Here is a 113,329-nt window from a genome sequence, read left to right as displayed (position 1 = left end):
GCCAAACAGAAAAAGCCGCCTTTTTGTGAAGCCGCGCACTCGGAAAAACGAATTTTCCACCCCTGATAATCGTTGCTTCCGCCTTGTTTTAGAGCGGATAAAAGCAAGGCTGTTTCAAGGGCTGCCGTTGCGCCAAGCGTGTGTCCGATTTGCGGTTTGAACGCCATCAAGGGCGGCAGTGTACCGAATATATTTTCCAGTGCGGCCAATTCGGCGGCATCGCTGTCAGCCGTGCCGATGCCGTGTGTTTTAACGGCCGCAATGCTTTCAGGAACGATGCCTGCAATATCTAACGCACGTCGCATCACTTGCTCTTGCGCTTGGCCATCGCTTTGAATCAGGTCATTGCCTGTATTGGCAGCGTGTCCTATAAGTTTCAGACGGCCTGAAGATTCAGGAGCAGCGGAAGATAAGGCAAGCGCGGCAACACCTTCGCCTAAAATCAAACCGTTTCCGCCAAAAGGCTGATACTGTTCGGTCAGCAAACCCAAGCTGTGAAAATGCAGCAAAGTCAGTCGGTTGAGGTTTTCAATCCCAAGCACAAAGGCACGCTCCGCCTCGCCGCGCAAGCAGTTATCCGCCTGAATGAGCGCATGGGCGGATGAAGTGCAGGCAGTAGCGAAACTGAAAATCTGCCGATTGCCGCTGCGCCGGCGCAAATCTTCGGCGAGATAAAGCAGATTGTGTTCTTCTTCCGCCCTATTGCCCACAAAATGGCGGTTTTCATATTCGGAGATGGAATAGGAACTAGACCCGATAAACACCGGCGCATCATGCCAACTTTCAGATGGCCAGCCTGCATTTTCGGCAGCTAGGCGCAAATGTTGTTCGGCGATATCCGCCAATTCCTTCCGCCCCAAACTGTCGCTAGCAAATGCACGAAAATAAGCAGCCTGCTGCGGTTGGTTTAAAAACGTATAAGACACCGCATCAGGCCGTCTGAAATCCGTTTGCGGATTCAAGGCAGAAGTGGCCGCCGTACCGCAAACCCAACTCACGCGCCATGCTCCGCACGGATAAACGCCGCCAAATCGCGTACGCACATCATATGTTTGCGCACCATCCGGTCGCCCTGCAGGCGCACTTGGAAATACTGTTGCAAAGCAACGCTGATTTGCAGCGCATCAAGCGAATCTAAACCGACCGGACTGTCATCGCCAAACAAAAGCGCATCGTCGGTGAAATCATCCATATCCACATCGTCGGCCTTATCGGCTTCTTGCACGATTAACTTTTTCAATTCCGTTTCCAGCTCGTGCTCGGCCAGTGTAAAGGTGTAAGACATTTTTAAACTCCCATTTTTATATCATGAAGCAACAGCTCGTTTTAGCGAAACTCGCTACGCTCGTTTTCAGACGGCCTGAACTTTATGCAAAATCGCCCCAAAGCGTCTGCATGGCGGCAATGGCCGCAAGTGAGGCGGTTTCGGTACGCAACACCCGTTTACCAAGCGTAACGGATTGAAAACCGGCATCAAATGCCTGTTGCTCTTCCTTCTCCGTCCATCCGCCTTCCGGGCCGACCATAAACACGACTTTGCCGGATTGCGGCTGAACATCGCTCAGTTTTTGTGCGCGGTTCAAGCTCATTAACAGTTTGGTCGTTTCCTGCGGCAACTGTTGCAGAGCCTGTGCATAAGTCGTCAGCGGCAAAACCTTCGGCACAATATTGCGGCCGCTTTGTTCACACGCTGAAACAACGATTTCCTGCCAACGCGCCACCCGCCTTTCAGCGCGTTCTCCGCTCAAGCGGACGACACAGCGTTCGCTGATAACTGGGCGAATTTCTGCCACGCCCAATTCCACGCTTTTCTGCAAAGTGAAATCCATGCGCTCGGCGGTGGATACCGCCTGTACCAATGTAATATTCAGCGGCGATTCGTTGTCCGTTGCCTCTTCACGCAAAATCCGCACGCTGGCTCGGCGTTTTTCCAAAACTTCTGGCAAAGCCGGATATGCCTTGCCATTGCCGTTGAACAACACGATTTCTTCCGTGTTTTTCACGCGCAATACATTCAGATGGCGCACCACATTATCGGGCAATTCGACCACGCTGTCGGGGCTTGAGGCAAAATCAACATAAAATCGGGGCATGGTTTCCTGCTTTATTCATGTATATAATTTAATGTATATAATTTAAATTTAAAATTTCGTGAATGAAGTTGAAACACGGCGACATACTCCTGCCTGCTTTCGATTTCATCCACTATAATTTGAAAACTTCCCGAATTTTAATCCACTGTCGCGCAAAACTGCAAAAAACAAGGATACGCCGTGCTATACCGTTTACAGAAAGTCGTCCGCCACATCTCCCAAACCGAAGTCATGCCGCGTTTTCTGAACACGCCGTCACGACGCAAGGAAGACGGATCGGTTTTGAGTGAAGCAGATTTGGCCGCACAAACCGCTTTTGCCGCCGCCCTTCCCTTATTGGAGGATTGTCCGATGTTGGGCGAGGAAATGAGCTTTCAGGAACAAACCCGTTTGTGGAACGAACATTCAGACGGCCTATGGATTGTCGACCCTATCGACGGCACAAACAACTTCGTCAACGGTTTGCCGCATTTTGCCGTATCCGTCGCGCTGGTTAAAAACGGCCATGCCGAATTGGGCGTGATTTACAATCCGGTCAGCGGCGAATGTTTCTATGCCGAACGCGGCAAAGGCGCATTTCTCAACGGCACGCCGCTGCCGCTGCGTTCGGAAAACAAAAAACTCAACGAATCCATTGCCGGCGTAGAAATCAAATACCTGCGTTCGGGCAAACTCGCCAGCCGCATGAATACCCTTGCCCCATTCGGCACAATCCGCAGTATGGGCAGCAGCACGCTCGATTGGTGCTACCTTGCCAGCGGCCGCTACGATATTTACATCCACGGCGGACAAAAGCTGTGGGACTACGCTGCCGGTGCATTAATTTTTGAAGAAGCCGGCGGCTGCCTGACCACTTTGGAAGGCGACGATTTTTGGAGCGGCGAACATGTATTTAAGCGTTCCGTCATCGCCGCATTGCAACCCGAGCTGTTTCAGCAATGGGTGAAATGGATTCGAGAAAATCAGTAAAAATACCGTTTATCTTCAAAATATCACGATTATCTTGCAACTTATTGAAATTATTTCACTTCTTAACAGCATTTAATACTAAAAACGGTAGAATATCAATCGCTGACACAACACCGCTCTTTCATCCCTTTTGGGCGGTGCAGCAAGTAAGACGTTTTCCCGCAATGTATTGGCCATTCATACTTCTCCCTTAGTATGAATGGTTTTTTTTATCTGCAAAAACAGCTTAGGCCGTCTGAACGTTCAGACGGCCTGTTTACACTACTATTTGAAAAACTGTCCGCAACACGCCTTAAACTTTTTGCCCGAACCGCACAAACAAGGCTGTTTCATCGTCGGTAACGCAACGGTCGGCTCAATAAAGTACCAACGCCCGTCTATTTTCACAAATGCCGACAATTCATGATGGCACTCAGTTTGCCCGTTCTCTTCAAAATACGCCTCAAACTCGACCAAAGCATGCAGCTTGCCAAACGGCACATGACGGATAACCTTCAATCCCGACCACTGCATCTGCCTACTCCATGCCGCCAAATCCTGCTTGTCCAACAAATTCTGCTGCGCAGGGACAGTCGTGTCCACGATATAGTCGATTTCCTGCAAAACATACGCGCTGTAACGCGAACGCATCAACTCTTCCGCCGTCGAGGCCGCCGCCTCACGCGCATGAAACGGTGCGCAACATTCCGTATAAACACGCCCCGACTGACAGGGGCAAAGTGTAGCCGTCATTCCTAATTACCCGAATAAATCCATTTCAAAATTATAACGCAAACCCGACTCAGGCCGTCTGAAAACGAGCGTAGCGCGTTTCGCTAAAACGAGTGTAGAGAGTTTCACTAAAATAAGCAAAGCGGGTTTCGCCAAAACAAACGCAACAATCTGATATAATGCGCCTTTTCGATTTTGACTATCCATGATGACCATTCCCATCCAAAGCATCAGCCGCCTGTTGCCGCAAACCCAATGCCGTGAGTGCGGCTATGAAGGCTGCCTACCCTATGCGCGCGCCCTGTCGGCAGGAGAAGCGCCGGTAAACCTGTGCGCGCCGGGTGGGGAAACCGTCATGAAAGACATTGCCGACCTATTGGGCAAGCCCTACCTCGCCCCGGCAAAAACACAAATCAAAGCCGTAGCCCTGATTGACGAGGCCGTCTGCATCGGCTGTACCGCCTGCATCCGCGCCTGTCCCGTCGATGCCATTATGGGCGCGTCCAAACTAATGCACACCGTCATCAGCGACGAATGCACCGGCTGCGGCTTGTGCGTTGCCCCCTGCCCCGTCGACTGCATCGACATGGTTCCCGTATCGCAGCCCTTCCTGCCGTCCGCACGCCGTTTCAGCACCTCTGCCGAACCGCGCTTCGCCGCCGCCGAACACGCGCAAAGCCGTTTTGAACGCCATACCGCGCGCAAACAGCGCGATGATGCCGAACGCAAAGCCCTACTGGCGCAACGTGAAGCCGCCGTCAAAGCCAAACAGGCCGCACAGGCACAAGCCCAAATAGCCGCAACAAGCGCCGCATTCAACCCCATGGATTTGATTGCCAAAGCCATGGCCAAAGCGCAATCACAACAGGACAAACTCGTCTCCTCCGACAACCGCGAAGACTTCAAAGCGCGCCAAATCGAAGAAGCCAAAGAACGCGCCGAACTGCGCCGCGCCCAACGTGATGCCAAATACGGCAACGAAGCCGAAAAAGCCGCCGCCATCGAATTTCTGCGCCGCTACAAAGCCGCGCAGGAAGCGGTCAAAGAAGCGCGCTGATTTCCAAAACAACAAACCCATTCCTATAAAACTTCAGTCCGTCTGAAAACATTGCACGAAAACCAATAACTTTATGACCATACAAGAATTTCCACACCAGCATACCGCCCATTGCGAAAGCGGTGTGATGTCCACCCTGCTCAAATACCATGGCCACAATTTAGACGAAGCCATGATTTTCGGCATTTCCCACGCGCTGACATTTGTCTGGATGCCGCTGATCAAATTAAACGGCATGCCGCTGGTTTCCTACCGTACCGCGCCGCGCAGCATTATCAAAAATACCTGCAAAGCATTGGGGCTGAAATTATCCGTGCGCAAATTTTCCGACGCACAAAGCGGACAAGCCGCGTTGGATGCCGCGCTATCCTCAGGCAAATTGGCCGGTTTGCAAACCTCCGTCTTTTGGCTGCCCTACTTCCCGCCACAAATGCGTTTCCATTTCAACGCACACAATCTCTTGGTGTACGGCAAAGACGGAAACGACTACCTGATCAGCGACCCCGTATTTGAAACCGTACAACGCTGCGCCGCCGAAGATTTGCAACGGGCGCGCTTTGCCAAAGGCGTATTGGCGGCAAAAGGCATGATGTACACCTTGGAAGACAACAGGCCGTCTGAGAAAATCATGGCAGACTTACCCGCCATTATCCGCAAGGCCATACGCAAAAACGCCAAACATATGCTCGCGCCAGTCTTTTTCATCGGCGTCAAAGGCATCCGCACGCTGGCCAAAAAAATCGAATCCCTGCCTGCCAAACAAAACGACAAATACCAAAAACTGTTTCTCGGCCATTTGGTGCGGATGCAGGAAGAAATCGGTACCGGCGGAGCAGGTTTCCGCTATATCTATGCCTACTTCCTCGAACAAGCCGCTCATATCTGCAACGAACCTGCGTTTCAGACGGCCTCAGAACAAATGACCGCCATCGGCGACCAATGGCGCCAATTCGCAGCAATGTGCGTGAAACAGTGCAAAAAACCGTCCGAAAACGGCTGCCGCAACATTGCCGAATTTCTGCGCAAAATTGCGGATGATGAAGAAGCGTTATGGCGGGGATTATTGAAATAATCAGGATTTATTCGATCCCGATTAATCTACCGTGAATTATTTTGACATTCAGGCCATCTGAAAACTAAAAGAAATTTAAAATGCGTTACCTAGCTACTGTCTTATTTTTGTGTTCCTCCTTAACCCATGCCGCGCCGCAGGACGGTTTTGCCTTGGTTCATGATGCCGACGGACACACCAACTTACGCGAACGCCCCGATTTGAAAGCCAAAGTTTTGGCAAAAATCCCCGACGGCACACCGTTGGAATGTATAGAAGAACTCAGTGAAAACAGGCCGGACTTCTGTTTTGTTCAGCTGCAACAGGCAAACGCCGACGATTCCGGCTTTATCCATTACAGCCGTTTAACATTTCCCGCCTCCGACAAAAACTTCGTCCGCCTGCGCGAACAATCCGGTCATGACGATACACTGACTTTGTCCGGCAACGGTCAAAAGGTACACATCGTAGCCCGCCGCATCCATCCAAAACTCAGCGACTTCTCGGGCATCAACAAAGACAAATACACCGCGCGGCTCTATCGAGGCAAACCTTTCTATGGTACAGACTACGACATTCCCAAAAGCGTGTTCGCGCTTGAACGCATCACGCTAAACGGTCAAGCAGTTCCCGCTGCCGAACTGCAAGGACTGTTCTCACCCGATTTTGCCGCCACCGCACGCGGCAGCAATGTATATCAAGGCTGGAAAGCCTATTACCGCCACAGCGATAAGACGCTTTACCTGTTCGGCAGACAAGGTTCGGACGGTGATCCTTTCGGCGTCTGCTTTATATTTAAGGACGGCAAATTCCAGCGCCGTTATTTATGGGGTGCTGCGATTTAAATATCGCTCGAAAGGCCGTCTGAAACCATGATTCAAATCCAATCCCTCTCCCACCATTATCCCAAAGCCGAAACTGCCGCGCTGGACAATGTGTCGTTCGATATTGCCGACGGCGAATGTTTGGGGCTGCTCGGTCACAACGGTGCGGGGAAAACGACGCTGATGTCACTTTTGGCCGGCTTGCAGGAAGTACGGCAGGGCGAAATTTTGTTTGACGGCAAGCCGTTGCGCCTGTTAAGCCGCAGCAAACGGCAGAAAATCGGTTTGGTGCCGCAGGATTTCGCGTTTTATCCGCAGCTTTCGGTGTGGGACAACCTGCTGTTTTTCGCTTCGCTTTACAAAGTGCGCGACAAAGGCCGTCTGAACGCGCTGTTGGAACAGACCGACCTGACTGCCCACAAAAACAAAGCAGCGAAGCATCTTTCGGGCGGGCTTAAACGTCGTCTGAATTTTGCTATCGGCCTGATTAACACGCCGCAACTAGTGTTCCTCGACGAAATCACGGTAGGCATCGACCCGCAGTCGCGTCGCTTTATCCTCGACAGCGTGGCAGATTTGACGCGGCAAGGGGTAACGGTGGTCTACACCTCGCACTATCTGTCGGAAATTGAGCAGCTTTGCGACAAAATCGCACTGCTGCAACACGGCAAGCTGGTGTACCACGGCGGTTTGGACGAGCTTTTAAGCACGCAAACAGCTGTCGTGCGCTTTACTGTCGAACCGCCGCTGCCGCCTCAAACGCTGGCCGCCTTAGGTGCCAAACAAGTGGACAGCCGCGGTATGATGGAAACCATACACGATGCCGCCGCCGTTTATGCCGCCCTGCAACAAAGCGGCGCACAAATCCGCTACTTCCAGCAGGGACACGGTTCGCTGGAAACGTTTTACCTTGATTTCCTGCGCAAAGACGAGCCAGCAACAGATAAGCAAAATCCACAATGACGATTTCCTCCCTCCTCAAAGAACTCAAACTGCTCTGCCGCGACCTGCACGGTTTGGCCGTGTTGTTTGTGATGCCCATCGCCTTCATGCTGATTATGTCGTTGGCGCTGAGCCGTGACCAAGACCCGCACACCGACAGCCGCATCGCACTGGTTGGCGTAGCAAACGACAGTATCAATACCGCGCTGGCCGCCGCGCTGGAGAAAGAACAAATCCATGTCACACTGATGCCGTCTGAAAAACTAACCGACGCGCAAAACGGCCTACACGACAAACGTTTCCAACTGGTGCTGCACAACCCGAACCACGCCTCCGGCAAAATTGCCGATGACAAAGCCCTGCAAATCTATGTACCGCCCGATACCGAGCCTTCATGGCTGGCGGCGGTCAAAGGCGTTTTGCAACAGCACTACACCGAAACGCGGCTGGACGCTTATTTCGACAACAACGACGGCATCAAAATCAATAATAAAAAACTGCCCCGCTCCATCCGCAAAGACATCCAGAAAAAAGTGGATGGAAAAAACGACGAACAATTCACCGCCGTGCGCAGCTTTTTAGATAAAAAAATGCTGGAAGAGCATTACCTGAGCGCAGGCAGCGGCACAGTGGAAAAACCCAACGCCGTACAGCACAGCGTACCCGCATGGCTGATTTTCGGTATGTTTTTCATCATGATACCGCTATCGAACGTCATGGCGCTGGAACGCCAGACCAACACCATTACCCGCCTGCGCCTCGCCCGCGCCTCCGCATCCGGCCTGATTGCAGCGAAACTCATCCCCTATTTCCTGATTAACCAGCTTCAGTTTGTCGGAATGTTGCTGCTCGGCCGCTACCTGCTGCCCGAAATCGGCGTACCCGCCCTCATACTCAACGGCAGCCTTGTTCCCTACGCGTTGCTGTCCGCTGCCGTCAGTGCCGCCGCACTCGGCTACGCGCTATTAATCAGCGTCTGCGCCAAATCCACCGAACACGCCGTCGTCCTCGGCGGCGGCGGCATCATCCTGATGGCGGCAATCGGCGGCATTATGGTGCCTGCACACGTCATGCCCGAAACCATGCAGCAACTCACTTGGATTTCCCCAATGGCATGGGGCTTGAAGGCTTTTCAGGAATTACTGCTCAACCGCAGCGGACTGGACGGAATCGGCCGTTATCTGCTTCTACTGTCAGCATTCTCTTTTGCCACACTGACTGCTGCCGTATTGGTTTATCGTAGGCAGTTGCAGACGCAGATTAGGTTTTAAACGTTTGTCTGCCCTAGGTAGAAAACTTATTTCTCAAAACCATTCCTATAAAACTTCAGGCCGTCTGAAAGATATTTTCAGACGGCCTGATGCTTGATGTGCTATGGATTGTTTCAATAACAAAATATGTTCAACAAAATCCTAAAATCCAAACGTAAAAAACCTGCTTTTGTCAAAGCAGGTTTTCATATTTGGTGGGTCGTGAGCGATTCGAACGCTCGACCAACGGATTAAAAGTCCGCTGCTCTACCGACTGAGCTAACGACCCGATAAGCTGTGCATTATAGAGACGGGACTCACAGCTGTCAACACTTTTTTTAAACTTTTTTATTCGACGACGATTTTCGGGAAGCGGCTGCTGAAGTCTTTGCCTTTATCGGCAATGGCCAGCGCGATTTGGAATGCAGCTTCGGTGTAGATGTCGGCGATGGTTTGGTTGTTTTCAAACAAGGCCGAAGATGTGCCGCTGTCCATGGCTTCGCGTACAGGCAGGCTCAACGGAAGCTGGCCGAGCAACGGTACGTTCAAACGCTCTGCCAAGTTTTTACCGCCTTCTGCGCCAAAGATTGCTTCGGCATGGCCGCAGTTGGAGCAAATATGGACAGACATGTTTTCCAAAACGCCCAAAATCGGGATATTGACTTTGTTGAACATATCCACGGCTTTGCGTGCATCAATCAGGGCGATGTCTTGCGGCGTGGTCACGACAACGGAGCCGGTTACGGGGATTTTTTGCGACAGGGTCAATTGGATATCGCCGGTACCGGGCGGCAGGTCGATGAAGAGATAATCGACATTGTCCCATTCGCTTTGGAACATAAGTTGTTGCAAGGCTTGGCTGACCATCGGGCCGCGCCAAACGACGGCTTGGTCGGTATCGACCAGAAAACCGATGGACATCACTTGAATGCCGCTTTCAGCTTCAACAGGAATGAGTTTTTTGTTTTGTTGATCGGGTTTGCGGTCTTGTACGCCGAGCATGGTGGGCTGGCTTGGGCCGTACAGGTCGGCATCGAGTACGCCGACGCGCGCGCCCATTCTGGCCATTGCGGTGGCAAGGTTGGCTGTGGTCGTTGATTTGCCGACGCCGCCTTTGCCCGATGCAACGGCGATGATGTTTTTCACGCCTTTGATGGTTGCTACGCCGGGTTGAACTTTATGCGTACCGATTTCGGTATCGATACTCAAGTGAATGTGGGTATCGCCGGTATGCGAAATGACGGCTTCTTGAACGACGTTGGCAATGTCTGCAGCAATATGGGCAACTGGGAACGCGAATTTCAGGCCGATATGCAGGCCGTCTGAATGCTCTTCCAGAAGCGAAACGGCTTTTTCGCTGCCCAAAGTGCGTATTGTGGTGGGAATCAACACGGCATCGAGTGCGGTTCGGATGGCTGGAATATTCATAATCTGCCTCTTGAATGTGGGAAATTGTTTGATGTGCGCGATTTGCCTGCCTGACAAATCTGCTGAATTATACCCTTGAACGCCATGCAAGGGATACGCCCGAAAAACTTCAGGCTGCCTGAATCATCGGGCAGCCTGAAAAAGGGTCAACTGAAACGCGGCCTTATTCGCTCAAGAGCGCAATGTCGGCAACTGCGTTCATTTGTTCTGCCAAGCGGTTCAGCAGGTTCAAACGGTTTTGTTTCACGGCGGCATCTTCGGCCATCACCATCACGCCGTCGAAGAAGGCATCGACTTGCGGTTTGACGGAAGCCAGTTCGGACAAGGCGGTTTGGAAATTGCCTTCGGCAACAGCAGCGGCGATTTTCGGCTGCAAGCCTTGTGCAGCGGCATACAGGGCTTTTTCTTCATCTTGTTGCAGCAGGCTTTCATTGACTTCGCCCAGCGCAGCATCGGCTTTTTTCAGCAGGTTTTGCACGCGTTTGTTGGCGGCAGCGAGCGCGGCGGCTTCGGGCAGTTGTTTAAACGCGGCAACGGCTTGCAGTTTGGCGGTCAAATCGTCCAAACGGCGCGGCTGTTTGGCGAGTACGGCGGCGACGATGTCTTGCGGATAGTCGTTTTGCAGCAACACGGCAAGGCGCGCCTGCATGAAGTCGACGGTTTCAGACGGCGTTTTTTCGTTGAGCAAACCTTTGGGGAAGCTGTCGAAGGTCGTCTGAATCAGCTCGTTCACGTCCAAGCCATACTGCATCAGCATCCGCAAAATACCCAAGGCAGCGCGGCGCAGGGCGTAGGGGTCTTTGTCGCCGGTCGGAATCAGACCGATGCCCCAAATGCCGACCAAGGTTTCCAGTTTGTCGGCCAGCGCAACGGCAGTAGCGACTTTGCCGTTCGGCAGGTTGTCGCCGGCAAAACGCGGTTGGTAGTGCTGCTCGATGGCTTCGGCGATTTCTTCGGTTTCGCCGTCCAAGCGGGCGTAGTATTTGCCCATCGTACCTTGCAGTTCGGGGAACTCGCCGACCATTTCGGTCACCAAGTCGGCTTTTGCCAGACGCGTGGCGCGTTCGGCTGCGGCGGCATCTGCGCCCAGTGCTTTGGCGATGTGGGCGGCAATGCTTTGCAGGCGTTCGATGCGTTCGGCCTGCGAACCGATTTTGTTGTGATAAACCACGTTTGCCAGCTTGGGCAGGCGGCTTTCCAAAGTCGCTTTCTGGTCTTGCTTGTAGAAGAACTCGGCATCAGACAGGCGCGCACGCAAAACGCGTTCGTTGCCTTGGATGATGTGCGACGGGTCTTCGGTTTGCAGGTTGGAGACCAGCAGGAAGCGGTTCATCAGCTTGCCGTTTTGGTCGAGCAGCGGGAAGTATTTTTGGTTTTGCTGCATGGTCAGAATCAGGCATTCCTGCGGCACGGCGAGGAAATGTTCTTCAAAACCGGCTTCCAATACCACAGGCCATTCGACCAATGCAGTCACTTCGTCCAACAAGGCTTCATCGGCGGCAACGGTCGCTTTCAGACGACCTGCCTGTTCGTTCAAGGCTGTCTGAATCGCAGCTTTGCGCTCGGCAAACGAAGCTACGACTTTGCCTTGCTCGCGCATTTGTGCGGCGTAGCTGTCGGCGTTTTCAATGGTGATTTCGCCGTTGGACAGGAAGCGGTGTCCCAAGGTTTGATTGCCGCTTTGCAGGCCCAAAACGCTGACGTTCACGATCTCGCCGCCGTGCAGCACAATCAGCCCGTGGACAGGGCGCACGAAGGTAAATGTGCTGCTGCCCCAACGCATGACTTTAGGAATCGGCAATTTTTTCACTGCGGCATTGATGATGTCTTCCAAAAGCTCGCCCAGCGGTTTGCCGGTTTGGACGTATTCGTAGGCGTACACATCCTGCTTGCCGTCGTTGATGATGGTCAGGTCTTCGATTTTCGCACCCGCACCGCGCGCAAAACCTTCCAAAGCCTTAGTCGGCGCACCGTCTTTCATGGCATTCGCCACTGCCGGGCCTTTTTTCACGATTTTTTGATCAGCTTGAACGGCCTTCACGTTTTTGACTTGAACGGCTAAACGGCGCGGAGAAGCGTAGGCAGTGTATTCGGCTGCGCCGTCAATCAGTTGCGCTTTTTCCAAGCCTTCGGCAACGGAAGCGGCAAAATGGTTGCCCAGATTATTGAGGGCTTTTGGCGGGAGTTCTTCAGTGAGAAGTTCAATTAAAAGGGTTTGGGTTGTCATGTGCTTATCGTTAAATAGGAAATTGGTTGGCGTCTGAATACGGCATCATGCGGTTTTCAGACGCAAGGTTAATTGAATTGACGGCGATTTTATCATTTTCAGACGGCCTGTGGCTGTCTTTCACAAATAATTTGCCCAATTTTCAAGCAACTTCGTCCGCAACGGCTTCAATTCGCAGCGCGGATATACGGCAAACCGCTGGTTTCGTCGTATTCGGGAATGTCGCTTCCGGCAAACAGCGCGCCGGCCAAACGCACAGCCGCACCGGTCACGGCCGGAGAAATCATAAAGCCGTGGCGGAACAGGCCGTTGACTTCAATCAGGCGGCGTTCGCGGTTGAAGCGGATTTCGGGATTGTGGTGGTTTAGCGTTGGGCGCAGGCCGGTGGCCAGCTCCAAGAGGTTTGCTTCGCCAAAGGCCGGATGCACGGCGTACAGCGCGGACAAAAGTTCCAAACCGGAACGCACGCTGGCCGGCGCTTGGCTTTCGCTTTCGATTTGGGTCGCACCAATCACAAAAATATGGTTTTCCTTCGGCGCGATATACAAAGGATAGCGCGGATGCAGCAGACGAACGGGGCGGGAAAGCTCGATTTCAGGGGCGTAAACGCGCGCCACTTCGCCACGAACGCCGCGCAAAACGCTTTCAGACGGCCTGTTCCACGCGCTCTTTGCACCATAACCGCGGCAGTCGATGACCCAATCGTATTGCGCCGCAAAATCTTCGACTTCGCGTTCGCACGACCAATGGCACGCTACATTCATTGACTCCAAAGCATCGGCCAGCGCATTCAATACCTGCCGTCCGTCCAACTGCCCTTCTGTCGGCAGATACAGGCCGTCTGAAAACCTCCCTGCCAGTTGCGGCTCGTTTGCCGCGATTTCATCCGCGTTCCAACGTATGGTTTCATGTTCTGCCACGCCGCCGCGCTTCAAATGACGGGCAAACTCGGCAGAAAGCGGCTTGTCCTGCATGTGCCAAACAATCAGGCTGCCGTTTTCCTGCATCATCACCGGCGTATTCAGACGGCCGACAATCGCGCGCCAAAGCGCAATACTTTGTTTGCCCAAACGAATGACTTCGGGCGTTGCCTCCACCGCTTCGGCAGACGGCGCTAACATGGCCGCGGCAACATAAGCGGCGGCTTGCGCGCCGTCGCGTTCGCCTTTCTCAAACAACTCGACCGAAATGCCCTGCTCTGCCAGTTGGAACGCCATCAGACGGCCCGACAGACCGCCACCGAGTACCGCAACCTTAGACATCAGTTTCTCCTTGTTTTTAATATATAAATAAGCGGCATATTTTAGAACTTGTTTTGCTGTATCACAATATCAACAGAAAATGAAAACAGTTTTTCAGATTATGCTCAAGCTAAATCAGTAATACGTAAACAAAAATCTTCCCTCTATACCCGGCAGTTAACCGCTTCAAGCTGCCAATCAGTTTTTATAAAAATATCTTCCTTACATAAAACCTACTATAATGCCATCTTTTGACATATTTACATTCACTCAGCATCATTGCACCTACTAATTGTCTTTGATGCACCCATTTGATTTTATAAGGAATAATGATGAAAAGCTTGGGCAGTACTTTATTTATCCTCGGCGTATTGGCATTCGGTTTGAATTATATGAACGCAGTACCCAAAGTTTTGGCTTGGATTTACGAATGGGGCGAAGATACCGCCCTATGGATTAAAGCAGGCATTACAGGTAGTGGCGCTTTACTGTGGTTGGCAGGCAACTTCCTTGAAAAACCTGCAGAGACAGAGGCAGAAGCAGAAGAGGAAGAAGAATAAATGCTATAAAAGGCCTTCTGAAAAGTTTCAGACGGCCTTTTTTATATCTTCGGCAAAACAGTACCTACTTTATGTCTGAAAGTATGCCTTAATAGAATAAATTGCTTGCTTTATTACTCCATGCGTCGAAGTTGACTTTTATGGATATAACCCTGAATCGAAATATGATGACCATACTCGTCTTTTTCTGTGTAAGCTCCCTGATTGCTGTACCACAACCAGTCGCCTTTTCTGAAGGCTGGGGCGATCTGTACACGTGTTCCGTTTGGGAGTGTTTTGATGATTTCGCCTTGCCTGATCGGTTCTTCGGGGTAGCTGTTGTTACGGACGTTTGCCGATCCGTCAGGGCTGGCGACAACATAATTGTGCACAATAAAGCCTTGGCTTTGATGGACGTAGCCTGTACGGATTCCGTCTAATTGAATATGAAACCATTTACCCTGTTTACTGAGTATTTTATGTTTTTTGCTTTCATAATCCAATACGGTCATGATTTTGCTGCGTGTATCAGGAGCAGCACGAACGTTTGCAGAGCCATCGCATTCGGCATAAGGCAAAAAGTAATCAGCGGCTTGGGCTGCTGCCGACGATAGTAAAACCGTTAAAAACAGTGCCATTTTCTTCATGGTTGGTTTTCCTTAGTATGTTTAGAGTGAGTTTGTTGTGGCGGTAAATTGTGTTGCCGTGCAGGCTTTGACGCTGAATACGCCCGCCTGCTTATCCGAATTTCACTTCTACCCCGAATACTTCCCGCCATAGTTTTCGCACGTTGCCGTAGTGGGTCAGCAATTCGTCCGTTACTTCGGTTTTTTTGGCATCTCGCAGTTTGGTGTTGTGTTGCTGCTGGCGGTAGAAGCGGTAGGCGGTGCGGCTTTGTTCGGCGAGAGTTTTGTCGATGAGGCCGCAGTCGGCAGCGATGTTCAATAGGGCGATGTTGCCGTAGTTGTCCAAGAGTTGCGGATACTGGCGGGCATGGGCAAGGATCAGATATTGGACGATAAATTCGACATCGACCACGCCGCCGCGCGCGTATTTGACGTTGCTGTCGGCAGGCGGATGAGTGGGGAACATTTTTTCGCGCATTTCGATGATTTCGCCTGCTAAAACGGTTTGGTCGCGTTCGGCAGTCAGTATTTCGGTGCGGATGCGGTCGAAGGCCGTCTGAACATCAGGCGTACCGCAGATAAAACGGGCGCGGGTAAGGGATTGGTGTTCCCACGTCCATGCGTTTTCGCGCTGGTATTTTTCAAAGGCGGCGATGCTGTGGGCGAGGAAACCTGCGTCGCCGTTGGGGCGCAGGCGCAGGTCGGTTTCGTAGAGGCTGCCTGCGCCGGTAGCAGCGGAAAGCCAGTTGGTCAGGCGGCGGGCAAGACGGCTGTACACGTCGCCTGCATCGGGATGCGGATCGTCGTAAAGATAAACCAAGTCAAGGTCGGAGGAATAGCTGAGTTCTTTACCCCCCAGTTTGCCGTAGCCGATGATGGCAAATTGCGGCGTGTCGCGGTGTTTTTTGGGCATGTCCGCCCACGCGCACGGCACGGCGGCGGCGAGGATGGTGTCGGCAAGTGCGGAGAGCTGGTCGGAAAGTGATTCTACCGTCCACAATCCGGCAAGGTCCTGAACGGCGAGGCGGAAGACTTGGGCGTGTTGGAAATGGCGCAGCGTGTCCATTTGCGCTTCGGTGTCGCCGCCGCAGGCTTTGAGGTCGTTTGAAAGGGCTGCGGCGAGGGCTTGCCAGTCGAACGCGGTATCCAAAAGCTGCGCGCTGATGAGTTCGTCCAGCAGAATCGGATATTTGCTCAGATACGCCGCCACCCATGAGCTTTGGCTCATAATCTGCGCCAGTTGTGCCAGGGTTTGCGGATGCTCGTTGAGAAAGGCGAGATAGGCGGAGCGGCGGCTGATGTTTTCGAGGAAGTCAAACAGCCGCATCAGCGTATTGGTCGGGTTGGTTTGCTCTGCCGCCGCCTGTACCAACAGCGGCACGATGGCGTCAAAACGCGGCTGGGCGTGTGCGGAAAGGTGGCGGTATTTATGGCCGTGCCGGATTTGGTCTAGCCTTGCGGCGATGGTTTCGGCATCGAACCCGTGTTTTTTCAGACGGCCTTGCCGCTCTTCTTCGTCGGGCTTGTCCTGCCATGCCCATTGCCATTCGCTGTTGTCTAGGGTTTGCTCTTCGGGTTCGCTCAAAATTTCGTTGAACAACTGATTGACCTTGTTCCGATGAACGTTGAGGTCGTCTGAAAAGGCGGCGTAGCTGTCGAAACCCATGCTTTCGGCAAGCAGTTGCTGCTGTTCGGGCGAGGAGGGCAGGGTTTGGGTTTGCTGGTTGTCCCAGTATTGCAGGCGGTGTTCGATGTCGCGCAGGAAGCGGTAGGCGGCGAGCAGGGTTTCGACGTTTTCAGACGGCATGATGCCCAGCTCGGCAAGTTTCTTCAGCGTTTCCTGCGTGCCTTTCAGTTGCAGCGCGCGCATTTGTCCGCCGCGTATCATCTGGAAAATTTGGGCGATAAATTCAACTTCGCGGATGCCGCCCGCGCCGAGTTTGATGTTGTCCGCCATGCCTTTTTTGCTGACTTCGCTGCGGATTTGGCGGTGCAGGTTGCGCATCGCTTCATACGCGCTGTAATCCAGATATTTGCGGAACACAAAAGGGCGCACCAGCGATTTGATGTCGTTCGGATGCGGCGTAACCACGCGGCCTTTGCACCACGCATAGCGCTCCCATTCGCGCCCCTGCGTGATCAGATATTGCTCCAGCGCGGTTTCGCTCAACACCAGCGCGCCCGAATCACCGTCCGGCCGCAGCCGCATATCGACGCGGAACACCTGCCCGTCGGCGGTAATGTCGTTCAACAATGCAATCAGTTTCTGCCCGACTTTGGTGAAAAACTCCTGATTCCCCCGTTCGCGCCTGCCGTCGGTGTCTCCCGATTCGGGATAGACGAAAATCAAATCGATGTCGGAAGACACGTTCAACTCATAGCCGCCCGCCTTGCCCATCGCCACCACGCTCAAATGCTGCGGCGATTTGGTATAACGCCCGATCGGCGTGCCGTACATATCCTGATAATAGGCGTAGGAAAAGTCCAACGCGGTATTGACGGCAAAATCGGCAAACAGCGTAATCGTACGGGTTACTTCATTCAAATCACTGATGCGGTTTATATCGCGCACGATAATCTGCGACACCACATAACGGCGCAACTCGCGCAACTGCCGCGCTAATTCTTCCTCATTTTCTTCCGCACGGATTTTGTCCCAGTCGGCAAAGGCTTGGAAATCAGCTTCGGTTAAAACTTTGTCCAACATAGGCAGGAAGATTTCGGGCTTGAGTTTGCCTGAATCAAGGTTGCGGGCGAGAAAAAGGGAATAACGGCGGGCAGTATCGAGGCGGTTCATAATCTTTGCCTGAATAAACAGAAAAGACCATCATAGCAAGGTTTCAGGCCGTCTGAAACCCACGCTTTCCCCTATCCGTGCAATCGGCTAAAATACCAACCTTTGCAACCCTACATAAGGAAACCGCCATGACCCGTATGGTTCACTGCGTCAAACTCGGCAAAGAAGCCGAAGGCATGAAATTTCCGCCGCTGCCCAACGAATTGGGCAAACGCATTTTTGAAAACGTTTCCCAAGAAGCATGGATGGCTTGGACCCGTCACCAAACCATGCTCATCAACGAAAACCGCCTAAGCCTTGCCGATCCGCGCGCACGCGAATACCTCGCCCAGCAGATGGAACAATACTTCTTCGGCGACGGCGCAGACGCCGTACAAGGCTATGTTCCGCAAGAGCCTAAATAAGCATTGAAAAAACCAAGGCCGTCTGAAACCCGATTTTCAGACGGCCTTTAAAATTCCCGATTGCCCCGCATATTAGGCAAATAGAACAGATAAATCATACAAACCCATGATTCTCTGTTAAAATCCAAATTTCATTCATTTCAATCCACACTGGAGCAAACGCCATGCAAAACGACGTTTACGACTATACCTCGCAAGGCTCGGTTGCCAAAAATACCGTCCTGCAAAAAACCTACCGCCTGCTCGGCCTGTCTTTCATTCCTGCCATTGCCGGCGCATTCTTTTCCGCCAAAACAGGCTTTAACATTTTCTCCATGTTCGGTTCATCTTGGATTGCCCTGGCTGCCTTCTTCGGCTTCTTCTACGGCATGACCTTCCTGATCGAGAAAAACCGTTACAGCAACGTCGGCGTAGCCCTGTTGATGATCTTCACTTTCGGCATGGGCCTTGCCATCAGCCCTATGTTGCAATACGCCCTGGCTATCAACAACGGCGCGCAAATCGTCGGTACGGCCGCCGCTATGACCGCCGGTGTATTCTTCACCATGTCCGCCATGGCACGCCGCACCACAATGAACATGAACAAACTCGGCAGCTTCCTCGGTGCCGGTGCGATAGTGCTCATGATTGCCGTTGTGGCCAACATCTTCCTCAACATCCCAGCCCTGAGCCTGACCATCGCGGCCGGCTTCGTTGTCTTCAGTTCCCTGATGATTATGTGGCAAGTTCGTGCCGTTATCGATGGCGGTGAAGACAGCCACATCAGCGCGGCGCTGACCATCTTCATCTCCATCTACAACATTTTCAGCAGCCTCCTGAGAATCCTCATCTCTATTAGTGGTGACGACTGATAAAGCCGCAAAGGCCGTCTGAAATTTCAGACGGCCTTTTTGATTTTTGACATCACCGGCAAACTCCCCTATCCTGAACGCCACACAAACCCCATTCCCAACCTAAAATGACCACGACCACTCCGCGCCGTGCCGTGTACGCAGGCAGCTTCGACCCTCCCACCCTCGGCCACCTGTGGATGATACAGGAAGCCCAATCCCTCTTTGACGAACTCATCGTCGCCATCGGTACCAATCCCGAAAAGCGCAACACCTACACCATAGAAGAACGCCGCGCCATGCTCGATGCCATTACCCACCCCTTCCCCAACGTCCGCATCAGCGTGTTTGAAAACCGCTTTTTGGTCGATTACGCCCGCGAAGCCAACGCCAATTTCATCGTCCGCGGCATCCGTTCCGCCGCCGACTACGAATACGAACGCTCGATGCGCTACATCAACAGCGACATCGCCCCCGAAATCTCCACCGTCTTCCTGATGCCACCGCGCGAAATAGCTGAAGTGTCCTCCACCATGGTCAAAGGCTTGGTCGGCCCACAAGGCTGGCGCGACATGATAGGCCGCTACCTCCCCGACCCCGTCTATAAAAAAATCCTGCAAGACCACGAAACAAACACATAAAACAAAGGCCGTCTGAACATTTCAGACGGCCTTCCAATTTCCATTGATTATTTACGGGCAGACGTCAACGCCTGCAGATTTTGATTCAACGTTTCCATGTCCAACCAACCGGCGGCAATAAACAGCATCAGAATCACCGTACCCACACACAGCACCCCGATACCATACAACAGATAGCCCACCAAAACACGGCCTAGCGTCGCATTTCCCATCCACATCAAACCGCGTACCTGCACCACAAACACCCAAGCCTGCCACAACAGCGCAAACGCAGCCAACGCCGGCACATACAACACCAGCAACAGCGGCAGCAGCAAAGCCTCAGACACCAAAATAAAGCCCCACAAAGGCAGCCGGGGCGCACCGTAATAATGCAGCACCTTGCGCATCGAGCGGCTCAACACCAACCATTTCACAATCACCAAAATCACCGACAGGCACACCGCCGCCGCGCCACTGCCAAACAAAGGCGACATGCTGGCCGCGTTCACCACACCCAACAGCAGCAGCACCGCTGCCATCACCAAAGGCGAATACAAATACGTCTCCGGCGAACGATAGCGCAAACGCAAAACATCCCACATATCACGAACAAACACATACAGCATGGCATAAATCCAAAGCAAAAAAGCCGATTGTATCTTAGGCCGTCTGAAAATCAAACCGGCAAACCTAAAAACCGCCAATTAAAACGAAAAATAATTCAATACAAAACAAAATCTTAATTTACCGCCTCAAAAATAAAGCCTACAACCGCTTGCACAAGGCAACGAAATTTGGTTTAATTCACATCTCGCAACGAAACACGCGAAGGCCAGATAGCTCAGTTGGTAGAGCAACGGATTGAAAATCCGTGTGTCGGCGGTTCGATTCCGCCTCTGGCCACCACCAACCGCCTTGAAGCGGTTATTTTTTTGTCTATACGATTTACACGCCATACTTAGCGCAAATCCTGCTCCAGACCATGCGTCCCGATTTCCACACAAGGCCGTCTGAAAATTTTCAGACGGCCGTTGTTCATGTTGGCATGGCATAAAAATCCGCTTTACCGCCCCATTCCGACAGAATACGGCGCTTCCATCCAAATCGGCTGAAACCTTCGCGAACATACTGAATATGAATAAAGTTCAAGGCCGGTCGGTTTACTATATAATACCGTCCAAACCAACCATAACTTACTCATTGCAGGGAAGATAATGAAAAAAGTGCTGATTGTGCATTACTCGCAAACGGGGCAGCTCTCCAGCCTGGCGCGAAATTTTGCCACGCCGTTGCAAACAGCCGGCATACAGGTCGATTGCGTCAATATCGTACCGGAGCAGGCGTTTCCGTTTCCGTGGCCGTTTTGGCGTTTTTTCGATACCTTTCCTGAAACCGTCCATTTAAAACCCGCCCCGATTCTGCCGCCGCACATTCCGTCCGAAAATTACGATGTGGTGGCCATTGCCTACACCGTTTGGTTCCTCTCCCCTTCGCAACCGATGACCGCCTTTTTGCAACGCGAAGAAACGCACCGCCTGCTGGACGGCAAACCGGTCATCACGCTTATCGGCTGCCGCAATATGTGGCTGGGCGCGCAAGAGAAAATGAAATCTTTGCTGAAACAAAACGGCGCCAAACTCATCGGCAACATCGTAAAAATCGATGCCTGCAACAGCGCGGCCAGTTTCATTACCACGCCCGCCTGGATGCTGACCGGCGACAAACGCTATTTCCGCTCCCTGCCCTCCGCCGGCATTGCTGAAGAAGAATTGGCGGATGCGGCGCGGTTTGGTGCGAAATTGCGCGATGCACTGTTAAACCAACAGCCTTTGGACGAAACCCTGTTTCAAAACATGGGTGCGGTAACAGTGAATGAAAAACTGATTTTCAGCGAACGTACCGCCGGCCGCAGCTTCTTCATCTGGGGCAAGCTTTTGATGGCGGCAGGCCGTATTTCTCCGCTCTTGCGCCGTGCCTTGTTGTGCTTCTACATCGTCTTTTTATTGGCGATGATTTTGGTGGTTTTACCCATCAGTGTAATTTTGAAAAAACTGCTGCATCCGCTGCTCAAAGGCCGTCTGAAAAAGCTGGCGGATTATTATGAACAACCGTCAGGCAGATAATCTGTTTCAGACGGCCTCAAACCAGGAATCCATCATGCCCGAAGTTATCCACTACCCCGAACGCCGTCGCTTTCAAATCGATATTGACGGTTTGGAAGCAGGCTATATCAGCTATACCGAACATAACGGCGGCTGGGACGTAAACCATACCGTGGTCTCGCCCAACTTCCGTCATCGCGGCATTGCCAAACTGCTGGTGAACGCGCTGATGGAATACGCCGAAACACACCACATCCCGTTGACTGCAAGCTGCGACTACGCGGCGCGGTTTATCGGTTGATTATTTTGACAAACACATCATGACATCGAATAACACTCTCAAAGACGTTTATCTCAACCGCGTTTCTGCCTTTTTGCCCAATGCCCCTGTCGGCAATGACGAAATGGAAGCCGTCCTCGGCATGGCAGGCGATGTACCGTCACGCGTGCGCCGTATGATTTTGCGTTCCAACGGCATTTTGTCGCGCCATTACGCCATCGACCCCGAAAGCCGCCGCACGACGCACACCAATGCCGAATTGGCTGCCGAAGCGGTCAACGGCCTGTTTGCCCAAGGCGTTCCTGCAGAAGCCATCGGCAGTCTGGCCTGCGCTACTTCCTACCCTGACCAAACCATGCCCGGACACGGTGTGATGGTGCATGGTTTGCTGGATATGCCGCCTTGCGAAGTGTTCAGCATGGCAGGCGTATGCGCGGCAGGTATGGCGGCGATGAAACACGCCTACAACGCCGTGCGTACCGGCGAACACGCACATGCAGTTTCCGTTGCTTCCGAAAACGCCTCGGCGGTCATGCGCGGCGAAGTGTTTCAAAGCGAAACCGACCATAAAAAACTGGAAAACGCGTCCCCCGAAATCGGGTTTGAAAAAGACTTTTTGCGCTGGATGCTGTCTGACGGCGCAGGCGCGGTGTATCTGTCCGACCGCCCCAATTCAGACGGCCTCAGCCTGAAAATCCATTGGATAGACCTGCTTTCCTACGCCAACGAAATGCCGCCCTGCATGTATGCCGGCGCAGAATTCCGCGACGGCGTATTTGAAGGTTGGAAACACGCCGATGCCGATTACGGCCGCCGCCACAGCCTGATGGCGGTCAAGCAGGACGTCAAACTGCTAAACGAAAACATCGTCCGCTATACAGTGGAAAAACCTCTCTCCCAAATCGCCGCCAAACACGGCATCCGCGCCGAAGAAATCGATTGGTTCCTGCCTCACTACTCTTCCGGCTTTTTCCGCGACCGCCTTTCAGACGGCCTGAAAAATATCGGCTTCGACATTCCGCAGGAAAAATGGTTTACCAATCTGCACAGCAAGGGCAACACGGGTTCGGCCTCGATTTACATCATCCTTGAAGAATTTATGCGCACTTTCCCCATCGAACACGGCCAAAAAATCCTGTGTTACGTTCCGGAAAGCGGACGCTTTTCAACATGTTTCATGCTTTTGGAAGTAGTAAAGGCCGTCTGAATGAAGATTGACGACATCCCTCAAGACAACAGCGCCAGCTACCACGGCCACCGCAAAGTCATTTACGGCACCCGCGACGGCCACTACGAAGCAGCTACCAGCAACGGTTGGCAGGACGAAGCCTACGCCACCGAAATGGTGGTGTGCGAACTCGATGCCCAAATGCAGGCCGCGCGCGAAGCCGTCGAAAAAGGCGAATATTCGCCGCTGTACTACCATATGTTCCGCTGTCGTTATGATGAAACCGGCTTGGCCATGGCGGCAGGTGTATGGAAATGGCAGCTTCGTCGGCATTTCCGCCCCGAAGTATTCGCCAAACTACCGGCCAAAACCCTGCAAAAATACGCCGATGCCTGCCAAATCAGCATAGACAACCTCAAACAAACCGATATTTAAAGTCCCTCATGATTACCCTACATTCTCTCGAGCAATCCCGCGCCCTGCGCATTGTTTGGCTGCTTGAAATCCTCGGTACGCCCTACCGCCTGCAAACCTACTGCCGTCATCCTGACACTTTGCTCGCCCCTGACGAACTCAAAGCCATCCATCCCTTGGGCAAATCGCCTTTATTGGATGATGACGGCTTTATCTTGGCGGAAAGCGGCGCGATTACTGACTACCTGATTCAAACCTACGGCAACGGTCGTCTGATGCCCGAACGCGGCAGCCGCGAATACTGGCAATATCAACGCTGGCTGCATTATGCCGAAGGTTCGCTGATGCCGTTATTGCTGCTCGGACTGGTGTTCCGCGGGATTGAAAGCGCGCCCATGCCGTTTTTCGTCAAACCGATTGCCCGCAAAATCAGCAGTAGCGTCAAAAGCAGCTTTATCCATCCGCAAGCCGCCCTGCATCTTGCCCACATCAACAGCGAGTTGGAAAACCGCGAATGGTTGGTCGGCAACAGCCTTAGCGGTGCCGACATCATGATGAGCTATCCGCTGCAAGCCGCGGCCGACCGCTTCGATTTTGCCGACTACCCCAATATCCGTGCCTATTTGCAGCGCATCGAAGCGCATGAAGCCTACCGCCGCGCCGTTGAAAAAGCAGGTTCGCCTTTATTGAAACTCGACAAATAAAACAAGGCCGTCTGAAACGTTTTCAAACGGCCTGAAACCTTGGTTCACTTATCGAATAGCTTTGCGGCAAACGGCGTTTTTACCCAAGCGCCGCCCGAATGCTTTGTTCCCCCTCGCCGTTCCACTATAATGGCAATCCATATCCTTCTAAAAAATAACATCATGCCAACCGACAACCGCCCGACTCTTGCTATCGACACCAGCACATCCTTTTTGTCCATCGCATTGGAACATCAAGGCGAAATCCGCCTGTTTCATGAAAACGTCGGCACCAAGCAATCCGAACAAATCCTGCCGCAAATCGAGCGCCTCTTTAAAGAAGCAGGCATCACGGCCGCCGATTTGGGCTGCATCGTTTATGCACAGGGCCCCGGCGCATTTACCGGCCTGCGTATCGGCGCGGCGGTTGCACAAGGTTTGGCCACGCCGTTTGACACGCCCATGATCGGCATTCCCTGCCTCGATGCCGCCGCTTCGCTGTTGCCACCATCAAGCTGTGTACTGGCAGCCACAGATGCGCGTATGGGCGAAGTGTTCTACGCATGGTTTGATACGCAAAACCACGTCCGCTTGAGCGATTACACGGTTGGCAAAGCCTCCGCCATTGCCGCGCCCGAAGGCCAAACGCCTAGCGGCGGCATCGGTAATGCCTTTGCCCTCGCCGACAAACCGCCTTTTGACGGTCAAGCCGATATGCCGACCGCCGCCGACTATCTTAAACTTGCCCGCAGCGGCCGCTATATTGCTACTGACGCGGCACACGCCGAGTTGCTCTACGTCCGCAACAAAATTGCCCTGACCGCGCAAGAGCAAGCCCAACAAAAGGCCAAACCGTGAACCTGCGCCCAGCCGTACTTGCCGACTGCCCCACCCTTGCCGCCATCGACGCACAAGGCAATCCCTCGTCGTGGACGGTGCAACAGTTTGAGTCGGCGGTTCAACACCATCCCGACAGCGTTTGGCTCAGCCAGACCAACCACCAAATTACCGGCTTTATCGTGTGGCAAACCGTGTTTGACGAATCCGAGCTGCACCTGATTGCCGTTGCGCCAGAATACCGCCGACAAGGCATTGCATCCGCCCTGCTACAACACTGGCAAAACGCAGTGCAACAGCAAGACGCAACCCGATTGCTGCTCGAAGTCCGCGCAAGCAATGAAACCGCGCAACAGCTCTACCGCAAACACGGCTTCCAAACCTGCGGTCGCCGCAAAAACTACTACGCCCTGCCCGACGGTGGCAGCGAAGATGCCGTATTGATGGAGAAATCATGTTAAGCAGCCGCTATCTGCACCTGCACGAAGCCTTGGGCTTGGGCCCGATGTGGCTGAACCGAAACGCCAAAATCATCCATGCCGCGCCTCAAACCGCAACATCAGCCGCACCCGTCCGCCCCAAAACCATTGCTGCCGATACCGCGCAAACCGTGCGCACTTTATCCGCAGGTGCCCATCAGGCACGCACTGCCGCCATCGCTACTGCGCAAGCGGCCAAACCGGCTGTCCGCGCTCCCGAAGCAGCACCCAAAGCCATTGCCGAAACACCGACAAAAACAGAAAAAGCCGCGCATTCAGACAATCTGCCCCGCCTTGACGTAACCATCAGGCCGTCTGAAATCATGGTGGTCAGCATTTGCCCGTCCACCGAAGACAGCCTGCACGGTACACTGTTTAGCGGCGATGTCGGCACGCTTCTCGACAACATCCTCGCCGCCATCGGCCTCAAGCCCGAGCAGGCGCACAAAACCGCATGGGTCAAAACCGCGCCCGTATTCACTGCCCTGCCCGATGCCGAACACATCCGCTCCGAGCTTGCCGAAATGCAAAACGAGCTGACCGCTTCGCAAGCGCGCGCAGTATTGTTCCTCGGCAAAATCTTCGACAGCCCCGACATGATCGGGCTGATGAACGAATTGTGCGCAGAGCGGCCGCATTTCGTCATTCCCCACCCCGCCCGCCTGCTGATGCAGCCGCAACTCAAAGCGCAGGCATGGCAAATCTTAAAGCCATTGAAACAGCTTTTGGCCAAGGCCGTCTGAACATTCTGTTCAACCTGAAATCAGGTTTTTCACCAACAAAAAAGGGCGTGTTCGACACGCCCTAATGTTTTTCAATATTCCGCCGAATGCCAGAAAGGCTGACCCACCGTCGGCGTACTGGCGCGCGCTTTCTCACGCGCCTCCACAGGTTCCGCCTCATAAGCCAGACGGCCCGACTCGACCGCAAGCGCAAAAGCGCGTGCCATATTGACCGGATCGCCACTTCGGGAAACGGCGGTATTCAATAACACGCCGTCAAAACCCCATTCCATCACTTGCGCCGCCTGCGAAGGCAAACCCAACCCCGCATCGATAATCAACGGCGTGTTGGGCAGACGTTCGCGCAGGACTTTCAGCGCATAAGCATGAACCGTGCCCAGTCCCGTGCCAATCGGCGCCGCCCACGGCATCAACGCCTGACAGCCTGCGTCGAGCAGTCGGCGGCAGGCAATCAGGTCTTCGGTGCAATAAGGCAGTACTTTGAAGCCGTCTTTAATCAGGATTTCAGCCGCCTCGACCAGTTGGAACACGTCGGGCTGCAACGTGTCATCATCGCCGATAAGTTCGAGCTTAATCCAATCGGTATCAAACACTTCGCGCGCCATTTGCGCAGTGGTCACAGCTTCCTGTACGCTTTGACAGCCTGCGGTATTGGGCAACACAGGCACACCCATTTCTTCCAACAACGACCAAAAACCCTGCCCGTGCGCTTCGCCGCCGCTGCCGGCGCGGCGCAATGAAACGGTAATCATCGCCGGTTGCGCGATTTGAACAGACTGCTTGAGGATTTCCGGCGTCGGATAAGCAGCCGTACCGAGTAGCAGCCGTGAAGGGAAAGTTTCTCCATATAGGGTAAACATGATGGATTCCTTTGTAATATTATTTTTGGGGCGATAGCCTTCTGAAAAATCGGTTCAGATAGTTTCCAAATAGTTTTCAAGTCCTTCCGCGACCTTAGTCGGAATAAACTCGGTAATTGTGTATTTCGCTACGCCTTCTCGGTGAAATGGGTCTTCTGCAATTAACTTTTCCACCTGTTCCCTGCCTGATGCTTTCATCAGGATAATGCCGCCTGTCCGCGGCTGTTTGCGTCCAGACATCACAAATACACCTGCTTGATAATACCGTTCAAGATACGCAATATGCTCGGACAGGTAGGTTTCAACCGCAGCCAAGTCTTTAATATATTCCAACGATACGATAAACATTTCTTTTCCTTTTCTCAGCATTAAACCAATAGCGCAGCTATACACGCAGTAAAACCGCTTATCCGCCGACTACGGGGCGCACAATGTCCACTTTGTCGTTTTCGTTTAAAACCGTTTCCGCATACGCGCCTTTGGCGACAAACTGGGTATTGACGGCAACGGCAAACGGTTTCTGCGGCGCGGTTTGGGCGATAAGGTCGGCAACGGTTGTGCCGTTTAATGTGATGGCTTCATTGTTTAATATAATCTTCATAATGCTGCTCCTCTTGTCAGACTTCTTATTTTCAGACGGCCTTATTCATCCCACAAAGCCTGAAACGCTTTAACCACGGCTTCGGGATTTTCCGCTTCGGTAACGGCGCGGACGACGGCGAGGGAGGAAACGCCGGTGGCAAGTACATCTTCAGCGTTGTTCAAATCGATGCCGCCGATGGCGACGACGGGTATGCCGCGAGCCTGTTTCACATATTCGCGCAGTTTCTCCAAGCCTTGCGGGGCGGTGGGCATTTGTTTGGTCGTGGTCGGAAAAATCGCGCCGCTGGCGACGTAGCTAGGTTGTACGGACAAGGCGCGATCGAGTTCGGCAACAGAGTGCGTACTCAAGCCCAAGCGCAAACCGGCAGCTTCAATCGCGGCTAGGTCGGCAGTGTCCATGTCTTCCTGCCCGAGATGCACGCCGTATGCACCTGCGGCAATCGCTTCGCGCCAGTGGTCGTTGATGAAAAGCTGGGTTGCACTGTTTTGACAGGCTACGACGCAACGTTCGATTTCGCGTTTCAACTCGTCGCCATGCAGGATTTTACAGCGCAGTTGCACCGTGTCGGCACCTGCTTTGACCATGCGCTCGACCCAGTCAGCAGTGGGAACAACGGCGTAAAATTTCAGGGGAGATTTGAGTGGCGGGAAGGTCATAACGGCTCCGAAAGGAATAATTCGTTGTTATATTATCAGAAAAGGCCGTCTGAATAATATTTGTTTTCAGACGGCCTGATTGAAAAAATGAATATTGCCCTATTCGGCTTTGGCTTTATAAAAATATGAACATACTGATGGGTTATCAAAATGAGTGCCATATTGGCGCCCCACATTCGGAGACCCAACCCATGAAAAAAATTTCTCTTGTTAGCCGCCCTTCCCTTACTGTTTACCACTTATTCAAATGCCGCCACGCCTAAAGCGGAAGCTTCAAAACCAGCTTCGGCACACAAACAAACCAAGCAGCGTTTTTCCGGCAAAATCACCGGCTATCAAACCGCCGAGCATTTGTTCTCCGTACGCAAGGGCGACCGCCTGCGCATCAGTAAAACCGGCAGCCCTAACGCCTATTTCAACGTATGGGCACCCAAAGACGATGAAGCCGTATTTAACGGTTCGGCACAAGGCGATAAATTTGACGGTATCGCTACCCAATCGGGCAAATATAAAGTGCAGGTCTATATGATGCGCGCCCAAGCCCGCCGTAACACTACTGCCCATTACGCCGTAAACGTCATCAAAAACTAAGGGGCTGACGTAGATTAGCCCTAAATTCCACACCAATCTCGCAGGATTTTAAGCTGTTGAGACGGTGTGCCGAAGTTAAATCGAAATTCGCATTCTTTCAAGAACAGCGGGAAAGATTTGCGATCGATTCCGTTGTATTTTCGCAAGAAACGTTTTGCCTGATTCCAAAAATTCTCAATGCCGTTAATGTGGTTCTGACGGTCGACAAATTCCTTGGAATGGTTGATGCGGTAATGGATAAAACCGCTCACGTCCAACTTATCATAGCTGCTCAGGCTATCCGTGTAAACAATGCTGTCCGGCATGATTTTCTTTTTGATGACAGGGAATAACGTTTCAGACTTGGCATTATCCACCACAACGGTATAGACCCGTCCGTTGCGTTTCAGAATGCCGAAGACAACCACTTTTCCTGCCGCACCTCGACCACGTCTGCCTTTACGCTGTCCGCCGAAATAGCTTTCGTCCAGCTCGACAGAGCCCTCGAAAACCTCATCGGCAGCCAAGGCCAAATGATGGATGATGACATACATATTTTGCGGTAGAATAGAGTTATTTATCCTGCGACTAGGTAGAAGGCGCGGAAAGTCCGGCAGAACTGGTCAGCCTGATTGAAAGCGGCGACTACGAAGCCCTGCTTGCCGAAGATTCGGACGAACATGGCCAAGGCCACGAACATCATTGCGGCTGCGGCTGTTCCCTCGGCTGAGTCAGCCTGCCCATATTATCTACCGCCTCGATTTTCATATTAAAAGGAGACTTACCAGCATGATAAGCAAAGCAAAATTCAATACCGTTGTCGGCAGCATAGGAGCGGCAATAGGTATTTTCGTATTTGTCGCCTATATCCCCCAAATTATCGCCAATATGCAAGGGGCAAAGGCGCAGCCGTGGCAACCCCTGTTTGCAGCAGTATCCTGTCTGATTTGGGTTTTGTACGGTTGGAGCAAAGAACCCCGGAAAGACTGGATTCTGATTATACCCAACGCAGTCGGCGTGATATTGGGATTTCTGACTTTTCTGACTTCGCTTTAAACAAGGGGCTAATCTACGTCAGCCCCAAAACTAAACGCCCTCATGATGTAAAGCTTTAAAAAACAGCAAAGGCCGTCTGAAAATTGAAATTTCAGACGGCCTTTTAAACGGTTTGAAAAGGACGTATCGAACACGTCTTTTTTTTCCTATTACAACAGGAACATGGTTGCTAATCCCAAGAAAATCAGGAAGCCGCCGGAGTCGGTAACCGCGGTAATCAGCACCGAGCTGCCCAATGCCGGGTCGCGTCCGGCTTTGTCCATCATGACGGGAATGAGGACGCCGACGGTCGCGGCCAGCAAAAGGTTCAAGGTCATCGCGGCCACCATGACCAAACCAATGCCGATGTTGCCGTAGAGCAGCCATGAAATCACGCCCATTACCGTGCCCCAAATAATGCCGTTGACGAGGGCGACGCCGACTTCTTTTTTCAGCAGGCGGCCTGCCTGCGTACTGGTCATTTGTCCCATTGCCATGGCGCGGACGATCATGGTGATGGTTTGGTTGCCGGAGTTGCCGCCGATGCCGGCGACGATGGGCATCAGCGCAGCCAGTGCGACGATTTTCTCGATACTGCCTTCAAATGCGCCAATTACGCGGCTGGCGATAAAGGCGGTACACAGGTTGATGGCAAGCCACATCCAGCGGTTTTTCACCGAGTCCCAAATCGGGGCGAACAAGTCCTCTTCTTCTTGCAAACCGGCCATGTTAAACATGTCGGCTTCGGATTCTTCACGGATCACGTCCACCATTTCGTCAATGGTGATCCTGCCGATCAGCTTTTTGTTTTCATCGACAACCGGCGCGGTGACCAAGTCATAACGTTCAAACGCCTGTGCCGCTTCTTCCACGTCGTCTTCGGGACGGAAGCGCACGACATCGGTGGCCATCACGTCCGCCACCATGTCTTCGGGGTCGGCGACCAAGAGTTTGCGGATGGGCAGCACGCCTTGCAACACGTCGTTTTCATCAACCACGAAAATCTTGTCGGTATGGTCGGGCAGGCTGTCGAAACGGCGCAAGTAGCGCAACACGACTTCACACGCCACATCGGCGCGGATGCTGACCAATTCAAAGTCCATAATCGCGCCGACTTGGTTATCTTCGTAAGACATCGCCGCTTTGACCTGCTCGCGTTCTTCTTCATCACGCGTTTGCAGCGCTTCGTACACCACTTGGTGCGGCAGGTCGTCTGCCAGTTCTGCCAATTCGTCTGCGTCCAAATCATCGACGGCGGCCAACAGCTCGTCTTTGTCCATGGACTCGATCAGCGTTTCGCGTACGGCGTCGGATACTTCCAGCAAGACTTCGCCGTCGTCTTCAGGGGCGACCAAAAGCCAGACGATGTTACGCTCGCGCGGCGGCAGGGATTCCAAGACGGCGGCCACGTCGGCAGGGTGCAACTCGGCCAAGAGGACGGTCAGCTCGGTGAACTTGTCACGCAGGCTTTCGTCTTCAATCGGCACGCCTGCTTCGATTTGTTCAAAGGACGGCTCGAGGATTTCGCATAAGGCGTGGATGCGGTCGATATCGTCAGAGATGCGATCGTCAGAAATGCGGTCTTCCACCGCTTCATTGTCGGGGGTATGGTCGAGATTCGGAGGGGTTTGTTCGATGCTCATAAATGCTCCGCCCGCCGGACGCGGGGAGGCATTTCGGCGGGATGATTATGGTTGTTGTGTGTCTGATGGGAAGTTCAAAGGCGAACTGGGAAGGTCCATAATTCGAGCCTGCTGAGAGGCGCAGAGTTGTAAACGGTGCATATTCTACTCTTTTTTAGGCCGTTTTACCATTTTTAACGGGAAAGGCCGTCTGAAAGCGGGTGATAACGACACCCTTTTTTTTCAGACGGCCTGATGATTTGATTTTATTTGTTTCGCCTGCCGAACGCTTCCCTGACCACGTCCAACCAAGCCCTTAAGGCCGGCGTCGGGCGTTGGTGTTTCTTCCATGCCATGGTGAGCTGCCAGCGGATTTCGGGTTCGACCAAAGGAATGGCGGCAAAGACATCGGGATTGATTTTTCGGGCATAGTATTCGGGTAACAAGGCAATGCCCATATTGTGCGCCACCATGTCGGCGACCAAATTCCATTGTCCGGTACGGCAGACAACGTTGGGCGTAAAACCTTGATTGCGGCAGGCCGTCTGAATGGTTTCGTTGAGGGAAAAGCCTGCACCAAAAAGGATGAAGGGCTCGTGTTGCAGGCTTTTGAGCGTCAGCGCATCGTGTCTCGCCCGATTTTTCGGCATCAAGACCACCAGCGGATAGTCGCACAACGTGATGCTGTCGAAGTCTTCGTGAACCGGCGCGAGCAGCTGCCCGGCATCGAGTTCGTTGTTGCGCAGGGATTGCTCGATGGCGAGCGAACCTTGTTCCAAAAACGACAATTCTATGTCCGGCCATTTTTGGTGGAAATCAAACAGCGCATGACTGAGCAAATCGCTGCCGAACAAGGCCAAACCCAAACGCAGCGTCCCGCTTTTGACATGGCGGTAATCGTCAACGCGGGCCAGCAGCAAATCGCGTTCGTGTAAAAGGTTTAACGCATGGCGATAGACTTCTTCGCCGATTGCGGTCGGCTGCACCTGCCGCTTTTTGCGTCCGTTTTCTCTGCACAAAAGCGGCACGCCCAATTCTTCTTCCAAAGACTGGATGATTTTGCTGACCGTCGGCTGCGTCAAATTCAACGCGGAAGCCGTGGCCGAAAAACTTTGCAGGCGGATGAGTTCGGCAAAACAATGCAGGCTTTTGAAATCCATTATTCCTCTAAGGCATGATTATTCGTTTAATAATTCATATTATGCAGAAATTAGGTTTCTATAATCAAGCCTTTCATTCAACACACACCCATATCATGGATTCCCTCACCAGATTTTTTCAGACGGCCTTGCAGCTTGCCATCATCGGCGCAGTATGGGGCGTCTCCGACCTTATCGTCCGCTTCACGCATCTGCCTGTTTCTTCAGGCGTATTGGGCTTGTTCCTCATGCTCGCCCTTTTAGGGCTCGGCATCATCCGCCCGGGCATGGTTGATCGCGGCGCAAAATGGGCATTGGGCGAACTCGTCTTTTTCTTCATCCCCATCATGGTTTCCGTCTTGCAATATCAAGACCTGCTGATGTCCGAAGGTTGGCAGCTGATTTTGACCATCGCCGTCGGCACCGCGCTCGTGATGATCAGCACCGCCCTGACTCTCGATTTCTGCTACCGCTGGAAACGCCGCCTCTACAAAAAACTCCACTCCTAAAAATAGAGAATAAAAATGGACTACACTGCCCTCGCCTGCTTCATCTGGACTTGCTTTGCCTATGTCGTTGCCAAAAAAATCCACCGCAAAAAACCCTTAATGATTTTCTCCCCCGTCGTTACCGTCTCCGTCAGCACCATCCTCCTGCTGCTGGCATTCGGCGTCAATTACGACACCTACCACAAATATACCCAAGGCATCGTCTTCCTGCTCACTCCGGTTACCGTTGCCTTTGCCGTCCCCATTTATGAAAACCGCGAAGTCATCCGCCGCCAGCTGCCCATCCTCTCCATCGCCATTATGGTGGGCATGTTTGTCGGCGTAGTCAGCGCATTCCTCATGAGCCATATGTTCCACTTCAACAACGAAGTAACCAACAGCCTAATGGCGCGCTCCATCTCCACGCCGTTTGCCGTCGTCCTCGCCAGCGAAATCCACGGTTCAGCCTCGCTCGTTTCCCTGTTCACCATCATCACTGGCTTTGTCGGCATGATATTCGGCGACCTGTTTTTAGCCTTCACCCGTATCCGCTTCCGTACCGCCAACGGCGTGGCATTCGGCAATGCCGCCCACGGCTTCGGCACATCGCGCGCCGGACAACGCCATGAAACTGAAGGCGTAATGGCCAGCCTGACCATGATTTTGGCCGGACTGTTTATGGTATTGTTTGGCCCAACCATGGTGCATTTGGTAATTTGGATGATGAGTTAGGCTTCGTCCCGATGACCATACACAAAAAGGCCGTCTGAAACACATATCGGTTTCAGACGGCCTTTTATATTATGGAACGATTACAGTTTGAAAATAGAAGCCTCTGCTAAATCATGAATGGTATCCAACGCAGATGAACCTGTACCATTGTTTGAATAGGTCGCATTGTCTGAGGAAAGACCAGCAGAAGAATCAAGAGGATCAGCCTCACCAAACTCACGGCTCAAAAGCTCATCTCCATCGAAAGCTTTGGATTCCAATATCGGCTTCGCGGCCGGCTGTGCAGGCTCAAAACCTTCCCACTCACGCGGATCAAGGCGGATGATATGATCATCGTCATAGCCATCATTAGGCCCTTTGCCTTCTCCTGAAAAAGTACCGTCCCACTCGCGCGGATCGAGGCGGATAACAAAATCTTCAGAATCACTTTCTTTACTTGGTTGATGTACTTTAGCCATGAAATTCTCCTTAACAAATAAACGGATACTGTACCTAATGCCTCATAAAAGGCATTGCGGACTCTATTCTAGAACAAAGAAAACAGCGGGCAAAGATTGAAGGGAACAACGGTTTATTAACACGATAATCGTATTTAAATCTTTTTAAAACAAATAGATATAATTTATACATCATACCCGGTCATCCATTATTAAAAATCTCGCACATGCCGTCCACCAAGATGATTCCCCCTCTTCCGTCCCTTGCTATGTAACAAAAAGGCCGTCTGAAAAATGACTTTCAGACGGCCTTTTCATTTGCTCAAACCTTATTCTTTAGGCAGGCGCAGGACGGAGACGATGAATCCGCCCCAAATGACGATCAATGCGACAAGCATCATAATAATGGCTGAAGTACTCATTATTCGTCTCCTTCACGTTCGTGTTCATGTTCGTCTTTGACGTTGAAGCCCTGACCGTGTTCCCACGGCAAGAATGACAGCAAGACCGACAATACGAGGATGGCGCCCACCATGCCCCAACCAAAGATATTGAGGAAGCTGTCAGGATAGCCGCTGTAATTCTCTTTTAGGAGGCCGGCAGTATCCTGATAAAGCATATAGCCGAGCATGGCGACGGTAACCACCACGCTGGCTGTCCACACTTTGCCGACACGGATGGAAGACAGCGCGTTCAAGTGGTTACGCAGTTCCGGCAGCTTGTTCAACAAGACAATCGCCAAAACGTAAACAAAACCGGAAGCCACAATGCCATAAGTATTGATGAATTTGTCCAATACGTCCAACACAGGCAGGCCGGTGGTCGTACCGAACAGCAAGGTGGAAATAATCGCCATGGGAACGCCAGCAATCAACGTTGCGCTGACACGTCCGATGTTCATTTTGTCTTGAATTGCAGCCACAATTACTTCAACGATGGAAATCATAGAAGTTACACCGGCAAACACCAGCGAGCCGAAGAACAACACGCCGATCAACGCGCCCATCGGCGCTTGGTTGATGATGGTCGGGAACGCGATAAACGCCAAGCCGATACCGTTGGATGCCACTTCGCTGACTTCTTTGCCTGCGGCTTGAGCCATAAAGCCCAATGCGGCAAATACGCCGATACCGGCGAGCAACTCAAAGCTGCTGTTGGCAAAGCCGACAACCAAGCCGGTGCCGCCCAAGTCGGTTTTTTTCTTCAGGTAAGAAGAATAAGTAATCATGATGCCGAAGCAGATGGAGAGCGAGAAGAAGATCTGACCATATGCGGCTACCCAGACTTTCGGATCCGCCAAGCGGCTCCAGTCAGGCGTAAACAAAGCGTCCAAACCTTTTGCCGCACCCGGCAGAGTCAGCGCAATGCCCACCATGATGACAAACATTACCACCAACAAAGGCATGAAGAATGTGGACGCACCGGCCACACCTTTTTGCACGCCCAAAGCCATAATCGCCAGCGTAAACACCCACACGGCAATCAACGGACCGGCAACTTTGCCGACAAAATCCAAGCCCAAGTCTTTGGCATCGGCCATTTGCAGGAAGTCTTTGAAGAAGAAGGTCTGCGGATCCGTACCCCATGCCGAAGTCAAAGAATAATAGGCATAGCTTGCCGCCCAGCCGACAATCACGGCGTAGTAGATACAGATGATGACGTTGGTCAGAAAGTTCCACCAACCCACCGGCTCAAACCAACGGCCGAGGCGGCGGAAGGCCAAAGGAGGCGAACCGCGGTAACGGTGGCCGATGGCATAGTCGAGCAGCAACAGTGGAATACCCGCCGTCAACAGCGCAACCAAATAAGGGAGGACGAAAGCACCGCCGCCGTTGTCGAAGGCGATGTAAGGGAAACGCCAAATGTTGCCTAAGCCCACGGCCGAGCCGATGGCGGCAAACATAAAGGCACGGCGACTGCTAAACGTCGCGCGTTCGCTGGATTGAGAATTTGACACGATGAACCTCTTAAAAATCGAGTGTCGTCAAGGCCTCCCGGCCTTGCGCGTATATATTTAGAAATCAGGTCGGACAAACCGGCCGGTTAAAATAGATATTCGGACAAGGATAATATCCGGTATTTAAAGAATGCACCGCTTATGGCCATGCAAACATAATCTGACCTTATCGTAAAAAAATTTAACACTGTTGGCAAGTCAGTATTGCATTAAAATCGCAAGGAAAATCTTCATGCACTACGACTAAAATCTTCATACACTTCTTTATATACAAGCCAAACGCAACACCCAAGCCCCGTTTTTCCCTCCCCTTCCCACTGACAACCGCCCTCGCCGCAAACCGCCTTTCCCTTATCCCGTAAGGAAAAGCGGCAACCCAACGCATTCAAATCCCCCGTCATCAAAATGTTTCAGACGGCCTGTTTTCCTTCCGTCCAATCCGGGCCGTCTGAAAATTTCACTGTTGCATGTTGTAATCAAGAAACCGTCCCAAAATTCCGTTTAATATAAACAAAAACAATCCACCTTTTCCCGTTTCCTTCATTACCGTGATTTAAAACGGACACAAAACACCAAAAAATGGAATTAATAAAAATAAAATTTCAAAAAATATTAAATAACATTAAATTTAAACCTGCATTTCTACTCTAATTATCCACAATTAAAAATAATCAAACCAAAAAATTTCAATAAAACATTAATTACACAGCACTACATTTTTGCTATAATTGCCGCCATTCAATCCACAACCCAAACCCAAAAGAAGAGGAAAAGCCATGGGTATCAAAGTTGCCATCAACGGTTACGGCCGCATCGGCCGCCAAGTAGTGCGCGCTATTTTCGACTACAAACTGCAAGACCAACTCGACATCGTTGCCATCAATGCCAGCGGCAGCATCGAGACCAATGCTCACCTGACCAAATTCGACACTGTTCACGGCCGCTTTGACGCCGATGTTTCCCATGATGAAAAACACCTCATCATCGACGGTAAAAAAATCCCTTACTTCTCCACCCGCAACCCAGCCGAATTGCCATGGGGCGAATTGGGCGTTGACTTGGTAATGGAATGTACCGGCGCGTTCACCAGCAAAGAGAAAGCCAAAATCCACTTGGAAAGCGGCGCGAAAAAAGTGCTGATTTCCGCTCCCGGCGGCGATGACGTTGACGCAACCATCGTTTACGGCGTAAACGACGACGTGATTACCGACGACATGACCGTTATCTCCAACGCGTCTTGTACCACCAACTGCCTGGCACCTGTTGCCAAAGTATTGAACGAAAACATCGGTATCGTAAACGGCGTGATGACCACCATCCACGCGCTGACCAACGACCAAACCGTCACCGACGTACGCCACAAAGACCTGCGCCGTGCGCGTAGCGGCGTGGAAAACATGATTCCGACCAAAACCGGTGCTGCCAAAGCCGTCGGTTTGGTATTGCCGGACCTGAAAGGCAAACTCGACGGCCTCGCCATCCGCGTACCGACCGTCAACGTTTCCCTGGTTGACCTGAGCTTCCAAGCAGGTCGCGACACTTCCGCCGAAGAAATCAACGCGCTGATGAAAGCCGCTTCCGAAGAAGGCCGTCTGAAAGGCGTATTGGCCTACAATACCCTGCCGCTGGTTTCCATGGACTTCAACCACACTACCCAAGCCAGCACATTTGACTCTACGCTGACTAAAGTCACCGCAGGCAAAATGGTTAAAGTGTTCGCATGGTACGACAACGAGTGGGGCTTCAGCTGCCAAATGCTGAACACCGCTCGCCGTATGTTCGGTTTGGAAGTACGTCCGTTCTAATCGGCTTCCAACACAAAGGCCGTCTGAAACATCTTTTCAGACGGCCTTTTGTATTTCCTTTAAAATATCGCATTCCCATTTATTTTCAGACGGCCTCTTCATGTTTCCCAACGAATCCGCCCCCAACCTCCTGCAAGGCTTAAACCCCGAACAACTCTCCGCCGTAACCTGGCCGCCGCAATCCGCCCTCGTTTTGGCAGGCGCAGGCAGCGGCAAAACGCGCGTGCTGACCACGCGTATCGCCTGGCTGTTGCAAAGCGGACAAGCCAGCGTGCACAGCATTATGGCGGTAACGTTTACCAACAAAGCCGCCAAAGAAATGCAGACCCGTTTGGGCGCAATGATTCCAGTCAACGTCCGCGCCATGTGGCTCGGCACGTTCCACGGCCTCTGCCACCGCTTTTTGCGCCTGCACCACCGCGACGCAGGCCTGCCCTCTTCCTTCCAAATCCTCGACAGCGGCGACCAACTCTCCCTCATCAAACGTCTGCTCAAAAGCCTCAACATCGCCGAAGAAATCATCGCACCGCGTTCATTGCAAGGCTTTATCAACGCGCAAAAAGAATCCGGCTTGCGCGCTTCCGTATTGAGCGCGCCCGATCCGCACACACGCCGCATGATTGAGTGCTACGCCGAATACGACAAAATCTGCCAACGCGAAGGCGTAGTCGATTTCGCCGAACTCATGCTCCGCAGCTACGAAATGCTGCAAAGCAACGAAATCCTGCGCCAACACTACCAAAACCGCTTCAACCACATTCTGGTCGACGAGTTCCAAGACACCAACAAGCTGCAATACGCCTGGCTCAAATTAATCGCCGGCAACCACGCAGCAGTGTTTGCCGTCGGCGATGACGACCAAAGCATTTACCGCTTCCGCGGCGCAAACGTCGGCAACATGACCGCGCTGATGGAAGAATTCCACATCGACGCGCCCGTCAAACTCGAACAAAACTACCGCTCTGTCGGCAACATCCTCGCCGCCGCCAACGCCGTCATCGAAAACAACGACGAACGCCTCGGCAAAAACCTGCGCACCGACGCCGAAGCAGGCGATAAAATCCGCTACTACTCCGCCTTTACCGACCTCGAAGAAGCCCAATTCATCGTGGACGAAACCAAAGCCCTCGAACGCGAAGGCTGGAATTTGGACGAAATCGCCGTCCTCTACCGCAGCAACGCCCAATCCCGCGTCATCGAACAAAGCCTGTTCCGCAGCGGCATCCCCTACAAAATCTACGGCGGCCTGCGCTTTTACGAACGCCAAGAAATCAAACACGCCCTCGCCTACCTGCGCCTCGCCGTCAATCCCGACGACGACAACGCCCTCTTGCGCGTGATTAACTTCCCACCGCGCGGCATCGGCGCACGCACCATCGAAAACCTTCAGACGGCCTCAAACGAACAAGGCATCACCCTCTGGCAGGCAGCCTGCAACGCCGGCGCAAAAGCCACCAAAATCGTCGCCTTCGTCCGCCTCATTGAAGCCCTGCGCAACCAAGTCGGACAACTGCCCCTGTCCGAAATCATCGTCGGCATCCTCAAAGACAGCGGCCTGACCGAACACTACCGAACCCAAAAAGGCGACAACCAAGACCGCCTCGACAACCTCGACGAACTCGTCAACGCCGCCATCGAGTTCAAACCCGAAGACAGCAACTTTGAAACCCTGCCTGAAAACATTTCAGACGACCCCGCCTTCCCCATCCTCGCCTTCCTCAGCAACGCCGCCCTCGAATCCGGCGAAAACCAAGCAGGCGCAGGCGAAAAAGCCGTCCAACTGATGACCGTCCACGCCTCCAAAGGCTTGGAATTTAACGCCGTCTTCCTCACCGGCATGGAAGAAGGCCGTTTCCCCAGCGAAATGAGCCTCGCCGAACGCGGCGGCCTCGAAGAAGAACGCCGCCTCATGTACGTCGCCATCACCCGCGCCCGTAAACGCCTCTACATCACCATGGCGCAACAACGCATGCTGCACGGACAAACCCAATTCGGCATCGTCTCCCGCTTCGTCGAAGAAATCCCGCCCGAAGTATTGCACTACCTGTCCGTCAAAAAACCCGTCTACGACAGCTACGGCAACACACGCCAAACCGCCACGTTCAAAGACAAAATCCTCGACGACTTCAAACAGCCGCAAACCTACGCAGGCTTCCGCATCGGCCAAAACGTCCGCCACGCCAAATTCGGCACCGGCGTCATCATCGATGCCGTGGACAAAGGCGAATCCGCCCGACTGACCATCAACTTCGGCAAACAGGGCGTAAAAGAGCTAGATACCAAGTTTGCGAAATTGGAAGAGATGTAGAAGGGAGATGGCAGAGGCCGTCTGAAAACGGGAGGAGCAATTTTGCCGAAACCTCCGCCGTCATTCCCTCGCAGGCGGGAATCCAGAAGTAGAAATGTAGGTTGAATACTCGTATCCAACAAAAACATTGACGCGTCTATCGTTTCCGAAAAAAACGCTGTTGGAAAATGTCGGATTCGAGAATCCGACCTACGGCTGCTGCTTTTGGGGTGATGAAAAAGCAGCCTGCACTTTAAATTTCACTCGTTTCCCTGCTCATAAGATTTCAAACAATTGTGCCAACAGCACATCCTGCAGCACCACCCGCGTTTCGGCCTGCCGAAGCAGCCGTGCGAGTAGTGCATCGATTTCTACGCCCGAAACAGTTTGACGCAGGCTGGATAAAGCCTTCATGCGGTTTTTTTGTTCGAATGCATCTTCCATACCAGGTTTGACACAAAAATACCAAAACGGCTCGGTCCTCATGTGGTAGAGCGGCATGCCGAAATTTTCTTGGTGGTATGCGTTTGCCACCCACCGCTGCCATTACTGTCTGAATATTGCCTGCCATTCTTCCAAAAGCGTATCCGAAAAATCAATTTTTTCTGTGTGCAGGCTGCCTGATTCATACAGCAGGCATAAACTGTATAGAAGGATGAATTTATGCGGGGCACGGTTGTTTGCTTGTGTAAAACTTGTATGCAGGCTGCGGAATTGTTCCGCATATTTTAATAATGCTGCCAAATCTTTCATACCGCTTCCTCCTGCAAACTTTGCAATACCTCCTCCGGTTGCCAATTCAATGCGCGGCAATAATCAATAAACTCAAAGATATCCAGCCGCCTGTCACCTGTTTCCACTTTTCCTACGAACGAATGCACCACATTCATCCGTTCCGCCAATGCACGCTGCGACAACCCCAAATCCAATCTTCTGCGGATAAGGAGTTGTCGCAAATAGGTGTGTTCGGCAGAGTGTACCGACAAACGAATATTTCTCATGCGCTCCGATTTTAGGTACAATCACGCATGCACCTGTTTTAGGTGCAAATAAGAAATATGTATAAAAATGACCGTAATACCCATACACCCTGCCAACCCGTTCGACGCTATACGCCAAAACATCACTGAAGAATATTTAAGCGAAACGCAGCACTACCCTTGGATTGTTACCTTTTCAGGCGGCAAGGACAGCACCCTTGTCGCCCATTTGGTGTTTGACATGCTGCTTTCGCTGCCGCCGATGCTGCGGACGCGGCAGGTGTTCTTCATTTCCAACGACACGCTGGTGGAAAGCCCGCTGGTAGTGAAACACATGCGCCAATCTTTGGCAGAAATTCTGCGTGCCGCTGAAATTTTCAGGCTGCCCGTCAGCGGCGAAATCACCGTGCCGAAATTGCAGGACACCTTTTGGACGCTACTCATCGGCAAAGGCTACCCCACGCCTAACCGCTCAATGCGCTGGTGCACCGACCGCCTGAAAATCCAGCCTACTAGCGGCTACATCCTGCAAAAAGTAAACGAAAACGGCAAAGCCATCATCGTACTGGGCGTGCGCAAAGACGAATCTGCCACCCGCAAAGCAAGTATCGAAAGCCACCAAAACTTGGAAAACAGCAATCTGACCCCGCACAGTGATTTGAAAAACGCGTTGGTGTACCGACCGATTGTCGATTTGAGTACCGACGACGTGTGGGAATTCCTTGCTGCCAACGACCCGCCCTGGGGAGGCGCACACAGCGATTTAATCAAGCTCTACCGCGAAGCCGCCGGCGGCGAATGTCCGATTGTGCTGTCGCAGGAAGAAGCCCCCGGTTGCGGCACCAATTCCAGCCGCTTCGGCTGCTGGACGTGCACGGTGGTCAATAAGGACAGAAGCCTGCAGGGCTTTGTGGACGCGGGGAAAACCGAATTCACACCGTTAATCGAATACCGCGACTGGCTGGTGGACATCCGCAACAAACCCGAATACCGCCAGGCCGAACGGCGCAACGGAAAACTCACGTTCAAAGGCGGCAAACACATCCCCGGCCCGTTCACCATCGCAGCGCGGCAGGAAATGCTGGCGAAGCTGCTAAAAGTGCAGGCTGCTTTCGGCGAAGAACTGATTTCGCAGGACGAAATCGACCTAATCAAGCGAATTTGGACGGAAGATCTGATTAACACTTACTCAAGGAATAAAAATGAAGACGGAAACACGGGAACAGGTGGCTGATTTGCTGCTGTGGAGTGATGAAAATGCCAGAAACCTGATAGAGAAAATCGCTGCCGAACATGGTGTATCGCCCGATGCGCTGGCCGATTTGGCGGCATGGGAGCGCGAGCAACAGGAACGGATCCGCAAACGCGGCATGACCGAAGTATTCGATGAAGTTTTTGAAAACAGGAAATATTGGGGCTGAATATGTGGATACATTCAATCAGGCTGCTTAATTTCAAATCCTACCAAGAAGCGGCCTTCTCCTTTCCCGAACCGAAAAACGGGCAGAACATTGTTTTAATCGGCGCGATGAACGGGCACGGCAAAACCACTTTGTTGGAAGCGGTTTACCTGTGCCTGTATGACGCGGATGCGGTCAGCCATTTGCAGCGGGCCGGCTTGAACAGCAAAGATGTCAATTACCCGAATTTCCTGCAGGCTGCCCTGCATCACAAAGCAGCGCCGCAATACGGCCGATACCGCATCGAGCTGGAAATTGAAATCCGCCAACGGCGGCAAGGTAAGATTTGCGGCCTGAAAATCCGCCGGAAATGGCATTTCAATGAGAAAAGGCAATTTGAACGCGAAAGCACCGAAACGCGGGCAGACGTGCTGGTTGACGACCGCTACCTGCCTGTCGATTTAGCCGAATTGGACAAATATCTCAACACTTACGCCCTGCCGTTCGATTATGCGCCGTTTTTCTTTTTCGACGGCGAAAAAATCGTGCAGGCTGCAGAACGCAGCGGCACGGGTATGTGGCTCAATACCGCCCTGAAAGGCCTGTTGGGCGTAACCCTGCTGACGCGGCTTGCAGACAGCCTTGGCGATTACCGCAAACGCTGCATTTCCGAGAACGCGGGCAAAAAGATGCAGGAAGATTTGGACAAAGCCGAAAGCGCATTGACTTCTGCCCAAGTGCAATATGATGTATTCCGTGAAGAATGGGAAAAAGTACAACAGGAATGGGCGCATTGGGATGCGGAAAGAAGCAGGCTGCAACAGCAGATCGGCGGCGGCAGCGACATCCGCACTTCGCAGGATTTGCTGATGCAGCGGGAACGGCTGGAGAAGGAAATGGACGATTTCAATGCGAAGGTCAAGGCGGCGGTTAAAGCCATGCCGCTGGCCTTCCTGCCTTCAGACGGCCTGAACGCGCTAAAAATCAAACTCGAACGAGAAGCCAACCGCCTGCACCATGAAGCCGGCAGGGAGCAGATTGCGGGACGGGTAAACGATTTTTGGAGCGCGTTTGTCGGCAGCGGCAAAGTCAAAGAAGTATTGGGGCGTTCGGCTTGCGCCATTTTGGAAGACCCGCTGATGAAGGAAGCTGTAGCCGAATGCTGGAACGAATTATTTTACCCGTTGCCTGAAAATTGCGCCGAAACTATCGAGCACAACTATCTCTCGAAAAACGCCCATGCTGAAATCCAAAACGAAATCAGCCGCATACAGGGTATGCCACAAGGAAGGATAGGCAGCCTGCTGGCCGATATCGAACAGCGGCGGAGCGAACAAAAACAAGTCTTGGAAGAATTGGAGCTGCTCAAAGGCAGCAACAAAGACGAACTGGTGGAACAGCTCAAACAGGCGAACAAGCAGGCCGATATACTGAAAGAACGTTCGGGCAGCCTGAAAAGCAACGTGTTGGAAAAAGAAAAAGAATGCCGGCGCAAAAAGGATGAAGTCAGCAAACTGCAAGACAAAATCAGCGACAGCAACCCGCTGATGGTGAAGTCGCGCCGTGCGGGACAGGTAGAAAAAGTTATTGCCGCATTGACCGATGCTCTAATGCGGCAAAAGGCGGGTGAAATCGGTGAAACCGCCACCCGCATCAACCGCACCATTGCACACGATGACCGCATCCACAAAATCAGCATCGAAGCCGACGGAAGGATGGGGCTTTACGGCCGCGACGGCAGGGAAGCGCAGGTCGATTTGTCGGCCGGACAAATGCAAATTCTGATTATGTCGCTGGTGTCGGCATTGGCGGAAGTTACCCACTATCCTGCCCCCTTTGTCATCGATACCCCTTTGGCACGTTTGGATGAGGGCCACCGAGAAGGTTTGTTCAAGCATTGGAGTGGGCTGGAACAGCAGGTGATTTTGTTGTCGCAGGACACCGAAATCACCCCCGAAGTGTACCGCCGTCTCGACCCGCATATCGGCCGCACCTATCTGGTGGAAGCCGAATCACTGGACAGCGCGGGCGCATGTTCACGTGTAACTGCCGATGTTTATTTCGAATAATTAAAGGAACAATACATGTATCTGCTGCCAGACAACCGCCAGTGGGATTCCGACTATTTCCATACCCTGATTAGCGACAAACACATTATTTCCAGCAGCGAAGCCAAAGCCATACGCGAAAAACTCACCCACGCAGGTGCGTTGCCGCATCTGGACAACAACTACGAGTGGGCGGTACTCTGTATCGGCTATTGCTTTGCCAAAGGCTGGGCTCGCCAGCCGGAAAATTTGACTGCCGCCCCCGATACCAAAGGCATCGACATCCCTTCTTTCCAAACCTGCTTTCAAGACCATTCGCGGCTTTGGCTTGCCCTGTTGAGCGAAACCCTGTTCCACATCAGGCAAGGGAAACTGGCGGGAAAAGATGATTTGTACAAACTAATTGCCGACCTGTGGCATACCGGCGCGCTTGGTTTGCATGCGTTTTGGGAACGTTGCAGACAATTCAAACCCGATGACGATTTGGCACAACGGCAGGCCTTTTTGAACGAATTGGCTGAATTGGCTGTTAAAAACAGTAGCGGACGGCAACATGCAGGAGAGATTTCTAGTTCAAGCGAATTTCCCGCAGAAAATGTCGGAACACTCGATGCAGCCCGCATCAAACTTAAAACCGCACTGGACAAAACAGTCGGCAAGGGCGGCACGATACAACTAGAATACGTCGGCGTGCGCTACGACTGCTTGCGCGTACAGTTCGACTGCTATGTGGATTTGGAAAAATACCACAGCCAGATTTGCTCCGAATTAGGCATCGGCGATGACGAAATGCGCTGCGGACGCATACGCGGCGAAGCCAATACATGGCACATCAATATCCTGCGCCCGCAAGACACTTGGCGGCAATACGGGCAAAGTGAGTTTCAGACGGCCTTACAGCAATACCGCGCATCGGCACAGCAATTCAGATTGCCAGTGTGTATCGGTTTGGACGAACGCGGCGAACCCGTGTTTCAAGATTTTGCCACCGCGCCGCATGTGATGGTAGGCGGGGAAACGGGGGCTGGGAAATCGGTACTGGTGCGCTCAATGCTGGCTTCCCTGTTCGAACTCGCTCCTCAGAATGAAACGGAAATCGTCGTGTGTTATTGCAAAGTTTCTGCGGATTTCGCCGCCTTCAAAGACCGTCCGAATTTATGGCAGGGGCGCATAGTCAGCGATGCGGAAGAAGCTGCTGAAATATTGTCGTCTTTTGCTGACGAGATGGATAAACGATACCGCCTGATGGACGAATACGCTGCAAAGGATATTGCAGAAGTCCCACAGCACGCCCGTCCAAAATATGTTGTTATCGTGATTGACGAACTGGCCGACCTTATCGATGTCAGCAGTGACGCAGAAGGGCATTTGGTACGGCTGGCACAAAAAGCGCGCTCCGCAGGAATGTATCTGTTATTGGCAACGCAACGCCCCGATGCGAAAACACTCAGCGGCCGCCTACGTGACAACCTGCCGACCAAAATTGCGTTGAAAACAGGCAAACGCCAGTCTTCCGAGATTATCTTGGGCGAGCGCGGTGCTGAAAACCTGACGGCCAAAGGCGATCATTTGGTCAAATGGAACAATGAAGCAGCACGTTTTCTGCACGGGTATAATGTATAATTTGTTCAACCATCCTTTGCAAAGGTCTCAGGCCGTCTGAAACTTAAATGGGGTTTCAGACGGTCTTTTCCTTTGGGGATTAGTGATTAGGCTTTAGGTTCGCCATCATTCTCTGCTTTGGGCGGAACGGGGGCAAACCAGCCGACCAGAAGCAACAGCAAGCCGACGATGATGAAGGAGGCAATGCGCTCGATACCGCCGCTGTTGGAAAGCTCGATCAGGAAGAGTTTGACGACCACGATGCCCATCAGCGTCGCGCCTGTCATCCAGTAGGAACGCTGTTTGCGGCGGTTGCCGAGTACCATCAAGATGATGGCGGTTACTGCCCAAACGACGGAGAGGCTGGCTTGCAGGCCGAAGGATTGGAGCATGATGTCGAGACGCCAAGTAATGCCGTCGTAGAAATGCCATACGCGCATCACGCCTGCGCTGATCAGCATAAATGCCAAGGCGGAAACTGTGGTTGCCGTGGTACGGCGAAGCTCGGGCGGCAAGGCTTCGGGCAGGGATTTCAGGGCAAACCAAAGCATGCCGGCGCTGGCGAGTTCCACCGGATTGAGCACGGGAATATACGGCAACGGTGAAGGTTGGAACGGCGTGGAGAAGTTGGTCCACAGCATCCAACAGGCAGCGGCAAGGGCGCACAACGGCATAGCAAAATGCTGATAAATGGCTTGATGCCGTCTGAAAAATTCGCGGTGGCGCTGCGTATGGAAAACAATCCACATCGCCAAAGGCACAACCAGCCATGAGAGCTGCGACCAAACGCCGGAGAGAAGACCACCGACATACAGCGCGGTCCAAAGCGTCCAAAGTACGCCGAGTATCGTGATATTGAGTTTGTGCAACCAAATCAGATCATGGCGCGGATAGTTGTTCAGAATAATGAAGTGCAACACGGTAGCGGCGGCAAGCGGCAAGGCTGCGGCGGCTGTCACCGCATGTTCGGTATGGTAGGAGAGGAAATGCAGGCCAAACAATGGCAAGAATGCCAAATTGGTTTGCAGAAGCTCTTCCCATTTCAGACGTTTGGCAAACAGCAGCAGGCCGGCAAATATCGGCCACAGCCACAACTGGGTAAACAGGGTTTCCTCGCCTGTCCATTGCATATAAAGGGCGTAGCTGCCTGTCGCCAACGCAGTAAGCAGGATGATCCAGCCTGCAACCTTCGCAAAGTAAACCTCGTTTCCTTCCGGCTTTTCGGTGTTAACCGGCACGCGTGGATATTGCAGCGCGTAGGCAGCCGCAAACAGCAAAGGCGTAGCGGCAATAAGGTACAGATGGCTCAGGAAACCTTGGGATTCATAAATAATACCGGCTTGCAGCAACAGGGCGAACAATACATTGCCCAAGGTAAATGTGATAAACACATTCGGCTCGTGTTTGCGCCGACAGAATGCCCACGCCGCCGCCAAAGCGGAAAGAGCGACAATGCAGCCGCGCTCGGCCAAGAAGAGCAAAGGCAAAATAGAGATGTACAGCAAGGCGGCAGACAACACGGCCGTCTGAACAGATTTTTCCCATTGCGCCGAACCTTCGCGACGCGAGAAATACCACAGCAAGTAAATCGCCGCTCCGCCAAGCAACACCACAACCGTTGTAAACCACTGCCCTTCCAGAACGGTATCCGTGCCGAAGCCCTGATAATTGCCCAATTGAATCAGTGCCGCCAAGAGATAAACCATCAGCGCACCCAAACGGATATGCGGACGCTGTTGGCGCAAACCGAAGAAATAAACCAGTGCGGATTCGGCACTCCATAAAATGACCGTATTGCTCGGTTCAAAATAAAGCGGAACGGCAATCGTAAGGAACAACACCGCCAACGCAAAAAACGCCTGACGCAAAATATACAAACCCTGCTGACGTTTCAGCAGCAGCGCGGCCAGTCCGTAAACCGCGGCAAAACCCAATGCGGAAAGCGCATCCGCAGCCGGCCAATGTTCCACCATGCGGTATTGCAGGCCGAATGCCGCCGCCATCGTGCCAAACAATAAAGTATGGTCGAGGACATGCACGCGCAGGCCGTGTGTATAAATACTCTTGCCGATTTCTTCCAAAGTCGCATTGTCGGCAATCGGTGTAACGCCGTCTTCGCTGTTTTCCGTCAACTTACGGCGTGCGAACAGATACGCGATAAAGGTATAGAGCAGCCAGTGGTAAATCAGGAAAGGCTCGGTAGTGGCGAAATGTTGCGGCGTATAACTTCGCATGCCCCACAGCGCGGCAATGGCAAAAGTAGCGACAAAACCCGTCAGGTTCAGCGGGCGCCATGCCTTAAACCACGCAATCGCGGCCACACCAGCATTGAGCAGGGCAAGATAAGAAAACAGCACCAAATAATTGCCGCTGCCGTCTGAAGTCAGCAAAGGCGCAGCCATACCGCCGATTAAAGCAACCTGCGCCATAATCTGCGCATTCTGCCTTACCGCCAGCCACGCCATCAGCACAACCATCGCCACCATCAGCCCGAACACGACCGACACAGGCAACAGCGGATGCAGTTTCAACGCCGCCAACGCCGTTAAATATATCACCGCCACGCCGAAACCCTGCAACACCAAGCCATATTCACGCTTACGGCTTTGCAGCTTCCAGCCGCCGACCACCGCCGCCAAACCCGCGCCTGCTACAGTCAAATAACGCAGCTCCACCGGCACATGAACCCGCTCGGAGGCATAGCGCAAGAGAAACGCCAAGCCGAGGAACAGCACCACAATACCGGTTTTCAACAGCGGATTACCGCGCAAGAACCAAGCAACAATCGGATTGTCGGAAAACTTATATTCTCCGCCTTCCACCTTATCTTTATGGATAACGAATTGACGCGATGGAGCCTCTTCGTTTTCAGACGGCATCGAAGCAACAACAACCTCTTCTTTAGGCAGCTCTTCTTGTTCAGCAGCAACCGGAGCAACCGCCTCGACAACTTCTTCCACAACAGGCTCAGACGAAGCAGAAGCCTTGGTAGGTACAGGATCAATAGGTATAGAAAAAGAAGGAGCAAATGCCTCTTCAATTTTCTGCTTAACAGGCGCAGCTTCCGCCTCAGGCTCAACCCGAACATGAAGCGGCTCAGAGGCCGTCTGAACATCGGCAACAGCCCGAGCCTCAAGCCCCTGCCCTACCTTCGCCTCATCACGGACAGCCTCATGTTCCAACACCAACAAACGCTGTTTCAGCAGCTCGATTTCCTGCTCCAGCTTCTGCATCCTGTCGCCTGCCGTAGCAGATTCAGCCAAACGCTCTTCTTGACGCTGTTTCGAGATTGACCAAGCAACCAGCCAAAACAACGACCCAACAATGACGCCGGTGAACATCTCATCAGCAAAATAGCCGATAATAATAGGAATAAGCAGGCCGAAAAACTGCATGAAACACCTGTTTGATAACAATAAGAATATGCCGATTGTAACACCGACAACATTATTCATGAAAAAAAGAGATAAAAGGCCGAGAATAAAAGCATACGGCAAATAGAATATAGAGAATCGGAATAGAAAAAGACCGTCTGAAAATATTTAGGGATTTTCAGACGGCCTCTACCTATTTCAACAACCCAACGCAAATCATGAAAAGAAACGCATTGGGTCTTGTTTCAAACTACGGCTTAACTTCCCGACAATACTGCCGCACCTGCTTTCGCGACGCTTTCGTCTTCATCGACCGAGCCGCCGCTCACACCGACACTGCCGACGATAACACCGTTTTTATCCACCAACAGCACACCGCCGGGAAAAATCACCAAACCGTCGTTGGTCACCTCAATACCGTAAAGCTCGCCGCCCGGCTGCGAAGCCTTGCCCAAATCGCGGGTGGACATATTGAAATAGCGCGCCGTTTTCGCCTTTTTCTGCGCAATATCAATACTGCCGATAAACGCATCGTCCATACGCGCGAACGCCTTCAAATTACCGCCCGCGTCCATAACCGCGATATTCATCGGCACCTTGATTTCACGCGCCTTTTTCATCGAAGCCTGCACCACCGCCTGCGCCTGAGCCGTCGTCAAATCGCCTGGCAGCGTTTTGGTCAAACCCTCAGAAAACGCCGGCGCACCCAATGCCAAAGTACACAACAATGCAACTGATTTTATGCCGCGCATAACTGGTCTCCTTGTATTGAATCAATGAAAGGTACTGCACTTTTGATTGTATGCCTATCGGCGGGAAGAATAAAGGCCGTCTGAAAACCATAAGATAGGTTTTCAGACGGCCTCGGATGGGTTTTAGGTTTCAAACATCGCGTGCCTGCGTACCGCACACACCCTACACCCGATACCCAGTTTCGCGTGATGTTCAGGTAGGGTGAGCGGCTTAAGGCATGCACGTAGTTTCGGTTGGGAGAGGTCAGATTCTTGGATCCAACGACTTTTGAGATGGTTGCTGATTTTATCAGATCCAAGTATTCGACCTACAACTGGCTTTTGAAATAGCACCAACTTTTGCTGAATAGTTTTTGCTAAATATTAAGTTACTGACCTATAACTACTACAGTTTATTAGGGCTTCGCGATTCCATAAATTTTCCTTAGCCCATTTATAATATATTTTAAATAATATAAATATCCTATTATTGCATTTTTACCTTCCAAAGTCTGTAAATGCTTTGCCTCTAATTTAGCATAAACTTTTGCTGATTTTTTACTTGATATATAAGAGCTTCCAAATAAATAAATTTGAATGAAAAGTTTAAATACCCTACGAATATCGGATTTATTAAATTCCCTACTGTTTCTCCATGCCGAAACAACATACGCGTTACGACTGGAGTGAGACCAATCTGTTTCTTGAGGATAGATAAAAGCAGCAACGGAGCCATTAAACGCACAAGAAAAAACTAATGATGGCCCTTTTTCTACTAATACTTCCATACTGACTCCTGGTTTTAAAATAGTTGGTCTACATGGAAGGGGACGTTGCCCAAAATAAATAGTTATACTATCTCCATAAATTGTTTTATCTGTTTTTATTCTTCCATTTCCTTGTTCCTTTAATATATTATGAAATACTCTATCTTTAAGTTTTTCTTTAATTTCATATTCAAACTCTTCGATTACTTCTAAGATTATTGGTTTTGCATGAAAATTCCAATTCAAATTAGCATAATAAGTTTCTATTTTTTCCCTTTTTGACCTTCTAACATCACTAATACTTACAAAATCTTTATTTTTAAAAAACATATTTTCTCCGTCTCAATGCGCCTCTTCCCAATTCATCCCCACACCCACTTCCGCCACCAGTGGCACGTTCAACATCCCTTCATCCACTTTCGCCATAATCTGCGGCAGTTTTTCTTTGACCAAATCCAGTTCGGCTTCGGGTACTTCCAGCACCAGTTCGTCATGCACCTGCATGATCAGTTTGCTTTGCAAGAGGTCGTCCCACGGGGAGGCTTCGCACTCTGAAAGCCAGCAGGATACGTCTATCATGGCGCGTTTGATGAGGTCGGAGGCGGTACCTTGCATGGGGGCGTTGATGGCGGCGCGTTCGGCTCCGGCGCGGGCGTTGGCGTTTTTGTTGTGGATGTCGGGCAGGTAGAGGCGACGGCCGAACAGGGTTTCGACAAAGCCTTGTGCGGCGGCTTGTTCTTTGGTGCGCTGCATGTATTCGGCGACGCCGGGATAGCGGGCGAAGTAGCGGTCGATAAAGTTTTTGGCGGAGATGTTGTCGATGCTCAATGATTTGGCAAGGCCGTATTGGCCCATGCCGTAAATCAGGCCGAAGTTGATGGTTTTGGCGTAGCGGCGTTGTTCGGACGAGACGTTTTCGGGGGCAGTGCCGAATACTTCGGCGGCGGTGCGGCGGTGTACGTCTTCGCCGTTTTGGAACGCGGCGATGAGGGTTTTGTCGCCGGAGAGGTGCGCCATGATGCGCAGCTCGATTTGGGAATAGTCGGCGGAAACGATGACGCTGCCTTGCGGTGCGGTGAAGGCGCGGCGCACGCGGCGGCCTTCGGCGGTGCGGATGGGGATGTTTTGCAGGTTGGGGTTGTTGCTGGCGAGGCGGCCGGTAATGGCGACGGCTTGGGCGTAGGTGGTATGCACGCGGCCGTCTTTGGGGGAAATCATTTCGGGCAGTTTGTCGGTGTAGGTGGATTTGAGCTTCGCCAGGCTGCGGTTTTGCAGGATGATTTTGGGCAGGGGGTAGTCGGGCGCGAGCTGTTCGAGCACGGCTTCGTTGGTGGAAATGCCGCCTTTGGCGGTTTTTTTCAGGCCTTTGGTGGGGATGCCCATTTTGTCGAACAGGATTTCTTGCAGCTGTTTGGGCGAGTTGAGGTTGAACGGCTGGCCTGCGGCGGCGTAGGCTTCTTGTTCAAGCTTCATCAGCTCGGCGCCGAGTTCTGCACTTTGGCGGGCGAGTTCGGCACGGTCGATTTGCACGCCGTTGCGTTCCATTTCAAACAATACTTGCGCGACGGGCAGCTCCATTTTTTCATACATTTCAAGCTGTTTGTCGTCCATTTGCGCGCGCAGGTGCGCTTCGAGACGCAGGGCAAAATCGGCGTCTTGGGCGGCGTATTCAGTCGCCTGCACGATGGCGACATCGGCAAAACTGATTTGCTTTGCGCCTTTGCCGCACAACGATTCGTAGGTAATGGTTTCCAAGCCGAGCCAGCGTTCGGACAACTCGTCCAAGCCATGTCCGAGATGGCTCTCGATGATATAGGAAGCGAGCATGGAATCGCCGGCAATGCCGTTCAGGGCGATGTCATAGTTGGCGAAAACATGTTGGTCGTATTTGAGGTTTTGCCCGATTTTTTTCAGGGCGGGATTTTCCAAATGCGGTTTCAGACGGCCTAATACGTCTTGTAAATCGAGCTGTTCGGGTGCGGCAGTCAGGCTGTGTCCTACGGGGATGTAAACCGCTTCGCCTGCCTGGAACGCGATGCTGATGCCAACCAGCGCGGCGTTCATCGCGTCTAATGACGTGGTTTCCGTATCGATGCCGATTTTGTCCGCCTGAGCCAGTTTGTCCAACAAGGCGGCAAACTGCGCTTCGGTGGTAACGGCTTGATAATCCAGCTTTTCAGGGACTGGGGCGAGTTCGGGTTGTTTTTCAGGCTGTGTTTCCATCGCCAATGCGGCTTGTTCGCCGATATGCTCACTGCCGAACAAATCTGTGTTTTGCGCTTCGTGCATACGGCTTTCCGCCTCTTTCAGCCAAGTGCGGAAACCCCAGCGTTTGAAATCGACAACCAGCTGCGCCCATTTAGGCGTAGTACGGCGCAGGCTTTCAAGGCCGTCTGAAAGCTCGGTGTGCAAGTCCACATCGGTTTTAATCGTTACCAAATCATACGACAGCGGCAGTTGTTCCAAAGCGGCTTGCAGGTTTTCGCCGACCTTGCCTTTGACTTCGCCAGCGTGTTCCATCACGCCGGCCAGCGAGCCGTAGGCTTCCAGCCACTTCACCGCCGTTTTCGGGCCGCATTTTTCCACACCCGGCACGTTGTCCACCTTGTCGCCCATCAGCGCGAGATAATCGCGGATTTGGTCGGGACGCACGCCGAATTTTTCTTTCACGCCTTCAATGTCCAGCGTTTCGCCGCTCATCGTGTTCACCAGCGTCACGCGCTCGTTCACCAACTGCGCCATGTCCTTATCGCCGGTAGATACCACCACGTTCCACCCTGCTTCGCTAGCCATCTTAGCCAAAGTGCCGATAACGTCATCCGCTTCCACCTGCGGAATCACCAATACCGGCCAGCCCATCAGGCGCACCAAATCCGGCAAGGCTTCCGCCTGCGGGCGCAAATCGTCCGGCATCGGCGGGCGCGTCGCCTTATAGTCGGGGAACATCTCGTGGCGGAAATTCTTACCCTTAGCATCAAACACCACCGCGCAATAGTCGTGCACATAATCCGCACGCAGCCGGCGCAGCATATTCAACACGCCATACATCGCCCCAGTCGGCGCACCGTCGGGCGCAGACAAATTCTGCCCCATAGCATGATAGGCGCGGTAAAGATAAGAAGAGCCGTCAACGAGAAGGAGTGTGGGTTTGTTGGACATGGAGAACCTGCTGTGTGTATGAAAATAATGTACGGATTATAAAGGAAAAGGCCGTCTGAAAACCGAAAATCAAGTTTCAGACGGCCTGATGTTTACATAAATATACGGTTTCAGGTATTGCGCCTCAGAATCCCACCTTGTATATTTGTATTCAAATGAATACAAACCAAAGCAGACGAATATGAATGCAACGAACCGTATCCCAATTAGTGTGCGCATCACTCAGGAAGATGCTGATTTTATTGCCGAACTTAAAATCGAAGGAGCAAATACGCCGTCTGAAAAAATCCGCGAATTGCTCAAGCTGGCGCGCTTGGCGCATACGCAGACACGCGATTACAGCTCCGCACTGACGGCGCAGGAGCAATTTTTCCAAGCGGCAAAACACGAAATCTTGCACGCTGAAAAACAGGCCGGAGTGCATTCGCATATCGTGGCGAGGTTGTTTGAACAACTGCCTGACTTAGGCGCAACACTCGCCGCCGACCTGCCCGAAGAAGCTGACCTCGACGATTTGAAAAAATACGAGCGCGAACTGATGTGGCGCATCGTCCGCCTGACTGACAGCATCCTACAACTCGCCGTAACCGGCAAAGGCGCGGCATACGACGACAGCGTATTGCAACAGCTTGAAAACACATTGAAACTGGCAAAGATTGTACAACAGGCAAATGAAGTTTAAGACTGCCTCCATACCAAATGAAACAAACACATTTTAGTGAAAGGAAAATCCAAATGAGCGAAACCCTATCCCGCCGAGTAGGCCGTCTGGTAAGCGGCGGTTTTCATGCCCTGATTGATGCGGCGGAAAACCTCGCACCTGAAGCGGTCATGAACGAAAGCATCCGCGAAATCGAGCGCGCAGTAGATGAAGTGCGTGCTGAATTGGGCAAAGTGTTGGCTCAGAAACACCTTGCCGCCAAGAAAATGGCCGATGAAAGCAACCGCCACGAAGCCATCGATGCCAATCTACAAGCCGCCGTAGATGCCGGTCGCGATGATCTTGCCGAAGCAGGTATCGCCGAACAGATGGACATCGAAGCGCGTCTGCCCATCTTGGAAAACACCATTGCCGATTGTGCCGCACAAGAAAAAGAGCTCGAAGGCTTTATCGCCGCCCTGCAGGCGAAAAAACGCGAGATGCAGCAGCAGTTGCAAGACTGGCGTGCCGCACAGCAAAGCATGAGCACAGGCAAAACAGCCGGCGGCAACGGCAGCGACCTCAATCGCATTGCCCGTGATGCCGAAAAAAGCGGCAACGCTTTCGACCGCGTGATGGGTCGTCAAAACTCGGTACACAGCAGCACCGATGCGGCGCAGTTGGCAAAATTGAAGGAATTGGAAGACTTGAGCCGCAACAACCGTATTGCCGAACGATTGGCGGCATTGAAAGCGAAATCATAAGCCATATTGAGAAAATCGCGGTTTCAGACGGCCTCTATCTCTACGGGCCGTCTGAAAAAAGAAAACCATACACACCTTAATAACAAAAAGATGACGGATTGGGAAAAATCCTGTCAGTTACGACAAATTAATAAAAAACCCATATCCAATCTGCTTAACTTTAAAATAAAATATATGCTGTCTGAAAATTAAAAAGAATAAGGAAATGCAATATGTGGAATTTAATCAACGCCCCCGAAACTGAAATCTTCGGCATTGCCATTGCGCTGATGGTTTTGCTCGGTGTGTTGGAAGTCATTTCCATGCTGGCAGGCGGTATCAGCGACTGGTTGGACAACCTGTTGCCCGACAGCCTGACCGAAACTGCGCACGCCGAGGTCGGATTGGATGTGGCGGATGCAGGCATATTCGTGCGTTTCCTGAGCTGGCTGTATGTCGGACGTATCCCGGTGTTGATGTTGATGGTGGTGTTTCTTGCCGTATACGGACTGACGGGTTATCTGTTTCAGACGGCCTTTGCCACTGTATTCGGCAGTTATCTGAATGGCACGCTGGCAGCAGTCATTGTTTGGTTTATTTCCCTACCCTTGGTGCGCGTGACGGCTAGCGGTTTGTACAAAATTATGCCGAAAGATGAAACCACTGCCGTTTTGCAGGAAAGTTTAATCGGCCGCGTCGGCACGGTGGTATTGGGCGAAGCTCGGGTAGGCAATGCGGCGCAGGTGCGCGTGAAAGATGCTTACGGCCAACAGCATTATGTGATGGTAGAGCCTGACTCTGAAGATGTATTAAAACAAGGTGATGCAGTATTGCTGGTGTCGTTGAACGGAAATACATTTAAAGCGATTTTGAATCCGAGCGGCAACTTGGTTGATTAAGGCCGTCTGAAACCGCTGATTTATCGATACGGGAAAAATAGATACTTCACCGTCCTATTCTCACTATCTAGAAATTTGAGATAAAAATTAGAAAAAACACCCCCTATTATTTCACATATTTTTAACCCTTTCAGACGGCCTCTTTCTCTCAAAGCCTTCTGAATCCACCGCCCCAAAGGCATATTAACAAGAAGAAAGGAAAAACCATGAATTTGGTCTCCATCGGCACTATCGCCGGCGTCATACTCGTCGCGCTGTTTGTACTCGGCCTCATCCTGACCCGTCTGTATCGCCGTGCCAGCAAAGAAGTCTCATTTGTCCGCACCGGTTTTGGTGGCGAAAAAGTCATCATGAACGGCGGTGCGATGGTGCTGCCTGTATTGCACGAAATCATCCCCGTCAACATGAATACACTGCGCCTTGAAGTGCGCCGCGCAGCCCAACAAGCGCTGATTACCCGCGACCGGATGCGCGTTGACGTGATGGCGGAATTTTACGTCCGCGTTAAACCCAGCGCCGAGAGCATTGCGACCGCCGCACAAACACTGGGTATGAAAACCATGTCTCCCGATGAGTTGAAAGACCTCGTCGAAGGTAAATTTGTTGACGCCCTACGCGCCGTTGCCGCCGAAATGGCGATGGAAGAACTGCATGAAAAACGTGTTGATTTCGTTCAGAAAGTACAACAAGTCGTGAGTGAAGACTTGTTCAAAAACGGTCTCGAACTCGAAACCGTTTCCCTGACCGGCCTCGACCAAACCAGCTTCGAATTTTTCAACCCGCAAAACGCCTTTGACGCGGAAGGTTTGACCAAACTGACCGAAACCATCGAAGGCCGCCGCAAAAAACGTAACGAAATCGAACAAGACACCGATTTGGCAATCAAAACCAAAAACCTCGAAGCCGAGCAGCAACGCCTGAAAATCTCGCGCGAAGAAGAATACGCCAAACTCGAACAAGAGCGTGAGATTGCCGTCCGCCGTGCCGAACAAGAGGCCAGCATTGCCGAACAAGAATCTCAGAAAAAACGTGAAGCGGAAGAAGCCAAAATTGCGGCTGAACGCGAAGTGGATTTGAAACGCATTGCCGCCGAACGCGACATTAAAAACGAAGACATTAGAAAAGCCCAAGCCGTTGAGCAGGCCGAGGTTGAACGCCGCAAAGCCATCGAATTGGCCGAGCAAGACCGCGCCATCGCCGTTGCCGAAAAATCGCGTGCTGAATCCGAAGCCAAAGCCGAAGCCGACAAAGCCCGCGCCGCCGCCGTTCGCGAAGAAGAGAGCGTGATTACCGTACGCGAAACCGAACGCGCCGAGCGTGCCAAAGCGGTTGAATTGATTGCCGCAGAAGAAGCCGCGCAAAAAGATGCGATTTCGCTCACTGTTGCTGCCGAAGCCGAAAAACAAGCCGCACAAGACCGCGCAGAAGCCGTGCGTATTGCCGCCGAAGCCGAAGCCGAAAAACACCGCCTGCAAGCCAAAGGTGAGGCAGATGCCAAAATTCTGTTGGCGCAAGCGCAAGAGCAACAATACAAGGTTGATGCAGAAGGTACCCGCGCTGTAAACGAGGCTGCCAACGTCCTGAGCGTTGAACAGGTTGAAATGCAAGTCCGCCTTGCCCTCTTAAAACACCTGCCGGACATCATCCGCGAATCCGTCCGCCCGATGGAAAAAATCGAAGACATCAAAATCTTGCAAGTCAATGGTCTGGGTGGCTTTGCCGGTGGTGCAAACGGTGCGGAAGGTGTTTCAGACGGCCAAACCACACAAGCCAGCCTTGCCGATCAAATGGTCAACAGCGCCCTGCGCTACCGCAGCCAAGCTCCGTTGGTTGACGGTCTATTGAAAGAGTTGGGACTGAATGGTGGCGACATCAACGGTCTGACCCAAGGACTGGATAAAACCATCGACCAATCATAAATGAATACCGTAATAATGGTTTAAAGGCCGTCTGAAAAGTTTCAGACGGCCTTTTGTTTATACAAGGGCTTCCGCAAATTCTAATATTTTCAATACTGATCAATTCAGATCTGTTGCGGTTGCAATAAATTAGGAATTATCCACCCTGCTTTTTGTGGTTAAAAAAGATTGAGTAGGCTATTCTTAGCCAAATAACAAGACTAACTGCTTTGAAAATGATCCGCCAACAATTGAGTCATAAAAACCGGTTCTACCGTTCCGATTTCAAGTTTGCCATCTACTCATCTATCGACATTTCAATACCAAGCTGCTTATCTTCAGGCAAATAAAAAAGCACAACATTTCGTTGTGCTTTTTCTTGATGAACCCACATTACTTGTTTTTTTGCGAACGAAGGTAATCCAAAGTTTTCAGCTGGGCAATGGCTGCTGCCAATGCTTTGTGCGCTTCGGCCAGAGATTTATCATCTTTGGCTGCAGAAACACCTGCCTCGGCTGCTTTTTTAGCTGCTTCAGCACGCGCCTGATCCATTTCGGTACTGCGGACGGCAACGTCTGCCAATACGGTAATCTTATCAGGCTGTACTTCTAAAACGCCACCGGAAACGGCAACCAGCACTTCTTCAGCTTCACCCGGAACAGTCAAACGCAATGCGCCGGGGCGTACCAAACTCATAATCGGCTCGTGTCGTGGATAAATACCAAGCTCACCTTGAACGGTCGGAACCACCACAAAGCTGGCTTCGCCCGAATAGATGTTTTGCTCGCTACTGACCACTTCAACTTGCATGACGCTCATGCCGACCTCCTTAGTTTAAGGTTTTCGCTTTCTCAACTGCTTCTTCGATGCCGCCTACCATGTAGAACGCTTGTTCAGGCAGATGGTCGTATTCGCCGTTCAAGATGGCTTTAAAGCCGGCAATGGTATCGCGCAGGGCGACATATTTGCCTGGAGAACCTGTAAACACTTCTGCAACGTGGAACGGTTGAGACAGGAAGCGTTGAATTTTACGGGCACGCATCACAGTCAGTTTGTCTTCGTCAGACAATTCGTCCATACCCAGAATGGCAATAATGTCGCGCAATTCTTTGTATTTTTGCAGAGTAGACTGTACACCGCGCGCTACGTCGTAATGCTCTTGACCCAATACCATCGGATCCAATTGGCGCGAAGTAGAGTCAAGCGGGTCAACTGCCGGGTAAATACCCAAAGATGCAATGTCACGGCTCAATACGACGGTCGCGTCCAAGTGGGCGAAAGTTGTCGCTGGAGACGGGTCAGTCAAGTCATCCGCAGGTACATATACGGCTTGGATGGAAGTGATGGAACCTGTTTGGGTAGAGGTAATACGCTCTTGCAAACGACCCATTTCTTCAGCCAATGTCGGTTGGTAACCCACTGCAGAAGGCATACGGCCCAACAGTGCAGATACTTCGGTACCGGCCAGAGTGTAACGGTAGATGTTGTCGACGAAGAACAATACGTCGCGACCTTTACCGTTTTCGTCTTTTTCGTCACGGAAGTATTCGGCCATAGTCAAACCGGTCAAAGCAACGCGCAGACGGTTGCCTGGAGGTTCGTTCATTTGGCCATACACCATGGCTACTTTATCCAATACGTTGGAATCTTTCATCTCGTGGTAGAAGTCGTTACCTTCACGGGTACGTTCACCCACACCTGCGAACACGGACAGACCGCTGTGCGCTTTGGCGATGTTGTTGATCAATTCCATCATGTTCACGGTTTTGCCCACACCGGCACCACCGAACAGACCTACTTTACCGCCCTTAGCAAACGGACACAGCAAATCGATCACTTTAATACCGGTTTCCAACAATTCGGTAGTTGAAGACAACTCGTCGAATTTCGGAGCAGTTTGGTGAATAGCACGGCTCTTGTCGGTATCGATCGGACCTGCTTCATCAACAGGCGTACCCAATACGTCGACAATACGACCCAATGTACCTTTACCTACCGGTACAGTGATTGGCGCACCAGTATTGCTTACAGACATACCGCGTTTCAGGCCGTCTGAACTACCCATTGCAATAGTACGGACAACGCCGTCACCCAGAAGCTGTTGAACTTCCAGAGTCAGACCGTTCTCGTCCAATTTCAGGGCATCGTAAACATGCGGGATAGCGTCGCGTGGAAATTCCACGTCAACCACCGCACCAATAACTTGTACGATTTTGCCTTGGCTCATTATCGTATCCTAATTTCCTGTTCAGGCTTCAGACGGCATTAAACTGCCGCTGCACCTGCTACAATTTCTGACAATTCTGTGGTAATCGCGGCTTGACGCGATTTGTTGTACACCAAGCGCAATTCTTTAATGGCATTACCTGCGTTATCGGTTGCGGCTTTCATCGCTACCATACGCGCGGCTTGTTCAGATGCCATGTTGTCGCTCAATGCCTGATAAACCACAGACTCTAAATAGCGGCGAACCAAATATTCCAATACGGCGATAGGACTCGGCTCGTAGAGGTATTCCCAAGTAAATGAAGAATGACCTGTTCCGTCGTCAATAACGTTTTCACCGATAGGCAGCAAAACTTCCATACGCGGCTCTTGGCGCATTGTATTGACGAAACGTGAGTAAACCATATGGATACGGTCTAATTCATGCTTCTCATAACGTTGGAAGATTTCGGTCAGAGGGCCGAGCAGCAATTCCATTTTTGGGGTATCACCCAAATTGGTTGCGCTGGCAATAACATTCAAACCGATGCTTTGGCATGCAGCCAAACCTTTACTACCCAGGCACACGACTTCGACTTCGATGCCTTGTTCCTGATACTCTTGAACTTGCGCCAAAAACTTTTTCAGTACGTTTGCGTTCAAGCCACCGCACAAACCTTTGTCCGAGGTAATCAAAATGAAACCGGCACGACGCACTTCGCGGTGCGGCTCCAACAATTTGATACCATGATCGGCATTAGTTTGTGCAAGATGGCTCATCACTGTACGCACTTTTTCGGCGTACGGACGCGCTAAGCGCATCCGGTCTTGAGTCTTCCGCATTTTAGAGGTCGACACCATTTGCATCGCTTTAGTGATCTTTTGGGTATTTTGAACACTACGGATTTTGGTGAGAATCTCTTTTCCGACTGCCATTTCAGACTCCTTTCATCTCAATACTTATGCTTGGTAAGCGTAAGAAGATTTGAAAGATTTCATGGCTTCGGTCAATGCTTTTTCGCTTTCGTCAGACATTGCGCCTGATGCATTAATCGCTTCCAGAACCTCAGGATGTTGCGTACGTACGAAACTCAAGAATTCTGCTTCGAAAGCCAAGGCTTTGGATACCGGAACATCTGCGTAAGAACCGTTGTTGATCGCCCACAAAGTCAATGCCATTTCGGCAGTGTTCAATGTGCTGAATTGTTTTTGTTTCATCAATTCAGTAACTACTTCACCGTGTTGCAGCTGTTTGCGCGTTGCTTCGTCCAAATCGGAAGCAAATTGCGAGAACGCTGCCAATTCACGGTACTGTGCCAACGCCAAACGGATACCGCCACCCAGTTTTTTGATGACTTTGGTTTGTGCTGCACCACCTACGCGCGATACGGAAATACCGGCATTGATTGCAGGACGGATACCGGCGTTGAACAAGTCGGTCTCCAAGAAGATTTGGCCGTCTGTAATCGAGATTACGTTGGTTGGTACGAATGCTGATACGTCACCGGCTTGGGTTTCAATAATTGGCAACGCAGTCAGAGAACCGGTTTTGCCTTTTACTTCGCCATTGGTCAGTTTTTCAACTTCGTTTTCGCTGACACGGGCTGCACGTTCCAACAGACGGGAGTGCAGATAGAATACGTCGCCAGGATATGCTTCACGGCCAGGAGGACGGCGTAACAGCAGAGAAATTTGACGGTATGCAACGGCTTGTTTAGACAAGTCATCGTATACGATCAACGCATCTTCACCACGGTCACGGAAGAATTCACCCATGGTACAACCGGAGTAAGGAGCGATGTATTGCAGTGCAGCGGCTTCAGAAGCAGTTGCAGCAACCACGATGGTATGCTCCATCGCGCCATGCTCTTCCAATTTGCGTACTACGTTGGCAATAGAAGATGCTTTTTGACCGATAGCCACATAAATACAGATAACGCCTGTACCTTTTTGGTTAACGATGGCATCCAGTGCCACGGCAGTTTTACCGGTTTGACGGTCACCAATGATCAACTCACGTTGACCACGACCAACCGGAACCATAGAGTCAATGGCTTTCAGGCCGGTTTGCATTGGTTGGTCAACCGATTTACGCGCAATCACACCCGGTGCAATTTTCTCGATTGGAGCAGTCAATGTTGTGTTGATTGGACCTTTACCATCGATAGGACGACCCAATGCATCAACCACACGGCCAACCAGTTCGCGACCGATCGGCACTTCCAAAATACGGCCGGTACAGGTAACTGTATCGCCTTCTTTAATGTGTTCGTACTCACCCAACACTACGGCACCGACGGAGTCACGCTCCAAGTTCATGGCCAGACCGAAAGTGTTACCGGGGAATTCGAGCATCTCACCTTGCATCGCGTCTGACAAGCCATGAATGCGCACAATGCCGTCTGTAACAGAAACAACGGTACCACGGGTACGCACTTCTGCATTGACGGACAGATTTTCGATTTTAGCTTTAATCAAATCGCTAATTTCAGCAGGATTAAGCTGCATGAAAACTCTCCTAATTTGTCATAGTCGCATACAAAGCATTCAGTTTGCCTTGTACGGACAAATCCAAGACCTGATCACCCACTTCTACTTTGATGCCGCCGATTAATTCAGGGGCAACTTTAGCTACCACATCCAATTTGCTGTTGAAGCGTTTTGTCAGGATATCGGTAACATCGGCCAGCTGCTGAGAACTGAGCTCATACGCGCTGTAAATTACTGCCGATTTCGTATTGTTGTGTATCAAGGTCAAATCTTGATATTGGGCATAAATTTCCGGCAATACCAGCAAACGCTTTTGCTCGGCCAAAACGGTAATAAAATTTGCCAATTCGACATTTTTGATACCGACAAGACCTTTGAGCGTTTCTGCCTTTTCGGAAGCTCCCGTTTCCGGCTGCTCGATGAAAGCAATGACTTTCTCATCCTGAACAACCGCTGCGAGTTCTTTCAGTTCGCCCAACCAAGACTCGATTTGGTTTTTTTCCTGAGCCAGACTAAACAATGCTTTCGCATAAGGTCTGGCAATCGTTGCGAACTCTGCCATAAGATTACAGCTCCTGTTTTAAGGCACTGAGCAGATCTGCATGTTTGGAAGCATCGACTTCTTTACGCAGGATAGATTCCGCACCTTTAACAGCCAATGAAGCGACCTGTTCGCGCAACACTTCGCGTGCACGGTTAACTTCTTGCTCTACATCAGCTTTTGCTTGGGCTGCAATGCGTGCTGCTTCATGAGAAGCTTGCTCTTTGGCTTCTTCTACAATTTTTGCAGCACGTTTTTCGGCGTTGGCAACCATTTCGGTTACCTGATTACGCCCTTCGGCCATAAGTTCTGCAACTTTTTTCTCTGCCTGCTCAAAATCGCTCTTACCGCGCTCGGCAGCAGCCAAGCCTTCGGCGATTTTTGCGGCACGCTCATCCAATGCTTTGGCGATCGGAGGCCATACGAATTTCATCGTAAACCATACCAAGCCAAAGAAAACTAGGATTTGCGCAAATAAGGTTGCATTAATATTCACGTTACTTAACCTTCGTATCTGGGTTAATCAAACAGACGGCAAGCCTGTATCTGAACGGATCGCTCCGTCTTGATTACGCACCACTAAACGGGTTAACGAAGGCGAACAACAGGGCAATAGCCACACCGATCAAGAAAGCCGCGTCGATCAGACCAGCGATCAAGAACAGTTTGGTTTGCAGAGGACCGATCAGCTCAGGTTGGCGAGCAGAAGATTCCAAGTATTTAGAACCAACCATTGCAATACCGATAGAGGCACCCAATGCGCCCAAGGCAACGATCAAACCACATGCGATAGCAATCAAACCCATTTTTAAACTCCTTAAAATAGTAAAGGTTAAACTACAAAAAACAAACTACAAAAAAACTACTTGATTAGTGTGCATCATGCGCCTGTCCGATATATACGAACGCCAACGCCATGAAAATAAATGCCTGCAAGGTGATGACCAAAATGTGGAAAATCGCCCAAGCCAAACCGGCAATCAGGTGGAACACAAATAAAATCGGATCCAAAGTTTCGACACTGCCGGTTGACGCCCATGCACCGCCCAACAGAGCGATCAACAGGAACACCAGCTCGCCAGCATACATATTACCAAACAACCGCATACCGTGGGATACGGTTTTGGACAAGAACTCTACCAAGTTCAGCAGGAAGTTGGCCGGAGCAAGCCACGGACCGAAAGGTGCGCAGAACAACTCGTGAATCCAACCGCCAAGGCCTTTGATTTTGACATTGTAGTAAATACAGATCAGCAATACGCCAATCGCCAGAGCCAAAGTCGTATTCAAGTCAGCTGTCGGCACGACGCGCAACAGGGCATGATGATTACCGGTAATGCCTTGCCATGCCATCGGCAGCAAATCAACCGGCAGCATATCCATGGCGTTCATCAAGAGAATCCAGACAAATAAGGTCAGACCCAACGGGGCAACGGCTTTACGCGATTGTTCGTTATGGATAATGCTTTTACACATGTCATCCACGAATTCGAACAGAATTTCAACAGCCGCTTGGAAACGACCGGGAACACCGGCCGTCGCTTTTTTGGCACCGCGCCACAAAAGGAAGCTGCCGATTACGCCCAACAGAACGGCAAAAAAGATTGCATCAAGGTTAATGAACGAAAAATCAGCAATGTTTTTCAGTCCTTGACCCTGAGTAACATCCGACATACTGGTCAAGCTTTGCAAGTGGTGCTTGATGTAGTCGGCAGCGGTCATAGTTTCACCTGCCATAGTGTTTCACTCTCAACAATACTAAAAAAACCAAATGACTGACGCCAAGAAACGCCAATAAAAATGGGTAAAATACCAGTGATCGATGCCATATCGCAAAAACGACCAACATAGATACCAGCGACAGCACTACTTTTAAAACCTCTCCGCCGATAAACATCGAACTTTGCAGATCAGGATTTCGTCGGGAAAACTTTAAAAGTAAAACTGCAACTAGGGTAGGCAAAATGTACGAAAATCCTCCCGCAAAAGCAGAGAGGAAGCCGGGCAATCCGGAAAATAACGCACAAACAACTGAAATTATTAACAATACAATCACTTGCAATGGGACTATCTGATTCATTGTACTTCACACCCCAAAACGCAAGGTAAATTAATATAATCAAGAAGTTTATTAACGTCAAGCAATATGTTAATCTTTGTGAACCTTTCACAGATAAATGATTAACACATATAAAACAAATCTTTGCAGGAACGGAGTTTAACACAAATTACATGTTGCTACACAGATTTTACAGAAGATTTTGATTTGTATTGTAAACATTTATACGCTCTACGCTTTTTCAAAAATTGAGGCCGTCTGAAAAGCTTTTTTCAGACGGCCCGTTCTGTTTATAAAGCCGTTAGAACGCTTGATTGATGCCTAACTGCTTCAGCAAATATTCGAATGTTTCCGGCGTATCAAAATGCAGCACGATTTTGCCTTTTTTCTGATTACTGGTTTTGACTTCGGCATTAACGCCCAAATGCTCGGTCAATGCATCATTGATGCGGCGGATATCCGGGTTAATGGTTTTGGTTGCTTCCGGTTTGGCTTTTTGATGTGCCAACTGGCTGCGGCGCTCTACCTCGCGTACCGACCAACCGTTTTTGACGGCTTTTTGTGCCAACTCCAATTGGTCAACCACATGCAAGGTCAGCAACGCGCGGGCATGACCCATTTCCAGACGGCGTTGGTAAAGCATTTCCTGAACCGGCTCAGGCAGGCTCAACAGACGCAGGCTGTTGGAGATGGCACTACGGCTTTTACCGACGGCTTTTGCGATGGTTTCATGAGTCAGGCCGAATTCATCGGCAAGGCGTTTCAAACCTTGCGCTTCTTCAATCGGATTCAGGTTTTCACGTTGTAAGTTTTCAATCAAACCCATGGCCAACGCAGTTTCGTCGCTGATGGTTTTAATGACGACGGGAATTTCGGTCAAACCGGCCAACTGGGAAGCGCGCCAACGGCGTTCTCCGGCAATCAATTCATATTGAGACAAACCACGTTCGCGTACGATAACCGGCTGGATAATGCCTTGCGCTTTAATGGAATCGGCCAATTCCTGCAAAGCTTCGTCATCAATTTGCACACGCGCCTGATAACGGCCGGGCTGAATATCGGCGATGGCAACCGTTGTCAGGCGGTCGCTACTGCTGCTGTCCACTGCATTGGAAATCAGCGAATCCAAACCGCGTCCCAATCCACCTTTTGCTTTTGCCATATTGTTTTCCCTTTCAGACGACCTCATTGTTGAAATGACGTATTCTATCGGATATTGCCGCTTTACGACAATTTGAATCACGATGATTTGACTATTGCCATTTATTTACGGAGCGAAACCGCAAACACGCCCCTTAAAGCGTTACTCAAACGGATTTCTTCCGCATTTTCCAATATAGCGCGCGTGATGTGGGCTTCCTTGATTGTATCTGCACCTAAATATAGCTGAGACTGCTTCAATACCGCTTGGCGCATTACCCCGTTCAAAATATCCAAATCCAAAGACGGCGTGAGCCATTGTCCTTGATATTTGACGAACACATTGCTTCTTCCACCCTCTAACAAAAGGCCGTCTGAATTGAAAAACAGACTGTCAAATGCACCCTGCCCTTCTGCCGTTTTCCATGCTTGGTCAAAAATTTCACGGCGTGTGGTTTTGAAACGGCGTAGATAATCGCGTTGGTTTAATGTGTGTTCACTCAGGATGACGTATTGCTGCCCATCCAATTCAGAAACAGCCCCATGGCTCAATGAAAGGCCGTCTGAAAACAAAGCTGCTTTGACTCTAAATAACCCACTTGGCAACTCATCTATATAATGTTGAATTTGCTCTATTGCATTTTGAGGCCAAGACAGGTTGAGCGCTTGTGCCGATCTGTTCAGACGGCCTAAGTGCAAATCGAGCAAACGGCATTGTTTGTATTCCACGCGCATGGTTTCAAAAATACCGAAATCAGGCCGCAAGTCATTCAGAAAACGCGCCTTCCAACCGCACTCGCGATATTCGGCTTCAGGGTCGCTATCAATCACAATCCCCGAACCCACGCCATAAACACCTTGATAAAGGCCGTCTGAAACGGGCTTCAGGGATAAGGTGCGGATCACAACATTAAACACACCTTCAAACCCCAAACCTGTATCGCACGGATGCAAAAAGCCAATGCTGCCTGTGTACAAACCACGCGGTTCGGACTCAAGAGACTCAATAATGTGCATACTCATGCGTTTGGGCGCACCAGTAATACTGCCGCACGGGAAGGCTGCGCGGAGAATATCGGCAACCGAAACATCAGGCAGCGCCTGCGCTTCGATGGCACTGGTCATCTGCCAAACACTGCCGAAACGGGAAACTTTAAACGGTTCAGGCACGCGTACTTTGCCTGTTTGCGCGATTTTGCCGAGGTCATTGCGCAACAAATCGACAATCATCACATTTTCGGCGCGGTTTTTCGGGTCGTTTTGCAATTCAACGGCGCGGCGTTCATCTTGCCCATCGTGAAGAATCGGCGCAGTGCCCTTCATCGGCTCGGTTGTAATCAGGCCGTTTGAATCGATTTTGAGGAAAAGTTCGGGAGAAAAACACAAAGTCCACGCTTCCTGCCCTGCCCCGTCGGGCAGACAAGACAAAACAGCATACGGCACAGGCTGGCGCAAACGGCGGTAAAGCTGAATCGGATTGCCGTAAGTTTGCAGGTGCAGGCGTGCGGTGTAATTGATTTGATAGGTATCGCCACGGCGGATGGCCTCGTGGATTTGGCGGATATGCTCGAGATAATCGGCTTCGGATATGGAGAATCGGGGAGTGGAGATGCCTGCCGCCAGGCCGTCTAAATGATTGGCCAGCCAGCTTTCGGCATCGATTTCGGAACAATCGGCAAACCAGTGCAAACGCAAATTGCCACTGTGCGCGGATGAAATATCCATCAGTGGCAATCCGAATTCGTAGTCTGCAAACAACACTGCATGCAAACCCTTTTTCCAGCCGGCTTGCAAAATACTTGTTAACGAATCCAGTTCGTTATGATAAAACCGATGGCTTTCTACATGATTTTGATAGAGTTTTGCTCGGCCGCTCACGGCATCGTCAAACAGGGCGAAATAAGGCATGATTGCTGTACAAATAGGCTGATTATACGCTGCTTTTACATAAGTTAGCAGACAAATTCAAAAAAAGCACTCGAATGTAATTTTATGTAGTCGAACGAAGTATAAAAGGGTAGAATCAAACCATACCACACCATATCATTTAAAACTTAATCGATAAGGAGACTTTATGGCAGACCACCAATTAGAACCGTTCGAGAATGTTGAACTGGGCGAGAAACAAGACCAGCTGCAAGTATTCGAAAAGGCTGTTTTGGAACACGAAGGACGCGGCACTGACGAAGATTCCAGCAGCGCACCGCTTCCTGCCAACTACCCATACAAACAACGTATGCGCCGCTCTGTTTACGAAAAAGAAAAACAGAAGCTGCAAATCGAATTGTTGAAAGTACAAAGCTGGGTTAAAGATTCCGGTCAGCGTATTGTCAGCCTGTTTGAAGGCCGCGACGCAGCCGGTAAAGGCGGTACCATCAAACGCTTCATGGAACACCTGAATCCGCGTGGCGCGCGCGTGGTTGCTTTGGAAAAACCAACCACTACCGAACGCGGCCAATGGTATTTCCAACGCTACATCCAAAACCTGCCGACCGCAGGCGAAATGGTATTCTTCGACCGCTCATGGTACAACCGTGCAGGCGTAGAACGCGTAATGGGCTTCTGCGAACCTAACGAATACCTGCTCTTCATGCGTCAAACTCCTGAATTGGAACGTATGCTTGTTGCCAGCGGTATCCATCTGTTCAAATTCTGGTTCTCCGTATCCCGTGAAGAACAACTCCGCCGCTTCATCTCCCGTCGTGACGACCCACTGAAACACTGGAAACTGTCCCCTGTGGATATCCAGTCGCTCGACCGCTGGGACGACTACACCGAAGCCAAAAACGCCATGTTCTTCCACACCCATACCGGCGACGCGCCTTGGGTCATCATCCGCTCCGACGACAAAAAACGTGCACGTTTGAACTGTATCCGCTACTTCCTGCACCAGCTGGACTATCCGGGCAAAGACGTGAAAGCCATCGGCAAAGTGGACGAGAAAATCGTTTTGGTTCCTGATACACGTTACAAAGACAAAACTGTCGAGCTCGGACACGATTAATTTGTAACCTTACCAAAGGCCGTCTGAAATTTCATCTTTCAGACGGCCTTTTCTTAATCCTCGCGATTCCAGTACGTTTTTTGTGCGAATACCAATTTATTGTCAGTGAATTTTACATTATCCAAATTCAACGCCCAGACATCACTTTTCATCACTCGAGCAGCAGGATGCGCTTTGTAAAATAAAGACTGCGCCGCTTTCAAATCCGCTTCATTCTCAATCAAAGCGGCAGTCGCCGCAAACTGAATGCCGCTGATTTTTGTGATACTGTCAGGCTGACCGGCAATGGTACCGGCTACTTTGGCAGAACGGCTCATCATTCCGCCATGTTTCGTTTTCAAAGAAGTCAACACAATCAATCGGGCATTCGCCTCATCAAACACATAAAAACAACAAGCCGCCCAAACTTCGCCGTCTGCCGCAGCGGCAATACTGACGACATGATGATTGCTCAAAAATTTAACGATATTGGTAGGAATCGCTTGCATGATTTTATCCTCTTTCTCAGTGTATTCAATTTATTTTCAGGCCGTCTGAAACATCAGCCCTGCCAGCGCGGCGCATCGGTTTGAAAAATACCGAACAAGTCCAAAGCATGAGAGACACTGTGTGTAATCATATCTTCGATGGATTCTGGCTTCTGATACAGAGCCGGAACGGGAGGAAACACAATGCCGCCCATCTCTGTTACACGGCGCATATTGTCGATGTGTGCCAAGTTTAACGGCGCTTCACGCACCATCAACACCAGCCTGCGCCGCTCTTTCAATGTTACATCCGCCGCACGGCTGAGCAAATTATCGGCAAACCCGTGAGCAACCGAAGCCAAGGTTTTCATTGAACACGGCGCAATCAACATTCCATCCGTCAAAAACGATCCGCTAGCAATACTTGCCCCGACATTACGGACGGAATGCACGACATCCGCCAAAGCATAAACGTCTTCTTTAGTGTAATCCGTTTCCAAAGCACGGGTCATCTCCGCCCCTTGCGAAACCACCAAATGCGTTTCTACCTGATGCTCACGCAAAAGCTGCAAAGCCTTCACGCCATACTGAAAACCGCTGGCACCGCTGATGCCGACAACCAAACGCTTCATTGTATTTCCCTGTCTTGGCCTAAAGATAAATGAAAGGCAGATTCTCAAGACGAAAAAATAACCGCTAAAAAGCGGTTAGATTTCCTAATGTGGTGCCGACAGCGAGATTTGAACTCGCACAGCCTATGGCCACTACCCCCTCAAGATAGCGTGTCTACCAATTCCACCATGTCGGCATAAATTAAATTGTCTTACTGCTGCTGAGGATTCGGAGCAACAGGAGTTGTATTGTTTTGTGCAGGCGTTGCAGGCTTAGGAGCTTGCTGGGTCTGCTTCACATCGCTGAAGTCTAAACCATGCTTACTGGAGTGAGTGTGAATATACACCATCGCCATGCAAGTCGCAAAGAAAAATGTTGCAGCAACGGCAGTCGAGCGGCTGAGGAAGTTGGCATTACCGGCAGAACCGAATACGCCTTGCGCGCTACCGCTGCCGGAACCGAATGTTGCGCCGGCATCCGCGCCTTTACCGTGTTGCAGCAATACTAACACGATTACGAATAGAGCGGAAATAATATTAATAATCCAGATAAGGGTTTTAAAGGCTTCCATATGTTTTCTACGAGGCTTGTGCTGCGTTGATGATGGCGGTAAAGGAGTCATATGATAATGACGCGCCACCAACCAATGCGCCGTCTACATGAGGTACTGCGAAGATGTCGGCCGCGTTATCCGCTTTCACACTTCCGCCGTAAAGAACGCGGATTTTAACATCGCTTCCGCACAAAGACAAGATTTCTTTGTAGATAAATGCGTGCATGTCGGCGATTTGTTCGACGGTGGCGACTTTGCCTGTACCGATCGCCCAAACCGGCTCGTAGGCAACGGCGATGTTTTTGGTGTTCAAACCTTGCAGGATGGAAAGCTGGTGGGCAATGACTTCGTGTTCTTTACCGGCTTCGCGTTCTTCCAAACTTTCGCCGACGCACAACAATGGAATCAGGCCGACGTTGAGGACGTTTTCCATTTTGCGGCGTTGGATTTCGTTTTTCTCGCCAAAATAAAGGCTGCGCTCGGAGTGGCCGATGAGGACGATATCTGTACCGATGTCGGCAAGCATTTCAGCGGACACTTCGCCAGTGTACGCGCCATTATTTGGGAAACGGCTCACGTCTTGCGCACAGGTCAAGATGCGGTTGTTCAAAACAATCTGCATGGCGTTGTGCAGTTGCAACAGATAAACGGTCGGAGCAGCCAGGCCGATTAACACGCGTTCTGCGGTTGGCATGACACGGAAGCGGTGCATAAGTGCATTGTTGTTTTGGAGTCGGCCGTTCATTTTCCAGTTGCCGATAACCCATTTTTGGTCCCACATTCCGATTTGGTGATACATCTTTATTGCTCCGTGTGTTGGTTGTTGCTTGCTGTAGCGTCGTGTAATGTGAAAGTTTAGTGGATATATGTGCGCTTGGCAATTATTAACGGGCCTCCGGGGCCGTCTGAAAGATGGCACACTCTCCGACAAGGATTTATAATGTATGCTTCGATAAAATTAAGAATTGAACGGAGCACAAATATGGACTTTGAAAAAGCGCGTTTCAATATGGTTGAACAGCAGATTCGTCCGTGGGATGTCTTGGACTTCGACATTTTGGATGCTTTAGAGGAGATCGAGCGCGAACATTTTGTCGGCGAGGCTTTTCAAGGTTTGGCCTATGCAGATATGGAGCTGCCGCTGACCAACGGCCATAAGATGTTGGAACCCAAAGTCGTTGCCCGCCTGGCTCAAGGCTTGAAACTGAAAAAAGACGAAACTGTCTTAGAAATCGGTACAGGCTCAGGCTATGCAACCGCCCTGCTGTCCAAACTGGCCGGCAAAGTCGTGACCGACGACATCGACGCCGAGCAGCAGCAACGCGCCAAAAAAGTTTTGGACGAATTGGGCTTTACCAACGTCGATTATGTGCAAAACAACGGCCTGACCGAAGCATCGCAAGGCGCTCCTTTTGATGCGATTTATGTGGGCGGCGCAGTAGACAGCGTACCTGAAATCTTAAAAGAGCAATTGAAAGATGGCGGCCGCATGGTGGTCATTGTCGGTCGCAAACCGGTACAACGCGTGCTTTTGCTGACGCGTAACGGCAATGAGTTTTCCGAAAAAGTATTATTTGACACCGTCGTGGCACACTTGGAAGACAAATCGGCCAATCCGTTTGGCGATTTCGATTTTTAAACAACAGGCCGTCTGAAAATTCAGACGGCCTCATGCTTTTACCCAACCCTATGACCGACATCATCCAACTCTCGCCCACCGAATTGAAACAATGGCAGGACGAAGGCCGCGCATTTCATCTGCTCGACGTCCGCACCGATGAAGAACGCGCCATCTGCACCCTGCCCGCCGCCATTCATATCCCGATGAACCTCATCCCCCTGCGCCAAAACGAGCTGCCCGACGATGATTTACCCATTGTTGTCTATTGCCACCACGGCATCCGCAGCCTGCACACGGCAATGTATTTGGAAGACGCCGGATTTGAAAACCTCTACAACCTGCAAGGCGGTATTGATGCTTGGGCAATGCAGGTAGACAGCAAAATGATGCGATATTGAATCGGTTTTATCAATAAAAGGCCGTCTGAAACTGGATTTCAGACGGCCTTTTTCAAACCTTTCTGCTTACACTTGTAAGCTAGCGACAAACTGCTGTACGGCCGGCACAGCCAAAATCAACAGCAATACCAATACGGCTTTTTCCATACGGTTGAACTGACAATTTCCGTAGTGTTTCTTTTGCGAATAGAAAAACAGTAATACGCCGGGCAAATAGAGCAAGACTGAAAGCAGCAAATATTCCGTGCCTGCCGCATAGACAATCCAAGCCGCATAAAGCGTTGCTGCCGCGCCGATAAGACGGTATTTCGCCGCGGCCTTTTGTGTCAGCGATAATTTGAGCAGATATGCACCAATTAACAAATATGGTATCAAAATCATGGAAGTCGATACCATCAGCAAGGCAGAATAATCCTCGCCTTTTAACCACACCAGCAATAGGCAAAACTGCACGGTCAAGGTGGTAAACATCAATGAACCCTGCGGCACTTCGTTTTTATTCAACGGGATAAACGATTTTGGAAATGCGCCGTTTCTCGCACCCATGTGCGGAATCTCGGTCGCATACAGCGTCCAGCTTAAATAAGACGACAGCACAGACACAATCAGGCAGGAAGAAATCAACACTTTACCCCAAGAGCCGACCATGTGCGCCAACACGCCCGCCATAGACGGATTAGCCATTGCTGCAATATCCGCACGAGGCAAAATGCCTTGAGCCAAGACGGTAATTGCCACATACATGGCCAGCGTCAAGCTGACGCCGATAATGGTTGCTCGACCGACATCAGCACGACTTCGCGCATGCTTGGACAAAACCGCCGCACCCTCAATACCGGTAAACACCCACAGCGTAATCAGCATTGTGTTTTTCACCTGCGTCATCAGGCTGACATCAGGATTTTCAGGCGTAGCAAGGCTCGCCCCTGTCCAATCGGACATAAACACTTCGGTTTGAAAGAAATAGGCTGCCATACCAATAAATAAAATCAGCGGAAATACTTTGACTGCCGTCGCAATCAGGTTCACTCCTGCCGCTTCTTTAATACCGCGCACCACCAACCAGTAAATCAGCCACACAATTACTGATTCTCCAACAAAAGCAGCAAATGTGTTGCCTTTGCCGAAAATCACGTTGTCCGGCGTATCGACAAATCCGCCTACTGCTTCAAACGCAACCACCAAATAGCCGACAATACCGACCGTGGTGCAAAGCCAATAGCCCCACGCCGAGAAAAAACCCATCAAATCGCCGAAGCCGTCGCGGGCGTACGTATAAATACCGCCATCCAATTCGGGCTTAAGTTTGGACAAGGCCGAAAATGACAGGCCGAGGAAGATAATGCCCACACCGGTAATCAGCCAACCCAACAGCAAAGCCTGCGAACCTGCAACGGCAGCCATATTCTGCGGCAGGCTGAAAATACCCGAACCAATCATGGAACTGATAACCAAGGCCGTCAGCGCGGCCAAGCCGATTTGAGATTTTTGCGACATGTTTATTCCTGATTTTTATCATTATGTGTTTGTGAAGCGACGGCATTACCGGCTTTTTTAGCCTGTTCTAACCGTATCAAAATATTATGCAGCTGCTTTCAGACGGCCTTAAATCCTTGCGCCAACGCACGGATATGTTCAGGTGCGATACCGCAGCACCCGCCGATGATTTCAGCACCCAAATCCGCCCATTGTCTCGCCCATGCCAAATAATTTTTCGGCGTGGCATCGGAGCGAATCGGATCCAAACCGTCGTTGGCCTCGTTCATCTGACCTTGTACCGGTTCAAATGCATTGGCGTACACACCCAGTTTCAGACGGCCTTGGGCTTCATGTGCCACTTTCAAAGCTTCTGCCATTACTTCAGGCTGACTGCAATTGAACAACATTGCCGCCGCACCTATTTCTACCGCGAAATCCGCCGCCTCGTGCACGGTTTCTCCCGAACGCAACACCGGTACATCATGCGGCATCGTATCTTCCAAAGTAAACGATACCCAAAACGGCTTACCGTCATCAGGCAGACTGCTGCGCCAGAAACGCGCTTCTTCCAAGCTGGATACGGTTTCTGCCAACCAAATATCAGCAAACGGCATCAAACCCGATATTAAAGGGCGCGCCAAAGCAGGTGCGACTTGTTTGTCAAACAAGTCAGGGCGGTAAGAACCGAATAACGGCGGCAGGCTTGCGGCTACTTTTGCAGTAGTCCCGCTTTGTTCCACCGCTTCACGCGCTAAACGGCCGGAAAGCCTTGCCCATTCGGCAGCTTGAGCATCAAAGCGCTCCTGCCCGATATGAAACGGAACAAGCGCATAACTGTTGGTCGTAATCACCTGTGCGCCTGCGCGAAGAAAGTCCAAATGCGTTTCGCGTACAATCTCCGGTGTTTCCATCAAAGCCAAAGCAGACCATTCCGGCTGACGAAACGGTGCGCCACGCCGATGCAGTTCACGCCCCATTCCGCCGTCTAAAATCGTTACCGTCATGATCGACCTCCAATGATGAATTTTTAAAATCGCCATTCTACGCTTTTTTAACTCCTTACCTTTAATCTATGAAAAACTAAACTTATGCAGTTTCGTTATATAAAAGGCCGTCTGAAGCAGGATTTCAGACGGCCTTTACGATTATTTCACAAACCGTGCATCTGCCATAAACGGCCGTGTAGCGGCTGGTTTGGCGGAATAGAAGCGGGAGAAAGTGCTGTCGATTTTGGTCTGTATCGGCTTACCGTCCAATGTTGCCGATGCTTCCAATTTCACACCACCGCCACTGGTTTCGCCTAATTTCATATTTGGCAACGTCAGTTTGGCAATATTGAGTTTCACATTTCCCACTTTGGTATCGGGGGACATCAGCTGCTTACCGACCGGACGGATTTTTTCACCCTCATCATGAGGCGCGGCACCACCGTTATCGTCAACCACGCCGATATTAATCAATCTGGCAGACGCCAAATCCATCTTGCCGTTTTTTACCGGAATACCGACAAACAGTTTTACGCCGCGATGAATGAACGTATTGTCCCGCCACTGAGTTTGGCCCTCTTTCGGCGGTTTGGTTTCTGCCGCCACCGAATAAGTGCGGCCCATAATCATCAATTTATAACCTGGAATTTTTTTCGAACCGAATCCATCAGTGATATCTTCGACCAGTTGCGGCGCAGTCAGGGTTTCGTTTGCCAAAATACGGGCTGAAGTTTCTGCCAGATGGGCAGGCTTGCCGTCTATGGTCAATGCCTGTTCATGGCCGAAATCAGACGCAAATGCAGGCACGGCGGCCAGTGCAGCGGCCAATGCTAGAATACGGATGGTTTTCATTGCAGACTCCTTAAAAATGTAATTGGGTTGATTGCCCGTCAAAATCCGGGCAATATTGATTGGAGTCGATATTTTTATATAAATGATACAGATTATCAAGAATATTTGTATTTTAAAATAAAAAAGGCCGTCTGAAACCTAGTTTCAGACGGCCTTTTAATCTACTTAAAACCTTCTATCAGTCTTTGAAGCGTTTGAATACCAATGTGCCGTTGGTACCGCCAAAGCCAAAGGAATTGGAGATGGCAACGTCGATTTTCGCATCGCGTGCTTCGTTGGCGCAGTAGTCCAAATCGCAACCGGCTTCAACGTCTTGTTCAAAGATGTTGATGGTCGGTGGAGATTTTTGCTCGTGTACCGCTAACACGCTGTACAACGCTTCCACACCGCCGGCCGCGCCGAGCAAGTGGCCGGTCATGGATTTGGTGGAGTTAACGATGACTTTGCGCGCATGATCGCCCAAAGCGCGTTTGATGGCTTTGGTTTCGTTGGCATCTCCCAAAGGAGTCGATGTACCGTGTGCGTTAACGTAATCAACGTCTTCAGGATTCAGGCCGGCATCTTTCAGGGCGCGGGTAACGGCCAATGCAGGGCCTTCTTCGTTAGGCGCAGTAATGTGGTAAGCATCGGAGCTCATACCGAAGCCGACGATTTCGGCGTAAATTTTCGCACCGCGTTTTTTCGCGTGTTCCAATTCTTCCAACACCAGCACGCCAGCGCCTTCGCCGATAACGAAACCGTCACGGCCTTTGTCCCACGGACGGGAAGCGGTAGCAGGGTCGTCGTTGCGGGTGGAAAGTGCCTTCATGGCGGCAAAACCGCCGACGCCCAAAGTGCTGATCGCGCCTTCTGCGCCACCGGCAATCATCACGTCTGCGTCGCCGTATTTAATCAATCGTGCAGAGTCGCCGATGGAGTGTGCGCCGGTTGTACAGGCAGAAACCATGCCGTAACTCGGGCCGCGGTAGCCTTTGAGGATGGTCACGTGACCGGAAATCAGGTTAATCAGCGAACCCGGAATAAAGAAAGGATTGATTTTGCGCGCGCCGCCTTCGATAACGGCTTTGCCGGTCGCTTCGATGCTGGGCAGGCCGCCGATACCGGAGCCGATGTTGACACCGACGCGGTCTTTGTCGAGGGTTTCCAAATCGTCCAAGCCTGAATCATTGATGGCTTGCAGGGCGGCGGCAATACCGTAGTGGATGAACACGTCCATACGGCGCGCTTCTTTCGCGCTGATGTATTGGCCGATGTCGAAATCGCGAACTTCGCCGGCGATTTGGCTGTTGATGTCGGATGCGTCAAAGCGGGTAATCCGTCCGATGCCGCTTTTGCCTGCGAGCAGATTGCTCCATGCGGTGGCGACGTCGTTGCCGACCGGTGATACTTGGCCAAGACCTGTGATGACTACTCTTCTCTGACTCATGATAATCTCGCTGTTGGTTGTCGGGATTTTCGCGGCAGCCTTGCTCTTTTTCTTCGTGAAAACGGGCAAAACTCATGCCGTCTGAAATTTCAGGGGTTTAATAATAAGGTAAAAGCCTCTATTGCGATGGCGCAGCAGAGGCTGGATGTTTGGTGCGACCGATTAGCCTTGGTGGGCGTTGATGTAGTCGATAGCCAATTGTACGGTAGTGATTTTTTCAGCGTCTTCGTCAGGGATTTCGCAGCCGAAAGCTTCTTCCAAAGCCATCACCAGTTCTACGGTGTCCAGAGAGTCAGCACCCAAATCGTCTTGGAAAGAAGATTCGTTTTTCACTTCGGCTTCGTTTACGCCCAGTTGTTCAGCAACAATTTTTTTAACTTGTTGTTCGATGTTTGACATGTCAGTCGTTCCTTTTCGCCTTGCGGCAGGTTGTTTAAGGGAAATAATTCGTCGGTATTGTACCGAATTCGGATAGAGTTTTCCATCTAATCCTGCATTTTAGCACAGATTATTCTGGAAAAACCTGTTGTTGCGCATATTAGCATATGCTGATTTTAACCTACAAGCAGGAATTTGTTTTTGTTACGTATTAACATTAACATTATTAAAAACAAGGGGCTGTACTAGATTAGCAGATATGTTACCCTCGAAATATGAAGATAACTCACTGCAAATTAAAGAAAAAAAGTACAGAAAGAACTGCTTCGTTTTTTTGTACTCGAAGTTACCGCCCGTTCTGCCGCCGATATTTTGGGTATCCATCCCAATTCGGCAGCACTGTTCTACCGTAAAATCCGCATGGTTATCAACTATCATTTGGCCTTGGCTGCCGATGAGGTTTTTGAGGGCTCTGTCGAACTGGACGAAAGCTATTTCGGCGGACGGCGTAAAGGCAGACGTGGTCGCGGTGCGGCAGGAAAAGTGGTTGTCTTCGGCCTTCTGAAACGCAACGGACGGGTCTATACCGTTGTGGTGGATAATGCCAAGTCTGAAACGTTACTCCCTGTCATCAAAAAGAAAATCATGCCGGACAGTATTGTTTATACCGATAGTCTGAGTAGCTACGACAAGTTGGACGTGAGCGGTTTCATCCATTACCGCATCAACCATTCCAAGGAATTTGCCGACCGTCAGAACCACATTAACGGCATTGAGAATTTTTGGAATCAGGCAAAACGTGTCTTGCGAAAATACAACGGAATCGATCGCAAATCTTTCCCGTTGTTCTTGAAAGAATGCGAATTTCGATTTAACTTCGGCACACCGTCCCGGCAGCTAAAAATCCTGCAAAAATGGTGTGAAATTTAGGGCTAATCTACTAGTACAGCCCCTTAAAAAATTTTGATGGCGGTTGCTGCTGAAAAAGTAGAAATTGGATTTGAGAGAAGGTTTTTGCATATGCTGGTTTCGTGAAGGCCTACGCAGGATCAGCGTTGTCAGCGTTTTCATGTGTATGCTAACCTTCTGCAAGGTATCTGCTTAATCATATTTGAAATCAGTATTAAAGCATAATTATCAGTATCCGAAATTCCAGTTAATTAAATATTCAGAGACAATCGTTAAGATTGATTTAAGGATGAAAATGCAAGACCAAGAAAACATTAAAAACCAAGAAGAACAAGAAAATCAGCCAAAAGAAGACAATGGTGCCATGACCAAGTTGCAAGATGTGTTCAATCTTGCGCATGACCAGGCCCATCCCGATAAAATTGATGCCGTCATCCGCGCCAATACTCGGGTGTCCGGAACCAATATGTGGGTATTGATGTTTGCCATTGCCGTGGCGAGTATCGGTCTAAATGTAAACAGCACGGCGGTAGTGATCGGCGCGATGTTGATTTCGCCGTTGATGGGGCCGATTGTAGGTATGGGTTACGGTTTGGCGGTAGGGGATACTGCGCTGATCCGTCAAGCCGTGCGCAATATTATTATATTCGTCGTCATCAGCTTGATTACCGCTACGTTGTATTTCCTGTTAACCCCGCTTAAAGAGGCGCAAAGCGAGCTTTTGGCGCGTACTCAGCCGACCCTTTGGGATGTGTTGATTGCCTTCTTCGGCGGTAGTGCGGGTATTGTGGCGCTGACTCGAAAAGAAGGAGGCAATGCCATACCGGGTGTGGCGATTGCTACCGCATTGATGCCGCCCCTGTGTACTGCGGGCTACGGACTGGCACATGGCAACTGGCACTACTTTCTCGGTGCTTCATATCTTTTTGCCATCAACTGCGTGTTCATCGCTTTTTCGACCTTGTTGTTTTCCAAGCTGCTCAAGCTGCCGCGCAGGGGGTTGGTAACGGAATCCAAACGCCGGTTGCAAAGCATCATTATTACTGCCGTCGTGTTGGCTGTGATGATTCCGAGCGGCTATATGGCATCAGGACTGGTGCGTCAGGAGATCTTCAACACCAGAGCCAATGCTGCCATTGCCACTGCGAAGCAACAGGAAGGTTTTTTCGTGCTGCGTAAGATGTTGAACCATAGAGAAAATAAAGTCAGTCTGGTTGTCAATGGAACGGGCAATGCCGAGAAAATTTCCGCCTTGCTCGTGAAAAGCCTTGAAGCGTCAGGTGTGAAAGAGCCGAAGGTCAACGTGGTCTATGCGGGAGGGGACAATGCCAAAATCGAAGAATTGCTGGCAAGCCAAAACAACCCGGTTCAGCAGCAAAATGAGCTGAAAGAGCAACAGGCCTATATCGATACCGTACTGGCAGGCAAAGCCTCCGATATCGACGATGCAGCGGTACTTAAGGAATTAAAAGCCCAATATCCGGAAGCGGAAAAAATCGTTGTCGGACGCGGCTTGGCTTGGGATAAAGCGCAAACAACGCCTGTTTCCGAACAGTCTGAAAGCCAAAAAAACGCAGAACCGAAGACAGATACATATGACGATATCGTCGTTGTCTCTCTCGAATTGGAGCAGCCACTACCTGCCAAAGATTACGAGCGGATACAGGCGTGGTTACGCCAGCGTTATGAGGGTAAGGTAGTGAGCATATTGCAAACGCACAAGTCTCAGACAGATAAACCGTCTCAGACAGATAAACCGTCTAACGAATAATCGCCTTCAGGCTTTATCCATTTCCGAGAAATCATTGATTGTTCCTAGTACACCAAATCCGCCTCAAACACGCCTCTCAAGGCGTTGGAGAGGCGGATTTTTTCTGCGCGTTCGAGCATATCGCGGGTGATGTGTGTTTCGATGATGGTGTCCGCGCCCAAGTAGGTTTGCAGCTGCTGCAACACGGCTTGGCGCATGATGCCGTTGAGGATATCCAAATCCAGAGACGGGGTGAGACGGGTGTTTTTGTGCATGTTCATGTTTCAGTATTCTCCTAGAAATACTGTAAACAACGCTACTAGTTTCTACAGCATCGAGTTGATAACGTTCGCCCACACCGGCAAGGTTTTCTGCGCCAAGGACAAGTTTGAGTTTCTCAAAGTCGATTTGGTCTTCGCAAAAGACTTCGGGAAAGATTTGTTTAAGTTTTAATATATTGTTTTGTTTGAAATTATTTTCTAAATCGTGTATAATTTTTCGGTTCGGTTGCCATAATTGCGTCTTCCATCAATGATCACTTACAAAGTGTCCATTTTATCGGGATATGTTGAAAGTTAAAAGAAAAGAAGGCCGTCTGAAAAACTTTAATATTCGTTTTTCAGACGGCCTTCTTTTCACTTACCGAAACAAGAGTATTTTGTTTCCCAACTTTACAAAACGGTCAGTCTGCTGCTTGCTTCTACCACAAAAACTCTTTCAAAAACAGCAACACGCAGGCGAGTTCGTCGGCGGATTCGCGTTGCGTGCCGTTGCCGGTATGGCCGCCGCCGTCAGGCGAGTAGAGCCAAGATTGCGGCGAGGTTTCGCGCAGTTTGGCGTAGAACTTGAGCGCGTGGGCGGGATGGACGCGGTCGTCGCTGAGGCTGGTGGTGATGAGCGCTGGCGGATAATCGATGCCGTCTGAAAGATTGTGATACGGCGACAATTCGCCCAGCCAGCGTTTGCAGACTTCGTATTTCTGCGGATTGCCGTATTCGTCCGTCCAGCTTGAACCGGCGGACAGCAGCGGATAGCGGATCATATCGGTCAGCGGCACTTCGCACACCAGCGCACCGATGCTTTGCGGTTCGCGCACGAAGGCGGCGGCGGTAATCAGGCCGCCGTTGCTGCCGCCCTGCAAACCGATGTGTTTGGGCGAACTCATGCCGCGTTCGGACAAATCGCGCACGACTGCCAGCAAATCGTCGACACTTTTATGTTTGCTTACGCCTTGCGCCGCCTGATGCCAGCGCGGGCCGAATTCGCCGCCGCCGCGTATGTTCGCCAACACGAAGGCATTGCCCTCTTCTAGCCAATATTTGCCGACGCTGCCCAGATAATGCGGCAATTCGGGAATGCCGAAACCGCCGTAGGCATAGACTAAGGTCGGCGTGTCGGGCGCAGCGTTTTTGCCGACGTGGAAATAAGGAATGCGCTCGCCGTCGGCCGAAGTCGTCCAGAACTGTTGCACGTTGATGCCGTCTGAATCAAACTGCTGCGGCTGGCGGCGCATGACGGTCAGTTCCATCACGTTCAAATCCAGCGCAAACAGCGTCAGCGGCGTGGTGAAATCGCTGGCGGCAAGGTAAACTACGTCTCCGCCCCACGGCTGGTCGGTCATTTCCAACGCACCCGAAGGCAGGCGCGGCAACTCGACTTCCTGCCATTTACCATCGGTAAAGCGCCACGCTTTCAGACGGCCTTGTACGTTTTCCAGCAGGCTCGCCACCACAAAACGCTTGGTCGTTTCCACGCTTTCCAATGCCTGCGTTTCATCAGGCGCAAACAAAAGCTGAGCCGCCCCGAGTTCGCCCCGATTCAGCTTCACCGCCACCAATGCGCCGCTCGGATAGCTTTGGTTCGCGCGGTTCCAGTCTTTGCGCAACGTCAGCAAAAGATGCCCCGCCAGATAGCCGACCACATCGCAATCATTGGGCAGGTTCAACGGTTTCGCCTCGCCTTCAGACGACACCTGCAAATAAGTTTTGGTGTAAAAACCGTCCGACGCTTCAATCAAATCAATCGGCGAACCCTGCGGATCGAGGTAACGCCATGCGTTCACCATCATCGCGCCTTTATCGATTTGATACACCGGCAGGCTTTCCTCGAAACTTTTGCCGCGCTCCACCAGCCACACTTCGCGCGGATAGCCCGATTCGGTCAACTGCCGCTCGTCCCAAGCCGGACACACCCACACGCTGTTTTCATCGCGCCACGACACATGGTTTTTGCCTGCCGGAAAGTGAAAACCGCCTTCTACCAATTCCCCTGCTTCCAAATCCACTTCCAGCGTGTACGCCGTATCGCCGCCCGATTTGCTCAGTGTTAACAATGCGCGGTTGGGCTTTTCCACCAAGTGCGACACGCCGCCCAAATACACATCGTCGCCGAGCAACTCATCGAAATCCGCCACCGAAAACAGGATTTTCCATTCGGGATAGCCGGAACGGTACGTCGCCGCAGTACACACGCGGTACACGCCCTTCGGATATTCCGCGTCCTGATGGAAATGGTACATCCGCGCGCGGTGTTCCTGACAAAACGGAATCTGCCGCGTGTCCTGCAACTGCGCCAAAATACCGTCGGACAATTCGCGCGCCTTGTCGTTTTCTAAAAAACGCGCACGCGTTTCGGCATGCGCCGCAGCGGCAAAATCTTGCGTTTCGGGAGATTCGAGGTTTTCAAAATGAAGATAGGAATCGGGGTAAGATTTCATAGGAAAAGGCCGTCTGAAAGATTGGGAAACGGAATTATAACGGCAAAATCAAAAAAGGCCGTCTGAAACCTGCATTTCAGACGGCCTGAGACATTATTCAACTCAACGTCCGTATATTTTCCACAAACCTTCCTGCAAACCAAACGCAGGCTCGCCATCTTTCAGCTGGGTGCGGACGTAGCTGCCGTCAGGCTGCATCAGCCAAGCTTGGGTATTGTCTTCCAAAGCCATTTCCAAACCTTCGCGGATCACGCGTTCTTTGAGTTCGGGCGTGGTAATCGGCGTGGCGACTTCAATGCGGCGGAAAAAGTTGCGACCCATCCAGTCGGCGCTGGAGATAAAGGTATCGTCTGCGCCGTTGTTATGGAAGCAATACACGCGCGAGTGTTCGAGTTGGCGGCCGATGATGGAGCGGACGCGGATGTTTTCGGACAAGCCTTTTACACCCGGGCGCAAAGTACACATACCGCGCACAATCAGGTCGATTTGCACGCCTGCCGCGCTGGCCTGATACAGCACATCAATTACGCTCGGCTCGATGAGGGAATTCATCTTGGCGGTAATCCGCGCCGGTTTGCCTGCTTTGGCGTGTTCGGTTTCCTGCTTGATGCGGTCGATGACCATTTTGTGCAGGGTAAACGGGCTTTGATAGAGCTTGTTCAGACGGCCCGGCTTGCCCAAGCCTGTGATTTCCATAAACAAAGTGTTCACATCGGCAGTGATTTGTTCGTCGGCGGTGATGATGCCGAAGTCGGTGTAGATGCGCGATGTGCCTTGGTGGTAGTTGCCGGTACCGAGGTGGGCATAACGCTTGAGCACGCCGTCTTCACGACGGATAACCAAAGCCATTTTGGCATGGACTTTGTAGCCGAATACGCCGTACACGACGTGCGCGCCCGCCTCTTCAAGCTGCTTCGCCCAGTTGACGTTGTTGGCTTCGTCAAAACGCGCCATCAGTTCGACCACGACGGTTACTTGTTTGCCGGCAAGGGCGGCTTTCATCAGGGCGCGGACGAGTTCGGAATTGCTGCCGGTGCGGTAGATGGTCATTTTGACGGCAAGGACGGCGGGGTCGGCGGCGGCTTCGCGTATCATTTGGACAACCGGATCGAAAGACTGATACGGGTGGTGCAGCAAGATAGGCGACTGTTTGACCAGTTTGAACACGGAGCCGTTTTTGCGCAAGGCTTTCAGACGGCCTGCATTGCGCGGCGGGAACTTCAAATCCGGCCTGTCCACCAAATCGGGGACGGCATTGAGGCGCACTAAATTGACCGGCCCTTTGACCTGATACAGCTCGGCAGAAGTCAGCTTGAACTGGGCAAGCAGGAAGTCGTGAATATGCGCCGGACAAGTGTCTGCCACTTCCAAGCGCACGCCGTCGCCGTATTCGCGGTCGTGCAATTCGTTTTGAATCGCGGCACGCAGGTTTTTCAAATCTTCTTCATCAACCGTCAAATCGCTGTCGCGCGTGAGGCGGAACTGATGGCAGTCTTTAACCTTCATACCGGGAAAAAGTTTGCCGACATGGGCGTGCAAAATCGAAGACAAGAACACAAAGCCTGCATCACCGCCGCAAATTTCAGACGGCATGGGAACGACGCGCGGCAAAATGCGCGGCGCCTGCACAATCGCCATTCCGGACGGACGGCCGAACGCATCCGTACCTTCGAGTTCGACGGCAAAGTTGAGCGATTTGTTTAACGGGCGCGGGAACGGATGCGAAGGATCAAGGCCGATGGGCGTGAGAATGGGCAACAGCTCGTTGTCAAAATAATTTTCAATCCATTTTTTCTGCGCGGCCGTCCATTTGTGGCGGCGATAGAAATGAATACCGGCGCGGCTGAGTGCAGGCTGCAATACTTTGTTAAACAGATCGTACTGCTCGCGAATCAAGGCCTGTGCCTCTTTTGCCACCGCTTCGATGGTTTCGGCCGCAGTTTTGCCGTTGTCGAGCGGCTGATGCGGGCGCAATTTATTTTCGCGTTTCAACCACGCCATGCGCACTTCAAAAAATTCGTCCAAATTGGAAGACACGATGCACAGAAAACGCAAACGTTCCAACAAAGGAACTTTCGTATCCTGCGCCTGAGCCAGTACACGGCGGTTAAACGCCAACAGGCTGAGTTCTCGGCAGAGAATGCGGTTTTGCTCGGGCATGGTTCACTCCTGAAACATCGGTCATTAACACCATCAAGTATAACGTTTTGCCGACGTTCCGTCAGGTTTCAGACGGCCTTGACAGAAAACCTTATCCCTATTTGAGGCAAGACAAAGGGTTATCCGTTGTTTACTATACCGAAACAGCGATTTTTGCTATAATGCGCCGTTTAATGCAACCGCAATACCACTGCTAAAGGATAAGAAAATGGGCTTTTTGCAAGGCAAAAAAATTCTGATTACCGGCATGATCTCCGAGCGTTCCATCGCTTACGGCATCGCCAAAGCCTGCCGCGAACAAGGCGCGGAATTGGCATTTACTTATGTTGTCGACAAACTGGAAGAGCGCGTCCGTAAAATGGCGGCCGAACTCGGCTCCGAACTCGTGTTCCGCTGCGACGTTGCCAGCGACGACGAAATCAACCAAGTTTTCGTTGACTTGGGCAAACACTGGGACGGCTTGGACGGCTTGGTTCACTCCATCGGCTTCGCCCCTAAAGAAGCTTTGAGCGGCGACTTCCTCGACAGCATCAGCCGCGAAGCATTCAACACCGCTCACGAAATCTCCGCATACAGCCTGCCTGCGCTGGCAAAAGCCGCCCGTCCGATGATGCAGGGCCGCAACGCCGCAATCGTTGCACTGAGCTACTTGGGCGCCGTTCGTGCCATTCCTAACTACAACGTTATGGGCATGGCCAAAGCCAGCCTCGAAGCCGGCATCCGCTTCACTGCCGCCTGCCTGGGCAAAGAAGGCATCCGCTGCAACGGCATCTCCGCAGGCCCGATCAAAACCCTGGCCGCTTCCGGCATCGCCGATTTAAGCAAACTCTTGGGCCACGTCGCTTCCCACAACCCATTGGGTCGCAACGTTACCACTGAAGAAGTCGGTAACACAGCCGCCTTCCTGCTGTCCGACCTCGCTTCCGGCATCACCGGCGAGATTACGTACGTTGACGGCGGTTACAGCATCAACGCGCTGAACGACGAAGAGAACTAAACAGTTTTCACTCCAAACGCACTTTCATGATGAAAGTGCGTTTTTTATGGCCGTTACATTATGGTTTGAATAACTGCATGACAAAAAAGGCCGTCTGAAAGTCAAATACGAATTCGAAACATTATCTTTACAGGCTTTCAATGATTATGTTTTCAGCATTATTATATTATCATTCTACCTCAATTTGAAATTCCGATAGAGCATTGATTCTAAAGATAACATTCATGTTATCTGATACTTAGCTACTGATAAAAAGTGGTGTAAAAAAGTAACAGAAAAAATTCAGACGGCCTGTTTTTCATACAGAAGGCATAGAAGCAGGGCATTTTTGGCATAAAATACAAAATTTAACATTATTGAATTTTTCTTAACTAATAAAGCGTTAAGATGCCTGCCGATTAATTGAATCACATCTGATTTTGACTCAAACACATACAGGAGATTAATTATGTCAATCGCTTCAGAATTTAAAGAATTTATTATGCGTGGCAACGTTGTCGACCTCGCAGTCGGTATGGTTGTCGGTACAGCATTCAGCGGCATCGTCAAATCATTGGTTGACGATGTAATCATGCCTCCTATCGGTCTACTAATCGGCGGCGTTGATTTCTCCAACCTGTTCATCACCCTGAAAAACAGCGCACAAGCCGCTCCTGCTGAAGGTTACGCCAACCTGGCAGCCGCTCAAGCAGCCGGTGCCGTTACCCTGAACATCGGTCTGTTCATCAACACTGTGATCAGCTTCCTGATCGTTGCCGCTGCCATCTTCTGCGTGGTTAAAGCCATCAACTCCTTGAAAAAAACCGACGCTCCTGCTGAAGAAGCACCGGCAGAGCCTAGCGAAGAAGTTCTGTTGTTGCGCGAAATCCGTGACTCTCTGAACAAAAAATAATCACAATACCTAAACATACACACACAAACCAAGGCCGTCTGAAACCATTTCAGACGGCCTTTTCTAACTCCATCGCTCTGACATAGTTGGCTGTTTAAGAAAAACTACAAGCAGCTATCCTTCATTTATTTATAGAAACCTTGCTTACGACCTCATTATTTTTACCCAATAGATAAAGGAAATTATCATTTACCTCTAATTTACCAAGGTAAACGCCATAATCCATTTCATGAGCAGGACAGGTTTTAATCAAATGACGAATACTCTTGTCTTTATTTTCAATATTCCAAAACAAGTCAACTTTATCGATCTGATGTTCCACTTGAATGGAAAAAGTGGTGGATTGAATCTTCTTCTTTTTCCATACCCAACTATTTTCATAATGGTTTCTCTCTATTTCATTCACTACATCCCCAAGTAAGCAGAATGGAATAGAAAGCTTATGAAATACACGGTTTGCCCCTTCGACTAAGGCAGCCAAGAGCATCTTTTTCTTATCAACAGGATCTAAAGCTTCATAGGTACAAAAATCAAATGGAACCTGAACAGTATAGACACCAAGTAAGTTTATGATACAAGGATTGCAGACCTTATCCATGCATTCTATGATGATTTTCCAACAATCCTTAGTTGGAACAGGCTTGAAGAGTCGCTCCAACATAGATGTCATACACTTCGATTCATATACAAACGCTTTTCTACGGCATTTCCAATTTTGATTGTAGTCCTCTATCCTGGCCTCCTCGTATCTTAATGAAGCTGAGTCCATCAACTCCTCGATCCTTTGGCGATTTTCCACATAAGGTCTATCTAATTCAAAATATCTTAACTTCATATTCATACTTCCATGATCTTATTTTTTATACAGGACCAACCCTATGTAAAGGCTAAGTCTTTCAAGGTAGCAATGATTCTGACCTTTAAATATCGATAACTCCAACTTCTTGATGCTTCATACTTCTCACTCTCCTCAAAAGAAATTTCCTTTTCTTAACTATTCCCTATAGTCGTAGCACTTCTCCTGTAAAAAAGCCCGATGCGTTCAACATCGGGCTTTTAACTGGAAAACCAATCTTAGTCTTTGCGTGTTTCCACCAAAATCATTTCGACTGCTGTGTCTTCCACTTCTACTTTAGGCACATCCGAACGGCGTGTTTTAGCAACCGGTTCAGGTTGTGGCTGCGCGGCAAAAGCGGCAACGGCTTGCGGATCGGTTTCAACGAAGATCAAATCGCCCAAGCTCTCAGGCACAACGATTGCGACAGGCGCTGCTTCAGCTACGGCTTCAGTTTGTGTGACAACAGTTTCGGCTGGTGCTTCAACCGATGCAACAGTAGCCGTTGCATTTGGAGACAATACCGCAGCAATGGCTTCTTTGACATTGCTGACTGCAGAAGCAAGCAGGGCTTGTTCGGCATCAGCGCCTTCAGTTTGCGCTACGGCAGGCTCGTCTTCGCTTTCAATCGCAAATACGAATGGCTCTGCGCTGGTCACTTCAGGCTCGGATACTACAATCACCAGCGGCTCGGCTTGATCGCTTTCAGAAGACAATGTCGCATTTGCAGCTTCAACCGTTTCGTTCAAACCCAAAACATGCGCCACAGCAAAGAGAACTTTGTCGGCGGTATCGGTAATGTTCAGGTATTGCTCGATTTTTGCTGAAGACGGAATATTGCGTTTTTTGCTGTTAGAACGGCGGTCGTTGCGGTTGTTGCGCTGACGGTTGTTGCGCTGACGGTTGTTGCAGTCGCGTCCTTGACGGCCGTTGTTTTTCACACCCTCTTCGCTGCGGGCGTTGTCGTCCGCTTCGACTTGCGCCTGTTCGCCATCGGCTTGAACGTTCACGTCCTCAACACGGTTTTCCGCAGGTTGATGACGGTTGCGCTCGTTGCGACTGTTGTTGCGGCGGCGTTTATTGCCGTTTTGTTCCGCTTGGTTTTCAGACGGCATCTCAGCCAGTGCAGCCACTTCCTGAACGTTTACGTCTTCAACCACTTCCTCAACACGATTGCGCTCGTTGTTGCGATCATCGCGGCGGTTGTTACGGTTGCGGTTGCGGCGGGTGTCTTTACGCTCGTCGTTGCGGCTTTCGTTTGATTTGTTTTCTTCAAACTTACTGTCGACAGCTTCGGCATTCACTTCGCGCACTTCGACTTTGCTGCCGTCGTTTTTGTTGTTGCGGCGTGGATTTTGACGGCGGCTGTTTGAACGGCGGTTACTGTTTTGGCTGCGGTTGTTTGTAGTGCGTTTTTCGGCAGGCTCTTGAGCAACTGCGACAGGTGCAGGCTCGCCGCCGAAAATGCGTTTCAACCAAGCTTTGAAGCTGTCCCACCAAGAGGCTTTTTTCTCAGGGGCGACAGTCGGTGCAGGCTGGGTATGGCGTACGCCTTTGACAGCTGGCTCAGGACGGGAAGCTTTGGCTTTTTCGCTGCCGAAAGGTTTGGCGGATTCGTCTTCTTCCGGCTCGGCAACGCGTTTGTAGCTCGGTTCGCCGTCTTCTTCTACGTCATCAATGCGGATGCGGTTGATTTCGTAGTGCGGATTTTCCAAGTGGATGTTTGGAATCAGGACGACGTTCACATCCAAGCGCTCTTCCATCGCAAACAGCTCGGCGCGTTTTTCGTTCAACAGGAAGGTGGCAACATCGACAGGCACTTGTGCGTGTACTTCGCCGGTGTTGTCTTTCATTGCTTCTTCTTGAATGATGCGCAAAACGTGCAGGGCGGTGGATTCGATGCCGCGGATGACGCCTGTACCGGCACAGCGCGGACACGCAACATGGCTGCTTTCTCCCAGAGCCGGTTTCAAACGTTGGCGGCTCAACTCCAAAAGGCCGAAACGCGAAAGTTTGCCCATTTGCACGCGTGCGCGGTCTTTTTTGAGCGCGTCGCGCAGGACGTTTTCAACATCGCGTTGGTGTTTCGGATTTTCCATGTCGATGAAGTCGATGACGACCAAACCGCCCAAGTCGCGCAGGCGCATTTGACGGGCGACCTCTTCGGCGGCTTCCATATTGGTTTTGAACGCGGTGTCTTCAATATCCGAGCCGCGTGTGGCACGCGCAGAGTTGACGTCGATGGAAACCAGGGCTTCGGTATGGTCGATCACAATCGCGCCGCCGGAAGGCAGGCTGACGCTGCGTGAGAACGCACTTTCGATTTGGTGTTCGATTTGGAAACGGGAGAACAGCGGCGTGTGGTCTTGATAGAGTTTCAGACGGCCTACATTGCTCGGCATGACGTAGCTCATGAATTCGGCAACTTGGTCGTAAACTTCTTGATTGTCCACCAAAATCTCGCCGATATCGGGACGGAAATAGTCGCGAATCGCACGAATCAGCAGCGAGCTTTCCATAAAGAGCAGGTAAGGGTCATGGTGTGCTTTGCCTGCTTCTTCAATGGCTTGCCAGAGCTGTTTGAGGTAGTTCAAGTCCCATTCCAACTCTTCCGCGCTGCGGCCGATGCCGGCGGTGCGGGCGATGATGCTCATACCGTTCGGAATGTCGAGTTCGGCCATGGCGGCTTTCAACTCTTGGCGCTCTTCGCCTTCAATACGGCGGGATACGCCGCCGCCGCGCGGGTTATTCGGCATCAATACCAAATAGCGGCCGGCCAGGCTGATGAAGGTGGTCAGTGCCGCGCCTTTGTTGCCGCGCTCATCTTTTTCGACTTGGACGATAACTTCCATGCCCTCTTTGAGCACGTCCTGAATACGCGCCCTGCCGCCTTCGTAGTCGCGGAAATATGAACGCGATACTTCCTTAAACGGCAAAAAGCCGTGGCGGTCGGTTCCGTAATCGACGAAACACGCTTCCAGCGACGGCTCGATGCGGGTAATGATACCTTTGTAGATATTGCCTTTACGCTGTTCTTTGCCCAGCGTTTCGATGTCCAAGTCCAAAAGGTTTTGGCCATCGACAATGGCAACGCGCAGCTCTTCGGCCTGCGTTGCGTTGAATAACATTCTTTTCATAGTCACCTCGTGAACAGCGGCCGTTTGATTTGTGAATATCTTTTTCAGACGGCCTGTCTGTCCGGTTGGCACTCTTCAAAGGCAAGATGGGAAAATCCCCGTGTAACCAGTATTTGATTTGAAATCCGCAAGGTTGCATGCTTGAGCTCAAGCCATGTGCGGACGGATTCGGATAAAGAAGGAAATAAAGAACAATGCGGCGGAAAGGTTGATGGTTCCGCTGCCGTCCGAATGCTGATGCTTCGGACAAAATTAAGGCAGCCTACATCTTCTTATTATCGTAGCGCCGGTAATTTCGGACGGTGCTGCGCGGACTGCGTCTTACGCCCGGCCGGACGGCAGGTTCAATTCAAACTTAATTACGGGATTGCGTTTGCCGGCTTTGAACAAACACAAGGAAATGCTTTGCGGAGTGCGTTTTTAATATAAAATCTCGTTTTAACAATAAATCCGTTTCAGACGGCCTGCAACGGCAGGTTCGGGTCCAGAAACGGACGTTTGGGATTATAGAGAAAATGCACGCAATACGCAAAGATTCAGTCAGCCTGATTGCCGTTGCCGAACACGAGGAAGGCCAACGCCTTGATAACTATCTGATAAAAATCCTCAAAGGCGTCCCGAAAAGCCATATCCACCGCATTATCCGCGCCGGCGAAGTGCGGCTGAACAAAAAACGCTGCAAACCCGACAACCGCATTCAGGCAGGCGATACCGTCCGCATTCCGCCGATACGCATCGCCGAAAAACAAAGGCCGTCTGAAAACCAGGCCGCGCCAGCACGCGAGTTTGACATCGTTTATGAAGACGATGCGCTTTTGGTCATCAACAAACCGTCCGGCGTTGCCGTCCACGGCGGCAGCGGCGTGAGTTTCGGCGTCATCGAACAAATCCGCCGCGCCCGTCCCGAAGCGCGTTATCTCGAACTCGTCCACCGCCTCGACAAAGACACCAGCGGCCTCTTGATGATTGCCAAAAAACGCAGCGCCTTGGTGAAGCTGCACGAAGCCATCCGCAACGACCATCCGAAAAAAATCTATCTCGCGCTGGGTGTCGGCAAGCTGCCGAACGACCGCTTCCACGTCAAGCTCCCCCTGTTCAAACACACCGGCGCACAAGGCGAAAAAATGGTGCGCGTCAGCGAAGACGGCCAATCCGCCCACACCATCTTCCGCGTGTTAAACCGTTTTTCAGACGGCCTTTTGCACCAAGTCGGCCTATCCGACCTGACCTTTGTCGAAGCTACCCTGAAAACCGGCCGCACCCACCAAATCCGCGTCCACCTGCAATCGCAAGACTGCCCCATTGCCGGCGACGAACGCTACGGCGACTATCAGGCCAACAAACGCCTGCAGAAACTCGGTTTGAAAAGAATGTTCCTGCACGCTTCCGAGTTGTACCTCTCCCATCCGCTGACCGGCGAAAAACTGATCCTGAAAGCCCCCCTGCCGCAAGAATTGGCGCAATTTGTTTTAATGTTGGAAAATCAGGAAAAGGCCGTCTGAAAGGAAACCCATGAAACCCAAACTCATCATTTTCGACTGGGACGGCACGCTTGCCGACACCACCAACCCCATCATCCACACCTTTCAGCAAAGCTTTGCCGATTGCGGTCTGCCCGTTCCCGAAGCTGACCAAATCCGCCCGCTCATCGGATACAGCCTCTCCGGCATCATTCGCCGCCTTACCCACAACGTCAGCGAACACGTTCAGGAAACCCTGATTGAGACCTATGCCGCGCACTATCTCAATCCCAACAACCGCAACATGACCCTGTTCCCCGAAGCCCTGCCCTGCCTGCAACGCTTGAAGCAACAAGACTATTGGCTTGCAGTAGCGACCGGCAAAGGGCGGAGCGGCTTGGATAAAGCCATTGCACAAACCGATACCCAAACCTTTTGGCTGGAAACCGCCTGCGCTAGCGAATATCCGTCCAAACCCGCGCCCGACATGGTACTCGCTCTCTGCGACCAACTGGGTGTTGAACCGGAAGAGGCCGTCGTCGTCGGCGACACCACCCACGACCTAGAAATGGCCGCCAACGCCAAAATCCGCGCCATCGCAGTCACCACCGGCGCGCACACTGCCAAACAACTTTCCTCCCTGCCCCATGTTGCTATGCTCAACAGCTTGGCTGAATTGCCCGATGTATTGGAAACCTTATAAATGACGGCGTGCGTCAACTGACAAAGATTTAGATAACTAACAGATTGGACTTGAAATGAAAAAATTGCTTTTTGTGGTATTGGGACTGACAAGCCTTAATGTCTGCGTTGCCAACCCTACTTATGATGCAACCAGAGGCGCGTTGCAAAATGACCCTAGCTTATGCCAATACGGCTACAACCCCAATTGTGGCTCGTCTGGTTACCGCCAACAAAGACAACCTACGGAAATTATCAACATCAATGTTCCTTCAAAACACGGAGCTTGGGCATTTAATCCTAAAACTGGCATTGCAGGTGGTGCACTTGATATGAATTCTCGTGAGGAAGCAGAAAGAGAAGCCATTAAAACCTGTGAACGAGGAGGAAGTAATGCGCCATGTAAAATAGAAGTTTGGGGGCGAAATGGCTGCATTGCCGTTGCACAAGGTAAATTAGGCAAGAAATGGAAGCTTTTCTCAGTAGTAACAGAATTAGGTAAAGCTGAAGCTAAAGCGCTACAAAAATGTCGAGCATCAGGACTTCCTGAATGCAAAATCGTTGCTAACGAAGGTTGCTCATTGCCTAAATTCTAATAGAAATAGACCAAAGGCCGTCTTAAACGCAAACAACATTAAATAAGTATTTCCTAGGAACACCCATGGCACTCCAATTTGAAATCAACGCCGTTACCCCCTTCCGTCAAAACTGCACGCTGATTTGGGATGACGAAACAAAAGAAGCCGTTTTGACCGATGTCGGCGGCGACGTACCCTATTTATTGCAACAAGTCCACAACAAAGGCCTCAAGCTGACCGCCATTTGGCTGACTCACGGCCATCTTGACCACGCAGGCGGCGTGGTTGAACTTTTGAAAACCTGCGACGTACCCGTTCTCGGCCCGCACAAAGACGACGAATTCCTGCTCCAAGCCCTTCCGCAAACAACGGCGCAATACGGCTTCCCTGTTTCTCCGTCATTCACGCCGACACGCTGGCTGGAAGAAGGGGAAACGCTCAAGGTCGGCAACCACAGTTTCCAAGTCCTCCACATTCCCGGCCACACCCCCGGCCAAGTCGTTTTTTACAACGCTGAAAACGGTCTTTTAGTCGCAGGTGATGTCTTATTTTATGAGACCGTTGGTCGCACAGATTTTCCGCGCGGCAATCATGATGACCTCATAAACAATATCTGCGCTAAACTATTAACCCTACCCGAAACCACGCAAGTTATAGCCGGACACGGCCGTATGACCAGCATCGGGCATGAGAAAAGGTACAATCCGTTTCTGGTTCGTTAATATGAATGTTGTATAAAGCCAACATTCTGGCATACGCAGATTATGCGTATAAAGGAAAACTGGCATACAATTTGCAGGGATAACACCCGAAAGATTAAGTACCTAATCTCCGGCAAATGCCAAAATGAACTAAAGCACAAAGATAACAAGGTATTACGCAATACAACCTGATTTATCGAAAACCGGACATCTCTAAACCCCAAGCCTTACTCGCAGTGAAATTGTTACAAAGTGACAATAAATGTCAGTCAGGCCGTCTGAACGGTTCTGCCGATTCAGGCGGATACAACGGAGATGAGGCGCAATGCCCTGCCGGAATGTGCCGATGTTCTGTTTGTCAAACCGTCGGGTACATCTTTAAGAAGCACAACATTATTTGGGTAAACCGGCAAACTCGCTGCCGGCACTAACAGGCCGTCTGAAAAGTTCGGCTGGTAAAATCAATAAAAGGATTATCAAATGAAAAAAATCGCAAAAGTGGGCTTCGTCCTGCTGGCTACCGGCCTGCTGGCCGCCTGTGCTACTAAGAGCAAAATCACTCCTGAAGGCACTACCGACGAGCCACGCTTCCCTAAACCTTACTCCCTGACCTTCAACAAAGACCGCGGTACATTCCCGACTTTTGACGAGTTGGATCAAATGCGTCCTGGTCTGACCAAAGACGACATCTATAAAATCCTCGGCCGTCCTCACTACGACGAAGGCATGGTTGGCGTTCGTGAATGGGACTACCTGTTCCACTTCTACACCCCAGGCGTAGGCGTTGACCCTGAAAACACTTCCGGCGTTGAAGGCATCACTACTTGCCAATACAAAGTGATCTTCGACAAAGACAAATTTGCACGCAGCTTCTTCTGGAATCCAGTATTCCCTAAAGATGCCGTATGTCCTCCTCCAGCACCTAAACAAGAGCCTCAAGTGATCATCCGCGAGATCATTAAAGAAGCTCCTAAACGCATCCGTCAATAAGGACAAATTTGAAACGGATCCTATTGGGTATAGCCTTGGCAGCAGGTCTGAATTCTTTGGCCTCTGCCGATGCTGTCAACGACTATATCCAACGCAAAAAAGTTGTGGTCAATACAGCTAAGGCGGAGCTTTGCTTTGCCGATGACGGTCAGTGCCATCCGGTATTGATTGGCAAGACCACGCCGAAAGGCAAATTCAATATGACGCCGATGATGACCAGCAAACCGGGTTACGGTGGCGAAGTTATCGGCTTCAAAGAAGAAAATGACTTTCTGTTTGCGTTACACAGGGTATGGACGCTCAAGCCACAGGAAAGACGCATGGAACGCATCGTCTCCCCTCATGTGGCCGACCGCATCATAACCAATGGTTGTATCAACGTACAAAATAATGTGTACGAAAAACTGCGTCAGTATTTCATTCTGGAAATCATCTGATGTAAGTCAGTCAAACAAAGGCCGTCTGAAACTTTTCAGACGGCCTTTCTTCTCAAACGAAAATTCAACGGCAATTTGCTTGCTCCGTCAGTACCAAACGAAGAATATTTGACCGCTTCATCCTCAATTCATCCTCAATTCATCCTCAAGCCATATCACTTTTTACCATATCCAAAGAACCAACGGTTATTTATGCCGTTTCCCGCCCAATGCTAGAATCGCGCGTTTATATATCGGCTCGCCGAGAAATCAAATAAATAATATAGTGGCAGGAATAGCTTTTATTTCCTGCCCCCTTACACACAAACATCATGACCGATTCTTCTGCCAAATTACCCAATTTGTGGCTGCTGATTGCCGCTGCCGCCTCCATCCTGCTGATTACCATCGGCATGAGGATGACTTTAGGGCTTTTTGTCCTGCCCGTCGTCAACTCTACCGAATTGAGCATGACCCAGTTCAGCCTGATTATTGCCGTGTTCCAATTGATGTGGGGCATATCGCAACCCTTGTCCGGCGCGTTGGCCGACCGTTTCGGCGCGTTTAAGGTTTTAGCCGGCGGTACGGTTCTGTTGATTGCCGCCTGTCTGATGGTGCCACAAATGCCGACTTATTGGGGGCTGATGCTGGGTATCGGTTTATTGTTGGCATTCGGTACAGGTTCGGGCGGATTTTCCATCATTATGGGACAGGTCGCCGCCAAAACACCGCCTCATCGGCGCGGCTTGGCTTCCGGCTTGGTCAATGCAGGCGGGTCCGCAGGGCAATTTTTGTTCGCGCCGCTGGTTCAAGGTTTGATTGCCCTCCCCCACGTCGGCTGGACGGGGACATTTTACGTTTGGGCAGTCATTGCCATCTTGATTTTGCCGATTTCTTGGTGGCTGGCCGGCGGCAAACATGCTTCTCATACCGTCCATACCGACGACGGCGGCCAAACCCTGAAGCAGGCCGTCTGTAAGGCTTTCGCCAACCGCAGCTATATCTTGCTGCATTTGGGTTTCTTTACCTGCGGTTTCCACATCGCCTTTTTGGTTACCCACCTGCCAACCGAAATTTCACTTTGCGGCCTCCCTGCTACGGTCGCTTCGACCTCCATTGCCATTATTGGTTTGGCAAACATCGCTGGCTGTATTTTTTCAGGCTGGTGTACCGGCAGATTTTTGGGCAAATACGTCCTCTTCGGTTTATATGCTTCGCGTGTCGCCATGATATTGATTTATCTGGCCGCCCCTAAAACCGATTTGAACTTCTATCTTTTCGCCGCCGGACTCGGTTTCACTTGGCTGGCAACCGTCGCCCCCACCGCCGCCATTACCGGCAAACTTTTCGGTACGCGCTACTTGGCCACCCTCTTCGGGTTGACCATGTTGAGCCACCAAATCGGCGGCTTTTTGGGTTCGTACATCGGCGGCATCGTCATCACGCGCTTCAACGATTACGGCTGGATGTGGTACGCCGACGCAGTCTTGGCAGGCACGGCCGCCCTGTTGAATTTACTGATTCATGAACGGAAAGCGGCTGCCGCCTGACGCGGAAACCTTGACATTCTAAGGCCGTCTGAAACGTTTCAGACGGCCTTTGCCTTATTCCATTTTTTATGTTTTATCCACAATCGATATTCCTATCCATTATTTAACACTCTCTTACAAACCCGTTAAAATACTGCCTTTATCATGCTGATTGTCTGACTCTGATGAACTGGTCTTATCTGATCGATGCCATCCCTAAATTTGTCGATGCGGCAAAGCTGACGCTGGAATTGTCGGTATATGGCGTCGTTTTGTCGTTGCTGTTCGGCCTGCCCGTTGCCGTGGTTACGGCATACCGCATCCGCCCCTTCTACGCATTGGCACGCGCCTATATCGAGCTGTCGCGCAATACGCCCCTGCTGATCCAATTGTTTTTCCTGTATTACGGCCTGCCGAAAATGGGCATTAAATGGGACGGTTTCACCTGCGGCGTGATCGCACTGGTTTTCTTGGGCGCAAGCTATATGGCGGAAGCCATCCGCGCCGGTATTTTGGCCGTCCCCAAAGGACAGATCGAAGCGGGCAAGGCCATCGGTTTGAGCCGCTTTCAAGTGTTCCGCTATGTCGAATTGCCTCAGGCATGGGCGGTCGCCGTTCCCGCCATCGGCGCAAACGTATTGTTTTTGATGAAAGAAACATCTATCGTCAGCGCGGTCGGCATTGCAGAATTGTTGTTCGTTACCAAAGACATCATCGGCATGGACTACAAAACCAACGAAGCCTTGTTCCTGCTGTTTGCCAGCTACCTGATCATCCTTCTGCCCGTTTCGCTTCTGGCGCGCTGGGCAGAAAACCGCGTACGGAGTGCAAAATATGGTGTTTGACTGGCTGTTTGAAGGACAAAACGCGGCACGCTTGGGCGAAGGCTTGTTGCTGACGGCGCAGATTTCCCTGGTCTCCGTTGCCGCCTCCTGCGTATTGGGTACGCTGTTCGGCTTGGTTTTACGTTCGCGCAACCAGCTCATCCGCTTTATCGGACGGTTTTATCTCGAAACCATCCGAATCGTACCGATTTTGGTGTGGCTGTTCGGCCTGTATTTCGGCCTATCCGTCTGGACAGGCATCCACATCGACGGATTTTGGGTCTGCGTCTGGGTATTTACCATGTGGGGCATCGCCGAAATGGGCGATTTGGTCCGCGGCGCATTGGAATCGATTGAAAAACACCAGGTCGAATCAGGCCTGGCACTCGGCTTGAGCCGCGGGCAGGTATTCCGCTACATCGAGCTGCCGCAAAGCATCCGCCGCGTATTGCCCGGCGCCGTCAATCTGTTTACGCGCATGATCAAAACCAGCTCGCTTGCCTCCCTTATCGGCGTCATCGAAGTCGTCAAAGTCGGTCAGCAAATCATCGAAAACTCGCTGCTGACGCAACCCAATGCTTCATTTTGGGTTTACGGCCTGATTTTTATGCTGTATTTCTTCTGTTGCTGGCCGCTGTCGCTGCTGGCGGCAAAACTTGAACAAAAATGGGAACACTGACATGGCTTTACTGAGCATCCGCAACCTGCACAAACAATACGGCAACGTAACCGCCATTCAATCCTTAGACTTGGACTTGGAAAAAGGCGAAGTCATCGTACTGCTGGGCCCGTCCGGCTGCGGCAAATCCACCCTCCTGCGCTGCGTAAACGGTTTGGAGCCGCACCAAGGCGGCAGCATCGTGATGGATGGAGTCGGCGAATTCGGCAAAGACGTTTCCTGGCAAACCGCCCGGCAAAAAGTCGGCATGGTCTTTCAAAGCTATGAACTGTTTGCCCACATGACCGTCATCGAAAACATCCTCTTAGGCCCGGTGAAAGTACAAAACCGCAACCGTACCGAAGCAGAGGCACAAGCCGACAAACTGTTGGAACGCGTCGGCCTGCTCGACCGCAAAAACGCCTATCCGCGCGAACTCTCCGGCGGCCAGAAACAACGCATCGCCATTGTCCGCGCCCTGTGCCTGAATCCGGAAGTCATCCTGCTGGACGAAATCACCGCCGCACTCGACCCCGAAATGGTGCGCGAAGTCTTGGAAGTGGTTTTAGAACTCGCTCATGAAGGCATGAGCATGCTCATCGTAACCCATGAAATGGGGTTTGCCCGCAAAGTTGCCGATCGCATCGTCTTCATGGACAAAGGCCGCATCGTCGAATCGTCCGACCCCGAAACCTTCTTCTCCGCCCCCAAAAGCGAACGCGCCCGCCAATTCTTGGCAGGCATGGACTACTGATTTTATTTTCAGGCCATCCGAACCCTTTTTCAGACGGCCTCCACTTTCAACCAAACATTTGAAAAGGAAACACTCATGCAATTGAATGCCTAATTCAAAGCCCTCCTCGCCTCCGCCGCCATCGCCGTCGGCCTGACTGCTTGCGGAGGCGGCTCCGGCGATGCCCAATCTTCACAAAGCAGCGGCGCGGCAACCGTTGCCTCCATCAAAGAAAAAGGCGTCATCCGTATCGGTGTATTCGGCGACAAGCCTCCGTTCGGCTATGTTGACGCCAACGGTAAAAACCAAGGCTTTGACGTTGAAATCGCCAAAGACCTGGCCAAAGACCTGCTCGGCAGCCCCGACAAAGTCGAATTCGTCCTGACCGAGGCCGCAAACCGCGTCGAATACGTCCGTTCCGGCAAAGTCGACCTCATCCTCGCTAACTTCACCAAAACACCCGAACGCACCGAAGCCGTCGATTTCGCCGATCCTTACATGAAAGTGGCCTTGGGCGTAGTTTCCCCCAAAGACAAACCGATTACCGACGTTGCGCAATTGAAAGACCAAACCCTTCTGGTCAATAAAGGCACTACCGCCGACGCCTTCTTCACCAAAAACCATCCTGAAGTCAAACTGCTGAAATTCGACCAAAATACCGAAACCTTCGACGCACTGAAAGACGGCCGCGGCGTAGCACTCGCCCACGACAACGCCTTGTTGTGGGCATGGGCAAAAGAAAACCCGAATTTTGAAGTCGCCATCGGCAACCTCGGCCCTGCCGAATTCATCGCCCCGGCTGTTCAAAAAGGCAACACCGACCTCCTGAACTGGGTCAACGGCGAAATCGCCGCCATGAAAAAAGACGGCCGTCTGAAAGCCGCCTATGAAAAAACCCTCTTGCCTGTGTATGGCGAGAAAGTCAAACCGGAAGAATTGTTGGCGGAATAAACCGACTATTTTCTCGGCAAAAAGTCACTTTCCCGTATTTCAGCCATCCGATTTGTGATTAATTTAAACAAATATCATATCTAACAACAGGCCGTCTGAACGTGTTATCGATACCTTCAGACGGCCTGTTGTTTAAAAACGAATAACATGATAACCTTTTAATAACGGATGAAATAATTCGTCCGATATTTCTACAAAGCAAAAAGGAAACTATGATGAACCGTCGTCAATTTATCGGCAGCGCCGCTGCTGTCTCTCTCACCGCCGCCGCTTCTTTTGCCCGTGCTCACGACCATGCACACCACGCCGGTCATGCTGGTCACGCGCACTCTGCACCGCGCGCCTACGAAGCTGCGCGCAAAGCAGCCGCACATTGCGTTGAAGCCGGCCAAATCTGCCTGGCGCACTGCATCGCCCTGTTGAGCGAAGGCGATACCTCCATGAAAGACTGCGCAGCCGGCGTCAATCAAATGTTGGCACTGTGCGGCACCTTGCAAAACCTCGCTGCCCAAAATTCACGCCTGACTCCGTCTTTGGCAAAAGTGTGCATCGAAGCCTGCAAACAATGTTCTGCCTCCTGCAAAGAACACGCCGGCCACCACGCTGAATGCAAAGCCTGCTACGAGTCTTGCTTGGCTTGCATTAAAGAATGCGAAAAAATTGCCGCTTAATCAATATTAAAAAAGGCCGTCTGAATTTCAGACGGCCTTTTATTTTGCTATTTTGTTTACGCTATTCGGCTGCAAGCTCTTGCTCATCGAGCAGATTTTTCCGAACAATCGCAGGATTGCCCGCAGCCACGCAATAAGGCGGCACATCTTTAGTAACCACCGAACCTGCGCCGATTACCGCGCCCTTACCGATGGTAACACCGCCCATGATAATCGCACGTCTACCAATCCAGACATCGTCTTCAATCACAATCGGGCGGATGTCCGTATAGCCTTCAAAGCGGCGGGTTTCAGGGTTGAATTTGTGGTTGGTCGAATAAAACAGGCATTCCGGCCCCATCATCACGTTCTTGCCGAGGGTCAAACCGCGGCAGATTTCGCAGTTTACGCCGATACCCGAATTATCGCCGACTACCGTATCCGGAAAGACGTATCCGCCTTTTTCAATATTGACGTTTTTACCGATGTTTGGAGAAATGCACGCAGCCAAAGCAGCACGGAATTTTTGCGCAATTCTGCCGAATGGTTTGCAATAAGACGGAGGCAACATTCCTCCCCAAACACGCAAAATGCACGTCAATATCCTTTTCCACATTGATTCCGTCTCCTGTTCGTACAAGCGTAAATATTATTCAGACTATTATTCTTCTTAAAGTTTCACATCTAGAGGAGGTTTTACATCCTCTTTTCAGTTAGATTACAGCCCGATTACACAACATTTGGTTTGAAACTCTATTCTAAACTGTTCTCGCCTGTTGCGAAACTGCCCTGCATACAAAATATCCTCTTGACGAAACAGCCAAAAATAGCGAAAATTCCACGCTTAACTGAAGTACAGGCAAAACCCCTGTGCCCGCTTAATCGAAAGGAAATCAAATGAAACAAGGTATTCACCCGAACTACCACGAAATCAACGTTACCTGCTCTTGCGGCAACAAATTCGTGACCAAATCCGCAATGGAAAAAGACAGCTTCAACGTTGAGGTTTGCTCTCTGTGCCACCCTTTCTACACCGGTACTCAAAAAATCGTCGACACTACCGGTCGTGTGGACAAATTCAACAACAAATTCGGCAACCTGTTCAAACGCTAATTGCCGCTTTGTCAAAAAGACTGCTTCGTGCAGTCTTTTTTGCATTCAGGCCGTCTGAAATATTTCTTTCAGACGGCCTGAGCTTTTTGTCGTCAACCTAATGCCATATCATTCCAAACACCCGATAAAAACGAGCCGTAAGCATTATTTTACAAAGCTCTCCGGTCCGGCATATCGCGCAAACCCGTCAAACCCTGTACCATTGCTATTCAAACCAACCGTTTTTTGACCTTCCATGCTGACTTACACACCGCCCGATCCGCGCCGCCCCCAAAAAACCCATGAAAAACCATGGCTTCTGCTGCTGATGGCCTTTTCCTGGCTGTGGCCGGGCGTGTTCTCGCATGACTTGTGGAACCCTGCCGAACCCTCCCTCTTTACCGCCTCCGAATCCATGAAAAACGGCGGCAGCCTGCTGGTTGCACAAATCTTCGGCCAACCCGATTTCACCATCTCCCCTGCTTTTTTGTGGGCGGCAACCGCATTCCAAACCCTGTTTTCGCCTTGGGCGGCCGATACCTATGATGCCGCGCGTTTTGCCGGTGTGGTATTCACCGCCATCGGACTGACCGCCTGCGGTTTTGCCGGTTTCAACTTTCTCGGCAGACACCATGGCCGCAGCGTTGTCTTGATCCTTATCGGCAGCATCGGTTTGCTGCCCATCGCCCACTTCCTCAATCCCATGTCGGCCGCTTTTGCAGCATTTGGATTGATTCTATGCGGCTTCTCACTGGCACGCCGCCGCGTCATTATCGCCATTTTGCTGTTGTGCAGCGGCTGGGTTTTACTCTCCCTCTCATCAGGCTATCTGCTGACCGCGGTCATGATGTTTTTAGCACTTGCCCTGTCGTTCCATTCTACTTGGCAAAGCAAACGCTATCTGCTGACCCTGATTGGCGCCATCGTCGTTTCCCTGCCCCTGCTGATTCTGTATCCGCTGGTTTTATCAAAAACCAATCCCGAATGGTTTGATATTTGGTTCAACCATTATTCCTTAGGCGTATTCGGCGGTTTCCATCAGATTCAGACGGCCTTCAACCTGCCCTATTATCTGAAAAACCTGCTGTGGTTTGCCCTGCCTGCCTGGCCGCTGGCAGCATGGACGCTCAGCCGCACGCGTATCCACGATAAAAATTGGGGCATTCTGAGCCTGTCGTGGCTGGTTATCATGACAGCCCTGCTCGCCATCAATCCTCAACGCCTGCAAGACAACCTCGTTTGGCTGCTGCCGCCGCTCGCCCTGCTCGGCGCGGCACAACTGGACGGCCTGCGTCGCGGTGCGGCGGCATTTATCAACTGGTTCGGCATCATGGCATTCGGTTTGATTGCCGTCTTCCTGTGGCTGGGCTTCTTCGCCATGAACTACGGCTGGCCTGCCAAACTGGCCGAACGCGCCGCCTATTTCAGCCCGTATTACATCCTCGACATCGACCCGATTCCGATGGCCGTCGCCCTACTGTTTACCCCGTTATGGCTCTGGGCGATTACGCGTAAAAACATCCGAGGCCGCCAAGCCGTGACCAACTGGGCGGCCGGCGTTACCTTGGCTTGGGCTTTGCTGATGACCCTGTTTTTACCGTGGCTCAACGCCGCCAAAAGCCATGCGCCGGTAGTACACCAAATGGAAGCCGCGCTTTCTTCCGAATTGAAACAGCAGCTTTCAGACGGCCTCGAATGTATCAGCATCGACAGCCAAGACCAGCGCACACGAATCGCGTGGACACAATACAGCCATATTAAAACCACGACCGACAACCCGACCTGCCGCTACCACCTCATCCGCCAAGCCGCCAACATCGGCGTACCTTCGGGCTGGCAAACCTTGTGGCAAGGCGCAAGACCGCGCAACAAAGCCGAGACTTTCCTATTCTTGGAGAAAACTTCAGCGCAATAAATCTGTGACACTAGCCATAAAGCTGAATATTCCTGCTACATTCAAATAAAAGGCCGTCTGAAAGAACTTTTATCCTTTCAGACGGCCTTTGACTCACTTTAACACCGCTTCCCGTACAATGGCCCTTTTCCCTTAATCTACCTAAAAACATGAAACCCAACCGCCTTTTGCCCCTCGTCCTCTTATTGACCGCCCTCTCCGCCCATGCCAAAGATTTCATCATCTACGACCGCATGGACTATGTCGGCAAACCTGACCTGACTGCCGACAAACTCTCCAAAGTGTTCTTGGTTTACGAAAGCGAGCTGGTCAAACCCGATCCGACGGGCAAACGCAAACACGGCGTACTCAACGAAGCGCGCATTCGTGAATTGGCCAAACAATCGCGCCGCGAAGGCTACCGCACCATTTCCACCGACATCGAAAGCTGGTTTGCCGAAAAAGACGGCCAGCTGCTGACCCCCGACGAATTAAGAACCGACTTTGCGCGGATGTACCAAATCTTCAGAGAAGAAAACCCGCGCGCCTTCATCAGCAACTACGGCATGCCCTCCGAACATTTGCACGGCATCCGCCACTACCGCCCCAACGTTGACAACGAAGCCATCTTGGCCAAATGGCGGCAAGTCAGCAAACGTCGTGCGCCCACCGCCGCCATCAGCGACTATGCCAATCCTGTGTTCTACATCACTTCCCCCGATTTGGTGCAATGGGAAAAAGACGTGAAAACCGCCGTTGACGACATCCACCAACGCTTTCCCAACAAAAAAATCATCGGCTACATCTGGCCGCAATATTATTCGGCCACCAACAGCCCTTATTTCAAGCAATTCATCAACCCCGTCCGCTGGCGCAAAATGCTCGAAATCAGCAAAAAATACACCGACGGAGTGATTATCTGGTCGGACAAGCGCGATGAAAACAACCAAATCGTGCGCTGGAACGATCCGCGCATCCAAGCCACAATGAAAGCAACTCAAGCCTTCATCAATGCCAATGCCAAAGAAATCAAGGTGGAAGGTTTGCAGAAATATTAAAAACAAGGCGGGTATGTTTGCCCGCCTCTTTATATACCTACACAGCTGTCTGTATGTTTGACACAACACGCGACAAAACGACCGCACCACCAACGCTTCTGCATTCTTTCACACGTTTTTACCCGTTATTCCTAAGCGCAGGCCGTCTGAAAATTGCCCGAATATCCAATACCCTTTACAATACCCGTAATTAAAATACATTTTTCGACACCTCTCTCCTGCATGAGTTCCACACCCTTCATCGAAATGAAAGACGTTGCCTTCGCATATGGCGACCGTCCTATTCTGAACAACATCAACTTCAGCATTCCACAAGGCAATTTCGCCGCCGTAATGGGTGGTTCGGGTAGCGGTAAAACCACGCTGATGCGCCTGATTACGGGTCAAATCCACCCGCAATCGGGTAAAGTGCTGATTGAAGGGCGTGATTTGGCCGCATTTTCAGCGCAGGAGCTGTACGAACACCGCCGCCGCATGGGCGTTTTGTTCCAACACGGCGCATTGTTCACCGACTTATCCGTCTTCGACAACATCGCCTTCCCCATGCGCGAACTGACGGATTTGCCCGAAGCGGTCATCCGCGATTTGGTGGTGTTGAAACTGAATGCAGTCGGTTTGCGCGGTGTTGAAAACCTGATGCCTTCCGAGCTTTCCGGCGGTATGTCGCGCCGCGTTGCCCTCGCGCGTACGATTGCGCTCGACCCTGAAATCATGTTGTACGACGAGCCTTTCACCGGCCTCGACCCGATTTCACTGGGCGTCATCGCCCACCTCATCAGCCGCGCCAACAAAGCCCTGCGCTCCACCAGCGTAATGGTAACGCACGACATCGAAAAATCACTGGAAATCGTCGATCAAGTCATTTTCCTGGCACACGGCGAAATCATGTTCTCCGGATCGCCCGAAGAAATGCGCGAACTCGACTCGCCTTGGGTACGCCAGTTTGTCGGCGGTTTGGCAGACGGCCCCGTCGCCTACCGCTATCCGGCGCAAACGACTTTAAAACAAGACTTGCTGGGCTGATGTTCAGACGGCCTGAAACTTAAACAAGGCCGTCTGAAAACCATTTAACCAATCAACTGAAACCTATGAATTTTATCCGTTCCGTCGGGGCAAAAACCCTCGGCTTCATCCAATCGCTGGGCAGCATTACGCTGTTTTTCCTGCAGATCCTGGCCAAATCAGGTACGGCGTTTGCCCGCCCGCGCCTGAGCATCCGCCAGGTTTACTTTGCAGGCGTGTTGTCTGTCCTGATTGTTGCCGTCTCCGGCCTGTTTGTCGGCATGGTATTGGGCTTGCAAGGCTATACGCAGCTGGCAAAATTCAAATCCGCCGATATTTTGGGCTATATGGTTGCCGCTTCCCTGTTGCGCGAATTAGGTCCCGTATTGGCGGCGATTCTGTTTGCCAGCAGCGCGGGCGGTGCCATGACCAGCGAAATCGGCTTAATGAAAACCACTGAGCAGCTTGAAGCAATGAACGTGATGGCGGTCGACCCTGTGGCACGCGTGGTTGCGCCGCGCTTTTGGGCGGGTGTGTTTTCCATGCCTTTGTTGGCATCAATTTTCAATGTTGCCGGCATTTACGGCGCGTATTTGGTCGGCGTCGAATGGCTGGGTTTGGATGGCGGTATTTTCTGGTCGCAAATGCAAAACAACATTACCTTCCATTACGACGTACTCAACGGCTTAATCAAATCCGCCGCCTTCGGTGTAGCCGTTACGCTGATCGCCGTACATCAGGGCTTCCACTGCGTACCGACTTCCGAAGGTATTTTGCGCGCCAGTACACGCACCGTAGTGTCTTCCGCCCTGACTATCCTCGCCGTCGACTTCATGTTGACCGCATGGATGTTTACCGACTAAAGGCCGTCTGAAACGACACTTAAAAAGAATGAAACAAGGACAATAGCACATGAAAAAAAATGCTTTGGAATTTTGGGTAGGACTGTTTGTCTTACTGGGCGCAGCCGCTATCGGCTTTCTCGCCTTCCGTGCCGCCGGCGGACAATCGTTCGGCAAATCATCACAAACCTACACCGTCTATGCCGATTTCAGCGACATCGGCGGCTTGAAAACCAACGCCCCGGTCAAATCCGCAGGCGTACTGGTGGGCCGCGTTGCATCCATTCAGCTCGACCCTAAATCCTATCAGGCAAAAGTTGCCCTCAATCTGGACAGTCAATATCAGTTCAGCAGCGACGTTTCCGCACAAATCCTGACTTCAGGCTTGTTGGGCGAACAATACATCGGCCTGCAACAAGGCGGCGATACTGATTCTTTGGCGGCAGGCGACACCATTACCGTCACCAGCTCCGCCATGGTTTTGGAAAACCTTATCGGCAAATTCATGACCAGCTTTGCCGAAAAAAACGCAGACAGTGAATCTGCCGGTCAAAACAAACAATAAACACATATCAACCCAATATTCAGGACACTCCCATGAAAAAAACTTCCTTCATCAGCGCATTGAGCATCGGCGTATTGAGCATCAGCATGGCATTTGCCTCTCCTGCCGACGCAGTCAACCAAGTCCGTGAAAACTCCGTTCAAGTGCTGAAAATCCTCAACAGCGGCGATGCCAACACTGCACGCCAAAAAGCTGAAGCCTACGCCATCCCTTACTTCGACTTCCAACGCATGACAGCTTTGGCCGTCGGCAACCCATGGCGTACTGCAACTGACGCACAAAAACAAGCGTTGACTAAAGAGTTCCAAACCCTGCTGATCCGCACCTACTCCGGCACCATGCTGAAATTCAAAAACGCCAAGGTCAACATCAAAGACAACCCGGTCGTAAACAAAGGCGGTAAAGAAATCGTCGTCCGCGCCGAAATCAACGTTTCCGGCCAAAAACCGGTCAACATGGACTTCACCACCTACCAAAGCGGCAGCAAATACCGCGCATATAATGTCGCAGTAGAAGGCGCAAGCTTGGTTACCGTATACCGCAACCAATTCGGCGAAACCATCAAAGCCAAAGGCATCGACGGCCTGATTGCCGATTTGAAAGCCAAAAACGGCGGTAAATAATCCACCCCCGCACCATGCCGCCTGATGTTCAGACGGCATGGTGCCTTACATCATAAAGACACCATGCAAACAGAAATCCGCAACGGCACGCTCTACATCAGCGGCGACGTTACCGTCAAAACCCTGACTGCCTCCGCCTTTGCGCGCTACGAACAACAATGCCGTCTGAAAGAAACAGACAGCATAGACTTCAGCCAAGTAGGCAAAGCAGATTCCGCCTGCGTTTCCCTGCTGCTCAACGCTCTGCGCCGGACAGACAAAAAACCGACCATTCAAAACATTCCCGATTCCGTCCGCGCACTGGCCGAACTTTACGAAATCAAAGACTGGTTGCAATCATGAAAAAAACCACCGCTTCCCTCTGCCTCCTCATCAGCCTTGCCTCTGCTCCCGCACTTGCCGAACGCAATCCGGCCGACCCTTACGAAGGCTACAACCGTACCGTTTCCAAGTTCAACGACAAAGCAGACAAATACGTCCTTTCTCCTGTCGCACGCGGTTATCGCAAAGTAACGCCCAAACCGGTGCGTACCGGTGTAAGCAACTTCTTCAACAACCTGCGCGATGTCGTCAGCTTTGGCAGCAACGTTCTGCGCCTTGACGTCAAACGCGCTAGCGAAGACCTCGTCCGCGTCGGCATCAACACCACCTTCGGCCTGGGCGGTTTAATCGACATAGCCGGTGCAGGCGGCGTACCCAGCAATAAAAACACCCTCGGCGACACCTTCGCCTCATGGGGCTGGAAAAACAGCAACTACTTCGTCGTCCCCCTACTCGGCCCGTCTACCGTACGCGATACCGTCGGCAACGCCGTCACCACTTTCTATCCGGTTAAAAACGCCGTCTTCCACACCAGAGCAGGACGCTGGGGCACAACCGGCCTGCAAGCCATCAACACCCGTAAAGAACTGCTCGACCTGACCGACAGCCTCGAAGGCGCAGCCATCGACAAATACAGCTACACACGCGACCTTTACATGAAAGTCCGCACCCAACAAACCGGCGGCACGCTCCCTCAAAGCGAAGACGACAACATCGACATTGATGACTTAGTGGACAGCAATGCCACTTCCGAACCGGTAACAGCCCCTCAAACCGCTCCGGCAGAAATTCCCAATACAGCCAATCCCCAAACCCTGTATCAAACACCATCAGAAAACCTCTGATTGTTCCCAAAAATAAAGGCCGTCTGAAATTCAGACGGCCTTTATCCCCCAAAAGATAGCCAGTCCACCACCTTTGCTATATCATTCAACTATACAGAAACCAAGGAAAACACCATGTACGAAGTCAACCGCAGCGTCTTCCTGCTCATCCCCCTCGATCCTTTTTGGAACTGGCTGAAATCCCTGCCCGGCAATCACCTAGACGGCCTAACGCTTGAAGATATCCAAGCCGATGCCAATTCCTACCTCGTTCGCCCGTGCGAAACCGCCGACGAAGTATGGGACGAAATCGAAGCGCGCTTTGAAGACATTTTTGCTGCTGAATTGGCCGACTGGTGCGAAGACGAAAGCGAATGGCCGGATTTGGACGCCGACATTTTCAACGAATGGTTCGACATCCAACTCTCCACCGTGATTACCGACCTCGAACACGAACCAATCGCACGCGAAGAGTTCCAACCCATCAATCTCAACTGATGAAACTGACCGTCCGCAACTACCACCTCGACGGCTACGGCCACGTCAACAATGCGCGCTATCTCGAATTTCTCGAAGAAGCACGCTGGACGTTTTTTCAAGAGCATGACCTTCTGTCCGAACTCGAAGGCATCATGCTCGTTGTTGCACGCGTCGATATCCGCTATCGCCGCCCGTCGCTTGAAGGCGATGTTTTAACCTTCACAGGCCGTCTGAAAGACATCGGCACACGCCACATCATCCTCAGCCAAACCGCAACCCTGCCCAACGGCAAAGCTGCCATCGAAGCCGAAGTTACCCTTATGCCCGTCAGCAGCGAAAGCGGCCACAGCATCAGCGTTCCCCAAACCTTAGCATACGCAATTCAAAACCTCGAATCATGAAAAAAATACTCACACTCCTTGTCATTGCCACGATTGGCGCGCTTCTTACCTTCGTCCTTATCCCCAGCAACAAAGCCGCCCCTGATTTCGCCCTGCCCGACCTGCAAGGCAAAACCATTACCAACGCCGATTTGAAAGACAAAGTTACCCTCATTAACTTCTGGTTTCCCTCCTGCCCCGGCTGCGTGAGCGAGATGCCTAAAATCATCAAAACCGCCCAAGACTATCAAGGCAAAAATTTCCAAGTCCTCGGCATTGCCCAGCCCATCGATCCTATCGAAAGCGTCCATCAGTACGTCAAAGAATACGGCCTTCCCTTCACCGTCATGTACGATGCCGACAAAACTGCCGCAAAAGCCTTTGGTACACAGGTTTACCCGACTTCCGTCCTGATCGACAAAAACGGCAACATCCTTAAAACCTACGTTGGCGAACCCAATTTCACCCAACTCTACCAAGAAATCGACCAAGCCCTCGCCCAATAAATCCAAGGCCGTCTGAAACCATATTTCAGACGGCCTAAAACCGAAATATCCTTTATAATAAGCAACATTTTATCCGTTCAGATACCAAGCTCCTCTATTAACAAAGGCCGTCTGAAACAACCGAATACCCATAAGAGAACATCATGAAATTTATCGACGAAGCAAAAATCGAAGTCGCCGCAGGCAAAGGCGGTAATGGCGCAACCAGTTTCCGCCGCGAAAAATTCGTACCCCGCGGCGGCCCTGACGGCGGCGACGGCGGCAAAGGCGGCAGCGTTTGGGCAGAAGCCGACGAAAACACCAACACCCTCGTCGAATACCGCTTCGTCAAACGCTACCAAGCCAAAAACGGCGAAAAAGGCCACGGCTCCGACCGCTATGGCGCAGGTGCGGACGACATCGTCCTCAAAATGCCCGTCGGCACCCTTATCCGCGACCTCGATACAGACGAAATCGTTGCCGACCTCACTCACCACGGCCAGCGCGTCTGCCTCGCCAAAGGCGGCAAAGGCGGCTTGGGCAACATCCACTTCAAATCCTCCGTCAACCGCGCGCCCAAACAATCCACGCCCGGCGAAGAAGGCGAAACCCGTTCCCTGCAACTCGAGCTTAAAGTCCTCGCCGACGTCGGCTTGTTAGGCATGCCCAACGCCGGTAAATCCACCCTGATTACCGCCGTATCCGCCGCACGCCCCAAAATCGCCAACTACCCCTTTACCACCCTGCATCCGAATTTAGGCGTCGTGCGCATCGACGAAAACCACAGCTTTGTCATGGCCGATATCCCCGGCCTGATTGAAGGCGCGGCAGAAGGTGCAGGCCTCGGCCACCGCTTTCTCAAACACCTATCGCGCACCGGCCTGCTGTTGCACGTCGTCGATTTGGCGCCCTTCGACGAAACCGTCAACCCTGCTGAAGAAGCCCTAGCCATCATCAACGAATTGCGCAAATACGATGAAGAACTTTACGGCAAACCGCGCTGGCTGGTGCTGAACAAACTCGACATGCTCGACGAAGAAGAAGCCCAAGCACGCACCGCCTCCTTCCTCGAAGCCATCGGCTGGGATTACCCCAAACCAGACGACCGCTTCCAATTCGACATGGAAACCCCGCGCCTCTTCCAAATCAGCGCCCTGACCCATCAAGGCACACAGGAATTGGTACACCAAATCAACCAATACCTAACCGAGAAAAAACGCATCGAAACTGAAAA

The 113,329-nt window shown here is 51.3% G+C and carries 115 protein-coding genes, 3 tRNA genes and 3 pseudogenes (2 of these 121 only partly in view); 65 read left to right on the top strand and 56 right to left on the bottom strand.

Annotated features, from left to right (window positions below; translation table 11 throughout):
• The 3 genes from ACTHSA_RS06005 to ACTHSA_RS05995 form a co-directional block, all read right to left on the bottom strand.
• Positions 1-998, bottom strand: partial view of a beta-ketoacyl synthase N-terminal-like domain-containing protein gene (locus ACTHSA_RS06005; RefSeq protein WP_070625090.1) — the 5' portion only. The gene continues 58 nt to the left of window position 1, outside the view; 998 of the gene's 1,056 nt are visible here — the first part of the coding sequence; it begins with the start codon at positions 996-998; its stop codon lies off the left edge, out of view.
• A complete protein-coding gene (locus ACTHSA_RS06000) occupies positions 995-1,285 on the bottom strand; it encodes an acyl carrier protein (RefSeq protein WP_070606132.1) in 291 nt (96 codons plus the stop codon). The genes ACTHSA_RS06005 and ACTHSA_RS06000 overlap by 4 nt, the downstream gene beginning before the upstream one ends.
• A gap of 82 nt (positions 1,286-1,367) precedes the next feature.
• Positions 1,368-2,093: a 16S rRNA (uracil(1498)-N(3))-methyltransferase gene (locus ACTHSA_RS05995; protein WP_440367289.1), complete on the bottom strand. Its 726-nt coding sequence runs from the start codon at positions 2,091-2,093 to the stop codon at positions 1,368-1,370.
• Positions 2,094-2,273: 180 nt separating this feature from the next.
• On the opposite strand from ACTHSA_RS05995, the gene ACTHSA_RS05990 reads away from it, so the two are divergent.
• Positions 2,274-3,062: an inositol monophosphatase family protein gene (locus ACTHSA_RS05990; protein WP_070625092.1), complete on the top strand. Its 789-nt coding sequence runs from the start codon at positions 2,274-2,276 to the stop codon at positions 3,060-3,062.
• A gap of 264 nt (positions 3,063-3,326) precedes the next feature.
• Here the strand turns inward: ACTHSA_RS05990 and ACTHSA_RS05985 are convergent, their stop codons facing one another.
• Positions 3,327-3,794, bottom strand: coding sequence for a YchJ family protein (locus ACTHSA_RS05985; RefSeq protein WP_004518935.1), 468 nt, complete (start codon positions 3,792-3,794; stop codon positions 3,327-3,329).
• Positions 3,795-3,800: 6 nt separating this feature from the next.
• The gene (locus ACTHSA_RS05980) at positions 3,801-3,980 is read right to left on the bottom strand and encodes a hypothetical protein (protein WP_004518937.1); all 180 of its coding nucleotides are present in this window, start codon (positions 3,978-3,980) and stop codon (positions 3,801-3,803) included.
• A gap of 1 nt (position 3,981) precedes the next feature.
• On the opposite strand from ACTHSA_RS05980, the gene ACTHSA_RS05975 reads away from it, so the two are divergent.
• The 5 genes from ACTHSA_RS05975 to ACTHSA_RS05955 all read left to right on the top strand — a co-directional run bounded on the left by ACTHSA_RS05975 (position 3,982) and on the right by ACTHSA_RS05955 (position 8,918).
• Positions 3,982-4,830: an RnfABCDGE type electron transport complex subunit B gene (locus ACTHSA_RS05975; protein ID WP_039861917.1), complete on the top strand. Its 849-nt coding sequence runs from the start codon at positions 3,982-3,984 to the stop codon at positions 4,828-4,830.
• Positions 4,831-4,903: 73 nt separating this feature from the next.
• Positions 4,904-5,902 carry a BtrH N-terminal domain-containing protein gene (locus ACTHSA_RS05970; protein WP_004518938.1) on the top strand — a complete coding sequence of 333 codons (999 nt, stop codon included), beginning with the start codon at positions 4,904-4,906 and terminating at the stop codon, positions 5,900-5,902.
• Positions 5,903-5,982: 80 nt separating this feature from the next.
• Positions 5,983-6,726 carry an SH3 domain-containing protein gene (locus ACTHSA_RS05965; RefSeq protein WP_004518939.1) on the top strand — a complete coding sequence of 248 codons (744 nt, stop codon included), beginning with the start codon at positions 5,983-5,985 and terminating at the stop codon, positions 6,724-6,726.
• 27 nt (positions 6,727-6,753) lie between these two features.
• A complete protein-coding gene (locus ACTHSA_RS05960) occupies positions 6,754-7,668 on the top strand; it encodes an ABC transporter ATP-binding protein (protein ID WP_004518940.1) in 915 nt (304 codons plus the stop codon).
• Complete coding sequence (locus tag ACTHSA_RS05955) at positions 7,665-8,918, top strand: ABC transporter permease (RefSeq protein WP_004518941.1); 1,254 nt, start codon at positions 7,665-7,667, stop codon at positions 8,916-8,918. The genes ACTHSA_RS05960 and ACTHSA_RS05955 overlap by 4 nt, the downstream gene beginning before the upstream one ends.
• 192 nt (positions 8,919-9,110) lie before the next feature.
• Here the strand turns inward: ACTHSA_RS05955 and ACTHSA_RS05950 are convergent.
• The 4 genes from ACTHSA_RS05950 to ACTHSA_RS05935 form a co-directional block, all read right to left on the bottom strand.
• Positions 9,111-9,186, bottom strand: a tRNA-Lys gene (locus ACTHSA_RS05950).
• A gap of 59 nt (positions 9,187-9,245) precedes the next feature.
• A complete protein-coding gene (gene apbC / locus ACTHSA_RS05945) occupies positions 9,246-10,325 on the bottom strand; it encodes an iron-sulfur cluster carrier protein ApbC (protein WP_039861859.1) in 1,080 nt (359 codons plus the stop codon).
• Between the two features lie 163 nt (positions 10,326-10,488).
• A complete protein-coding gene (gene glyS, locus ACTHSA_RS05940; RefSeq protein WP_004518943.1) occupies positions 10,489-12,552 on the bottom strand; it encodes a glycine--tRNA ligase subunit beta in 2,064 nt (687 codons plus the stop codon).
• Between the two features lie 167 nt (positions 12,553-12,719).
• Positions 12,720-13,814: an FAD-dependent oxidoreductase gene (locus ACTHSA_RS05935; protein WP_440378834.1), complete on the bottom strand. Its 1,095-nt coding sequence runs from the start codon at positions 13,812-13,814 to the stop codon at positions 12,720-12,722.
• Positions 13,815-14,125: 311 nt separating this feature from the next.
• Between ACTHSA_RS05935 and ACTHSA_RS05930 the strand changes: the two genes are divergently transcribed.
• Positions 14,126-14,353, top strand: coding sequence for a hypothetical protein (locus ACTHSA_RS05930; protein ID WP_039861861.1), 228 nt, complete (start codon positions 14,126-14,128; stop codon positions 14,351-14,353).
• 113 nt (positions 14,354-14,466) lie between these two features.
• Here ACTHSA_RS05930 and ACTHSA_RS05925 read toward each other — a convergent pair whose 3' ends face one another.
• On the bottom strand, positions 14,467-14,979 hold the full coding sequence (locus tag ACTHSA_RS05925) for an SH3 domain-containing protein (protein ID WP_004518947.1): 513 nt from the start codon (positions 14,977-14,979) through the stop codon (positions 14,467-14,469).
• A gap of 91 nt (positions 14,980-15,070) precedes the next feature.
• Positions 15,071-17,755 (bottom strand): bifunctional [glutamate--ammonia ligase]-adenylyl-L-tyrosine phosphorylase/[glutamate--ammonia-ligase] adenylyltransferase, encoded by a 2,685-nt coding sequence (gene glnE, locus ACTHSA_RS05920; protein ID WP_440367935.1) that lies wholly within the window; start codon positions 17,753-17,755, stop codon positions 15,071-15,073.
• A gap of 128 nt (positions 17,756-17,883) precedes the next feature.
• Here glnE and ACTHSA_RS05915 point away from each other — a divergent pair, with 128 nt between their 5' ends.
• The 3 genes from ACTHSA_RS05915 to coaD all read left to right on the top strand — a co-directional run bounded on the left by ACTHSA_RS05915 (position 17,884) and on the right by coaD (position 19,630).
• Positions 17,884-18,159, top strand: a complete 276-nt coding sequence (locus ACTHSA_RS05915) for an oxidative damage protection protein (RefSeq protein WP_003682648.1) — start codon at positions 17,884-17,886, stop codon at positions 18,157-18,159.
• Between the two features lie 164 nt (positions 18,160-18,323).
• Entirely contained in the window at positions 18,324-19,010 is a 687-nt protein-coding gene (locus tag ACTHSA_RS05910) for a Bax inhibitor-1 family protein (protein ID WP_440367959.1), read from the top strand.
• Positions 19,011-19,117: 107 nt separating this feature from the next.
• Positions 19,118-19,630, top strand: a complete 513-nt coding sequence (gene coaD, locus ACTHSA_RS05905; protein WP_107857861.1) for a pantetheine-phosphate adenylyltransferase — start codon at positions 19,118-19,120, stop codon at positions 19,628-19,630.
• Between the two features lie 47 nt (positions 19,631-19,677).
• On the opposite strand, the gene ACTHSA_RS05900 is transcribed toward coaD, so the two are convergent.
• A complete protein-coding gene (locus ACTHSA_RS05900) occupies positions 19,678-20,238 on the bottom strand; it encodes a hypothetical protein (protein ID WP_070459658.1) in 561 nt (186 codons plus the stop codon).
• A gap of 204 nt (positions 20,239-20,442) precedes the next feature.
• Here ACTHSA_RS05900 and ACTHSA_RS05895 point away from each other — a divergent pair.
• The 9 genes from ACTHSA_RS05895 to ACTHSA_RS05855 all read left to right on the top strand — a co-directional run bounded on the left by ACTHSA_RS05895 (position 20,443) and on the right by ACTHSA_RS05855 (position 26,318).
• Positions 20,443-20,518: transfer RNA gene (locus ACTHSA_RS05895), tRNA-Phe, on the top strand.
• Between the two features lie 308 nt (positions 20,519-20,826).
• A complete protein-coding gene (locus tag ACTHSA_RS05890; RefSeq protein WP_440367972.1) occupies positions 20,827-21,735 on the top strand; it encodes a dialkylrecorsinol condensing enzyme in 909 nt (302 codons plus the stop codon).
• Positions 21,736-21,769: 34 nt separating this feature from the next.
• A complete protein-coding gene (locus ACTHSA_RS05885; protein WP_440367971.1) occupies positions 21,770-22,015 on the top strand; it encodes a GNAT family N-acetyltransferase in 246 nt (81 codons plus the stop codon).
• A gap of 19 nt (positions 22,016-22,034) precedes the next feature.
• Positions 22,035-23,201 (top strand): beta-ketoacyl-ACP synthase III, encoded by a 1,167-nt coding sequence (locus tag ACTHSA_RS05880; protein WP_150536941.1) that lies wholly within the window; start codon positions 22,035-22,037, stop codon positions 23,199-23,201.
• Complete coding sequence (locus tag ACTHSA_RS05875; protein WP_070625097.1) at positions 23,202-23,597, top strand: hypothetical protein; 396 nt, start codon at positions 23,202-23,204, stop codon at positions 23,595-23,597.
• 8 nt (positions 23,598-23,605) lie between these two features.
• A complete protein-coding gene (locus ACTHSA_RS05870) occupies positions 23,606-24,280 on the top strand; it encodes a glutathione S-transferase family protein (RefSeq protein ID WP_440378833.1) in 675 nt (224 codons plus the stop codon).
• A gap of 162 nt (positions 24,281-24,442) precedes the next feature.
• Entirely contained in the window at positions 24,443-25,117 is a 675-nt protein-coding gene (gene tsaB, locus ACTHSA_RS05865) for a tRNA (adenosine(37)-N6)-threonylcarbamoyltransferase complex dimerization subunit type 1 TsaB (protein WP_039861921.1), read from the top strand.
• Positions 25,114-25,557, top strand: a complete 444-nt coding sequence (rimI, locus tag ACTHSA_RS05860; protein WP_440368313.1) for a ribosomal protein S18-alanine N-acetyltransferase — start codon at positions 25,114-25,116, stop codon at positions 25,555-25,557. Before tsaB ends, rimI begins: the two co-directional genes overlap by 4 nt.
• Complete coding sequence (locus ACTHSA_RS05855; RefSeq protein WP_004518962.1) at positions 25,551-26,318, top strand: uracil-DNA glycosylase family protein; 768 nt, start codon at positions 25,551-25,553, stop codon at positions 26,316-26,318. The genes rimI and ACTHSA_RS05855 overlap by 7 nt, the downstream gene beginning before the upstream one ends.
• Positions 26,319-26,389: 71 nt before the next feature.
• Here the strand turns inward: ACTHSA_RS05855 and ACTHSA_RS05850 are convergent, their stop codons facing one another.
• From ACTHSA_RS05850 to thiE, 4 genes are read right to left on the bottom strand one after another with little or no spacing between them, the layout of a single operon-like run.
• Entirely contained in the window at positions 26,390-27,178 is a 789-nt protein-coding gene (locus ACTHSA_RS05850; protein ID WP_004518963.1) for a thiazole synthase, read from the bottom strand.
• 54 nt (positions 27,179-27,232) lie between these two features.
• Entirely contained in the window at positions 27,233-27,526 is a 294-nt protein-coding gene (locus ACTHSA_RS05845) for a YciI family protein (protein ID WP_039861865.1), read from the bottom strand.
• A gap of 58 nt (positions 27,527-27,584) precedes the next feature.
• On the bottom strand, positions 27,585-27,779 hold the full coding sequence (gene thiS / locus ACTHSA_RS05840; RefSeq protein ID WP_004518965.1) for a sulfur carrier protein ThiS: 195 nt from the start codon (positions 27,777-27,779) through the stop codon (positions 27,585-27,587).
• Between the two features lie 41 nt (positions 27,780-27,820).
• A complete protein-coding gene (gene thiE, locus ACTHSA_RS05835) occupies positions 27,821-28,438 on the bottom strand; it encodes a thiamine phosphate synthase (RefSeq protein ID WP_004518966.1) in 618 nt (205 codons plus the stop codon).
• Between the two features lie 207 nt (positions 28,439-28,645).
• On the opposite strand from thiE, the gene ACTHSA_RS05830 reads away from it, so the two are divergent.
• Positions 28,646-29,029 carry a hypothetical protein gene (locus ACTHSA_RS05830; RefSeq protein WP_004518967.1) on the top strand — a complete coding sequence of 128 codons (384 nt, stop codon included), beginning with the start codon at positions 28,646-28,648 and terminating at the stop codon, positions 29,027-29,029.
• A 20-nt stretch (positions 29,030-29,049) separates the two neighbouring features.
• Here the strand turns inward: ACTHSA_RS05830 and ACTHSA_RS05825 are convergent.
• Positions 29,050-29,579, bottom strand: a pseudogene (locus ACTHSA_RS05825) (IS1595 family transposase); the annotation flags it as partial.
• A gap of 218 nt (positions 29,580-29,797) precedes the next feature.
• Between ACTHSA_RS05825 and ACTHSA_RS05820 the strand changes: the two are divergent.
• Entirely contained in the window at positions 29,798-30,064 is a 267-nt protein-coding gene (locus ACTHSA_RS05820; protein ID WP_004518970.1) for a SemiSWEET family transporter, read from the top strand.
• A 149-nt stretch (positions 30,065-30,213) separates the two neighbouring features.
• Here ACTHSA_RS05820 and mgtE read toward each other — a convergent pair whose 3' ends face one another.
• Positions 30,214-31,686, bottom strand: coding sequence for a magnesium transporter (gene mgtE, locus ACTHSA_RS05815; protein WP_004518972.1), 1,473 nt, complete (start codon positions 31,684-31,686; stop codon positions 30,214-30,216).
• 245 nt (positions 31,687-31,931) lie between these two features.
• On the bottom strand, positions 31,932-32,825 hold the full coding sequence (locus tag ACTHSA_RS05810) for a LysR family transcriptional regulator (protein WP_004518973.1): 894 nt from the start codon (positions 32,823-32,825) through the stop codon (positions 31,932-31,934).
• A 14-nt stretch (positions 32,826-32,839) separates the two neighbouring features.
• On the opposite strand from ACTHSA_RS05810, the gene ACTHSA_RS05805 reads away from it, so the two are divergent.
• Positions 32,840-33,313 (top strand): CidA/LrgA family protein, encoded by a 474-nt coding sequence (locus tag ACTHSA_RS05805; RefSeq protein WP_004518974.1) that lies wholly within the window; start codon positions 32,840-32,842, stop codon positions 33,311-33,313.
• Between the two features lie 15 nt (positions 33,314-33,328).
• Entirely contained in the window at positions 33,329-34,024 is a 696-nt protein-coding gene (locus ACTHSA_RS05800; RefSeq protein WP_039861867.1) for an LrgB family protein, read from the top strand.
• Between the two features lie 80 nt (positions 34,025-34,104).
• Here the strand turns inward: ACTHSA_RS05800 and ACTHSA_RS05795 are convergent, their stop codons facing one another.
• The 3 genes from ACTHSA_RS05795 to ACTHSA_RS05785 all read right to left on the bottom strand — a co-directional run bounded on the left by ACTHSA_RS05795 (position 34,105) and on the right by ACTHSA_RS05785 (position 36,418).
• Positions 34,105-34,482 (bottom strand): hypothetical protein, encoded by a 378-nt coding sequence (locus tag ACTHSA_RS05795; RefSeq protein ID WP_004518977.1) that lies wholly within the window; start codon positions 34,480-34,482, stop codon positions 34,105-34,107.
• A 308-nt stretch (positions 34,483-34,790) separates the two neighbouring features.
• A complete protein-coding gene (locus ACTHSA_RS05790) occupies positions 34,791-34,883 on the bottom strand; it encodes a methionine/alanine import family NSS transporter small subunit (RefSeq protein ID WP_036472778.1) in 93 nt (30 codons plus the stop codon).
• A complete protein-coding gene (locus ACTHSA_RS05785; protein WP_083296577.1) occupies positions 34,883-36,418 on the bottom strand; it encodes a sodium-dependent transporter in 1,536 nt (511 codons plus the stop codon). The genes ACTHSA_RS05790 and ACTHSA_RS05785 overlap by 1 nt, the downstream gene beginning before the upstream one ends.
• Before the next feature lie 776 nt (positions 36,419-37,194).
• Here ACTHSA_RS05785 and gap point away from each other — a divergent pair.
• Both gap and uvrD read left to right on the top strand, forming a co-directional pair.
• Positions 37,195-38,223 (top strand): type I glyceraldehyde-3-phosphate dehydrogenase, encoded by a 1,029-nt coding sequence (gene gap / locus ACTHSA_RS05780; RefSeq protein ID WP_070695274.1) that lies wholly within the window; start codon positions 37,195-37,197, stop codon positions 38,221-38,223.
• A 100-nt stretch (positions 38,224-38,323) separates the two neighbouring features.
• Positions 38,324-40,531: a DNA helicase II gene (uvrD, locus tag ACTHSA_RS05775; protein WP_004518981.1), complete on the top strand. Its 2,208-nt coding sequence runs from the start codon at positions 38,324-38,326 to the stop codon at positions 40,529-40,531.
• A 255-nt stretch (positions 40,532-40,786) separates the two neighbouring features.
• Here the strand turns inward: uvrD and ACTHSA_RS05770 are convergent, their stop codons facing one another.
• From ACTHSA_RS05770 to ACTHSA_RS05760, 3 genes are read right to left on the bottom strand one after another with little or no spacing between them, the layout of a single operon-like run.
• The gene (locus tag ACTHSA_RS05770) at positions 40,787-41,044 is read right to left on the bottom strand and encodes a hypothetical protein (RefSeq protein WP_004518982.1); all 258 of its coding nucleotides are present in this window, start codon (positions 41,042-41,044) and stop codon (positions 40,787-40,789) included.
• 12 nt (positions 41,045-41,056) lie between these two features.
• Positions 41,057-41,263 carry a hypothetical protein gene (locus tag ACTHSA_RS05765; protein WP_004518983.1) on the bottom strand — a complete coding sequence of 69 codons (207 nt, stop codon included), beginning with the start codon at positions 41,261-41,263 and terminating at the stop codon, positions 41,057-41,059.
• Positions 41,260-41,511, bottom strand: a complete 252-nt coding sequence (locus tag ACTHSA_RS05760) for a helix-turn-helix domain-containing protein (RefSeq protein ID WP_049331660.1) — start codon at positions 41,509-41,511, stop codon at positions 41,260-41,262. Before ACTHSA_RS05760 ends, ACTHSA_RS05765 begins: the two co-directional genes overlap by 4 nt.
• A gap of 67 nt (positions 41,512-41,578) precedes the next feature.
• Here ACTHSA_RS05760 and dndC point away from each other — a divergent pair, with 67 nt between their 5' ends.
• The 4 genes from dndC to ACTHSA_RS05740 are packed head-to-tail and all read left to right on the top strand — an operon-like array spanning position 41,579 to position 46,561.
• Entirely contained in the window at positions 41,579-42,724 is a 1,146-nt protein-coding gene (gene dndC / locus ACTHSA_RS05755) for a DNA phosphorothioation system sulfurtransferase DndC (protein ID WP_063076790.1), read from the top strand.
• Entirely contained in the window at positions 42,693-42,911 is a 219-nt protein-coding gene (locus tag ACTHSA_RS05750) for a DNA modification system-associated small protein (protein ID WP_070695272.1), read from the top strand. Before dndC ends, ACTHSA_RS05750 begins: the two co-directional genes overlap by 32 nt.
• A gap of 2 nt (positions 42,912-42,913) precedes the next feature.
• On the top strand, positions 42,914-44,959 hold the full coding sequence (gene dndD, locus ACTHSA_RS05745; RefSeq protein WP_049258440.1) for a DNA sulfur modification protein DndD: 2,046 nt from the start codon (positions 42,914-42,916) through the stop codon (positions 44,957-44,959).
• 15 nt (positions 44,960-44,974) lie between these two features.
• Positions 44,975-46,561, top strand: a complete 1,587-nt coding sequence (locus tag ACTHSA_RS05740) for an FtsK/SpoIIIE domain-containing protein (protein ID WP_070695271.1) — start codon at positions 44,975-44,977, stop codon at positions 46,559-46,561.
• Positions 46,562-46,647: 86 nt separating this feature from the next.
• On the opposite strand, the gene ACTHSA_RS05735 is transcribed toward ACTHSA_RS05740, so the two are convergent.
• The 4 genes from ACTHSA_RS05735 to polA all read right to left on the bottom strand — a co-directional run bounded on the left by ACTHSA_RS05735 (position 46,648) and on the right by polA (position 54,571).
• Positions 46,648-49,935 carry a DUF2339 domain-containing protein gene (locus tag ACTHSA_RS05735; protein ID WP_108699877.1) on the bottom strand — a complete coding sequence of 1,096 codons (3,288 nt, stop codon included), beginning with the start codon at positions 49,933-49,935 and terminating at the stop codon, positions 46,648-46,650.
• A 236-nt stretch (positions 49,936-50,171) separates the two neighbouring features.
• Positions 50,172-50,666: a GlcG/HbpS family heme-binding protein gene (locus ACTHSA_RS05730; RefSeq protein ID WP_004518991.1), complete on the bottom strand. Its 495-nt coding sequence runs from the start codon at positions 50,664-50,666 to the stop codon at positions 50,172-50,174.
• A 395-nt stretch (positions 50,667-51,061) separates the two neighbouring features.
• A complete protein-coding gene (locus ACTHSA_RS05725; RefSeq protein ID WP_049344993.1) occupies positions 51,062-51,742 on the bottom strand; it encodes a hypothetical protein in 681 nt (226 codons plus the stop codon).
• Positions 51,743-51,754: 12 nt separating this feature from the next.
• A complete protein-coding gene (polA, locus tag ACTHSA_RS05720) occupies positions 51,755-54,571 on the bottom strand; it encodes a DNA polymerase I (RefSeq protein ID WP_070504202.1) in 2,817 nt (938 codons plus the stop codon).
• 181 nt (positions 54,572-54,752) lie between these two features.
• On the opposite strand from polA, the gene ACTHSA_RS05715 reads away from it, so the two are divergent.
• The 4 genes from ACTHSA_RS05715 to ACTHSA_RS05700 all read left to right on the top strand — a co-directional run bounded on the left by ACTHSA_RS05715 (position 54,753) and on the right by ACTHSA_RS05700 (position 58,772).
• Positions 54,753-55,253 carry a hypothetical protein gene (locus tag ACTHSA_RS05715; protein WP_004518995.1) on the top strand — a complete coding sequence of 167 codons (501 nt, stop codon included), beginning with the start codon at positions 54,753-54,755 and terminating at the stop codon, positions 55,251-55,253.
• A gap of 53 nt (positions 55,254-55,306) precedes the next feature.
• Positions 55,307-55,975 carry a PspA/IM30 family protein gene (locus ACTHSA_RS05710; protein ID WP_039861870.1) on the top strand — a complete coding sequence of 223 codons (669 nt, stop codon included), beginning with the start codon at positions 55,307-55,309 and terminating at the stop codon, positions 55,973-55,975.
• A gap of 212 nt (positions 55,976-56,187) precedes the next feature.
• A complete protein-coding gene (locus tag ACTHSA_RS05705; RefSeq protein WP_004518999.1) occupies positions 56,188-56,853 on the top strand; it encodes a YqiJ family protein in 666 nt (221 codons plus the stop codon).
• A 206-nt stretch (positions 56,854-57,059) separates the two neighbouring features.
• The gene (locus tag ACTHSA_RS05700; RefSeq protein WP_004519001.1) at positions 57,060-58,772 is read left to right on the top strand and encodes a flotillin family protein; all 1,713 of its coding nucleotides are present in this window, start codon (positions 57,060-57,062) and stop codon (positions 58,770-58,772) included.
• Between the two features lie 372 nt (positions 58,773-59,144).
• Here the strand turns inward: ACTHSA_RS05700 and ACTHSA_RS05695 are convergent, their stop codons facing one another.
• The 11 genes from ACTHSA_RS05695 to ACTHSA_RS05645 all read right to left on the bottom strand — a co-directional run bounded on the left by ACTHSA_RS05695 (position 59,145) and on the right by ACTHSA_RS05645 (position 69,094).
• Positions 59,145-59,570, bottom strand: a complete 426-nt coding sequence (locus ACTHSA_RS05695; protein WP_004519002.1) for a F0F1 ATP synthase subunit epsilon — start codon at positions 59,568-59,570, stop codon at positions 59,145-59,147.
• A gap of 10 nt (positions 59,571-59,580) precedes the next feature.
• Positions 59,581-60,978 carry a F0F1 ATP synthase subunit beta gene (gene atpD, locus ACTHSA_RS05690; protein ID WP_003748111.1) on the bottom strand — a complete coding sequence of 466 codons (1,398 nt, stop codon included), beginning with the start codon at positions 60,976-60,978 and terminating at the stop codon, positions 59,581-59,583.
• A 38-nt stretch (positions 60,979-61,016) separates the two neighbouring features.
• Positions 61,017-61,892, bottom strand: coding sequence for a F0F1 ATP synthase subunit gamma (gene atpG, locus ACTHSA_RS05685; RefSeq protein WP_004519003.1), 876 nt, complete (start codon positions 61,890-61,892; stop codon positions 61,017-61,019).
• Between the two features lie 24 nt (positions 61,893-61,916).
• Entirely contained in the window at positions 61,917-63,464 is a 1,548-nt protein-coding gene (gene atpA / locus ACTHSA_RS05680) for a F0F1 ATP synthase subunit alpha (protein WP_003676111.1), read from the bottom strand.
• A 10-nt stretch (positions 63,465-63,474) separates the two neighbouring features.
• Positions 63,475-64,008 carry a F0F1 ATP synthase subunit delta gene (locus ACTHSA_RS05675; protein ID WP_004519004.1) on the bottom strand — a complete coding sequence of 178 codons (534 nt, stop codon included), beginning with the start codon at positions 64,006-64,008 and terminating at the stop codon, positions 63,475-63,477.
• A gap of 4 nt (positions 64,009-64,012) precedes the next feature.
• Complete coding sequence (locus ACTHSA_RS05670; protein WP_003708446.1) at positions 64,013-64,483, bottom strand: F0F1 ATP synthase subunit B; 471 nt, start codon at positions 64,481-64,483, stop codon at positions 64,013-64,015.
• A gap of 73 nt (positions 64,484-64,556) precedes the next feature.
• Positions 64,557-64,793: a F0F1 ATP synthase subunit C gene (gene atpE, locus ACTHSA_RS05665; protein WP_004519005.1), complete on the bottom strand. Its 237-nt coding sequence runs from the start codon at positions 64,791-64,793 to the stop codon at positions 64,557-64,559.
• 64 nt (positions 64,794-64,857) lie between these two features.
• On the bottom strand, positions 64,858-65,724 hold the full coding sequence (gene atpB / locus ACTHSA_RS05660; RefSeq protein ID WP_003748099.1) for a F0F1 ATP synthase subunit A: 867 nt from the start codon (positions 65,722-65,724) through the stop codon (positions 64,858-64,860).
• Positions 65,714-66,067, bottom strand: coding sequence for an ATP synthase subunit I (locus ACTHSA_RS05655; protein ID WP_049336018.1), 354 nt, complete (start codon positions 66,065-66,067; stop codon positions 65,714-65,716). Before ACTHSA_RS05655 ends, atpB begins: the two co-directional genes overlap by 11 nt.
• Before the next feature lie 280 nt (positions 66,068-66,347).
• The gene (locus ACTHSA_RS05650; protein WP_039861871.1) at positions 66,348-67,208 is read right to left on the bottom strand and encodes a ParB/RepB/Spo0J family partition protein; all 861 of its coding nucleotides are present in this window, start codon (positions 67,206-67,208) and stop codon (positions 66,348-66,350) included.
• 101 nt (positions 67,209-67,309) lie between these two features.
• Positions 67,310-69,094 carry a bifunctional chorismate-binding protein/class IV aminotransferase gene (locus tag ACTHSA_RS05645; protein WP_004519009.1) on the bottom strand — a complete coding sequence of 595 codons (1,785 nt, stop codon included), beginning with the start codon at positions 69,092-69,094 and terminating at the stop codon, positions 67,310-67,312.
• Between the two features lie 166 nt (positions 69,095-69,260).
• Between ACTHSA_RS05645 and ppk2 the strand changes: the two genes are divergently transcribed.
• A complete protein-coding gene (gene ppk2 / locus ACTHSA_RS05640; RefSeq protein ID WP_004519010.1) occupies positions 69,261-70,190 on the top strand; it encodes a polyphosphate kinase 2 in 930 nt (309 codons plus the stop codon).
• A gap of 53 nt (positions 70,191-70,243) precedes the next feature.
• Here ppk2 and ACTHSA_RS05635 read toward each other — a convergent pair whose 3' ends face one another.
• The 5 genes from ACTHSA_RS05635 to tpiA form a co-directional block, all read right to left on the bottom strand.
• Positions 70,244-70,678, bottom strand: a complete 435-nt coding sequence (locus ACTHSA_RS05635; protein ID WP_004519011.1) for a pyridoxamine 5'-phosphate oxidase family protein — start codon at positions 70,676-70,678, stop codon at positions 70,244-70,246.
• Between the two features lie 53 nt (positions 70,679-70,731).
• The gene (locus tag ACTHSA_RS05630; RefSeq protein ID WP_004519012.1) at positions 70,732-71,289 is read right to left on the bottom strand and encodes a UbiX family flavin prenyltransferase; all 558 of its coding nucleotides are present in this window, start codon (positions 71,287-71,289) and stop codon (positions 70,732-70,734) included.
• 90 nt (positions 71,290-71,379) lie between these two features.
• A tRNA-Leu gene (locus ACTHSA_RS05625) sits at positions 71,380-71,465 on the bottom strand.
• Between the two features lie 15 nt (positions 71,466-71,480).
• Complete coding sequence (secG, locus tag ACTHSA_RS05620) at positions 71,481-71,840, bottom strand: preprotein translocase subunit SecG (protein ID WP_004519013.1); 360 nt, start codon at positions 71,838-71,840, stop codon at positions 71,481-71,483.
• A gap of 7 nt (positions 71,841-71,847) precedes the next feature.
• Complete coding sequence (gene tpiA / locus ACTHSA_RS05615) at positions 71,848-72,621, bottom strand: triose-phosphate isomerase (RefSeq protein ID WP_004519014.1); 774 nt, start codon at positions 72,619-72,621, stop codon at positions 71,848-71,850.
• Between the two features lie 183 nt (positions 72,622-72,804).
• Here tpiA and ACTHSA_RS05610 point away from each other — a divergent pair, with 183 nt between their 5' ends.
• Positions 72,805-73,461, top strand: a complete 657-nt coding sequence (locus ACTHSA_RS05610) for a protein-L-isoaspartate O-methyltransferase family protein (RefSeq protein ID WP_039861872.1) — start codon at positions 72,805-72,807, stop codon at positions 73,459-73,461.
• A gap of 50 nt (positions 73,462-73,511) precedes the next feature.
• The gene (locus ACTHSA_RS05605) at positions 73,512-73,841 is read left to right on the top strand and encodes a rhodanese-like domain-containing protein (protein WP_003679997.1); all 330 of its coding nucleotides are present in this window, start codon (positions 73,512-73,514) and stop codon (positions 73,839-73,841) included.
• Between the two features lie 66 nt (positions 73,842-73,907).
• Here ACTHSA_RS05605 and ACTHSA_RS05600 read toward each other — a convergent pair whose 3' ends face one another.
• The 5 genes from ACTHSA_RS05600 to acpP all read right to left on the bottom strand — a co-directional run bounded on the left by ACTHSA_RS05600 (position 73,908) and on the right by acpP (position 78,983).
• Entirely contained in the window at positions 73,908-75,338 is a 1,431-nt protein-coding gene (locus tag ACTHSA_RS05600) for a basic amino acid/polyamine antiporter (RefSeq protein ID WP_004519017.1), read from the bottom strand.
• 98 nt (positions 75,339-75,436) lie between these two features.
• Positions 75,437-76,324: a homocysteine S-methyltransferase family protein gene (locus ACTHSA_RS05595; RefSeq protein WP_039861922.1), complete on the bottom strand. Its 888-nt coding sequence runs from the start codon at positions 76,322-76,324 to the stop codon at positions 75,437-75,439.
• 141 nt (positions 76,325-76,465) lie between these two features.
• Positions 76,466-77,158 (bottom strand): hypothetical protein, encoded by a 693-nt coding sequence (locus tag ACTHSA_RS05590; protein WP_039861873.1) that lies wholly within the window; start codon positions 77,156-77,158, stop codon positions 76,466-76,468.
• A 178-nt stretch (positions 77,159-77,336) separates the two neighbouring features.
• Complete coding sequence (gene fabF, locus ACTHSA_RS05585) at positions 77,337-78,584, bottom strand: beta-ketoacyl-ACP synthase II (RefSeq protein WP_039861923.1); 1,248 nt, start codon at positions 78,582-78,584, stop codon at positions 77,337-77,339.
• A 162-nt stretch (positions 78,585-78,746) separates the two neighbouring features.
• The gene (acpP, locus tag ACTHSA_RS05580; RefSeq protein WP_003679644.1) at positions 78,747-78,983 is read right to left on the bottom strand and encodes an acyl carrier protein; all 237 of its coding nucleotides are present in this window, start codon (positions 78,981-78,983) and stop codon (positions 78,747-78,749) included.
• 254 nt (positions 78,984-79,237) lie between these two features.
• On the opposite strand from acpP, the pseudogene ACTHSA_RS05575 reads away from it, so the two are divergent.
• Both ACTHSA_RS05575 and ACTHSA_RS05570 read left to right on the top strand, forming a co-directional pair.
• Positions 79,238-79,892, top strand: a pseudogene (locus ACTHSA_RS05575) (IS1595 family transposase).
• A gap of 274 nt (positions 79,893-80,166) precedes the next feature.
• Complete coding sequence (locus ACTHSA_RS05570) at positions 80,167-81,642, top strand: DUF389 domain-containing protein (RefSeq protein ID WP_049344980.1); 1,476 nt, start codon at positions 80,167-80,169, stop codon at positions 81,640-81,642.
• 44 nt (positions 81,643-81,686) lie between these two features.
• Here the strand turns inward: ACTHSA_RS05570 and ACTHSA_RS05565 are convergent.
• The 3 genes and pseudogenes from ACTHSA_RS05565 to ppk1 form a co-directional block, all read right to left on the bottom strand.
• Positions 81,687-81,878 (bottom strand): annotated as a pseudogene (locus ACTHSA_RS05565) (aminotransferase class IV); the annotation flags it as partial.
• Positions 81,879-82,321: 443 nt separating this feature from the next.
• The gene (locus tag ACTHSA_RS05560; RefSeq protein ID WP_440378832.1) at positions 82,322-84,337 is read right to left on the bottom strand and encodes a prolyl oligopeptidase family serine peptidase; all 2,016 of its coding nucleotides are present in this window, start codon (positions 84,335-84,337) and stop codon (positions 82,322-82,324) included.
• 102 nt (positions 84,338-84,439) lie between these two features.
• Positions 84,440-86,497 carry a polyphosphate kinase 1 gene (gene ppk1, locus ACTHSA_RS05555; protein WP_440378831.1) on the bottom strand — a complete coding sequence of 686 codons (2,058 nt, stop codon included), beginning with the start codon at positions 86,495-86,497 and terminating at the stop codon, positions 84,440-84,442.
• Between the two features lie 208 nt (positions 86,498-86,705).
• Between ppk1 and fabI the strand changes: the two genes are divergently transcribed.
• Positions 86,706-87,494, top strand: a complete 789-nt coding sequence (fabI, locus tag ACTHSA_RS05550; RefSeq protein ID WP_003748060.1) for an enoyl-ACP reductase FabI — start codon at positions 86,706-86,708, stop codon at positions 87,492-87,494.
• A gap of 448 nt (positions 87,495-87,942) precedes the next feature.
• Positions 87,943-88,386, top strand: coding sequence for a large conductance mechanosensitive channel protein MscL (gene mscL, locus ACTHSA_RS05545; RefSeq protein ID WP_440378830.1), 444 nt, complete (start codon positions 87,943-87,945; stop codon positions 88,384-88,386).
• Positions 88,387-88,507: 121 nt separating this feature from the next.
• On the opposite strand, the gene ACTHSA_RS05540 is transcribed toward mscL, so the two are convergent.
• Together ACTHSA_RS05540 and ACTHSA_RS05535 are read right to left on the bottom strand one after the other, a co-directional pair.
• Positions 88,508-89,227 carry a hypothetical protein gene (locus tag ACTHSA_RS05540; protein WP_199900426.1) on the bottom strand — a complete coding sequence of 240 codons (720 nt, stop codon included), beginning with the start codon at positions 89,225-89,227 and terminating at the stop codon, positions 88,508-88,510.
• Positions 89,228-89,460: 233 nt separating this feature from the next.
• Positions 89,461-92,358 (bottom strand): Rne/Rng family ribonuclease, encoded by a 2,898-nt coding sequence (locus ACTHSA_RS05535; protein WP_039861875.1) that lies wholly within the window; start codon positions 92,356-92,358, stop codon positions 89,461-89,463.
• 515 nt (positions 92,359-92,873) lie between these two features.
• Here ACTHSA_RS05535 and ACTHSA_RS05530 point away from each other — a divergent pair.
• From ACTHSA_RS05530 to ACTHSA_RS05475, 12 genes are all read left to right on the top strand, one after another.
• Complete coding sequence (locus ACTHSA_RS05530; RefSeq protein ID WP_070624977.1) at positions 92,874-93,860, top strand: RluA family pseudouridine synthase; 987 nt, start codon at positions 92,874-92,876, stop codon at positions 93,858-93,860.
• A 10-nt stretch (positions 93,861-93,870) separates the two neighbouring features.
• The gene (locus ACTHSA_RS05525) at positions 93,871-94,521 is read left to right on the top strand and encodes an HAD-IA family hydrolase (protein ID WP_070624974.1); all 651 of its coding nucleotides are present in this window, start codon (positions 93,871-93,873) and stop codon (positions 94,519-94,521) included.
• 55 nt (positions 94,522-94,576) lie between these two features.
• The gene (locus tag ACTHSA_RS05520; RefSeq protein WP_070624973.1) at positions 94,577-95,095 is read left to right on the top strand and encodes a DUF4189 domain-containing protein; all 519 of its coding nucleotides are present in this window, start codon (positions 94,577-94,579) and stop codon (positions 95,093-95,095) included.
• Between the two features lie 65 nt (positions 95,096-95,160).
• The gene (locus ACTHSA_RS05515; RefSeq protein WP_070624971.1) at positions 95,161-95,799 is read left to right on the top strand and encodes an MBL fold metallo-hydrolase; all 639 of its coding nucleotides are present in this window, start codon (positions 95,161-95,163) and stop codon (positions 95,797-95,799) included.
• A 459-nt stretch (positions 95,800-96,258) separates the two neighbouring features.
• The gene (locus tag ACTHSA_RS05510) at positions 96,259-96,768 is read left to right on the top strand and encodes an outer membrane protein assembly factor BamE (protein ID WP_004519039.1); all 510 of its coding nucleotides are present in this window, start codon (positions 96,259-96,261) and stop codon (positions 96,766-96,768) included.
• Positions 96,769-96,776: 8 nt separating this feature from the next.
• Positions 96,777-97,205 (top strand): L,D-transpeptidase, encoded by a 429-nt coding sequence (locus ACTHSA_RS05505; protein ID WP_070624970.1) that lies wholly within the window; start codon positions 96,777-96,779, stop codon positions 97,203-97,205.
• Positions 97,206-97,516: 311 nt separating this feature from the next.
• Entirely contained in the window at positions 97,517-98,734 is a 1,218-nt protein-coding gene (locus ACTHSA_RS05500; RefSeq protein ID WP_004519041.1) for an MFS transporter, read from the top strand.
• Between the two features lie 164 nt (positions 98,735-98,898).
• Entirely contained in the window at positions 98,899-99,558 is a 660-nt protein-coding gene (locus ACTHSA_RS05495; RefSeq protein WP_003748035.1) for an amino acid ABC transporter permease, read from the top strand.
• On the top strand, positions 99,548-100,216 hold the full coding sequence (locus tag ACTHSA_RS05490; protein ID WP_004519042.1) for an amino acid ABC transporter permease: 669 nt from the start codon (positions 99,548-99,550) through the stop codon (positions 100,214-100,216). The genes ACTHSA_RS05495 and ACTHSA_RS05490 overlap by 11 nt, the downstream gene beginning before the upstream one ends.
• A gap of 1 nt (position 100,217) precedes the next feature.
• Positions 100,218-100,949 (top strand): amino acid ABC transporter ATP-binding protein, encoded by a 732-nt coding sequence (locus ACTHSA_RS05485; RefSeq protein ID WP_004519043.1) that lies wholly within the window; start codon positions 100,218-100,220, stop codon positions 100,947-100,949.
• Between the two features lie 120 nt (positions 100,950-101,069).
• Complete coding sequence (locus tag ACTHSA_RS05480; RefSeq protein WP_440378837.1) at positions 101,070-101,879, top strand: amino acid ABC transporter substrate-binding protein; 810 nt, start codon at positions 101,070-101,072, stop codon at positions 101,877-101,879.
• Between the two features lie 215 nt (positions 101,880-102,094).
• Complete coding sequence (locus ACTHSA_RS05475; protein WP_039861878.1) at positions 102,095-102,550, top strand: four-helix bundle copper-binding protein; 456 nt, start codon at positions 102,095-102,097, stop codon at positions 102,548-102,550.
• 61 nt (positions 102,551-102,611) lie between these two features.
• On the opposite strand, the gene ACTHSA_RS05470 is transcribed toward ACTHSA_RS05475, so the two are convergent.
• A complete protein-coding gene (locus ACTHSA_RS05470) occupies positions 102,612-103,145 on the bottom strand; it encodes an acyltransferase (RefSeq protein WP_004519047.1) in 534 nt (177 codons plus the stop codon).
• Between the two features lie 281 nt (positions 103,146-103,426).
• On the opposite strand from ACTHSA_RS05470, the gene rpmE reads away from it, so the two are divergent.
• From rpmE to obgE, 13 genes are all read left to right on the top strand, one after another.
• Positions 103,427-103,642: a 50S ribosomal protein L31 gene (rpmE, locus tag ACTHSA_RS05465; protein ID WP_003681847.1), complete on the top strand. Its 216-nt coding sequence runs from the start codon at positions 103,427-103,429 to the stop codon at positions 103,640-103,642.
• A 235-nt stretch (positions 103,643-103,877) separates the two neighbouring features.
• A complete protein-coding gene (locus ACTHSA_RS05460) occupies positions 103,878-105,536 on the top strand; it encodes an ArnT family glycosyltransferase (protein WP_070504185.1) in 1,659 nt (552 codons plus the stop codon).
• A 149-nt stretch (positions 105,537-105,685) separates the two neighbouring features.
• Complete coding sequence (locus ACTHSA_RS05455; RefSeq protein WP_070587951.1) at positions 105,686-106,573, top strand: hypothetical protein; 888 nt, start codon at positions 105,686-105,688, stop codon at positions 106,571-106,573.
• A gap of 222 nt (positions 106,574-106,795) precedes the next feature.
• The gene (locus ACTHSA_RS05450) at positions 106,796-107,596 is read left to right on the top strand and encodes an ABC transporter ATP-binding protein (protein ID WP_049323595.1); all 801 of its coding nucleotides are present in this window, start codon (positions 106,796-106,798) and stop codon (positions 107,594-107,596) included.
• A gap of 65 nt (positions 107,597-107,661) precedes the next feature.
• A complete protein-coding gene (mlaE, locus tag ACTHSA_RS05445; protein ID WP_003683792.1) occupies positions 107,662-108,438 on the top strand; it encodes a lipid asymmetry maintenance ABC transporter permease subunit MlaE in 777 nt (258 codons plus the stop codon).
• A gap of 49 nt (positions 108,439-108,487) precedes the next feature.
• Positions 108,488-108,982 (top strand): outer membrane lipid asymmetry maintenance protein MlaD, encoded by a 495-nt coding sequence (gene mlaD / locus ACTHSA_RS05440; RefSeq protein ID WP_049329454.1) that lies wholly within the window; start codon positions 108,488-108,490, stop codon positions 108,980-108,982.
• Positions 108,983-109,014: 32 nt separating this feature from the next.
• Positions 109,015-109,605: an MlaC/ttg2D family ABC transporter substrate-binding protein gene (locus ACTHSA_RS05435; protein ID WP_003681817.1), complete on the top strand. Its 591-nt coding sequence runs from the start codon at positions 109,015-109,017 to the stop codon at positions 109,603-109,605.
• Between the two features lie 63 nt (positions 109,606-109,668).
• Positions 109,669-109,947, top strand: a complete 279-nt coding sequence (locus tag ACTHSA_RS05430; RefSeq protein WP_036493932.1) for an STAS domain-containing protein — start codon at positions 109,669-109,671, stop codon at positions 109,945-109,947.
• Positions 109,944-110,771, top strand: coding sequence for an MlaA family lipoprotein (locus tag ACTHSA_RS05425; RefSeq protein ID WP_440367785.1), 828 nt, complete (start codon positions 109,944-109,946; stop codon positions 110,769-110,771). Before ACTHSA_RS05430 ends, ACTHSA_RS05425 begins: the two co-directional genes overlap by 4 nt.
• A 114-nt stretch (positions 110,772-110,885) precedes the next feature.
• The gene (locus tag ACTHSA_RS05420) at positions 110,886-111,248 is read left to right on the top strand and encodes a hypothetical protein (protein WP_003681812.1); all 363 of its coding nucleotides are present in this window, start codon (positions 110,886-110,888) and stop codon (positions 111,246-111,248) included.
• A complete protein-coding gene (locus tag ACTHSA_RS05415) occupies positions 111,248-111,631 on the top strand; it encodes an acyl-CoA thioesterase (protein WP_440367783.1) in 384 nt (127 codons plus the stop codon). The genes ACTHSA_RS05420 and ACTHSA_RS05415 overlap by 1 nt, the downstream gene beginning before the upstream one ends.
• Positions 111,628-112,116 carry a peroxiredoxin family protein gene (locus ACTHSA_RS05410; protein ID WP_101755758.1) on the top strand — a complete coding sequence of 163 codons (489 nt, stop codon included), beginning with the start codon at positions 111,628-111,630 and terminating at the stop codon, positions 112,114-112,116. The genes ACTHSA_RS05415 and ACTHSA_RS05410 overlap by 4 nt, the downstream gene beginning before the upstream one ends.
• A 143-nt stretch (positions 112,117-112,259) precedes the next feature.
• Positions 112,260-113,329, top strand: the 5' portion of a protein-coding gene (gene obgE, locus ACTHSA_RS05405; protein ID WP_108699895.1) for a GTPase ObgE. Its footprint extends 85 nt past the window's final position; 1,070 of the gene's 1,155 nt are visible here — the first part of the coding sequence; it begins with the start codon at positions 112,260-112,262; its stop codon lies off the right edge, out of view.

It is taken from the genome of Neisseria sp. P0008.S002 (genome assembly GCF_051962805.1).
GTDB classification, from domain to species: domain Bacteria; phylum Pseudomonadota; class Gammaproteobacteria; order Burkholderiales; family Neisseriaceae; genus Neisseria; species Neisseria perflava.
Note: the sequence above shows the minus strand (reverse complement) of the source record. Positions and strands in the feature narration are given on the sequence as shown.

Excerpts from the sequence above, each read along its gene's own strand:
- mscL (WP_440378830.1), top strand. The coding sequence starts at position 87,943 with ATGTCAATCGCTTCAGAATTTAAAGAATTTATTATGCGTGGCAACGTT.
- ACTHSA_RS05460 (WP_070504185.1), top strand. The coding sequence starts at position 103,878 with ATGCTGACTTACACACCGCCCGATCCGCGCCGCCCCCAAAAAACCCAT.
- tpiA (WP_004519014.1), bottom strand. The coding sequence starts at position 72,621 with ATGTATCACCAAATCGGAATGTGGGACCAAAAATGGGTTATCGGCAAC.
- atpA (WP_003676111.1), bottom strand. The coding sequence starts at position 63,464 with ATGCAGCTTAATCCTGCTGAAATTAGCGATTTGATTAAAGCTAAAATC.
- ppk1 (WP_440378831.1), bottom strand. The coding sequence starts at position 86,497 with ATGCCCGAGCAAAACCGCATTCTCTGCCGAGAACTCAGCCTGTTGGCG.
- ACTHSA_RS05570 (WP_049344980.1), top strand. The coding sequence starts at position 80,167 with ATGCAAGACCAAGAAAACATTAAAAACCAAGAAGAACAAGAAAATCAG.
- ACTHSA_RS05455 (WP_070587951.1), top strand. The coding sequence starts at position 105,686 with ATGAAACCCAACCGCCTTTTGCCCCTCGTCCTCTTATTGACCGCCCTC.
- ACTHSA_RS05610 (WP_039861872.1), top strand. The coding sequence starts at position 72,805 with ATGGACTTTGAAAAAGCGCGTTTCAATATGGTTGAACAGCAGATTCGT.
- ACTHSA_RS05605 (WP_003679997.1), top strand. The coding sequence starts at position 73,512 with ATGACCGACATCATCCAACTCTCGCCCACCGAATTGAAACAATGGCAG.
- ACTHSA_RS05875 (WP_070625097.1), top strand. The coding sequence starts at position 23,202 with ATGAAGATTGACGACATCCCTCAAGACAACAGCGCCAGCTACCACGGC.
- ACTHSA_RS05600 (WP_004519017.1), bottom strand. The coding sequence starts at position 75,338 with ATGTCGCAAAAATCTCAAATCGGCTTGGCCGCGCTGACGGCCTTGGTT.
- ACTHSA_RS05855 (WP_004518962.1), top strand. The coding sequence starts at position 25,551 with ATGTTAAGCAGCCGCTATCTGCACCTGCACGAAGCCTTGGGCTTGGGC.
- thiS (WP_004518965.1), bottom strand. The coding sequence starts at position 27,779 with ATGAAGATTATATTAAACAATGAAGCCATCACATTAAACGGCACAACC.
- ACTHSA_RS05560 (WP_440378832.1), bottom strand. The coding sequence starts at position 84,337 with ATGAAATCTTACCCCGATTCCTATCTTCATTTTGAAAACCTCGAATCT.
- ACTHSA_RS05725 (WP_049344993.1), bottom strand. The coding sequence starts at position 51,742 with ATGTTTTTTAAAAATAAAGATTTTGTAAGTATTAGTGATGTTAGAAGG.
- ACTHSA_RS05965 (WP_004518939.1), top strand. The coding sequence starts at position 5,983 with ATGCGTTACCTAGCTACTGTCTTATTTTTGTGTTCCTCCTTAACCCAT.
- ACTHSA_RS05495 (WP_003748035.1), top strand. The coding sequence starts at position 98,899 with ATGAACTGGTCTTATCTGATCGATGCCATCCCTAAATTTGTCGATGCG.
- dndC (WP_063076790.1), top strand. The coding sequence starts at position 41,579 with ATGACCGTAATACCCATACACCCTGCCAACCCGTTCGACGCTATACGC.
- ACTHSA_RS05510 (WP_004519039.1), top strand. The coding sequence starts at position 96,259 with ATGAAAAAAATCGCAAAAGTGGGCTTCGTCCTGCTGGCTACCGGCCTG.
- ACTHSA_RS05590 (WP_039861873.1), bottom strand. The coding sequence starts at position 77,158 with ATGAAAACCATCCGTATTCTAGCATTGGCCGCTGCACTGGCCGCCGTG.
- ACTHSA_RS05470 (WP_004519047.1), bottom strand. The coding sequence starts at position 103,145 with ATGTGGAAAAGGATATTGACGTGCATTTTGCGTGTTTGGGGAGGAATG.
- ACTHSA_RS05730 (WP_004518991.1), bottom strand. The coding sequence starts at position 50,666 with ATGCGCGGCATAAAATCAGTTGCATTGTTGTGTACTTTGGCATTGGGT.
- ACTHSA_RS05520 (WP_070624973.1), top strand. The coding sequence starts at position 94,577 with ATGAAAAAATTGCTTTTTGTGGTATTGGGACTGACAAGCCTTAATGTC.
- ACTHSA_RS05630 (WP_004519012.1), bottom strand. The coding sequence starts at position 71,289 with ATGAAGCGTTTGGTTGTCGGCATCAGCGGTGCCAGCGGTTTTCAGTAT.
- ACTHSA_RS05810 (WP_004518973.1), bottom strand. The coding sequence starts at position 32,825 with ATGGATTTCAAAAGCCTGCATTGTTTTGCCGAACTCATCCGCCTGCAA.
- ACTHSA_RS05675 (WP_004519004.1), bottom strand. The coding sequence starts at position 64,008 with ATGGCAGAGTTCGCAACGATTGCCAGACCTTATGCGAAAGCATTGTTT.
- ACTHSA_RS05790 (WP_036472778.1), bottom strand. The coding sequence starts at position 34,883 with ATGAGTACTTCAGCCATTATTATGATGCTTGTCGCATTGATCGTCATT.
- ACTHSA_RS05740 (WP_070695271.1), top strand. The coding sequence starts at position 44,975 with ATGTATCTGCTGCCAGACAACCGCCAGTGGGATTCCGACTATTTCCAT.
- ACTHSA_RS05415 (WP_440367783.1), top strand. The coding sequence starts at position 111,248 with ATGAAACTGACCGTCCGCAACTACCACCTCGACGGCTACGGCCACGTC.
- ACTHSA_RS05960 (WP_004518940.1), top strand. The coding sequence starts at position 6,754 with ATGATTCAAATCCAATCCCTCTCCCACCATTATCCCAAAGCCGAAACT.
- ACTHSA_RS05845 (WP_039861865.1), bottom strand. The coding sequence starts at position 27,526 with ATGTTTATCGTATCGTTGGAATATATTAAAGACTTGGCTGCGGTTGAA.
- mlaE (WP_003683792.1), top strand. The coding sequence starts at position 107,662 with ATGAATTTTATCCGTTCCGTCGGGGCAAAAACCCTCGGCTTCATCCAA.
- ACTHSA_RS05870 (WP_440378833.1), top strand. The coding sequence starts at position 23,606 with ATGATTACCCTACATTCTCTCGAGCAATCCCGCGCCCTGCGCATTGTT.
- ACTHSA_RS05700 (WP_004519001.1), top strand. The coding sequence starts at position 57,060 with ATGAATTTGGTCTCCATCGGCACTATCGCCGGCGTCATACTCGTCGCG.
- ACTHSA_RS05530 (WP_070624977.1), top strand. The coding sequence starts at position 92,874 with ATGCACGCAATACGCAAAGATTCAGTCAGCCTGATTGCCGTTGCCGAA.
- thiE (WP_004518966.1), bottom strand. The coding sequence starts at position 28,438 with ATGACCTTCCCGCCACTCAAATCTCCCCTGAAATTTTACGCCGTTGTT.
- atpG (WP_004519003.1), bottom strand. The coding sequence starts at position 61,892 with ATGGCAGTCGGAAAAGAGATTCTCACCAAAATCCGTAGTGTTCAAAAT.
- atpE (WP_004519005.1), bottom strand. The coding sequence starts at position 64,793 with ATGGGTTTGATTGCTATCGCATGTGGTTTGATCGTTGCCTTGGGCGCA.
- ACTHSA_RS05490 (WP_004519042.1), top strand. The coding sequence starts at position 99,548 with ATGGTGTTTGACTGGCTGTTTGAAGGACAAAACGCGGCACGCTTGGGC.
- ACTHSA_RS05655 (WP_049336018.1), bottom strand. The coding sequence starts at position 66,067 with ATGAATCAGATAGTCCCATTGCAAGTGATTGTATTGTTAATAATTTCA.
- ACTHSA_RS05710 (WP_039861870.1), top strand. The coding sequence starts at position 55,307 with ATGAGCGAAACCCTATCCCGCCGAGTAGGCCGTCTGGTAAGCGGCGGT.
- ACTHSA_RS05930 (WP_039861861.1), top strand. The coding sequence starts at position 14,126 with ATGAAAAGCTTGGGCAGTACTTTATTTATCCTCGGCGTATTGGCATTC.
- ACTHSA_RS05635 (WP_004519011.1), bottom strand. The coding sequence starts at position 70,678 with ATGCAAGCGATTCCTACCAATATCGTTAAATTTTTGAGCAATCATCAT.
- ACTHSA_RS05925 (WP_004518947.1), bottom strand. The coding sequence starts at position 14,979 with ATGAAGAAAATGGCACTGTTTTTAACGGTTTTACTATCGTCGGCAGCA.
- ACTHSA_RS05435 (WP_003681817.1), top strand. The coding sequence starts at position 109,015 with ATGAAAAAAACTTCCTTCATCAGCGCATTGAGCATCGGCGTATTGAGC.
- ACTHSA_RS05595 (WP_039861922.1), bottom strand. The coding sequence starts at position 76,324 with ATGACGGTAACGATTTTAGACGGCGGAATGGGGCGTGAACTGCATCGG.
- ACTHSA_RS05890 (WP_440367972.1), top strand. The coding sequence starts at position 20,827 with ATGAAAAAAGTGCTGATTGTGCATTACTCGCAAACGGGGCAGCTCTCC.
- mlaD (WP_049329454.1), top strand. The coding sequence starts at position 108,488 with ATGAAAAAAAATGCTTTGGAATTTTGGGTAGGACTGTTTGTCTTACTG.
- ACTHSA_RS05515 (WP_070624971.1), top strand. The coding sequence starts at position 95,161 with ATGGCACTCCAATTTGAAATCAACGCCGTTACCCCCTTCCGTCAAAAC.
- glnE (WP_440367935.1), bottom strand. The coding sequence starts at position 17,755 with ATGAACCGCCTCGATACTGCCCGCCGTTATTCCCTTTTTCTCGCCCGC.
- ACTHSA_RS05880 (WP_150536941.1), top strand. The coding sequence starts at position 22,035 with ATGACATCGAATAACACTCTCAAAGACGTTTATCTCAACCGCGTTTCT.
- ACTHSA_RS05800 (WP_039861867.1), top strand. The coding sequence starts at position 33,329 with ATGGACTACACTGCCCTCGCCTGCTTCATCTGGACTTGCTTTGCCTAT.
- ACTHSA_RS05805 (WP_004518974.1), top strand. The coding sequence starts at position 32,840 with ATGATTATTCGTTTAATAATTCATATTATGCAGAAATTAGGTTTCTAT.
- apbC (WP_039861859.1), bottom strand. The coding sequence starts at position 10,325 with ATGAATATTCCAGCCATCCGAACCGCACTCGATGCCGTGTTGATTCCC.
- ACTHSA_RS05985 (WP_004518935.1), bottom strand. The coding sequence starts at position 3,794 with ATGACGGCTACACTTTGCCCCTGTCAGTCGGGGCGTGTTTATACGGAA.
- glyS (WP_004518943.1), bottom strand. The coding sequence starts at position 12,552 with ATGACAACCCAAACCCTTTTAATTGAACTTCTCACTGAAGAACTCCCG.
- ACTHSA_RS05760 (WP_049331660.1), bottom strand. The coding sequence starts at position 41,511 with ATGAGAAATATTCGTTTGTCGGTACACTCTGCCGAACACACCTATTTG.
- ACTHSA_RS05540 (WP_199900426.1), bottom strand. The coding sequence starts at position 89,227 with ATGAATATGAAGTTAAGATATTTTGAATTAGATAGACCTTATGTGGAA.
- ACTHSA_RS05430 (WP_036493932.1), top strand. The coding sequence starts at position 109,669 with ATGCAAACAGAAATCCGCAACGGCACGCTCTACATCAGCGGCGACGTT.
- fabF (WP_039861923.1), bottom strand. The coding sequence starts at position 78,584 with ATGAGTCAGAGAAGAGTAGTCATCACAGGTCTTGGCCAAGTATCACCG.
- ACTHSA_RS05420 (WP_003681812.1), top strand. The coding sequence starts at position 110,886 with ATGTACGAAGTCAACCGCAGCGTCTTCCTGCTCATCCCCCTCGATCCT.
- ACTHSA_RS05765 (WP_004518983.1), bottom strand. The coding sequence starts at position 41,263 with ATGAAAGATTTGGCAGCATTATTAAAATATGCGGAACAATTCCGCAGC.
- ACTHSA_RS05995 (WP_440367289.1), bottom strand. The coding sequence starts at position 2,093 with ATGCCCCGATTTTATGTTGATTTTGCCTCAAGCCCCGACAGCGTGGTC.
- dndD (WP_049258440.1), top strand. The coding sequence starts at position 42,914 with ATGTGGATACATTCAATCAGGCTGCTTAATTTCAAATCCTACCAAGAA.
- uvrD (WP_004518981.1), top strand. The coding sequence starts at position 38,324 with ATGTTTCCCAACGAATCCGCCCCCAACCTCCTGCAAGGCTTAAACCCC.
- ACTHSA_RS05970 (WP_004518938.1), top strand. The coding sequence starts at position 4,904 with ATGACCATACAAGAATTTCCACACCAGCATACCGCCCATTGCGAAAGC.
- ACTHSA_RS05935 (WP_440378834.1), bottom strand. The coding sequence starts at position 13,814 with ATGTCTAAGGTTGCGGTACTCGGTGGCGGTCTGTCGGGCCGTCTGATG.
- ACTHSA_RS05915 (WP_003682648.1), top strand. The coding sequence starts at position 17,884 with ATGACCCGTATGGTTCACTGCGTCAAACTCGGCAAAGAAGCCGAAGGC.
- polA (WP_070504202.1), bottom strand. The coding sequence starts at position 54,571 with ATGTCCAACAAACCCACACTCCTTCTCGTTGACGGCTCTTCTTATCTT.
- fabI (WP_003748060.1), top strand. The coding sequence starts at position 86,706 with ATGGGCTTTTTGCAAGGCAAAAAAATTCTGATTACCGGCATGATCTCC.
- ACTHSA_RS05475 (WP_039861878.1), top strand. The coding sequence starts at position 102,095 with ATGAACCGTCGTCAATTTATCGGCAGCGCCGCTGCTGTCTCTCTCACC.
- ACTHSA_RS05795 (WP_004518977.1), bottom strand. The coding sequence starts at position 34,482 with ATGGCTAAAGTACATCAACCAAGTAAAGAAAGTGATTCTGAAGATTTT.
- ACTHSA_RS05645 (WP_004519009.1), bottom strand. The coding sequence starts at position 69,094 with ATGCCTTATTTCGCCCTGTTTGACGATGCCGTGAGCGGCCGAGCAAAA.
- ACTHSA_RS05425 (WP_440367785.1), top strand. The coding sequence starts at position 109,944 with ATGAAAAAAACCACCGCTTCCCTCTGCCTCCTCATCAGCCTTGCCTCT.
- ACTHSA_RS05705 (WP_004518999.1), top strand. The coding sequence starts at position 56,188 with ATGTGGAATTTAATCAACGCCCCCGAAACTGAAATCTTCGGCATTGCC.
- ACTHSA_RS05850 (WP_004518963.1), bottom strand. The coding sequence starts at position 27,178 with ATGTTTACCCTATATGGAGAAACTTTCCCTTCACGGCTGCTACTCGGT.
- acpP (WP_003679644.1), bottom strand. The coding sequence starts at position 78,983 with ATGTCAAACATCGAACAACAAGTTAAAAAAATTGTTGCTGAACAACTG.
- mgtE (WP_004518972.1), bottom strand. The coding sequence starts at position 31,686 with ATGAGCATCGAACAAACCCCTCCGAATCTCGACCATACCCCCGACAAT.
- ACTHSA_RS05485 (WP_004519043.1), top strand. The coding sequence starts at position 100,218 with ATGGCTTTACTGAGCATCCGCAACCTGCACAAACAATACGGCAACGTA.
- ppk2 (WP_004519010.1), top strand. The coding sequence starts at position 69,261 with ATGGCAGACCACCAATTAGAACCGTTCGAGAATGTTGAACTGGGCGAG.
- ACTHSA_RS05450 (WP_049323595.1), top strand. The coding sequence starts at position 106,796 with ATGAGTTCCACACCCTTCATCGAAATGAAAGACGTTGCCTTCGCATAT.
- rpmE (WP_003681847.1), top strand. The coding sequence starts at position 103,427 with ATGAAACAAGGTATTCACCCGAACTACCACGAAATCAACGTTACCTGC.
- coaD (WP_107857861.1), top strand. The coding sequence starts at position 19,118 with ATGACCACGACCACTCCGCGCCGTGCCGTGTACGCAGGCAGCTTCGAC.
- ACTHSA_RS05955 (WP_004518941.1), top strand. The coding sequence starts at position 7,665 with ATGACGATTTCCTCCCTCCTCAAAGAACTCAAACTGCTCTGCCGCGAC.
- ACTHSA_RS05715 (WP_004518995.1), top strand. The coding sequence starts at position 54,753 with ATGAATGCAACGAACCGTATCCCAATTAGTGTGCGCATCACTCAGGAA.
- ACTHSA_RS05820 (WP_004518970.1), top strand. The coding sequence starts at position 29,798 with ATGATAAGCAAAGCAAAATTCAATACCGTTGTCGGCAGCATAGGAGCG.
- ACTHSA_RS05535 (WP_039861875.1), bottom strand. The coding sequence starts at position 92,358 with ATGAAAAGAATGTTATTCAACGCAACGCAGGCCGAAGAGCTGCGCGTT.
- ACTHSA_RS05695 (WP_004519002.1), bottom strand. The coding sequence starts at position 59,570 with ATGAGCGTCATGCAAGTTGAAGTGGTCAGTAGCGAGCAAAACATCTAT.
- ACTHSA_RS05975 (WP_039861917.1), top strand. The coding sequence starts at position 3,982 with ATGACCATTCCCATCCAAAGCATCAGCCGCCTGTTGCCGCAAACCCAA.
- ACTHSA_RS05980 (WP_004518937.1), bottom strand. The coding sequence starts at position 3,980 with ATGGATAGTCAAAATCGAAAAGGCGCATTATATCAGATTGTTGCGTTT.
- secG (WP_004519013.1), bottom strand. The coding sequence starts at position 71,840 with ATGGAAGCCTTTAAAACCCTTATCTGGATTATTAATATTATTTCCGCT.
- atpD (WP_003748111.1), bottom strand. The coding sequence starts at position 60,978 with ATGAGCCAAGGCAAAATCGTACAAGTTATTGGTGCGGTGGTTGACGTG.
- ACTHSA_RS05750 (WP_070695272.1), top strand. The coding sequence starts at position 42,693 with ATGAAGACGGAAACACGGGAACAGGTGGCTGATTTGCTGCTGTGGAGT.
- ACTHSA_RS05410 (WP_101755758.1), top strand. The coding sequence starts at position 111,628 with ATGAAAAAAATACTCACACTCCTTGTCATTGCCACGATTGGCGCGCTT.
- gap (WP_070695274.1), top strand. The coding sequence starts at position 37,195 with ATGGGTATCAAAGTTGCCATCAACGGTTACGGCCGCATCGGCCGCCAA.
- ACTHSA_RS05735 (WP_108699877.1), bottom strand. The coding sequence starts at position 49,935 with ATGCAGTTTTTCGGCCTGCTTATTCCTATTATTATCGGCTATTTTGCT.
- tsaB (WP_039861921.1), top strand. The coding sequence starts at position 24,443 with ATGCCAACCGACAACCGCCCGACTCTTGCTATCGACACCAGCACATCC.
- ACTHSA_RS05900 (WP_070459658.1), bottom strand. The coding sequence starts at position 20,238 with ATGCTGTATGTGTTTGTTCGTGATATGTGGGATGTTTTGCGTTTGCGC.
- ACTHSA_RS06000 (WP_070606132.1), bottom strand. The coding sequence starts at position 1,285 with ATGTCTTACACCTTTACACTGGCCGAGCACGAGCTGGAAACGGAATTG.
- ACTHSA_RS05885 (WP_440367971.1), top strand. The coding sequence starts at position 21,770 with ATGCCCGAAGTTATCCACTACCCCGAACGCCGTCGCTTTCAAATCGAT.
- ACTHSA_RS05525 (WP_070624974.1), top strand. The coding sequence starts at position 93,871 with ATGAAACCCAAACTCATCATTTTCGACTGGGACGGCACGCTTGCCGAC.
- atpB (WP_003748099.1), bottom strand. The coding sequence starts at position 65,724 with ATGGCAGGTGAAACTATGACCGCTGCCGACTACATCAAGCACCACTTG.
- ACTHSA_RS05650 (WP_039861871.1), bottom strand. The coding sequence starts at position 67,208 with ATGGCAAAAGCAAAAGGTGGATTGGGACGCGGTTTGGATTCGCTGATT.
- ACTHSA_RS05910 (WP_440367959.1), top strand. The coding sequence starts at position 18,324 with ATGCAAAACGACGTTTACGACTATACCTCGCAAGGCTCGGTTGCCAAA.
- ACTHSA_RS05500 (WP_004519041.1), top strand. The coding sequence starts at position 97,517 with ATGACCGATTCTTCTGCCAAATTACCCAATTTGTGGCTGCTGATTGCC.